Consider the following 111973-nt stretch of genomic DNA (forward strand, 5'->3'; position numbering starts at 1 on the left):
CCATCTGCCGGAGGACGCCCCGGACGCCCGCCGGACGCGGTCCCCGTCCACCTGCCGGAGGTCCGCCCCCGGCACCGCCGTACAGTGGCATGGGCGCGAATGACGCATGGTGCCGCAACGGCCCGGGATGATCCCCGGATTCCGGCCCCCGGCACCCAGGAGGAGGCATGGCCGTGAGTGAGCTGCGATTCGTCCGCCTTGGGTTCGGCGAGGAAGCCGTCGACTACCAGGTGGCCTGGGACAAGCAGCGCGAAGTGCACGCCGCGCGGTTCGCCGACGAGACCGACGACACCTGTCTGCTCCTCGAGCACCCGCCGGTCTACACGGCCGGCCGGCGTACGGCGGAGAACGAGCGCCCGCTCGACGGGACGCCCGTGGTGGACGTCGACCGCGGCGGAAAGATCACCTGGCACGGCCCCGGCCAGCTCGTCGGCTACCCGATCATGAAGCTGCCCCGCCCGGTGGACGTCGTCGCGCACGTGCGCCGGCTGGAGGAGGCGCTGATCCTCACCGCCGCCGAGTTCGGCGTGGAGACGAGCCGGGTCGAGGGCCGCAGCGGGGTGTGGGTGCTCGGCGATCCCGTCGAGCGGCGGCCGTCGCTCGGCGGCCTGTCCCTGGACTTCGACCCGCGTCTGAACGACGAGGAGTTCGACCCCCGCCTGAACGGCCCCGAGTACGCCCCGTCCAACGCCGGCCAGCGCCGCGAGGACCGCAAGCTCGCCGCGATCGGCATCCGGGTCGCCAAGGGCGTCACGATGCACGGCTTCGCCCTGAACGTGAACCCGGACAACGCCTGGTTCGACCGGATCATCCCCTGCGGCATCCGCGACGCGGGCGTCACCTCGCTCGCCAACGAGCTGGGCCGCGACGTCACGATCGAGGAGGTGCTGCCAGTGGTGGAGAAGCATCTGCGGGCGGTCCTGGAGCAGGCGGAGCTGAGGCCGCGCGAGATCGAGCGTCCGGTGGAGACCGCCTCGGTCTGAGGACCGCCCGGGAGCACCCGCAGGAATGCAGGGCGCTGGCCAGAGGTTGGCCAGACGTAGTAAGGCATGGGAAGCAACGGCGTACCCTGGTGTGCGCCGAAGAATCGAAGCTACAGGAGCCGATGTGTCCGCAGTCGCACCCGACGGACGCAAGATGCTGCGCCTGGAGGTCCGGAACGCCCAGACCCCCATCGAGCGCAAGCCCGAGTGGATCAAGACGCGGGCGAAGATGGGGCCCGAGTACACGAAGATGCAGAGCCTCGTGAAGAGCGAGGGGCTGCACACGGTCTGCCAGGAGGCGGGCTGTCCCAACATCTTCGAGTGCTGGGAGGACCGCGAGGCGACCTTCCTCATCGGCGGTGACCAGTGCACCCGGCGCTGCGACTTCTGCCAGATCGACACGGGCAAGCCCGAGGCGCTGGACCGGGACGAGCCGCGCCGCGTGGGCGAGTCCGTCGTCACGATGGACCTGAACTACGCCACCATCACGGGCGTCGCGCGCGACGACCTGGAGGACGGCGGCGCCTGGCTGTACGCGGAGACCGTGCGCCAGATCCACCAGCAGACGGCGGAGCGCGCCGAGGGCCGCACCAAGGTCGAGCTGCTCGCGCCCGACTTCAACGCGGTGCCGGAGCTCCTGGCGGAGGTCTTCGCCTCCCGCCCCGAGGTCTTCGCGCACAACGTGGAGACGGTGCCGCGGATCTTCAAGCGGATCCGTCCGGGCTTCCGCTACGAGCGTTCGCTGGACGTGATCACGCAGGCCCGTGACTACGGTCTGGTCACGAAGTCGAACCTGATCCTCGGCATGGGTGAGACCCGCGAGGAGGTCAGCGAGGCGCTCCAGCAGCTGCACGACGCGGGCTGCGAGCTGATCACGATCACGCAGTACCTGCGGCCCTCCGTCCGGCACCACCCCGTGGAGCGCTGGGTGAAGCCGCAGGAGTTCGTGGAGCTCAAGGACGAGGCCGACGCGATCGGCTTCTCCGGTGTCATGTCGGGCCCGCTGGTTCGTTCGTCGTACCGCGCGGGTCGCCTCTTCCAGCAGGCGATCGAGAAGCGACGTGGCGCCGTCGACAACGCCACGCAGGCTGTGTGAATCGGATCACAAGTGGTTACCGGCCAGTATTGACCGGATCGGACGCGGCTCGTACGGCCCCGCAGCTCAGCGGGGATGTACGGGCCGCGTCGGTGTCTCCCGGTCCCTCCACATGGCCGCATCAACGTTTCATCAGTGTTTGACCACCGGGTCACGCCCTGGTAACACCAGTCTGTGAGCCTGGTTTCACTCACCGCCACGACTCGCTCACATCCCGCCCGTACCCCCCGCCTCGTCTCATCCGCAATCGAGGGAGGACCCCGACATGCCGGCCGCATCGACGCACGTCCGCGTCACCGCGATCCCGTCCGTCACCGACGCCCTGAAGGCCGTGGAGGCACTGCTCCTCGGCGCCGGGCAGCGCACCGCCCGGCGCAACGCCTGGAACTCCGTCCTGGAGGACCGCCGCCGCGCCAAGGACCGGGTCGAGGCCCAGCACGTGATGGAGGTCGCGTCGGGCCGGACTTCCCGGGCCACGTAAACTTCAGGACATGGCGAGGAAGGCAAACACGGGCAGCGCTGACGCTGCGAACCAGGGGCGGCTCAAGCAGATCGCCCTCACGTACAAGATGACCCGAAAGGCTGACCCGAAGGTCGGACTTGTCGTCGCAGGCGTGGGCATCGTCGTACTCGGTGTCCTCCTCGCGATCGGCTTCCTGATCGGTCACCCGGTCTACCTGGGCATCCTGGGCCTGGTCCTGGGGCTCCTGGCGGCGGCCATCGTGTTCGGGCGGCGCGCCGAGCGCGCGGCCTTCGGGCAGATGGAGGGCCAGCCGGGCGCTGCCGCGGCGGTCCTGCAGAACGTCGGGCGCGGCTGGACGACGACCCCCGCGGTCGCGATGAACCGCAGCCAGGACGTCGTGCACCGGGCGGTCGGCCGGGCCGGCATCGTGCTGGTGGCGGAGGGCAACCCGAACCGGGTGAAGCCGCTGCTCGCGGCCGAGAAGAAGCGGATGAACCGCGTCGTGGTGGACGTGCCGGTCACCGACATCATCGTCGGCGACGGCGAGGGCCAGGTGCCGCTCAAGAAGGTCCGTACGACCATGCTCAAGCTGCCTCGGGTGCTCACCGGCCCGCAGGTGACGGTGGCCAACGACCGGCTGCGGGCGATGGGTGACCTGATGAGCAACATGCCGCTGCCGAAGGGTCCGATGCCGAAGGGCATGCGGATGCCGCGGGGCGGAAAGATGCGCTGACGCGCCCGACCGGAGGCGATCGCCTCCAGAACTGCTTCATGAGGAAGGCCCCGGACCGTGTGACGGTCCGGGGCCTTCCTCATGAAGGGGTCCAGGCGGTCAGATACGGACCTGTACGGCGCCGGAGAGACGGTCGTGGAGGCCGCGGCCGTCGCGGTCCCAGATGAGGGCCGGGATCGCCAGACAGACGAGCAGGGAGCGGAGCGCCACGCGCGGGAGGGCGAGGCGGCCGCCGTTCACGGAGACGACCCCGAGGCCGAAGAGGCGCTTTCCGGGGGTCGAGCCGACGGTGCCGACGGTCAGCACGCTCAGGACGAGCAGGATGACGAGGGCCCAGTTGCCGGTGGCCTGGTTGTAGCCGTCGGTGATCAGGCCGTATGCGATCAGGGTGCAGAGGGCCCAGTCGACGGCGAGGGCGCCGAGACGGCGCCCGGGGCGGGCGATCGAACCGGGGCCCTCCTCGGGCAGCCCCAGCTGCTGACCGCGGTAACCGAAGTCGACGCCTGCGTCCTCGGCCGCCGCGCGGGGGCCGGAGAGCCAAGATCCGAGTGCTTGCCTGTTGTCCACCCGACCACGGTACTGCGCCCGTTTTTGATCACTTCGGCCCGGGTCGTCGAAGGGTGTCGGGAAGCGCGGCGACACCCACCTCGGTTAACTTCGACGAAACAATTGGGTCATGCTTGAGAAATCCCGTCTGCCTATGGTCGGGTCCAGCGTGTGCCACCGCACTGGCCGCACGAACCAGCTGCAAACCCCGCCCCTCCCCGGGCCGGGAGTAGGAGGAGTGGGATGTCCGAGACGCACGGGTTCCAGAACGCCGACGAGGTCAAGAAGTTCATCCAGGACAACGACGTCAAGATGGTCGACGTCCGCTTCTGCGACCTTCCGGGCGTGATGCAGCACTTCACGATCCCGGCGACGGCGTTCGACCCGTCGGAGGAGCTCGCCTTCGACGGTTCGTCGATCCGCGGCTTCCAGGCGATCCACGAGTCCGACATGTCGCTCCGCGCCGACCTGTCGACGGCCCGCGTGGACCCCTTCCGCCGCGACAAGACGCTGAACATCAACTTCTTCATCCACGACCCGATCACGGGCGAGCAGTACAGCCGTGACCCGCGGAACATCGCGAAGAAGGCCGAGGCGTACCTCGCCTCCACGGGCATCGCCGACACCGCGTACTTCGGCCCCGAGGCCGAGTTCTACGTGTTCGACTCGGTGCGCTTCGAGACCTCGGCGAACCAGGGCTTCTACCACATCGACTCCGAGGCCGGCGCCTGGAACACCGGTGCGGAGGAGAACAACCGCGGCTACAAGGTCCGCTACAAGGGCGGCTACTTCCCGGCCCCGCCGGTCGACCACTTCGCCGACCTGCGCTCGGAGATCTCCCTGGAGCTGGAGAACGTCGGCCTGCAGGTCGAGCGCCAGCACCACGAGGTCGGCACCGCCGGCCAGGCCGAGATCAACTACAAGTTCAACACGCTGCTCGCCGCGGCGGACGACCTGATGCTCTTCAAGTACATCGTGAAGAACGTCGCCTGGCGCAACGGCAAGACCGCGACCTTCATGCCGAAGCCGATCTTCGGTGACAACGGCTCGGGCATGCACGTCCACCAGTCGCTGTGGACCGGCGGCCAGCCGCTGTTCTACGACGAGACCGGCTACGCGGGCCTCTCGGACACCGCCCGCTACTACATCGGCGGCATCCTCAAGCACGCCCCGTCGCTGCTCGCCTTCACCAACCCGACGGTGAACTCGTACCACCGCCTGGTCCCGGGCTTCGAGGCGCCGGTCAACATGGTGTACTCGCAGCGCAACCGCTCCGCCGCCATGCGCATCCCGATCACGGGCTCGAACCCGAAGGCCAAGCGCGTCGAGTTCCGCGCGCCGGACCCGTCCTCGAACCCGTACCTCGCCTTCTCGGCGCTGCTCCTCGCGGGCCTCGACGGCATCAAGAACAAGATCGAGCCCATGGAGCCGATCGACAAGGACCTCTACGAGCTGGCTCCCGAGGAGCACGCCAACGTCCCCCAGGTCCCGACCAACCTCGAGGCCGTCCTCACCGCCCTGGAGGAGGACAACGAGTACCTCCAGGCCGGTGGCGTCTTCACCTCGGACCTGATCGAGACCTGGATCGACTACAAGCGCACGCACGAGATCGCCCCGATCCAGCTGCGCCCGCACCCGCACGAGTTCGAGCTCTACTTCGACCTCTAGGCCGTACCGCGCGAGCGAGGTCCTGTCGAGGCCCGTCGTCCCCTTCGGGGGGCGGCGGGCCTCGCCGTTTCCGGCCAAGATCACAGAAGTGCGAACAGGTGACGAACTCTCGTGCGTACCTACGAGTAGGGGGTTCACGCTCCGCGACCGGCCGATAGCTTGTCGTCGTCGCCGCCGCCACACCCGGAGCACTGGGCTCCGCTGGGACTAGCTGGCGCGATGAGGACTGCCGACGTGACCCAGGCGGCTTTCGCCCCTGCAGAGACGCTCCGACTCCAGCCGTACACCGATCACTGCCGCGTCATCGCCGACGAGGGCGCGCACGTGGTCATCGGCGTCTCCCCGGGAAACAGTTATTTCACCGCCCAGCGACTGCGCGAGCTGACGCGCTGGGGCTTGGACCACTTCGACCAGGTCGATCTCGTCTACACCGATCTCCATGTCTCCGACATGTACGAGGCGCTGGGGTACGGGGTCGACGAGGCACGACGGAAGGCCGTCAAGAACCTGCGGGGGGTGCGGGCGAAGGTCGGCGCGGCCGCGGCCGAGGCGGATCCCACGGGCGTACGGGTACGGGCCCGCGGGATGTCGGAGTTCGGCGACGTCCCGGCCTACCGCGAGCTGCACCGCACGGTGCTCGACGCGGTGGCGGCGGACCCGGTGGTGCGCGCGACCTGTGACGCGCTGACCGGGATCTTCCTGGCCGGGAAGCTCGCGCCGGGTCAGCGGACCGACGAGCGGCAGCGGGAGGTGTGCCGGGCGTACATCTGCGCCGAGGTGCCGCTGTTCCTGGACACCCCCGCGATCCTCGGGGTCCCGTCCTCGCTCAACTGCTACCACCAGGCCCTGCCGCTGGCCGATCTCCTGTACGGCCGGGGGTCCGGGCTCCGGGCCTCGCGCAACCAGGGCCACGGCATCCTCACCCCCACCGGAACCACTGACCCGGGAGCCACGCGATGAGCGTCGCCGTCGAGACCCTGCCGGCCTTCCCCTTCGACTGGGACGGGACCCGGCTGCCCGCCGAGATCGAGGAGCTGCGCACCGCGCCGGTCCGCAAGGTCCGGACGATCGCGGGGGCCGAGGCCTGGCTGGTGTCCTCGTACGAGCTGTGCCGGCAGGTCCTGGAGGACCCGAGGTTCAGCCTCAAGGACACCTCGGCGCCGGGAGCGCCGCGGCAGTACGCGCTGACGATCCCGCCACACGTGGTGAACAACATGGGCAACATCACCGGGGCCGGTCTGCGCAAGGCCGTCATGAGGGCGATCAACCCGAAGGCGCCCGGTCTGGAGGAGTGGCTGCGGGCGAGGGCCGGGGCGCTGGTGGACGCCATGGTCGCCGAGGGGGCGCCCGGGGAGCTGCGGGGCGCCTACGCCGATCCGTACTCGGCGGGACTGCACTGCCGGATGCTGGGCATCCCGGAGGAGGACGGGCCGCGGCTGCTGCGCAGTCTGGACGTGGCCTTCATGAACGCCCCGCGCGAGATCGAGGCGGCCCGGCTCCACTGGGACCGGGACATCGCGTACATGACCGAGCGCCTCGACGATCCGGCGACGGGTGGGCTGATGGCGGAGCTCGCGGCGCTGCGCGAGGATCCCGACTACGCCCATCTGACGGACGAGATGCTGGCGACGGTGGGCGTGACGCTCTTCGGCGCCGGGGTGATCTCCACCGCCGGGTTCCTGGCGATGGCGCTCGTGTCGGTGCTGACCCGGCCGGACGTGCGGGAGGCGCTGACCTCCGGCACGCACGGGGTCGCCGGGGCGATGGACGAACTGCTGCGGGTCAACCTGTCGATCGGTGACGGGCTGCCGAGGCTGGCCCTGGAGGACGTACGGCTCGGCGAGGTCGAGGTGCGGGCCGGTGAACTGGTCCTGGTGCTGGTGGAGGCCGCGAACCACGATCCGCGGCACTTCCCGGACCCGCTGGTCTTCCGGCCGGGCCGGGAGAACGCCGCCGATCACCTCTCCTTCGGCGGCGGGCGGCACTACTGCCCCGCGACGGCGCTCGGCAAGCGGCACGCCGAGATCGCCCTGGAGACGCTCCTCGACCGGCTGCCGGAACTGCGGCTCGCGGTACCGGTCGAACAGCTGGTGTGGCGCACCAACTTCATGAAGCGGCTCCCCGAGCGGCTGCCCGTGGCCTGGTAACCGGCGGGATCCCGTGGCGGCGCTGCCCGGCCGTGGCCGGGCAGCGCCCTCCGGCGTCAGCGGCCGTAGCGGATCATGGCGCGGACCATGCGGCAGGTGGTGTCCGACGGCGGGTGGATGCCGAGGTGGTGGGCCGTGGTGCGTATCGTCGCGTTCGTGGCCTTCGACGGGACGTAGACGCCGGCGTCGAGGAGGGCGATCGCGAGGCGCATGGCCTTCAGTCGGCGGTTGTGCGTCACGTACCACTCGCGGGGGCGGCCCGCGGGGAGCGGCTTCTTCCGGAGCGGCTTCCAGGGTTCGAGGGACGGTGTCCGGATCACGGCGAGAGCCATGGGCTACCTCCTGGCGAACGGCGGGGCGCGGGCCCTCCCCGGGACCCTCACCTTCACCCCCCATTTTAGTGGCCCCCACTGACAATCGCCCCTGGCCAGAGGGGATTTGGGGGGTGGTGGAGAGGGCTCTGGGGGGTACCGTGGGGGCATGGAGATCTGGATCAATCCCGCCTGTTCCAAGTGTCGCAGCGCCCTCACCCTCCTCGACGCCGAGGGCGCCGACTACACCGTGCGCCGCTACCTGGAGGACGTGCCCTCCCCCGACGAGATCCGGCAGGTGCTGGACCGGCTCGGTCTCGAGCCGTGGGACATCACGCGGACGCAGGAGGCCGTCGCCAAGGAGCTCGGGGTGAAGGACTGGGCCCGCGACGCCGGGAGCCGGGAGCGGTGGATCGAGGCCCTCTCGGCTCATCCCAAGCTCATCCAGCGGCCGATCATCACCGCGGAGGACGGCACGGCCGTCGTCGGCCGGTCCGACGAGGCCGTACGGGACGCGCTCTCCCGCTAGGGGGTGTCCCGCCGGAGTCGGCGTTCTCCTGCCGGGGCGCCCTCTCGCCCGGACCCCAGGGCTCCAGGAAGTCCGTGAGGGCGGTCAGGGCCTTCGGTGGCAGGGTCGCCGGGAGGGTGTGGTGGGTGGCCCCCGGGACGAGTTCCGTCCGCAGGCCCAGCGCCGTCGCCGTCCTCGCCGCCTCGCGGGCGTCGTGCGTCCGGCTGCCCTCCGCCAGGAGGACCAGGGCCGGCGGGCGGAGGGCCGCGAGCGCCGCGGCGGTCGGGCGGGGTCCCGTGACCGGGCGGAGGCGCGGGAGTCCCGCCGCCAGGGTGTCCAGGCGGCGCACCCGGGGGTCGTGGTCCGCGCCGCCCGTCTCCCACGCCAGGAACGCCGCCGTCCGCGCGGCCGTCGGGCGCAGCAGCGTGGGCAGCGCCCGCAGCAGGTAGCCGGGGCGGAAGCCGGCGAAGCAGCCGGTCGGGTCGAGCAGCACGAGACGGTCGGTCCGGTCCGGGGCCGCCAGGGCGTACCGGAGCGCGATCCACCCGCCGTACGAGTGGCCGCAGAAGGCCGCCGACGGCAGTCCGAGGCCGTCGAGCACGGCGTCCAGCCAGGCCGTCAGATCGACGGCCGTGCGGATCGGGCGGCCGTCGGTCCTGCTGCGGCCCGGGCCGCCGACCAGATCCACCGCGTGCACCCGGTGCGTGGCGCCGAGCGTGGCAGCCGTGGTGCGCCAGGAGCGGCGGTCGACCCGCCGCCCGGCAGGAGGAGGAGCGGCGGGCCGTCCTCGGCGCCGTGGTGCAGGAGGTGCGTGGTGCCGTAGGGGGTGGGGAGTTCCGAGGTCGTCGTGGGGTGCGGCCAGGTCGCGAGCAGGTCGTCGTAGGCGGAGCCGAAGGCGGAGACGTGGGCGGTGTCGGAGGTTCGGGGCGTGGGCATGGCCTGGTCCTCTCGTTCGGCGATACTCTCGCTCAGCGAGATAATAGGAGGACGCGGTGGCCGAGTCACCCGAGATGCTCATCTTTCATCTGCTGCGCGAGGTCACCGTCGAATACGGCCTCCGGCAGGGCGAGTTCGCCGCGCGCAACGGTATGCACCCCACCGACGTACGGGCCCTGATCTGCCTCCTCGACGCCGAGCGCGCCGGCACCGACGCCACCGCCGGATGGCTGGGCGAGCGGCTCGGCCTCAACTCGGCCGGTACGACCGCCGTCGTCGACCGGCTCGAACGCCTCGGCCACGTCGCCCGCGTCCGGGACACCCGCGACCGGCGACGCGTGCTCCTCACCGTGGAGGACCGGGCCAAGGAACTGGGGCGCGCCCACTTCGGGCCCCTCGTCGAAGGGGCCGTCGCTCTGCTCGGCGGGTTCGAGGAGGGCGATAGGGAGGCCGTACGGCGGTTCCTGACCGGCGTACGGGACCTCATGAGCGGCGGTGAGAAGGCGTGACCGCCGCGGACCACGGCGGGCTCGGGGTCGATCTGCACCTGGAGCTGAGTGCCGCCGGCGGGCGGCGGGCCGTGCTCATCGCCGCCCTGCGCGAGGCCGTCCGCGGCGGGCGGCTGGCCCCGGGGACCCGGCTGCCGCCCTACCGCTCGCTCGCCGCCGACCTCGGCATCGCCCGGAACACGGTCGCCGACGCCTACGCCGAACTCGTCGCCGAGGGCTGGCTCACCTCCCGCCAGGGCTCCGGCACCCGGGTCGCCGACCGGGTCGCCGCCCCCGCCCCCGGGCCCGCGCGGACGGCCGCGCCGCCCCCGCTCCCGTACGACCTCGTCCAGGGCAGGCCCGACCCCGGCGCCTTCCCCCGCACCTCCTGGCTGGCGGCGGCCCGGCGGGCCCTGACGGCCGCGCCGCACGAGGCCTTCGGGATCGGCGACCCGCACGGCCGGACCGAACTGCGCCTGGCGCTCGCCGAGTACCTCGCGCGCGTGCGGGGCGTCCGCACCACCCCGGACCGGATCGTGGTCTGCTCCGGCGCCGCGCACGCGCTACGGCTCCTCGCGCGCGTGCTCGGCCCCGGGGGCCCGTGGGCGGTCGAGGCGTACGGGCTGCCCTTCCACCGCGGCCTGCTCGCCGAGGCGGGGGTCACCACCCTGCCGGTGGGCGTCGACGAGGACGGGGCGCGGGTCGCCGACATCCCGGACCACGCGCGCGCGGTGCTGCTCACCCCCGCCCACCAGTTCCCCACGGGCGGGCCGCTGCACCCCGGGCGCCGGGCCGGGGTCCTGGAGTGGGCACGGGCCCGCGGCGGTGTGGTGATCGAGGACGACTACGACGGGGAGTTCCGCTACGACCGGCGGCCGGTGGGCGCCGTCCAGGGCCTGGACCCCGAGCGGACCGTCCTCGTCGGCTCCGTCAGCAAGAGCCTCTCCCCCGCCCTGCGGATCGGCTGGATGTGCCTGCCGTCCGCGCTGGTGGACCCGGTGGTCGCGGCGAAGGGCCAACGCGAGCCGTACGCCTCCGCGACGGACCAGCTGACCCTCGCGGACCTCCTCGCCTCCGGCGCCTACGACCGGCACGTCCGGCGGATGCGGCAGCGGCACCGCGGGCGGCGCGACCGGCTGACGGCGCTGCTCGCCGACCGGGTCCCGGCGGTTCGGGTGACGGGCATCGCCGCCGGACTGCACGCCGTCCTGGAACTGCCCGCCGGCACGGAACGGGCGGCCCTCGCCGCGACGGCCCGGCGCGGGGTCGCGGTGGAGGGCCTGGCCCCTTACCGCCATCCCGACGCCACGGACGCGGAACGTCCGGACGGCCTGGTCGTCGGCTACGCCACGCCGCCGGAGCGGTTGTACGGGCAGGCGCTGGAGGCGCTGTGCGACGGGCTGGCCGAGGCGGTCAGGTCCTGAGGGCCGCCGCCGACCTCTCCGCCGCCTCGGCCGCTTTCGCCTCCGCCGTCGTCAGGATCTCCGTGAGGCGGAGACCGAAGCGGACGTCGCAGGCGTCGGGTTCGCCCGTGCGGGCCGCGCCGGTCAGGGCGTCCACCGCCGCGCCGAAGGCCCCCACCGCCCCGTCCCAGCGGGGCAGTTCGGCCCGGCCCCCGGTGCCGTACAGGGTGAGGGCGGCCTCCGACGCCTCCGGCGGTGCGCTGAGGGTGAGGGTGGCGGTGCTGCTCGCGCCCGAGGCGTGGCGGAGCACCAGGTGATGGGTGTCCGCCGGGCCCCGCACGGCGGTGATCTCCGTGACGTCGCCGAGGACCGGGAGGAGGACCGACAGGACGTGCGGGCCCACGTCCCACAGGCCCCCCTTCTCCCGGCGCCAGGGGGAGGCCGCGTACTCGCTGCTCGAACCGGTCCCGTAGAGCGAGCCCAGCCAGTGGGCCTCGCCCAGGAACCAGCCGCCGGCCGCCGTCTGTTGCTCGATCCAGCGGGCCGTCGGCTCCGCGAAGCGGAGCGTGCAGAAGACCACCGAGGCCACGCCCGCGGCGTCCACGGCGTCGGCCACCTCCCGCGCCCCGGCGACCGTCGTCGCGACCGGCTTGTCGAGGAGGACATGGCAGCCGGCCTCCGCGGCCCGGACCGCCAGCGGGGCCTGGACGTCCGGCGGAAGCGCGAGTGCGACGGCGTCGCTGGCCGCGAACAGCGCGTCCACGTCGTCGTACGCGCGCGTGCCCGACGCGGCGGCGAGCGCGGCCGCGGCCTCGGGGCGTCTGCCCCACACGCCGCTGAACTCGACCCCCGGATGGCCCGCCAGCGCGGGGGCGTGCGTGTGACCGGCCCAGGGGCCGGTGCCGAGGAGTCCGATACGGGGCTTCGCGCCCAGCTGCTTCGCCATGCCCCCAGTCTGCCGGGTGACTCCGACAACGGGACTCGGCGGATCCGCCCGTGCCCGCCGCGGAGGCACCCGCGGCCCTCCCCGAAATCCGCTCGCGTCCCTCCCCCCGCCCGGTGTTAGCGTTTCGGGGCCGGCCGCGGGACTTCGGCGCGACTTCCGGAACCTGCCTCTGAAGCAACGTCTTCGCTGTTCGTGCCCTCATTCCCCGGCCGGCACCCACGCGGTACGAGAAGGAGAGAACCGTGTCCGAGCTCGTCGCCGCCGAGGACGTGCTCCTCTTCGTCAACGCCGCCGTGACCGCCACCGGCCAGCGCGAGTTCCGTTCCTCCGCCGCCGAGCAGCGGTTCTCGCTGCGCTTCGTCCACGAGTACGTACGGGTCAACTACCGGCCGGTGTACGCCGCGGCCCTCGCGCTCGACATCAACCACCACAACGCCGCCCTCATCGTCGAGCGGCTCCTGCGCACGGCCGACGAGGCGGGCGGGCCCGAGGAGAAGCGTGCCGAGGGGCGGCTGATCGGGGCACGGCTCGCGCTGCTGCCGCCGCAGCGGGTCTACCGGCTGTTCCGCACGCTGCGCGCCGCCGGGGTCAACAACCGGCGTACGCGCGCGATCGTGCGCGCGTGGCTCGCCGCCCGCCCCGATCCCGCCCTGGACGCCGTGAAGTACCGCAGCGGTCTGAAGGCCACCCTGCGGCACGTCCACGGGCGGCTGCCCGACCCCGAGACCGGGGACTTCCTCTTCGCGCCGGGGCGCCGGGTCCGGTACGAGAACGCGACGCTCGACGCGTTCCGCCGCGCCCGCTACGAGCAGGGCGCGCTGTACGAGCTGCCGTTCACCGTCGCCGAGGGGTTCGCCGCCCGGCACGGCGTACCGCGCGCGGTGTTCCTGGAGCGGATCGCGCCCCGGATGACCCGGCTCGAACAGCTCAGGACCGAGCGGGCCGCCGATCTGTCCGTGATGCCGCTGACCCGGCTCGCCCTGTACGTCCTCTCGCTGCCGTTCGGCGAGCGGGTGGAGCGGCGGGCCGAGCTGACGGGTGCGCTGCGGGCCGCCGCCCGGCGCGCGGCGGGGCCGTACGCGGGGAGCTGGGGGCGGGTCACGGCCGTGCTCGACGACAGCTTCTCCTCCTCGGGTTCGGCGGTGAAGCGGCGCCGCCCGCTGGCCGTCGCGCTGGGCTGCCACCACCTCCTGGAGGCCCTGGCGGCGCCGGGGGCGTACACCCCGCTCTGGACCTCGGGCGGCGACGACCCGCTGCTCGTCCGGCCGTACGGGCCGACCCCGCTGGGCATGCGCGTCCTGGACGGCCTGGAGACCGGTCCCGACCGTCTGGTGATCGTCTCGGACGGCTGGGACAACGCCCCGCCGGGGCTCGCGGGCGAGGTGCTGCGGGTGTGGCGGTCGCGGCTGGATCCGGAGCGCCGGACGAGCGTGGTGCACCTGAACCCCGTATACGACGCGCAGGGTTTCGACGTGCGCCGGCTCGCCCCGGGCGTGCCGGCCGCCGGCATCCGGGACGCGGAGGATCTGGCGGCGCTGGTGGAGATCGCGCAGTTCGCCGAGGGGCGGACCGGGTTCGCGGAACTGCGGGCCTATCTGGACCGCCGGGTGGAGCTGTTCCTGAGGGCGGCGGAGGAAGGGGGACGGGCATGACCCGGATCGATCTGACCGGGCTCGACGTCCGGCCCGCGCAGGTGTGGGGCGGGGTACGGCTGGTGCCGCTGGTGCGGTCCGAGCCGGTTCCCGGGCTGCGGCTGCACCGGGAGGTCTACGGCGCTCTCTGCGCGGTGGACCTGCCCGACCGCACGACCTACACCTCGTACGTCCCGCACGGGTTCGTCGCCGACTGGACGGGGGCGGGGTCGGAGGCGGAACCGGCGCCGGGGGCGGTCCGGGAGTCCGCCGCGTACGGGACCCGGCTCGGTGGCGGAGGCGCCGGGCGCGGCGCCCGTGACCGCGCCGAGACGGCGGACTGCGTGCCCGTGCGCCGGATCCACCGGATGGCCAGGCGTCGGCGCGACAGGGACGGGCGCGCCGCGTCACGGCTCCGGTTCCTGCCGCTGCACCTCGCCCTGGAGGGCTATCTCGCCCTGCACTTCGGCGGTCCTCCGATCGTCTGGGACGAGTGGTCGCACGAGGCGGTCCGACACGGCCTCTCGCCGCGCGCCGAGGCGGCGTACGCGGGGTGGAGCGTGCCCGGGCTCACGGAGGCGCTGCGGATCTTCGAGGTCCACCCGGGCCAGTGCGGGCTGCTCCTGTACGTGGCCGACGCGCTGGCCGCGGCCTTCGTGGTGCCGCACCCGGACGACTACCGCCTGCTGCACCCGACGCTCGTCGAGGACCTGTACGGGGAGCTGGTCCACCAGTACGCGTACTACGGCGGGCCGGTGCCCGAGTTCACGGCGCGGATCCGGGACGGGGCCGGTGGCATCCGTACCCTCGCGGACCTGCGGGCGGCGGCGCGGGAGCAGGAGCGGGCCTGGGCCGTGGCGCACGACGGGATCATGGCGCGGGACCTCCTGGAGACCTCGTACGCCTTCGAGCGGGCCTACCGGGCCGGGCCGTTCGATCTGCACCGGTTCCTGCCGCCGTTCGAACGGGGCGGGCGGGAGCAGCACATCGGGGAGCTGATCACCGACCGCAAGGGGCGGACGGCCTATCTGAAGACGTTCCGGCTCTCGGAGAACCAGATCCGGAAGGGGTACCTGCTGCGGCGGCTGGCCGACTGCGACTGGCACCTGGGGCGGACGGCGGAGGCCCTGGGGACCTCGTACACGGAGGTCGTACGGCGTGTCCGGAGCGCGGGTCTCGACTCCCTCCTGAACGCCCACGTGGTCGCACAGCGGCTCCGCGAAGATCGGGAAAGCTGAGTAACACGGGGTTCACATTCGGGCAACCGACGGGAAATCCCGTGTTGCGAAGCTGCGACCGGACACAGACACCGCAGCTTCTCGCAGCGCCGCGAGCCGCCGCGACACCCGCAGCAGCACGCCCAAAGGATGAGGCCCGTGACCTTCAAGGCTGAGTACATCTGGATCGACGGCACCGAGCCGACCGCGAAGCTCCGCTCGAAGACGAAGATCATCGTGAGCGGGGGCGCCACGCTCGGCGAGCTGCCGATCTGGGGCTTCGACGGTTCCAGCACGAACCAGGCCAAGGGCCACGCCTCGGACCGTGTCCTCAAGCCGGTCTTCGTCTGCCCGGACCCGATCCGCGGCGGCGACGACGTCCTGGTGCTGTGCGAGGTCCTCAACACGGACATGACGCCGCACGACTCCAACACGCGTGCCGCGCTGGCCGAGGTCGCCACGAAGTACGCCGCTCAGGAGCCGATCTTCGGCATCGAGCAGGAGTACACCTTCTTCGAGGGCACCCGCCCGCTCGGCTTCCCGGTCAACGGCTTCCCGGCCGCGCAGGGCGGCTACTACTGCGGCGTCGGCGCGGACGAGATCTTCGGCCGCCCGATCGTCGAGGCGCACCTGGAGAACTGCCTCAAGGCCGGTCTCGGCATCTCCGGCATCAACGCCGAGGTCATGCCGGGCCAGTGGGAGTTCCAGGTCGGCCCGCTGGCGCCGCTGGAGGTCTCGGACCAGCTGTGGATCGCCCGCTGGCTGCTGTACCGCACGGCCGAGGACTTCAACGTCTCCGCGACGCTGGACCCGAAGCCGGTGAAGGGCGACTGGAACGGCGCGGGCGCGCACACCAACTTCTCGACGAAGGCGATGCGCGAGGGCTACGACGCGATCATCACCGCCGCCGAGTCCCTCGGCGAGGGCTCGAAGCCGCTCGACCACGTCAAGAACTACGGCGCCGGCATCGACGACCGTCTGACGGGTCTGCACGAGACCGCCCCGTGGGACCAGTACTCCTACGGCGTCTCGGACCGCGGCGCCTCGGTCCGCATCCCGTGGCAGGTCGAGCAGGACCAGAAGGGCTACATCGAGGACCGTCGCCCGAACGCGAACGTGGACCCGTACACGGTGACCCGCCTCATCGTGGACACCTGCTGCGAGGCCCTCGAGAAGGCCGGCCAGGTCTGATCCGCACGTCGTCACGCCGAGAGGCGCCCACCGTTCGCGGTGGGCGCCTCTCGGCGTTCGCGGCGGACTCCCCGCGGCGCGGAACGGGGCTCCTCCCGGGGTCCTGATCCGGGTGGCCCTCCCGGCATGTGGGAAGCACGACACGGGGTTTGGCCGGTGAAGGGGTCGTCGGGGGCATTCCCTTCTGGTTCAATAGGGATATGGCCATCACACAGAACGACACCGCGACGGGTCGTCACGACCTCGAGCCGTTCTGGCCTTCCCGGCAGCACCACGACTTCGACCGGGTGTGTTGCCGCGCGAGGAACGCGTCGGCCCTCTAAAGCCCCGATCGGCTCCGTCCGGTCCACGGCCTTCGGCCGACGCGCACGACGTTCGACGTACGACTCCTGTCCGTCCGTTCCTCCGCGCGAAAGAGCTGACTTCCCATGGCGCAGACCGCTCACAGCACCCCCACCGCCGTTCGTCCCGGCCGTCATCGGCTGCGTGCCGTCGATCCCGACGAGGTCGTCGACTTCGCGCAGGTCGCCGACTTCCTGCCGCCCGGCGCCACCCTGCTGCCCGCTCCCCCGCACACCCTGCCGACGCTGCCGGGCCGGCCGCCGATGGTCGGGTACCTCGTGCTCGTGCCGGCCGACCAGCAGCCTCGGCTGCCCGTCGCCGCCCCCTCGCCCGTCCCCGCCGCGGTGGAGGACCAGGGGCCCGTGGCCATCGACGGCGTCCAGCGGATCGCCGTCGTGGACGGGCAGGCGCTCGACCTGACATATCTCGAGTTCGAGTTGCTGGCCCATCTGGTGGCGCACCCCCACCGGGTCCACACCCGCGACCAGTTGGTCACCACCGTGTGGGGGTACGGCCACGTCGGCGACGGGCGGACCGTCGACGTGCACGTGGCCCGGCTGCGGCGCAAGCTGGGCGCCGAGCACCGCCACACGATCCAGACCGTGCGGCGGGTCGGCTACAAGTACACGCCCTGACCGGGCGGTTCGGCGGGCTCGGTCAGCCCGCCCGCACCGTGCCCCTCGCCCTGGACACCAGTCCCAGGGCGAGGTCCGCGGCCAGGAACAGCAGCAGGCTGATGCCGAGCAGCGGGACGAACCACCCCACGACGGCCGTCACCGCGGCGAGCGGGAGCAGCATCGTCACCGGGACCTTCCGCCAGGCTCCGCGGGGCGCCGGGCGGCCGGGGCGGCGCAGCCACCACATGCGGTAGCCCCACAGGATCAGCAGGATCAGGGCGAGCGCCAGGACCGCGAGGGCCAGCTGGTTGAACAGGCCCAGGAACACGCCCATGTGCGCGTCGATGCCTATCCGGGTGAGCTTCGCGAGGAGCGGGTAGTCGGCGAAGCGGAGCCGGTCGAGGACCTCGCCGTCCGCCGGGTCCAGCGCCACCGAGTCCAGCTGGAGCGGGAACTGCGCGTCCGTCTCCCTGATCACGTACCCCTTGCCCTCGCCCGGCAGGATCACCGAGATCCTGGGGCTGTCGATGCCGGCCGCGCGGGCCGTCTCCAGGGCCTTGTCGAGGCCGATGTCCGGGCCCTGCGCGGTGGTGCCGCCGGTGTGGCCGCCGCCGTGGCCCTCGTGTTCCGAGGAGCCGCCGGCCGCGCCGCCGACGGTCGCGGTGAGCGTGGGCGTCGCGCCGCCGAGACCGTCCTGGACGACGCCGATGTTCTCGCCCGCGTACCGCGACCAGGTCAGGCCCGTCGCCGACAGCAGGACGAGTCCGGTCACCGCCCACAGACCGACCGAGCCGTGCCAGGACAGCGTGCGGCGGCGCGAGGCCGGGCCGCCCTCCGGCACGAACAGGGCACGGCGGTCCCTCCGGCGCCGGCCGAGCCACAGCAGCAGTCCGCCGAGGGCGATCACCCAGAGCCAGCTGGCCGCCAGCTCGCTGTAGTTGCGGCCGATGTCGCCGAGGTGCAGATCACGGTGGAGACCGTCGATCCAGGTGCGCAGCGGGAGGGCGCCGGAGCTTCCGTAGCTGGGCAGCCGACCGCGTACGTCCCCGGTGTACGGGTCCACGAAGACGGCCAGTGAGGTGCCCTCGGGAACGTCCGGGTCGGCCATCAGGACGCGGGTGGTGGCGCCGGGCTCTGCGCCGGGCCAGACGGCGGTGACGGTGCCGTTCGGGTTGGCCTCGCGGGCGATGTCCACCTGCTGGGAGAGCGGCAGGGTCGTCTCGCCGACGGGGACCTCGAGCTCGTGCGCGTACACGACCTTCTCGGCCTGGTAGGAGAGCGCGTAGAGCAGACCGCTCGCCGCGGCCACGAGGAGGAACGGGGCGACGAGCACGCCCGCGTAGAAGTGGAGGCGGAGGACGAGGGGGCGGAGGGCGCTCCAGATTCCCGCCTTCTGCGGGGTGGACGGGGTGGCGGGTGTGGCCGGGGTGCGTTGCGACGGTGGCGCCTCGGGAATTTCCGGGCGTGCGGGATCGTCGATGGTCATCGTGGTGACTGTCCTTGGAGTCGTTGCAGACAGGGGGAAGGGACCCCCGGGTCAGACGTGTGCTCCGAGGGTCGTGGCGCGGGGTACGGACAGCCGGGGCGGGCCGCGCCGGGACAGGGCGTGGGCGAGGACGACGGTGTGCGGGCGGTGGGCGCTCCGCCGGGCCCGCCGGGCGGGGCGGCGCGGCGCGTCGGGGACCCGCACGCGCGCGAGGAGCGGCCGCAGGGGGGTGAAGGCGTACGCGAGGGCCGCTCGGGCGAGCGCGAGGAACGCCGCCTCGCCGTGCGCCAGCCAGAGGCCGCAGAGGAGCGCGGCGAGGAGGTGGGCGGCGAGCATGCCCGTGGTCATGTCCATGGACATGGCGCCGCCGGCGCTCATGTCGTGCGCGCCGGCCGTGCCGTGCGTCCCGGCCATGCCGTCGGCGCCCGTCGTCCCGTGCATCGCGTGCGCGCCGGCCGGCATCCGCGTACCGGCCGTCCCGTGCGGCACCGTCGCCGCCGGATGGCCCGTGTCCCCCGCCCGGGAACCGGCGAGCGAGAAGAGGAGGTGCAGGGCGCCCTGGAGGACGAACAGGGCTCCCGCGATCGTCGGGGCGCCCCGGCGCCGGCCCGCGGCGGCCCACGCGGCGGCGGCCGTCACGGCGAAGGCGCCGAGCAGAGCGAACACCGGAAGCTGATGCGCAGACATGGACGAATGCCCCACGGCGGCCAGTGTCACGCACACCACCGCGAACAGGGCGGCTCTCACCGCGCGCAGGGGCGACCGGGCATCCGTCATCCCCGTCATGGTGTCACCCGTCCCCACGGCACACGAGACCCCCTCCCGAACCGGTGACGTTCCTCCCGGACCGATGACCTTCCTCCCGTGGCGGAATCCTCCGGCAGCGAAAAACCCTGGCCCCGCGGGACACCACCGGGCACGCTGCGATCATGAAACTGCTGATGCTCGGAGGTACGGAATTCGTCGGCCGCGCGGTCGTCGAGGCGGCGCTCGCCCGGGGCTGGGAGGTGACCGTCTTCCATCGCGGCCGGCACGCGGCACCGGCGGGGGTCACCTCGCTCATCGGCGACCGCACGACCGGCCCCGACGGTCTCGCCGCGCTCGCCACGGGTTCCTGGGACGCCGTCGTGGACACCTGGTCCGCCGCGCCGTCCGCGGTGCGGGACGTGGCGCGGCTGCTCGCCGACCGCGTCGGACGGTTCGCGTACGTGTCGAGCCGTTCGGTGTACGCGTGGCCGGCGCCGGCCGGACTCGACGAGGACGGCCCGCTGGTGGAGGGTTCGGCCGACGACGGGGACGTGCCGTACGCGGAGGCCAAGCGGGGCGGCGAGCTGGCCGCGACCGCCGCGTTCGGCGCGGACCGGACGCTGCTCGTCCGCGCGGGCCTCATCCTCGGCCCGTACGAGAACGTGGGCCGGCTGCCCTGGTGGCTGGGCCGGATCGCCCGCGGCGGCTCCGTCCTGGCCCCCGGTCCGGCCGCGCTGTCGGTCCAGTACGTCGACGTCCGCGACCTCGCCGAGTGGACGCTCGACGCGGTGGCCGCGGGACTCTCGGGGCCGTACAACCTCGTGTCGCCGCCCGGGCACGTGACCATGGGCGATCTGCTCGACGCGTGCGTGCGGGCCACCGGATCCGGTGCCGAACTCCGCTGGACCGAGCCGGAGGCGCTGGTCGAGGCCGGGGTGGCGCCGTGGTCGGAACTGCCCGTGTGGCTGCCGCCGGGCGAGATGTACGACGCGATGCACGCCGCCGACGTCTCCCGCGCCCTCGCGGCGGGGCTGCGCTGCCGGTCGGCGGCGGAGACGGTCGCGGACACCTGGGCATGGCTGGAATCGGTCGGCGGCACGGCGCCGCAGCGCCCGGACCGACCGCAGGTCGGTCTCTCCCCCGAGCGCGAGGCGGAGGTGCTGGCGGCGCTCGGGCGGGGATGACGGCACCAGGCGGTACCTGTCGATGTCCGGCAGAGCAGTGCAGTACCGGATCAAGTGTCTGGTACTGCCTGTTTCCGGTCGATCCATTACGGTCGACACGAACGTGTACGTACCGGAGGAGTCGACGTCATGCCCGCCATCCCCGCCGCCTCCGTCGCCAACCTCCGTGACCTGGGCGGTCTGCCGCTCGCAGCCGGGCGTTCCGTCCGCCCCGGACTCGTCCTGCGTTCCGCCCACCTCGACCGGCTCGACCCGGCCGAGCCGGCCGTGGCCGCGCTGGGGATCCGTACCGTCGTCGACCTCCGCACGGAGACCGAGCGCGCCGACCGGCCCGACCGGCTGCCCTCCGGGGCCCGGGGCATCGTCGCGGACGTGCTCGCCGACCACCTGGCCACCAGCGGACTGCCGCCCGCCGCCCGTCTCAAGGCGCTGCTCACCGACCCGGCACTCGCCGAGGAGCACCTCGGCGGGGGCCAGGTCCGGAAGGCCTTCGCCCGGACGTACCGGGCCTTCGTCTCCGGCGATTCGGCCCGCGCCGCCTACGGCACCCTCCTGTCCGAACTGGGCGCTCCGGACGCCGGTCCGCTGCTCTTCCACTGTTCTGCGGGGAAGGACCGGACGGGGTGGGCGGCGACGGTCGTCCTGTCGCTGCTCGGCGCCGACGAGGGGACCGCGCGGGAGGAGTACCTGTCGGTCAACACGGCTGTGCGGCAGGCGTTCGCACCGATGATCGAGGGTTTCACGGCCCAGGGCGGCGACCCCGACCTCGCGCTCGACCTGATCGGCGTCCTGCCGGAGTACCTGGACGCGGCGCTCGACGAAGTGGCGGTCCGGCACGGGTCGATGGAGCGGTACGTGCGGGAGGGGCTCGGGGTCCCGGACGAGGTGACGGCGCGGATCCGTGAGCGGCTGACGGTACGCGCGGGGTGAGCCGGCCGGGCCCGTGGGACGCGGCGGCCCCGTGCGGGCGCCGGGGTGACCATCGGAAGAATCGCTCGTTCTGCTGAACGTGAGCACCAAGGATCCCGTTCCCTCGCCCGTGGGCCCCGTCGACGTCGAGCAGGCCGAGGCCGCGCTCGTCGAGCGCTATCCGCGTCTCGTCCGCATCGCCTACCTCGTGCTGCCGCCGTCGCTCGGCCGCAACCGCCGGGTGCTGACCGCGCACGCGCTCGTCCAGCGTGCGCTGCCCCGCCGCCGGGTAGTGGGTCCGGCCGTGCCGGAGCCGCGGCTGTCGGAGGACGCGGTCGATCCCGGATACGCGTACGTACGGGGTGAGGTGCTGCGGCAGGCGCTGGTCGCGGGGCTGCCGTTGCGGCGCCTCGCGCTGCCGCGCCGGGCGCAGTTCCCGCCGTTGCTGCCGCACGTGTGGGGGCTGCGGCTCTTCCCCCGGGTGGGGGGCGCGGACGAACTCGCCCTGGACCAGCGGCTGTCCCGGCTCTCCGGGCCCGGCCGTGCGGCGTACGTCCTGCGGGGCCTGGAGCGCCAGGGCGACGCGGAGGTCCTGCGGGTGCTGAGGGCGGCGGGGGTGGAGGATCCGGCGTCGGCGCTGGCGGAGGCGGACGCGCTGGAGGACGGGCCGGAAACCGGGGCGGGGTGCTCGCCGGAGGGCACGTCCGGGGGCACGCCGGACGGGGCCCCCGCCGCTCCGGACCTCCCGTCGGCCGGGCGGCCGGGGGACGGCCGTACGGAGCGGGTCGCCGACGGCACCGACGGCGCACCCCGGACCGCGGCCGCCGGTGACGGTGCCCGCCCCGGCACCGCCTCCGGCGGTCGCGCTCCCTTCGCCCCCGGCGGCCGGCGCAGTGGCGTCTCCCTCCTCGAATCGGACGAGTTCGACCCCTGCGCGCTCCAGGCGCGCCCCACCGACCTGCTGCGGCGCCGGCAGCACGGGCGGGCCGGGGCCGTGGCCGTCGCCGCTTTGCTCGTCTGTGGGGCGCTGCTCGGGCTGCCGGGGGACGGGTGGGGCAGAAACGGTGCTGCCGCTCCCTCGTACGCCCGTAACCCCGCCGCCGAGGCCGCGCTCGACCCCGGGGCCCTCAAGCGGGTCGGGGCGGCCGTCTGGCCCGGCTCCACCCGGCAGGACTTCTCCGTGTGGCCCGCGCGCGGGGCGCTGACCGGGGACCGCGCGCTGCTGCGGCGGGCGCTCGCCGTCTGGGCGCGGCCCGGCCCGTCGGTGCGGTCCTCCGCCACGCCCGGGACGCCCGTGGGCCCGCCCATGGGACCGCCCCAGCTGCTCTTCGCCGGGGTGGTCGACGGGGCGCGGGTGGTCCTACTCCACGACGGGCTGCGGGCCGTGCGGTACGCGGAGCCCGTCGCGGGCACGGCCGGTGCCGCGCTCGACTTCGCGCGGACCGACGGAGCCGACGCCGTCGGCTCGGCCGCGCTCGTCCTGTCCCGCGCGGCCGGCAACGTCCGTTATCTGACGGCGCCCTGGGTGAGGGAGACGTCGGTACGGGATCTCCTGACGCCCGGTGAGGAGGCGAGGCCGCTGGGGCGGGACGCCGGTGGGGTGACCGAGCCGATGACGAGTCCCGCGCTCGCGACGGGCTGCACGCGCTGGAACACGCTCCAGGTGCGGGACGGTTCCGGACTCCGGATGCTCGCCGACCTCGGGGAGCTGGCGCCCGCCCGGCTCCTCTGGGGGCCGCCCGCCGCCCCCGCCGACGCCACGGGCCCGGAGGCGCGCCAGGCCTGGGCGCGGACCGCGTGCCAGCTGACGGCGGTACGGGCGCACGGCGTCCGGTCCGTGAACGCCTGGCGGTTCGCCCGCCAGCCCCTGCCCGAGGGAGCCGGGCGCGGCACCTGGCTGTGCACCCGCGCGGAGACCTGGCGCGGCACGGGCAGCCGGGTCCTCGCCCAGTTCCTGGTGCCGTCGCCCGCCGTGCCCGCCGCGCTCGCGGCCCGTTCCGAAGGGTCGCCCGCCTGCGGTGTGCGGGACCCCCGGGTCCTGGCGGGGGTGCTCTGGCAGGCCCCGAGCGGTGGCTGGTACGTGCTGGCGGCCGGGAGTCCGGACGTCACCGCCCTGGAGACCTCCGGCGGGGTGAGGGGCCGGTCCGACGGACCGCTGCTGGCCGTGAAGGCGGCGGCGGGGGCCCGGGCCGACCTCGACGGCACGCTGCAGGACGGGAGCCGGATGCGTGCCCTGAGGTGAGGCCGCCGGTCAGAAAGACGGTGCACCCCTCTGTTCCACCGCGCTACCCCTCAGTACATTGACGCCATGTCTAATACGCAGCCTGCACCGGTGGCGTCGGAGCACGTCGAGCTCAAGGCCCGCAAGGTCTCCTTCGACTGGGAGGAGACTCCGCTCCACTGGGTACCCGGCGATCCCTTCACCACGCACACCATCAACGTGCTGCACCTGCTGCTCCCGGCCGGCGAGCGCTGGTTCGTGCACGTCTACCAGCAGGCGCTGCCGTACATCACCGACGACCGGCTGCGCGCGGACGTCATCGGCTTCATCGGCCAGGAGGCCATCCACTCCCAGGCCCACGACGACGTCCTGCCCCACCTCCGCGAGCAGGGCCTCGACCCGACCCCGTACACCGCGCAGGTCGACTGGTTCTTCGAGAAGCTCCTCGGGGACCGGACCCTGCCGCCGGGCCGGCCGCGCCGCTGGTGGCTGATGGAGCGGGTCGCGATGATCGCCGCGATCGAGCACTACACCGCGTTCCTCGGCAACTGGGTGCTCAACGCCGACGCGCTCGACCGGGTCGGCGCCGACCCCACCATGCTCGACCTGCTGCGCTGGCACGGCGCGGAGGAGGTCGAGCACCGCTCGGTCGCCTTCGAGCTGTTCATGCACCTCGACGGCGGCTACCGGCGCCGCGCCCGCACCTGGGCGCTCGCCTTCTCCGCGCTCGTCTTCCTGTGGCAGCGGGGCGTCCGCTTCTTCATGGAGAACGACCCCACCCTCCTCGACGGCAAGGCCTCCATCGGCCAGTTCGTCCGCAAGGGCCGGCAGGGCGTGCTGCCCTCCACCCCCGACATGCTGCGCTCGATCCCCCGCTACCTCAGCCGCGCCTACCACCCCTCCCAGGAGGGCGACACCGCGCAGGCGATGGCCTACCTGGCCTCCTCCCCCGGCGCCAACGGAGGCCGCTGATGCCCCGGTTCACCACCGTCGCCCTCGTCGCCGGGGCCGCGCTGCTGGTCCGCCGCGCCGTCCGCGGCCGGATGACGACGGCCCCGCTGTGGCCGATGCCGGCCCTCGACGAGCCCGTCTCCGGATACGGCCGCGGCAGCACCGTCCCCCGCAAGGTCCTCGTCACCGCGCGCGCGACGCCGGCCGACGGGGTCGTCGAACTGCGCCTGGAGGGACGCGGACTGCCCGCCTGGCAGCCCGGCGCGCACGTCGACCTCGTCCTGCCCTCCGGGCTCGTCCGGCAGTACTCGCTCTGCGGCGACCCTGCCGACCCCACCGCGTACACCGTCGCGACCCGGCTGATCGAGAGCGGGCAGGGCGGCTCGCGCGAGGTCCACGAGCAGCTCCACGAGGGCGTGGAGATCGAGATCCGGGGCCCGCGCAACCGCTTCCCGCTCGTCGGCTCCCCCGCGTACGTCTTCGTCGCCGGCGGCATCGGCATCACGCCGGTCCTGCCGATGCTGCGCGCCGCCGAGGCGGCCGGGGCGGACTGGCGGCTCGTGTACTGCGGGCGCAGCCGCGCCACCATGCCGTACCTGGCGGAGATCGAGTCCCTCGGCCGGGCCGGCAAGCGGGTGACCGTCGTCGCGGAGGACGAGTCCGGCCACCCCGACCTGGGCTTCCTCGCCGGCGTACCGGCCGGGACCCCGGTCTACTGCTGCGGTCCCGACGGGCTCATGGAGGCCGTCGCGGCGGCGATGCCGGAGGGCCTGACCCCGCGCCTGGAGCGCTTCTCGGCCGTCGCGACGACCGGTGGCACGGCCTTCGAGGTCGAACTGCGCCGCTCCGGACGCACGGTGCGGGTGGCGGCGGACCAGTCGGTCCTCGCGGCGGTCCGCGAGGAGGTCCCCGGCCTCATGTACTCCTGCCGGCAGGGCTTCTGCGGAACCTGCCGGCAGGTCGTCCTGGAGGGCGATGTCGACCACCGGGACGATCTGCTCACCGAGGCCGAACGGGACGCCTCGATGCTGATCTGCGTCTCGCGCTGCGCGGGAGAGCGGCTCGTCCTCGACCTCTGAGGTCCGTGTGGTGTCCTGTCGGTCACGCCGCGAGCCCGGCCTGATCGACAGGCCTTACGGCAGGACCAGCCAGTCGAGGGCGAGCGCGGCGAGGAGGCCTCCCACCAGGAGCCAGGTGCCCAGCCGGGTGCGGCCGTTGCGGGAGAGCTCGATCACGATCCCGCAGAGGATCATCGCGAGTCCGTACACCCCGACGACCAGGACGGACGTCCGGCTCGCGAGGCGGATCACCAGGACGACGGCCATCGCGACGAGCAGCACGGAGGCGACGGCGACGCGGATGCGCCGCGCCTGCTTGGGCGTGAGGCCGTCGGCCGCTGGATCGTCGTCCTCGACGGCGGCGTCGTCCTCGTCGCGTTCGCCGTCGAGGGCGTCGTCGTCCCCGCGGCCGTCGGCGTCGTCGTCCGCCTCGTCGAGCTCTTCGTCCGCGGCGGCCTCGTCGGGAACCTTCGCCGCGGCCGTCCTCGGCCCCCCGGCGGAGGGCTTCTCGCGTACGGTGTCGGCCTCTTCGGCCTCGGGGGCCTCCGGGGCCTCGGTGGCCTTGACGGCCGGGGTGTCCTGGTCGGAAGCGCTCATGGGGCAGGAGCGTATCGGACGACGTTAGGCTGTTCGTATGACGACCGGGGTACGCCGCAGGATGGGCGTCGAGGAGCGCAAGCAGCAGCTGATCGGGGTGGCCCTCGAACTCTTCAGCCACCGCTCTCCCGACGAGGTGTCCATCGACGAGATCGCCGCTGCCGCGGGGATCTCGCGGCCGCTGGTCTACCACTACTTCCCCGGCAAGCAGAGCCTCTACGAGGCGGCGCTGCGGCGCGCGGCCGACGAGCTGGCGGCCCGGTTCGTGGAGCCTCCGCAGGGGCCGCTGGGGGCCCGGCTGTTGCGGGTGATGGGCCGGTTCTTCGACTTCGTCGACGACCACGGTCCGGGATTCGCGGCGCTGATGCGCGGCGGGCCCGCGGTGGGTTCCTCCACGACGAACGCGATGATCGACGAGGTGCGGCACGCCGCCTACGTGCAGATCCTCGCCCACCTCGAGGTCGAGAAGCCCTCGGCCAGAATCGAGTTGGTCGTGCGTTCCTGGGTGTCGCTCGCCGAGTCGACGGCGCTGATCTGGCTGGACGGCCGCCGGGTCCCGCGCGCCGAGCTGGAGTTGCAGCTCGTGCACGACTTCGGGGCTCTCGCCGCGGTGAGTGCCGCGTACGACGAGGACATGGCGGCGATCCTGGTCGGCATCCTCGCGGACGAGCCGGCCGACGGCCCCTTCGGGGAGCTGGTGGCCCGGCTCGTCGCACTGGTGCCCGCGGTCACGCCCGAGGCGCCCTCCGTACCCGGTCAGCGACTGCGGTAGGACGCCTCCAGGTCGCGGACCTCGACCGAGAGACGCACCCCGTCGGGCGCCTTCACGTACTCCGGCAGGAGGGCGAGGACGGCCTCCGCGAGGCGCCCCTTGAGCGCGTCCGTACGGCCCGTCAGCAGGGCGATCTCGACGTGGACGAGGACCTCCTCGGCGGCGCCGTCCCCGACGACCGTCTCGTCGACCTCGCGGAAGCGGGTCTTGCAGGCGCCGAGCGTCGTGTCGACCGTCTCGACGACGAGCGGGTGCAGGGCGCGCGCGAAGCCGCGCCGGTCGAGGGACGCGGAGTGTTCGACGGTGATCTGCGGCATGGGGTACTCCCGGCCAGAGGGATACGACTGTCGGATGGTGTGGCCACACCCTTACGGTGATCGCCATGACGGCACAAGTGACCTTCCGGCAGGCGGACACCCGCGACGTGGACCTGCTGGCGGGAATGTACGACGGCGCGGCCCGCTGGATGCTGCGGAACGGGATCGACCAGTGGAAGCCCGGCGGGAAGAGCGCCGCCCACTTCCGTGCGCGCGTCGCCGCCGGTGAGGTGTGGCTGGCGTACCACGACGGCCTCGCCGTCGGCGCCTACGAACTGTGGTGGGAGGACGAGCAGGCCTGGGGCCCGCAGCCGCCGGTCGCCGGGTACGTCCACCGGCTGATGACGGACCGGGGATCCGCGCCCGCCGGGACCGGCCGGGCGCTGCTCGCGCACGCGGAGGGCCGTGTCGCGGCGGGCGGGAGGCGGGTGGCCCGGCTGGACTGTCTGTCGGACAACCCGCGGCTCCGCACGTACTACGAGGCCGCGGGGTACCGTGCCGTCGGCGAGGAGCCGGGGAAGCTCGCCGCCGACGGCACGCGCTACGGGGTGACCCTGATGGAGCGGTCGCTCACCCCGGGGGCCGTCACTTCGCCTTGAAGACCGCCACCGTCCGCGCCGGGACCGTGAAGGTGCCCGAACCCGGCTCGTAGGACGACGCCTTCACGACCGTGTCGGAACCGTTCGCCTGCACCGGGTGCAGGGCGTACGCCGTCCCGGCCGGGCCGGAGACCCGCTGCGTCTGCTCCCGCGGGCTCGCGTTGAAGACCACCACCAGGTCGCCCAGGCGCATCGTGATGACGCCCGGGGTCTCCTCGGGGCCCGAGAGCGGGAACGACAGGGCGTCCTGCACCCGGCCCGCGGTCGCGAGGGAGAAGGCCGGCTCGGTGGTGCGGATCTTCTGGAGGTCGCGGTACGCGGCGGAGGCGCCGTCGATCTGTCCGCAGCCGGCGTTCAGAGCCGGGTTCGCCAGGAGCGGCTTGCCGTAGCCCCACTTGGCCTTGTTGTCGGGGGCCGGCGGGAGGCCGCGGCCGAAGCCGTTGCCGTCGCGGCAGTCCCAGTGGATGGCGTTGAACCAGTCGCCGCTGTCGTAGGAGTTGCGGTCCAGGGACTTGGAGCGCAGCAGGTCCGAGCCGGCCTGGGAGAGCGCCGGGCCCTGCGACAGGGTCGCGGTGGCCAGGGCGAGGACCTGCATCCGGGCCCGGTCGGCGGCCGGCGTGCCCGCCGGGAGCTTGAAGGCGAGCGCGTCGTAGAGGGTCTCGTTGTCGTGGGCGTCGGCGTAGGCGAGGGCCTCGCCGGGTGCGGCGGCGTACCCGGCGGGGGCGCCGTTGTAGTCGACCTGGCTGCCCTTGACCGTACGGCCGGAGGTGTCGGTGAAGGAGTAGTCGGCGAGGTTGCCGGTCAGGCCGACCTTGATGAGGTCCTGGTAGTGGAGGAGGCGGGCCTTCTGCTGCTCCGGGGTGCCGTTGGCGGTGGAGGTGTTGGGGTCGGTGAAGAGGCCGCTGGCGAAGCCCTGGACACCGGGGTCCTCGTCGAAGGGGCCGCCGCCGCGCACGGCGTCGCGGGCCCGGTCGGAGAAGGTCGCGACGCCGGTGCCGGCCATGTTCTTCTGGGTGGCCTGGACGAAGCGGGCGTCGTCGGCGATCTCGCCGAAGTTCCAGCCCTCGCCGTAGAGGATGATCGCCTTGCCGTCGACGCCGTCCTCGGCGAGGGTCAGCTCGTCGAGAGCCTTGCGGACGGCGAGGATGTTGTCCTTGGGGTGGTGGCCCATGAGGTCGAAGCGGAAGCCGTCGACCTTGTAGTCCTTGGCCCAGGTGACGATCGAGTCGACGACGAGCTTGCCCATCATCGCGTTCTCGGGCGCGGTGTTGGCGCAGCAGGTGGAGTTGGCGACGGTGCCGTCGGCCTGGAGGCGCTGGTAGTAGCCGGGGACGATCCGGTCGAGGACGGACTTGTCGGACTGTCCGGCGGCGACGGTGTGGTTGTAGACGACGTCCATGACGGTGCGCAGGCCGTCGCCGTTGAGGGCCTGGACCATCTGCCGGAACTCGACCGTGCGGCGGGTGCCTTCGGGGTCGGTGGCGTAGGAGCCCTCGGGGACGGTGTAGTGCAGCGGGTCGTAGCCCCAGTTGTAGGCGTCCTCGGCCGCGGCGGCGGCCACGCAGGCCTGCTGCTCCTCGGAGTCGGGGGCGTAGACCTTGAGGTCGCAGGCGGGCTCGGTCCGGTCGGACTTCTTCTCGGGGATGGTGCCGATGTCGAAGGCCGGGAGGAGGTGGACGTAGGAGGTGCCGGAGGCGGCGAGGTCGCGCAGGTGCTGCGAGCCCTTGCTCGCCTTGTCCGTGAAGGCGAGGTAGGTGCCCCGGTGGTCGGCCTTCGCCGTCGGGTCCGCGACGGAGAAGTCGCGGATGTGGAGTTCCTGGATCTGGGCGTCGCGCAGCGGGACCGCGGCCGGCTTCTTCAGGCCGCGCCAGCCGGCGGGGGCGAGCTTCGGGTCGGTGAGGTCGACGGCGAGGCTGCGGGTGGAGTCGGTGGTGAGGGCGGTCGAGTAGGGGTCGGTGACCTTGTTGGTGACGACCTTCTGGACGGTGGGGGCCCAGACCTTCACGACGTAGCGGTACGGCTTGCCCGTCCAGGACTTGGGGCCGGTGGCGGACCAGACCCCGGAGGTGTCGTCGCGCCGCATGGGCACGGTGCGGCCGTCGAGTTCGAGGGCGACGGACCGCGCGGTGGGGGCCCATACGGAGAGGCCGACCGTGCCGCCGCGGAAGACGGGGCCGAGTGCGGCGCCGGTGGCCTTCCTCGCGTACAGGTCGTCGAGGACTCCGGCGGTCTGCACGCCGGTGGCGGCGAGCAGGGCGCCGTTGGCGGCGCGCTGGGTGGCGACGAGCTGGCCGCGCAGGGAGTCGCGGACGCGGTCGGTGTCGCGCGGGTCGACGGTGAAGGCGGGGTACTCCTCGAGGTGCGGGTACTTCGCCTTCTGGGCGTCGGTGAGGGCGGTCTGGTTGAGCCGGAGCCACCGGCCCTCGGTGTTCAGGGCGCCGTCGGTGACGGTGATCCCGCCGTCCTCGGCGTACACCAGCTGCTGGCTGGTGGCCTCGGTGGCCTTGACCTTCCAGACGACGGTGTTCCGGTCGATCCACTGGGCCTCGGCCTTGCCGAGGTCGAGGTTCGGGGCGCCGCCGACGGTCGGGAGGAGGTACTTGGGCTGTCCGGAGAGCATCCAGACCTCGTGGCCGAGGCTCGCCAGGTCGAGGGACTGGTCGGTGGGCAGGTCCTTCTCGTCGCCCTTGTGGAGGATGTACGAGAGGGAGCTCGCGCCGTCGGTGAGGGGGACCTCGTAGACGGCGCCGTAGGCGTCGAAGCGGACCGGCAGGAGGGGCTTGGACCAGTCGGTGGGCTGGGCGGCGCCGGTCCAGGTGTGGAGGCCCCAGCCGTCGTAGTTCCCGTCGGCGCGCTGGTAGTGGAGGACGGCCTTGGTCCGGTCCGGGGTGGCGGGGGCCGGGGCGGTGTCGGACTGGCCGTCCTGGCCCTGGGTGATCCAGACCTCGCCGGTGCGGCCGAGGTCGACGGTGCGCTGCGGGCCGTCGGCGGTGCCGTTCTTCTCGACGGTGTACGTGACGGTGGACGCGCCTTCGGGGACCTTGACCCAGGCGAAGGCGCCGTGGGCGTCGCGGCCGGTGAAGGCGGCTTCCTGGCCGGCGCCCTTGAGGGTCCAGCCGTCGTAGTTCCCGTCCTCGCGCCGGTAGTGGACGACGGCGTGGGCGCGCTCGACGGCGACCGGCTTCGCGGGCGCGGGGGCCTGTCCCGCGGTGCTCGCGGCGGTGGCGCTCGCGGTGCGGCCGGCGCTGTCGACGACGACGGCCTTGTAGCGCAGGGCGGTGCCGGCGGGGGCGGTGACGTGCTGGGTGACCTTGTAGGGGGCGTGGTCGGCGGTGCCGAGGGTCTGCCAGCGGCCGTTGCCGGTCTGGGCGGCGAAGACGACGCGGTTGAGGCCGCCGCCGCTGACGTCGGCGGTGAGCTCGACGGTGCCGGTGGCTCCGGCTTCGGGGGCCTTGAGGCTGACGGACGGCTTCACGGCGGGGGCCGGGAGCGGCTTGTCGGCCTTGAGGACGAGGAAGGAGAGGGCCGGGACGGTGACGGTGACCTTGCCGTGCGCGGCGGTCACGGCTCCCTGGCCGCCGTACAGGGCACGGAGGTTCGCCGAGTCGACGGGGACGGTGACCGTCTTCGCGGTGGTGGCGCTGTTGCCGGCGACGAGGTACTCGGTGCGGGTCCTGGTGTCCGTACGGGAGAAGGCGTAGACGGAGCCCTCGGCGTACCGTTCCTGCTGGACGCCGTCGCGGAGCGCCGGGTTGTCGCGGGTCAGCTTCGACAGGGCGGCGACGGACCTGTACACCGGGTGCGTGGGGTCGTACGCGTCGGTGGCGTGGGTGCGGTCGGTGCCGATCTGGTCGTCGTCGAGGTAGTCGGCGGTCCTGGAGGCGAAGAGGGTCTGGCGGGCGTCCTTGTCGCCGCCGGGGCCGGTGAAGCCCTGCTCGTCGCCGTAGTAGATCACCGGGTTGCCGCGGGACAGGAACATCAGCTCGTTGGCGAGGGTGGCCCGGCGGACGAGTTCGGTGTCGGAGGCGTTCGGGTTGTCCTGCTTGAGGAAGGTGCCGATGCGGCCCATGTCGTGGTTGCCGAGGAAGGTCACCTGCTCGTAGGCGTTGGCCTTGTCGGTGGTGTACCGGTAGTCCTCGGCGAAGACCTTGGCGAGCCGGTCGGCTCCGGCGCCCTGGGAGGCGAAGGCGCGGGCGGCGTCCTGGAAGGGGAAGTCGAGGGTGGCGTCGAGCCGGCCCCGGGTGACGTACGGGGAGGTGACGGTGGTGTCGGCGGAGTAGACCTCGCCGAACATGAAGAAGTCCTCGCGGCCCTGCTTCTCGGCGTAGGCGTCGAGGGCGGTGGCCCACTGGGTCCAGAAGTCGAGGTCGACGTGCTTGACGGTGTCGATGCGGAAGCCGTCGATCTTGAAGTCGCGGACCCACTTCTCGTAGATCCTCCGCATGCCGTCGACGACCTCGGGGCGCTCGGTCCACAGGTCGTCGAGGCCGACGAAGTCGCCGTACTCGGCGGACTCGCCGGCCCAGGTGGAGTCGCCCCTGTTGTGGTACATCGTGGGGTCGTTGAGCCAGGCCGGGACCTTGGTGTCCGCCTTCTCGGTGGAGACCGCGGGGGTGTACGGGAAGGAGTCCCGGTCGACCTTGCCGACGGCGTCCCGGTCGTCGAAGGGGCGGCCGTCCTTGTCGAGGTACGGGTAGGCACCCTTGGGGCGGTAGCCGTACTTCTGCTCGGCGTAGTCGACGGTGTCCGCGGTGTGGTTGGTGATGACGTCGAAGAAGACCTTCATGCCCTTGCGGTGGGCGGCCGCGATCAGCTTCTCCAGGTCCTCGTTGGTCCCGAAGTGCGGGTCGACCTGGGTGAAGTCGGTGATCCAGTAGCCGTGGTAGCCGGCGGAGGCGTCCTTTCCCTCCCCCTGCACGGGCCGGTTCTTGAAGATCGGCGCCATCCAGATGGCGGTGGTGCCGAGGCCCTTGATGTAGTCGAGCCGCTCCGTGAGGCCCTTGAGGTCGCCGCCCTGGTAGAAGCCCTTGTCGGTGGGGTCGAAGCCGGTCTGCGTCCGGCTGCCGGTGAGGCCGCCCCGGTCGTTGGAGGTGTCGCCGTTGGCGAACCGGTCGGGCAGGACGAAGTAGAACTGCTCGCGGGTGAGGTCCTGGCGGGCGGGCTCGGCCGCGAGCGCCCGGTCGGAGGGCGGGGCCGGGGGCCTGGGCGCGGCGGCCGCGGGGACGGCCGGCACGAGGGCGGCGCACAGGGCGGCGGCCAGTGCGACCGCCGTTCGCTTGCGTGTCACGGGGGTGCTCCCTGGAGGAGGGACGGGGTACGGGTACGGGTGGGAGGGCCGCCCCGGTGGGGCGGCCCTGGGGAGGAGACGAGGTCAGCTGCGGAAGGTGTCGTTCAGCGTGATCAGGCCGGAGGCGGGGACGGTCGCGGTGCGGTTGGCGCCGGACTCCCAGGTGACGTTTCCGGCGGCGTCCTTGCGGAGGTACTTGTACTCGAAGGCCGTTCCGGCGGGCAGGCCGACGGTCAGCTTCCAGACGGGGTACGTGGCCGGGTCGAGCTTGCGGGCGGCGGCCGGGGACCAGCCGCCGAGCTCGGCGCGGTTGCCGGTGACGTAGATGTCCTGGCCGACCACGGTGGTGGCGGTGGCGTTGAAGGACGCGCCCGGGGTGGCGGGCGGGGTCATCGGCGGCGGTGTCGTCGGTGGCGTGGTCGTGCCGGAGCCGCAGTTCATCGCGTTCGCGTGCAGGGCCAGGGCGGTGTTGGCGCCGAGGGTGGCCGTGAACTGGCCCGATCCGTTCACCGTCACGGGCGTGTTCGACTGAACGTCGCAGTAGGTGCCGGCGGGCAGCGAGGTCTGGAAGGTGCGGGTGAGCGCCGAGGTCTCGTGGTTGATGGCCACGTACGCCTTGGTGCCGCGGCCGAACGCGATCGCGTTGCCGCCGTTGTCCCACCAGCCGGTGACGGCCTGTCCGCGCGCGGTGTTGCGGAAGGCGACCATGGAGGAGATCTCGCGCCAGGCGTGCTGGCACTTCCAGCCGTCGGTGTAACAGGCGTTGACCTGGCCGCCGTTGGGCGGTCCGGCGTCCTTGTCGGTCCACTCGTAGCCGGAGTGGACGTCCGGGGAGCCGTAGGGCCAGGCGAGCGCGAAGACGGAGGCGAGGGTGTAGTTCGCGCCGTCCTTGTAGGAGAGGGTGTCGCCGCCGCGCTCGGTGTCGTGGTTGTCGACGAAGACGCCGGCCTGGCCGGAGGGCATGTAGCCCCAGGCCTCGCCGAAGTTCTTGAGGTAGGCGAGCTTCTCGTTCTGCAGGACGCGCTTGAGGTCGCGGGCGTAGCGGAACTCCTGGACGTCTCCGCTGCCGAGGTACTCGCTCGGGGAGACGGCCTCGCCGGCGCCGTGGATGGCCTCCTGCTTCCAGTACACGCCGGGGTTGGTGAGCCGCGACTTGATGTTGGCGAGGTCGGCGGCCGGCATGTGCTTGGCGGCGTCGATGCGGAAGCCGTCGACGCCGAGGGAGAGCAGGTCGTTGAGGTAGCCGGCTATCTTCCCGCGGACGTGGTCCTCGCCGGTGTCGAGGTCGGGGAGCTGGACGAGTTCGCAGTTCTGGACGTTGCCGCGGTCCTGGTAGTTGGAGATCGAGGAGCGGCAGTCGTCCATGTCGGAGCCGGAGTACAGGCCCGGGTAGTCGTACTTGGAGAACGGGGTCCCGCCCGTTCCCGTGCCGGAGCCGTTCGCCATGTGGTTGACGACGGAGTCGGCGACGACCTTGACGCCGGCCGCGTGGCAGGTGTCGATCATGTTCTTGAAGGCGGTGCGGTCGCCGAGACGTCCGGCGATCTTGTAGCTGACGGGCTGGTACGAGGTCCACCACTGGCCGCCCTGGAGGTGTTCCTGGGGCGGGGAGACCTGGACGTATCCGTATCCGGCGGGGCCGAGGCGGTCGGTGCATTCCCGGGCTATCGAGGCGAAGTTCCACTCGAACATCACCGCGGTGACGTCCTTCTCGCCGGGCGGGGCGGCCTGCGCCGGGGCGTTTCCCGTGACGGCCACAGCGGCGGCTCCCGCCACGAGGGCGAGTGCAGCGGCCACGGTTCTTCTGGCCATGATTCCTCCTGCTGACTTCACTGTCGCAAGAAGCTGCCGAAAATTTCAGCAACTGTTTTCAGCCGTGACCGTACGAGTGCCCCGACGCCCGGTCAACCCTCCGGACACCACAACGCAAGTTGTTACGCAAGGACTTGCGGCAGCCCGGCGCGGGCGGGCGGCTGCGCCGTGGAGCCGCGGACCACCAGCTCCGGCTGGAAGACGAACTCCGTGCGCTGGACGGGATTTCCCTCGATCTCCTCCAGGAGCGCGCCGACGGCCGCCGTCGCCATCGCCTGGACGGGCTGGCGCACGGTGGACAGCGGAGGGCTGGTGAAGGCGATGAGCGGCGAGTCGTCGAAGCCGACGACGGAGACGTCCCCGGGCACGTCGAGGCCCCGGGCACGGACGGCACGGATCACGCCGAGCGCCATCAGGTCGGAGCCGCAGACGATGCCGGTGCAGCCCTCGCCGAGCAGGATGTCGGCGGCCGCGTGCCCGCCCTCGACTCCGAAGAGCGTGGGTCTGATGAACCGTTCCGCGTCGGCGCGCTCCACGCCGAGGAGCTCGTACAGCTCGGCGGTGAAGCCCTCGGCCTTGCGGCGCGAGGGCACGTAGCGGGTGGGGCCGATGGCGAGACCGATGCGCTCGTGCCCCAGCTCCACCAGGTGCCGCACGGCCATCCGCGCCGCGGCCCGGTCGTCCGGGGAGACGAAGTTGGCGTCGATGTGCTCGTTGTAGCCGTTGATGAGGACGTACGGCACGCCCCGGGCGGTCAGCCGGGCGTAGCGGGCCGGGTCGGCGGAGGCGTCCGCGTGCAGCCCGGAGAGGAAGACGATGCCGGCCACCCCGCGCTCCACGAGCTGCTCGACGAGCTCGTCCTCGGTGGCGCCGCCGGGCATCTGGGTGCAGAGCACCGGGGTGTAGCCGTGCCCGGCGAGGACCTGCTCGACGACCTGCGCGAACGCCGGGAAGATCGGGTTGGTCAGCTCGGGGACGACGAGCCCGACGAGCCCCGCGCTGCGGCGTTTCAGCCGCACGGGACGCTCGTACCCGAGCACGTCGAGCGCCGCGAGCACCTTGTGCCGGGTCGCGCCGGCCACCCCCGCCTTGCCGTTGAGGACCCGGCTGACGGTGGCCTCGCTGACCCCGGACTGGGCCGCGATGTCCGCGAGCCGCGGGGCGCCGTTCCCGGCGCCCCGCGGCAGGGGGATCGTCACACCGCCCACCAGGCGGTCGAGTCGGCGGGCAGGACCGCCTCGTCGTCGACGATGGTGATCTCCTCGTTGGAGAGAAGGAACCGGCCGGGCAGCGGGACGGAGATGGCCCGGCCGGTGGTGTTGGCGATGCAGGCGAAGCCGTCGCGACGGAAGGAGAGCACACCCTCGGGTGCCTCCAGCCACTCGACGGCCTCGCCCGCACCGAGTCCGGGCTGCGCCCGCCGCACGGCGAGGGCGCTGCGGTACAGCTCCAGGGTGGAGCCGGGGTCGCCGGTCTGCGCCTCGACGCTCAGGCCGCCCCACGTGGGGGGCTGCGGCAGCCAGGAGCCGCCCGCGCCGAAGCCGTACGAGCCGCCCTCGACGGTCCACGGGATCGGGACCCGGCAGCCGTCGCGGAAGCCGTCCTGGCCGGACGCCCGCCAGAACGACGGGTCCTGGCGGACCTCGTCGGGCAGGTCGGTGACGTCGGGCAGGCCGAGCTCCTCGCCCTGGTAGACGTACGCCGAGCCGGGGAGCGCCAGCATCAGCAGGGTGGCGGCGCGGGCCCGGCGCAGGCCGAGTGCGCGGTCGCCGGGCTCGCGGAGCTGGGTACCGAGGCCCGCCGGGTTGGCGAAGCGGGTGGCGTGCCGGGTGACGTCGTGGTTGGAGAGCACCCAGGTGGTGGGCGCGCCGACCGGGCGCATCGCCTCCAGGGAGTCGTCGATCACGCGGCGCAGCTCGGCGGCGTCCCAGTGGGTGCCCAGGTACTGGAAGTTGAAGGCCTGGTGCATCTCGTCGGGGCGCACGTAGTTCGCGGTGCGGTCGACGGTCGGGGTCCAGGCCTCGGCGACGAGGACACGCTCGCCGTCGTACTCGGAGAGCACGTTCCGCCAGGAGCGGTAGATCTCGTGGACGCCGTCCTGGTCGAAGAAGGGCATGACGTCGTTGCCGAGCAGCTTCAGCTGGTCGTGGGCGCCGAGGTCGGGCAGGCCCTCCGCCTTGACGAGGCCGTGGGCGACGTCGACGCGGAAGCCGTCGACGCCCATGTCGAGCCAGAAGCGCAGGATCGAGCGGAACTCGTCGCGGACGGCGGGGTGTTCCCAGTTGAAGTCGGGCTGCTCCGGGGCGAAGAGGTGGAGGTACCAGTCGCCGGGGGTGCCGTCCGGGTTGTCCGTGCGGGTCCAGGCGGGGCCGCCGAAGATGGACTCCCAGTCGTTGGGCGGCAGTTCGCCGTTCTCGCCCTTGCCGGGGCGGAAGTGGTAGCGCTCGCGCAGGACCGAGCCGGGGCCCTCGCGCAGCGCGCGCTGGAACCACTCGTGCTGGTCGGAGGAGTGGTTGGGGACCAGGTCGACGATGATGCGCAGGCCCAGGGCGTGGGCGTCGCGGATCACGGCGTCGGCGTCGAGGAGCGAGCCGAACATGGGGTCGATGGCCCGGTAGTCGGCGACGTCGTATCCGGCGTCGGCCTGCGGCGAGGCGTAGAACGGGGAGAGCCAGACGGCGTCGACGCCGAGGTCCTTGAGGTACGGCAGCCGGCCGCGGATCCCCTCCAGGTCGCCCATGCCGTCGCCGTTGCCGTCGGCGAAGCTGCGCGGGTAGACCTGGTAGATCACCGCGTCTCTCCACCAGCCCGTGTGCGTGCCGGTGGTCGGGGCGTCGGCCGGGGTGGCGAGATGCTGGGTCATGTCTTCCCTGGGAGGTAAGGAGGCGCGTACAGAGGTGCGTGCAGAGGGCGGGCTCAGGGCCGTCAGCCCTTGACGGCACCGGCGGACATGCCGGTGACGAGGTGGCGCTGGGCGAAGAGGAACACCAGGGCGGCGGGGATGGCGATGAGCACGGAGGCCGCGGCCATGGGGCCCCACTGGGCGCCGTACTGGTTGACGAACTTCTGGAGTCCGCCGGCCAGCGTGAGGTTCTCGTCGCCGACCATGAAGGCGGAGGCGTAGGCGACCTCGCCCCAGGCGGTGATGAACGAGTAGAACGCGGTGACCGCGATGCCCGGCTTGGCGAGCGGCAGGATCAGCCGCCAGAACGTGCCGAACGGGGTGAGGCCGTCGACGTAGCCGGACTCGTCGATCTCGCGCGGGATGGTGTCGAAGAAGCCCTTCATCATCCACGCGCAGAACGGGACGGCGATGGTCAGGTAGGTGATGACCAGGCCGGCCGGCTGATTGAGCAGGCCCATCGACGCCATGATGTTGTAGATCGGCACGATCAGGACGGCGACCGGGAACATCTGGGTGATGAGCAGCGTCCACATCAGGCCGCGCTTGCCGGGGAAACGGAAGCGGCTGACGGCGTAGCCGGTGGTGGCGGAGATGAAGACGCCGATGACCGTGGTGAGACCGGCGACGAGCAGCGAGTTGGCGAACCAGGTGAGGAACGGGGTGTCGTTCAGCAGGTTCGTGTAGTTCTCGAGCGTCGTCTCCTTGAAGAAGTCCGTGGTGATCGCGTACTTGGCCGGCTTGAGCGAGGTCAGCAGGACCCACAGCACGGGGAAGACGGCGATCACGGACGCCACGATCAGGGTGACGTGCAGGGCGACCGAGGCGAGCGGCGAACGGCGTCCGCGGAGCGGCGTGTTGGCGACGGCCTGGGGGGTGGGGGTCGTGGTCGTCACCAGACTTCTCCCTGCTTGCGGAGGACTCGCCGGTAGACCGCGGCGAAGAGCATCAGGAGGACCAGGATGAGCACGCCCCAGGTGGAGGACTGGGCGAAGTCGCGCGGACTGACCTCGAAGGAGAACTTGTACGCCTGGGTGACGAGGATCTGGGTGGCCTCGCCGGGCCCGCCCCGGGTGAGCAGGAAGATCACCGGGAACATGTTGAAGGTCCAGATGGTGGAGAGCAGGATCACCGTCGTCGACACCGAGCTGAGGCCGGGCATGGTGATGTGCCGGAACCGCTGCCAGGCATTGGCGCCGTCCATCTCCGCGGCCTCGTACAGCTCGCCGGGGATGGACTGGAGCCCGCCGAGGAGGGCGACCATCATGAACGGCACGCCGAGCCAGACGTTGACGAGGATGACCGAGAACTTGGCCCAGGTGGGGTCGTTCAGCCACGGGACGGCGTCGATGCCGCCGCCCGCGAGGATCTTGTTGAGGAGACCGTTGTCCTGGTTGTAGAGGAAGCGCCAGGCGAAGACGGAGACGAAGCCGGGCACGGCCCAGGGCAGGATCAGCAGCAGCCGGTAGAAGGAGCGGCCGGCGATCTTGCGGTTGAGGACGTTGGCCAGGGTCAGGCCGAGCGCGAAGGTGACCGAGACGCAGGACACCGTCCACAGCAGGGTCCAGCCCAGGGTGGAGAGGAACTGGCCGCCGGTGAGCGCGTCGGTGTAGTTGTCGAGGCCGACGAACTCGTAGGTGGCCGGGATCTCGTTGACGCCGATCGACCGCGCGACGTTCCGCTCATTGGCGTCGGTCAGCGACAGGTAGATGCCGCGGACCAGCGGATAGCCGATGATCACCGCGATCACGATCGTCACCGGGGCGATCATCGCCCAGGCGTACCAGTGGGTGGCGAGGGAGCGCTTCCTGACGCTCCTGCGCTTGCCAGTTCCGCGGCTCCGGCCGCGGGCGACGCTGTCGCCCGCGGCCTTCACCACCGACTGGCTGGGGGTGTCCACAGCCATCAGCCGGCCTGCCCTTCCTGTTACTTCCAGTCCTTCAGGAGCTTGCGGTAGGCGTCGCCCGTCGCCTTCGCTCCCGCGTCCGGGGTGGTCTGGCCGGTGAGGACCTTGGTGTACTCGGTGACGAGCGGCGCGAAGAGGCTGCCGGTCTCCGGGATCCAGGGGCGCTCGACGGCCTTGTCGACGACCGGCTTGAAGAAGCCGATCATCTCGTTGGTCGCGACGTCCGGCTTGATGTAGACGGACTCTCGCGTCGGGAGCAGGCTGAGCTCCTTGGCGACCGTCGCCTGGGTCTCGGCCGAGGTCATGTACTCGGCGAAGGCGTAGGAGGCGTCCAAGTTCTTGGAGCCCGCGTAGACGGCGAGGTTGTGACCGCCCTGCGGGGCGCCCTGGCCGGCCGAACCGGCGGGGACCGGGGCGATGCCCAGGTTCGCCTTGTCGGCGAACTCCTTGCCCGCGTAGGTGTCGGAGACGGCCCACGGGCCGTTGATCATCATCGCGACCTTGCCTTCCTTGAAGGCGGTCTGCATGTTGTTCCAGCCGTCGGTGGCATCGGTCTTGGCGGCACCGGAGTCCACCAGGTCCTTGACGACCTTGAAGCCCTTCACGCCGGCCGGGTTGTCGACGGTGATCTGCTTCTTCTCGGCGTCGACGAGGTCGCCGCCCTCGCCGTAGAGGAAGGAGAGGAACCAGTAGGCGTCGTCGCCGCGCAGGTAGAGGCCGGGGTTGCCGGTCTTCTGCTTGATCTTGGCGGAGACGGTCTTGAGCTCGTCGATGGTCTTGGGGACCTCGACGCCGGCCTCCTTGAAGATCTTCTTGTTGTAGAAGATGCCCATGGAGTCGATGACCTGCGGGACGGCGTAGGTCTTGCCGTTGTACTTCGTGGAGGCGGCAGCCTGCTCCAGGAAGTCGTCCGCGTCCTTGAGGGCCGCAGTGCCGTCGAGCGGCGCGAGGTAGCCGAGGTCCGCGAACTCGGGGGTCCAGGCGACCTCGGAGCGGATGACGTCGGGGGCACCGGAGCCGGACTGCGCGGCGTTCTTGAACTTGTTCTGCGCGTCACCGAACGGCACGTTCACGTACTTGACGGTGACCTTCGGGTGCTTCTTCTTGAAGTCCTCGGCGACCTTCTTGAAGACCTTGTCTTCGGAGCCGACCGTGGAGGTGTCCCACCAGGTCACCGTGCCGGAGAGCTCGCCCGAGCTCTTCGAGCCGCCGTCCGAACCGCCGTCGCTCCCGCACGCCGCCAGGGTCACGCCCAGGGCCGCGACCAGCGCGGTGGCCGCTATGCCACGCCGCATGTGAACTCCTTCAATGGATCCCGGGGGGACGAGGGGCTGGAACCTTCCTCATGCGACCGCTCCCTCGCGGCGCTCCGGGTTGCCAGGAACGTAACAGGGATGAAAACGAGCCGAAAGACCTTGCGAGAACTTTCTGCAAGGACCGGGGATCGTTACATCCGCGTGTCCCGAAGGTTGCCGTCGAATCGCTTGACACCAGCTGACACACGCCCCTCGCGCGCCGTACGGCCCCGCGCGCACGCCCCGGGCACACCACGCACGCCCCGCAAATCCTGCAAGAGCTTGCGGAGTGGCTTGCATCACCCGCACCTCACCCGTGCGGTGTGCAACACGCCCCGTGACCGGTACAGTCCATCCTCATGACCGCGCGGCTCTCCGACATCGCAGCCCAGGCGGGGGTCAGTGAGGCCACAGTCAGCCGCGTGCTCAACGGCAAGCCCGGTGTGGCCGGGGCCACCCGTGAATCCGTCCTTGCCGCGCTCGACGTGCTCGGCTACGAGCGGCCCGTACGACTGCGCCAGCGCAGCGCGGGCCTCGTCGGCCTCATCACCCCCGAACTGGACAACCCGATCTTCCCCGCGCTCGCGCAGGTCATCGGGCAGGCCCTGACCCGGCAGGGGTACACCCCGGTGCTCGCCACCCAGACCCCCGGCGGGTCCACCGAGGACGAGCTCACCGACATGCTGGTCGAGCGGGGCGTCGCCGGCATCATCTTCGTCTCCGGACTGCACGCCGACACCACCGCCGACATGACGCGCTACGACCAGCTGCGCGGCAAGGGTGTCCCGTACGTCCTCCTCAACGGCTTCTCCCCCAAGGTGCAGGCGCCCTTCGTCTCCCCCGACGACCGGGCCGCGATGCGGCTCGCGGTGACGCACCTGGCCGCGCTCGGGCACACCAGGATCGGGCTCGCCGTCGGGCCGAAGCGGTTCGTGCCGGTGCTCCGCAAGATAGAGGGCTTCCAGCAGGGTATGCAGGAGCGGCTCGGCCTGGGGTTCGAGGAGTCCGAGGAGCTGATCCAGCACTCCCTCTACACCCTCGAAGGCGGCCAGGCCGCGGCCGGGGCCCTGATCTCCCGCGGCTGCACGGCGGTGGTCTGCGCGAGCGACATGATGGCGCTCGGCGCGATCCGGGCCGCACGCCAGCAAGGGCTCGACGTCCCCCGGGACGTCTCCGTCGTCGGCTTCGACGACTCTCCCCTCATAGCGTTCACCGATCCGCCGCTGACCACCATCCGGCAGCCCGTGCAGGCGATGGGGCAGGCCGCGGTCCGCGCACTGCTCGAAGAGGTCGGGGGCACCCCCGCCCCGCACTCCGAGTTCGTCTTCATGCCCGAGCTGGTCGTCCGCGGGTCGACGGCCTCGGCCCCGCCCGCCGCGCGCGCCTGACCGCCGCGCGCCGGCCCGGCGCCCGACCCCCCACCGACCTGCCCCGCCCCGTGCCCGACCTGCCCCCCTGCCTGTTCCCGACCCCTACGGCACCCTCCCCACGACCTCATTCCTGAGGTGGACCGGGTGCGCCCCGAACCCGTCGGAGGGATGATCGGTCGGGGGGCGGCGATCTGGCAGACTCTCTCCCTATGGGTGAAACGACCGTGAAGAGTTTGGACAACCGGACGACCCCGTCGTCACCCACCGTGGCCGACGGCAGGTTCGCGCGCCTCCGTGCGCGCGCGCCCAGACGCCCCACGATCTGGTTCGAGGTCCTGCTCATCGCCGTGAGCTACTGGACGTACTCGCTCATCCGCAACGCGGTGCCGGAGCAGAAGACCCAGGCGCTCAAGAACGCCGACTGGATCTGGCAGGCGGAGGAGTCCCTCGGGCTGGCCTTCGAGCACGCGGTCAACCACGCCGTGAACTCGGTGACGTGGCTGATCGTGTCGATGAACTACTACTACGCGACGCTGCACTTCATCGTGACCATCGGTGTGCTCGTGTGGCTGTACCGATGGCACCCGGGCCGTTACGCGGCGTTCCGGACCGTCCTGTTCGCCACCACCGGTGTGGCCCTGGTCGGTTACTACCTGTACCCGCTCGCGCCGCCCCGGCTCATGAACGGCCAGGACTTCGTCGACACGGTGCTCGTCCACCACACCTGGGGCTCGATGGCCTCGGGCAACCTCAAGCACGTGTCGAACCAGTACGCGGCGATGCCGTCGATGCACATCGGCTGGTCCCTCTGGTGCGGCCTGACCATCTTCCTCCTGGCCAAGGCGCCCTGGGCGAAGATCCTGGGCCTGCTCTACCCGATGGCGACCCTCGTCGTCATCGTCGCCACCGCCAACCACTTCTGGCTGGACGCGGTGGGCGGCATGATCTGCCTCGGCTTCGGCTTCGCCGTCTCCTACTTCTGGTACGGCTCCCGCCCGCACCGCCTGCCCAAGCTGGTCGAGCCCATGCCGGGCGCGGTGACGCGGAGCGGCCCGCCTCCGAAGGCGGAGGCGGACCGCGAGGACGAGAAGGCCGACGTCGTCCCGGCGAACGGGCAGGCCGCCGGGACGGACGGGGCCGAGAAGACCGCGGCCGCCGACACGGAGCGCCCGGTCAGTTCCCGTAGGTGATCCGGCCGCCGGCGACGGTGAGGCGGATCGGGGCGTTCTCCGTCTCGTCCGCCGGTGCCAGGACCGGATCCACGGCGAAGGCGGTGAGGTCGGCCCGGAGGCCCGGGGCGATCCGCCCGGCGATCCGCTCCTCCCCCGCCGCGACGGCCGCGTGCGTGGTCATCCCCTCCAGGGCCATCAGACCCGTGAGCCCGTGCCCGCGTACCTCCGCCTCTACGACGGACACTCGGTCCTGGCCGCCCAGCCGTACGCCGAGCGGGGCGCCGCCGAGGACGTCCTCGATCAGGTCGTGGTGGACGGGGCGGCCGCCGAAGACGTTATGGTCGAGGCCGAAGCCGATGATCCAGCCGTCGCGGCGCTCGGCGTCGCGCAGGGCGACTTCAGCGTCCCCCAGATCGCCAGACGACTCGGTGTGCAGACGGCTTCGGTGTACCACCATGTGGACGGCCGGGACGGCATCGTGGAGCTGCTGCGGGAGCGGATCTGCGCCGCCATCGACAGCGGCACTCTCGACGGACGGCCGTGGGACGCGGCCGTCGCCGCCTGGGCGCGCTCCTACCGGGCCGCCTTCGCCGCCCACCCGAAGGCCATCCCGCTGCTCACCACCTCACCGGTGCGCGCCCCCAGGGTGCGCCGTCTCTTCCGGACGGGGCCGGCGCGCTCCTTCCGCGCAGCCGGCCCGGGCGGCTACGCCCCGTAGAACAGCTCCTCGACGACGGCGCGGGCCCGGCGGGTGATCCGCCGGTAGTCGTCGACCATCTCGCCGACATGACCGGACTCGTATCCCAAGTACCTTCCGACCGCCGCGAGTTCACGCGGATCCGAGGGGAAGGTGTCGCCGGGCCGGCCGCGGACCAGCATCACCGCGTTGCGGACGCGGGTGGCGAGGACCCACGCCTCGTCCAGGGTCTGCGCCTCCTCCGTCGGGACGAGGCCGGCCGCGTGGGCCGCCCCGAGCGCCTCGCGCGTACGGGTCGTCCGCAGCCCCGACTCCACCCAGCCGTGCTGCATCTGGAGCAGCTGCACCGTCCACTCGACGTCGCTCAGACCGCCCCGCCCCAGCTTGGCGTGGAGGGTCGGGTCGGCGCCGCGCGGCAGCCGCTCGGACTCCATCCGGGCCTTGAGGCGGCGGATCTCACGGACGGCGTCCTCGCCGAGACCCTCGGCCGGATAGCGCAGCGGGTCGACGAGTTCGATGAACCGGTCTCCCAACTCACGGTCGCCCGCGATGGGTTCGGCGCGCAGCAGCGCCTGGCTCTCCCAGACGAGGGACCAGCGGTGGTAGTAGGCCGCGTACGACTTCAGGGTGCGGACCAGGGGGCCGCTCTTGCCCTCCGGCCTGAGGTCGGCGTCGATCAGCAACGGCGGGTCGGCGGTGGGGAGCTGGAGCAGTCGCCGCATCTCGGCGACCACCTTGTTCGCGGCCCTGGCCGCCTCCTGCTCGTCGACGCCCTGACGCGGCTCGTGCACGAACAGGACGTCGGCGTCGGAGCCGTACCCCAGCTCGTGACCGCCGAAGCGGCCCATGCCGATGACGGCGAACCGGGTGGGCAGTTCGTCGCCCCACTCGGCGCGCACGGCGGCCCGCAGGGCGCCCGCGATCGTCGCCGCGTTGAGATCGGTGACGGCCTCCCCCACCCGGTCGACCAGGGCGCCCGGGTCGGGCTCGCGGGGGCTGTCCTCGGTGCCGTACGAGCCGATGAGGTCGGCCGCCGCGGTCCGGAACAGCTCCCGGCGGCGCACCCCGCGGGCCGCCGCGACGGCCTGCTCGGCGTCGGACGCGCGGCCCACCGCGGCCAGGACCTCCTGCTCCAGGTGGTCCCTGCCGCGCGGCTTCAGACCCTCCGGGTCGCCGAGCAGCGCGACCGCCTCGGGGGCGCGCAGCAGCAGGTCGGGCGCGAGGCGACCGGCGGAGAGGACCCGGGCGAGGTTCTCGGCGGCGGCGCCCTCGTCGCGGAGCAGCCGCAGGTACCAGGGGGTCTTGCCGAGGGCGTCCGAGACCTTGCGGAAGCCGAGCAGGCCGGCGTCCGGGTCGGCCGAGTCCGCGAACCAGCCGAGCAGCACCGGGAGCAGCGTCCGCTGGATCGCGGCCTTGCGGCTGACCCCGGAGGCCAGGGCCTCCAGGTGGCGCAGGGCGGCGGCGGGGTCCTCGTACCCCAGCGCTTCGAGCCGCTGTCCCGCGGCCTTCGGACTGAGCCGGATCTCGCCGGGGGCGAGCTGGGCGACGGCGTCGAGCAGCGGCCGGTAGAAGATCTTCTCGTGCAGGCGGCGGACGACGGCCGCATGCCGCTTCCACTCCTTGTTCAGCTCGGCGACCGGGTCGGTGCGCAGTCCGAGCGAGCGGCCGAGGCGGCGCAGGTCGGCCTCGTCCTCGGGGACGAGGTGGGTACGGCGCAGCCGGTAGAGCTGGATGCGGTGCTCCATGGCCCGCAGGAAGCGGTAGGCCTCGTCGAGCTGGGCGGCGTCGGCCCGGCCGACGTAGCCGCCGGCGGCGAGGGCGGCGAGCGCGTCGAGGGTGGTGCCGCTGTGCAGTCCGGCGTCGTTGCGGCCGTGCACGAGCTGGAGGAGCTGGACGGCGAACTCGACGTCGCGGAGACCGCCGGGGCCGAGCTTGAGCTCGCGGTCGACCTGCGCGGCGGGAATGTTGTCGACGACCCGGCGGCGCATCTTCTGGACGTCGGGGACGAAGTTCTCCCGCTCGGCGGCCTGCCAGACCAGCGGGGACACGGCGTCGATGTAGTCGGCGCCGAGCTCCGGGTCGCCGGCCACCGCGCGCGCCTTGAGCAGCGCCTGGAACTCCCAGGTCTTCGCCCAGCGCTGGTAGTACGCGAGGTGGGAGGAGAGCGTCCTGACGAGGGGGCCGTTGCGGCCCTCGGGGCGCAGATTGGCGTCGACCGGCCAGATCGTGCCCTCGACGGTGGTCTCCGAGCAGATCCGCATCAGGTGCGAGGCGAGCCGGGTCGCGGCCTGCATGGCCTTGGCCTCGCCTCCTTCCCGGTCGCCGACCTCATGGGCCGGCTCCCCCACGAAGATCACGTCCACGTCGGAGACGTAGTTCAGCTCGTGCCCGCCGCACTTGCCCATCGCGATCACGGCCAGCCGGCACAGCGCGGCGTCGGCGGGCGCCGCCGTGCGGGCGATGGCGAGCGCCGCGCGCAGGGTCGCCGTCGCCAGGTCGGCCAGCTCGGCGGCGGTCTCGGCGACGTCGATGGTGCCGCACACGTCACGGGCCGCTATGGCCATCAGGCACCGGCGGTAGGCGACCCTCAGCGAGTCCGTGTCGGTGGCCTCGGCGAGACCCCGCTCGAACTCGGCGACCCCCGGGTGCAGGTCGGTGGCCTCGTACGTGACGAGGGACTCCCAGTCGCGCGGGTGCCGGGCCAGATGGTCGGCGAGCGCCTCGGAGGCGCCGAGCACCCCGAGGAGCCGGTCCCGGAACGGCTTGGCCGCGAGCAGGGTGGTCGTGAAGGTCTGCCGCTCGGTCTCGGGCTGCGCCTCGACGAGCCGCACGAGACCGCGCAGGGCGAGGTCGGGGTCGGCGGTCGCCCCGAGGGCGTCGAGGAGGACGGAGTCGCCGCGCAGCGTGGACAGCTCGGGCACGTCCAGGAGCCGCTCCGCCCCCGACGGGTCGGTGAATCCGTGCCGCAGCAGACGTGAGAACGTGCTGCTCCTGCGTCCCGGCACCGTCATTCCGCCGCTCCCTCCGAGCAGGTCCGCCCCGGGGTCGGCCCCGGGACTCACCCCGGGTCGGAACCCGGGCGGATCGAGCCTATCCGGAGCGGGGGACGGGGGCTTTCAGGCCTTCGCTTCGCAGCGGATCACACGTGATGTCCCGCACATCAATGGCTTTTCGAGGTCGATGAACCGTATTCCTTGAAAGTCCGTCTTGCTGGTGGCGGACCACCCCCGCCTGCCCGAACCCGCCGAAGCGACCCTGACGCGGACCCGACCGCATGCGCGGGACCACCCCGCCTGCCCGAGCCCGACCAGGCGACCCCTGAAGCCGCCCCGACCGCCAGCGCGGGACCGATCCGCCTGCCCGATCCTTGAAAGCGCGCCGCCGACCATGCCCGTACGCCTCCGCCGCCGTCTCCCCCTGTCCCGCCGCAGAACCGTCTCCACCGCGGTCACGGCCGTCCTGGTGGGCGGCACCTTCGCCGGACTCCTGTCGGTGACCGGCGCCCCGAAGACGGCCGCGGCACAGACGGCGACTCCGCCCGGGACGGCGCCGACGGCCCCGGCCACGCCGCCGCGGGCCTCGGCCCCGTCGCCGGTCCCCATGGCCACCGGCCCGGACTCCCGGGACCCGGCCGCGGACCCGCGGCCCCCGGCGTCCGCGGCGGACTCCGTCACCTCGGTCATGCAGATCGTGGCGCACCCGGACGACGACCTGTTCTTCATGAACCCGGACATATCCCAGACCATCCGCTCCGGCACCCCGCTGGCCGCGGTGTACCTGACGGCCGGTGAGTCCGACGGCGTCAACGCCCGGCCCCGCGACGCCGCCGCCGTCACGGCCGACAAGGCGGGCTACGCCGAGGCCCGGCAGAACGGCATCCGTGCCGCGTACTCCGAGATGGCGACCGGCAGCCGGACCAGCCCCTGGGACCGGGTGGCGATACCCACGGCCGGCGGCGGCCTGGCCGAGCTCGACACCCTGCGCGCCGACCCGAAGGTCAAGCTGGTGTGGCTGCAGATACGCGAGGCCGGTTCGACCAACCAGTACCGCCCGCACAGCCTGAACGGCCTCTGGCACGGACTGATCGGCACCCTGGAGTCGCAGCGCTCCTCGGGCACCCCGGTCTCCGCCGACTTCCGGTACACGAAGGACGAGGTCGTGGCGACGATCGCCGGGCTGCTCGACCGGTTCCGCCCGACCTTCGTCCGGATGCAGGACCCGAGCCCCGGCATCGACCCCAAGACCGGGAAGGTCCGCGACCACCAGGACCACCTGTACGGGGCGAGGTTCGCCCAGGCCGCGCTCGCCCGGTACGCGGAACTGCCCGGACATCCGCGGGTCGGCGTGCAGAACTACCTCGGCTACCCCACCAGCGTCCTGCCGCACACGCTCGACCCCGAGACGGCGGGCGACAAGCTGAAGACCCTGAAGACCTACGCCTGGCTGGACGGCGTCAACGACTGCGGGACGCCCGCGGGCTGCGGCGACCTGAAGGTGGCCGCGCGGCCCGCCGGACGCGGCTGGACCGCGACCGTGCGGTACGCCCGGGGCACCTCCACCTCCTGGGTGCAGCACGACCGTGACGGCGGGCTGCACGCCTTCTCCGTCCTCGACGGACAGCTCGCGGCCTGGCGGAAGCCGGCCGGCGGCGGCGCGTGGAACGGCCCGACCCTGCTGCCCGGCACGGGCATGGACACCGGGATCACATCGGTGTCGCTGCCCGACGGCCGGATCGCGGTCTACGGCACCCGGACGCTCCTCTCGGGCGGCCCGGCCGGCTACCGCCGCGAGGTCGTGAGCACCGAGCAGACGGCGCCCGGCGGCGCCTTCGGCCCGTGGCGCTCGCTCGGGACCCCCGAGCGGAACGACATGACCGGCACCTCGGACATCAGCGCGCCCGCCGTGACGGTGGACACCGACGGCCGCGCGACCCTGGTCCTGCGTGACAGCCTGCGCCGGCTGACCGCCCGCGCGCAGGACGCGGACGGCGGCTGGGGGCCGTGGCGGGTGCTCGGCGGCACGGACGTCGTCGGCGATCCGGTCGCGGTGAGCGACGGGAAGGGCAGGGGGTACGTCTTCGCGAGCACCCCGAAGACCGTTCTCCTCTGGGCCCAGCACGTGCCCGGCGGGCCGCTCACCGGTCCGGCGCTGACCGCGCTCCCGCCGACGACCCTGGCGCTGAGCGCGACGCCGGCGCCGAACGGCGACGGCGTACGGCTCTGGTTCCGCAAGCCGGCCTCCGGCGATCTGCGCAGCGCCGACTTCTCGGGCGTCGGCCCGGTCTCCCCGTTCACGGAGCTGCCCGGCGGCGTGGCGGGCTTCGGCCCGGTGAGCGGTGGCGGCGGACTCCTCGCGGTCCGGTCCCGGACCGGTTTCCTGGCGACGGCGCCGCACGGCAGGACGGGGGCGGCGGGGCCGGCCTGGAAGCTGGAGAGGTTCCTGTTCGCGGGCGCGCCGGACGCGGGGGCGGACGGGGTCGCGGCGATCGGTCTGGACGGCCGACTGCACTGGACGCCGGCGGTGCCGGGAGTGCCGGGAGTGCCGGCCGGACGGTGAGTCCCGGCGAACCGGCGGGCCGGCGGGCCACGGCGGGCGGTAGGTCCCTGCGAGCCGGCGGGCGGCGGCGGGCGGCGGGTCGTGGCGCGCGGTGGGTCGTGGCGGGCCGATGAGTTTCGCGCGCCGGTCCGGTCGTCATCTGTGAACAGCCGCCGCACGCGCGGCGGAGCAGGCGACGAAGGGAACGGCGATGAATCCGCAGACCCCCCGGACGGCCCTCGACACCCGGTACAGCGACGACAAGGCGGGACCGGTCCCCTGGTCCGAGGCCCAGGCACGGCTCGCGGCGGCCGAGGTCTTCTGGCTGACGACCGTACGCCCCGACGGCCGCCCGCACGTGACCCCGCTGATCACCGTCTGGTCGGAGGGAGCCCTCCACTTCTGCACGGGCCCGGACGAGCGCAAGGCCCGCAATCTGGAGTCCCACACGTCGGTGGTCCTGACGACCGGCACGCCCGCGCTCGGCGAGGGCTTCGACCTCGTGGTCGAGGGCGAGGCGACCCGGGTGACGGACGGGGACCGGCTGGCGGCGCTCGCCGGGGCGTGGGTGGAGAAGTACGGCGAGGACTGGCGTTTCGAGGTGCGTGAGGGGGCGTTCCAGGGGGACGGTGGTACGGCCCTGGTGTTCGCCGTCGCGCCCCGCACGGCCTTCGGCTTCGCCAAGGGCGACCCCTTCGGACAGACCCGCTGGCGTTTCTGAGGAGAACCCCTGTGCACTGGACACTGGAAGTCGTCCCGGTCCCCGTCACCGACATGGACCGGGCGAAGGAGTTCTACGCCGAGAGGTGCGGCTTCACCGTCGACCTGGACGACGCGGTGGCGCCGGGCGTGCGCGTCGTGCAGCTGACGCCGCCGGGCTCGCGCTGTTCGCTCGCCCTGCTGAGCGGGATGCCGCCGATGCCGGGCACGAAGGAGATGGCCCCGGGCACCCTCCAGGGCCTCCAGTTCTGTGTGACGGACATCGAGGCGGCCCGGGCGGAGCTCGTCGGGCGCGGGGTGGAGGTCTCGGCGATCCGGCACGTGGGCGAGAAGGGCTGGGAGCCGGGCAGGGGCGGCACGTGGAACGCCTTCATGACCTTCGAGGACCCGGACGGCAACGGCTGGATGGTGCAGGAGGCCCCGTCGGAACTCACCGAGCGCTGACGGCGCCGGGAGTTCACGGGACGCCGGCGGCGGCCACGTCCTCCGGCGTCCAGTGCCCCGCCGCGCCCGGCCGGGAGGCGAGATAGTCGGCCACCGCGGCGGGCCGCCAGGCCCCGGCCTCGTGGAGCCCTGCCGCGAGGTGCCGGAGATAGGCGGCGGAGGGCGGGCGGAGCCCGTCCGCCGGCGGCATCGGCCAGGGCGCGGTGAAGGTGAGCACGGGGATCCGGTCGATGTGCCCCGGGCAGACGAGGGTCTCGTACCGTCCCGGGCCGACCTCGCAGCGGCCGGTGGCGAGGACCTCGGCCAGGTCGAGGTCGGTGCCGGGCCGCCGGTACATCTCCTGCGCGGCGATGTCGGAGAACTGCCCGGCGGTCAGCAGGTGCGCGACTCCCCACGCGGTGCCGTCCGTGTCCGGGTCGTAGAACGCCAGGCCGCCGGTCCACACGGCCGACTCGGCCGCGAAGTACACCTGGCCGTCCAGCTCGACGGGCACGGACCGGTCGGGACCACGCGGGTCCCGGCACCCTGGCAACTCCCGGGCACCGGGGTCCGGCCGGCCTCCGGCGAGATACCGGCGGAGGCGTTCGGCGTGCATGTTGGAGCCGTAGGCGGCGTACCAGACGCGGGGACGGGGTTCCGTCATGGGACCCGACGCTAGCGCGGACGGTCCGTCACACCTAGAACCCCAGAGAGAAGTGCCGGAGCCGCTCGTCCTCCGCCACGCACGGCATCCCGGCGGCCTCCATCACCCGGTGGGACGCCGGATTGTCCAGGTCGGCGTCGCCCTTCACGCCGGAGACGCCGGCCCGCCGGGCGATCTCGAGGAGCGCGCGAAGCGCCTCGGCGGCGTACCGGTTGCCCCGCGCGGCGGGCACGAGCCCGTACCCCACGGTGACGAACCCGATCTCGTCGGGCGGTCCGTGGAACCCGATCCCCCCGACGGTGACGCCGCTCTCCGCGAGCTGTATCGCGTACGGCCGGAACACCCCCGGGTCACCGCGCTCGGCGACCCCCCGCAGAAAACCGGTGGCCGAGCGGACGTCACCGTCGCCGGGATACCCCTCGCCCCACAGATCCCCGGCGCCGGACTCCCGGGCGACGATGCGCTCGGCGTCGGGGACGGTCAGCGGGTGGAGCAGGAGCCGCTCGGTGGCGACGGATTCGATCTTCACCGGGGCAGTGTGAACGGACCGCCGGCCCCGGGCAACGCATTATCCGCACACGAACGGGCGAGCACCGGGCGACACCCGGCACCCGCCCGGAGGACTCTGCCCGCCGCGCCCTGCACCTACAGCACCGGCAGGTTCTTCCGCAGTTCGAAGGCGGTGACCTCGGAGCGGTACTCCTCCCACTCCTGCTTCTTGTTGCGGAGGAAGAAGTCGAAGACGTGCTCTCCCAGCGTCTCCGCCACCAGTTCGCTCTTCTCCATCAGGGCGATCGCCTCTCCCAGGTTCTGCGGGAGCGGTTCGATGCCCATCGCCCGTCGTTCCGCGTCCGAGAGGGCCCAGACGTCGTCGTCGGCGCCGGCCGGGAGTTCGTAGCCCTCTTCGATGCCCTTGAGGCCGGCGGCGAGGAGGACCGCGTAGGTGAGGTAGGGGTTCGCGCCGGAGTCGATGGAGCGGACCTCGACGCGCGAGGAGCCCGTCTTGCCCGGCTTGTACATGGGGACGCGGATCAGGGCCGAGCGGTTGTTGTGGCCCCAGCAGATGTACGAGGGGGCCTCTCCGCCCGAGCCCGCCGTGCGGGACGAGCCGCCCCAGATGCGCTTGTACGAGTTGACCCACTGGTTCGTCACGGCGGAGATCTCGCCCGCGTGCTTCAGCAGGCCCGCGATGAACGAGCGGCCGACCTTGGACAGTTGGTACTCGGCGCCCGACTCGTAGAACGCGTTGCGGTCGCCCTCGAAGAGCGACAGGTGGGTGTGCATGCCCGAGCCCGGGTAGTCCGAGAACGGCTTCGGCATGAACGTGGCCTGCACGCCCTGCTCCAGCGCCACCTGCTTCATCACCAGGCGGAAGGTCATGATGTTGTCCGCCGTGGAGAGGGCGTCCGCGTAACGGAGGTCGATCTCCTGCTGGCCCGGCGCGCCCTCGTGGTGGCTGAACTCCACCGAGATGCCCATCGATTCGAGCATCGTGATCGCCTGGCGTCGGAAGTCCATGCCCACGTTCTGAGGGGTGTGGTCGAAGTACCCCGAGTTGTCCGCCGGGGTCGGGCGGGTGCCGTCGAGCGGCTTGTCCTTGAGGAGGAAGAACTCGATCTCGGGGTGGGTGTAGAAGGTGAAGCCCAGGTCCGAGGTCTTGGCCAGGGCCCGCTTCAGGACGTAGCGCGGGTCCGCGAAGGACGGCGAGCCGTCCGGCATCAGGATGTCGCAGAACATCCGGGCCGTGCCCGGCGCCTCGGCCCGCCACGGCAGGATCTGGAACGTCCCCGGGTCCGGCTTGGCGATCATGTCCGACTCGTACACGCGGGCGAAGCCCTCGATCGCGGAGCCGTCGAACCCGATGCCCTCGTCGAAGGCCTGCTCAAGCTCGGCGGGCGCCACGGCCACCGACTTGAGGAAGCCGAGCACGTCGGTGAACCACAGACGTACGAAGCGGATGTCGCGCTCCTCGAGCGTACGGAGCACAAATTCCTGCTGCTTGTCCATTTCCACACCCATCCTCGCTGGTCAGGCCGCCTGCTCCCACCGCCTCAGAGCACATCGGGGGGCACCTGAGCATCCCACCACATGGTTTCGCGCACGTTGCACACCCATAGTGCCTGCTCGGGTGTGACTCAGGTAACGCGGGAAGAGCGGCGTCCGGGTGTCCGTTCGCCCCCTGGCCGCCCCTCCGTCGGTACCGAGTGGTACCCCGTTCGGCCCACGGAGCCTCCGCGCACACTACGATCTGCGCCCATGGGGGCCACACGGCTCGTACGCCCGTCCCAGCACGCGCGTCCCATGGCACTGATGAGTGCCGTGGCGACGCTCCTCGCCGCGCTCTTCTTCTGTCTGGGCGCCGGACCCGGCCCCGAGGACCATCACGCGGGCACCGGGGCGACGGCGGCGGGCAGGCCCGCGGCCACCGGCGTCACGGCCGCCCCCGCGGCCGCCCGCACCGTCGTCGAGTACATCTGCCCGTACGACCGCGGTGGCTGCTCCCTCTTCCCCGCGCTCTCCCCGGCGGTGCTCAGCGCGCCCCCGCTCGATCCGCCGCTGCACGCGGCCGACGGGCTCCCGCGCTTCGAGCCGCCGTCCGGTGACAGCGCCGCGCGCCGTTCCGGCGTCCGGCCGCGCGCGCCGGATCTGCACGTCCTTCAAGTTCTTCGGACGTGACGGCGGCGGGTCTCCCGCCCCGCTCCGTCCACCCCCGAACTCCCTCCCCCTCCCTGAAGAAGGACGACACCACCATGGCCGCCAAGAGCTCCGCCAACGCCGACCGCCGCGCCCGAATAGAGGAGATGCGCCGCGCCGAGCAGGCCCGTGAGCGCCGCAACCGCCTCGTCACGATCGGCGTCTCGGGCGTCGTCGTCCTCGGTCTCGTCGGCTTCGGCACCTTCGTGCTGATGAAGAAGTCCGACGAGCAGGACCAGAAGGACGCGGCCGCGAAGGCCCCCATCGCCGCCGAGAAGTCCTGGGACGCCAAGAAGCTCGGCCGCAACCACGTCGAGACGGCCGTGAAGTACGAGATGAAGCCGCCGGTCGGCGGTGACCACCACCCGGTCTGGATGAACTGCGACGGCGTCGTCTACAAGAAGGCCGTCGCCGAGGTGAACGCCGTGCACTCGCTCGAGCACGGCGCCGTCTGGGTGACGTACAACAAGAAGGCCGCCGCCGACGACGTGAAGAAGCTGGAAGACAAGGTCGGCAAGACCAAGTACACGCTGATGAGCCCCGTGGACGACCAGGCCGGCGCCATCATGCTGTCCGCCTGGGGCAAGCAGGTCACCGTGGACAATGCGAGCGACCCCCGCATCGACGCCTTCTTCACCAAGTACGTCCAGGGCCCGCAGACCCCCGAGCCGGGCGCCGCCTGCACCGGCGGGATCAGCCAGTGAGCCGGATCGGCGAGGACGACGACGCCGGCGTCGACATGTCGACGGCGGCGGCGCGGCGGCCGAACCGGACGCAGTGGGCGGCGATCACCGCCGTCGCGCTCGCCCTGCTCTTCGCCGGGGGCGCCGTCACCGTCGCCTCCGCGGAGCGCGAGGAGGCGCCGCGGACGCCGTCCTCGCTCTCCGCGGACGCCGGCTTCGCCCGGGACATGGCCGTCCACCACCAGCAGGCCGTCGAGATGTCGTTCATCGTCCGGGACCGCACCCAGGACGAGGAGGTGCGCCGTCTCGCGTACGACATCGCCAACACCCAGGCCAACCAGCGGGGCATGATGCTCGGCTGGCTCGACCTCTGGGGGCTGCCCAAGATCGAGTCCGGCGTCGAGCCGATGACCTGGATGGGCATGGGCGGCTCCGGCGACACCGGCCCGCTCGACGGGGCGCTCATGCCCGGCATGGCGACCAACGCCCAGCTGGACGAGTTGCGGGCGGCCAGTGGCCGGGAGGCCGAGGTCCTGTACCTGAAGCTCATGACCGAGCACCACAGGGGCGGGGTCCACATGGCCGAGGGCTGTGTCCAGAAGTGCTCGGTGGAGATCGAGCGCGGTCTCGCGCAGGGCATGGTCGACGCCCAGAAGTCGGAGATGCTGCTGATGGCGGACATGCTGGAGAAGCGTGGCGCCTGACGCCCGGCGTCGGTGAGCCACCGGCCCCCGTGACCCGCCGCGGTCGCGGGGGCCGTGTCGTACGCCGCCTCCCGGCGGCGGCCGGCGCGCGCCGACAAGTCGCGTCGGCCCGGCCGTGCGCCGACAATGGGTGGGGCTCGGGGACGTACGTGTGACCACGTCCGACGAAAGGTACGCACCCCATGACCACGGCGAAGGACATCATGCACCCCGGGGCCCAGTGGATCCCGGCTCACGAGACGCTCGACCGCGCCGCGCAGATGATGCGCAACCTGAACGTCGGCGCGCTGCCCATCGCCGACGAGAACGAACGGCTCTGCGGCATCATCACGGACCGCGACATCGTGGTCGGCTGTGTGGCCATGGGCCACGACCCCTCGAAGATCACCTGCGGCGAGATGTCGAAGGGCACCCCCCGCTGGGTCGAGTCGGGCGCGGACGTGGGTGCCGTCCTGGAGGAGATGCAGGGCCACCAGATCCGGCGGCTGCCCGTCATCGAGGAGAAGCGGCTCGTCGGCATGATCAGTGAGGCCGATCTGGCCCAGCACCTCTCGGAGGAGCAGCTCAAAGGGTTCTGCGAGAGCGTCTACGCGCCTTCCTGACCGGAGCGGCCGGGATCCAGGATCGCGGTCGCCACCGCCTCCGGGCGGTCCTTCATGACCAGATGGCCCGACGGCACGGCCGCCTCGTAGCGGGCGCCGAGCCGCCGGGCCAGCGCGCGTTGGCGCCGTTCCCAGCGGGCCGAGCCGTCGGGGGCGGCGAGGACGGTGACGGGGAGGCCCGGCGGGAGCGGGTGCGTGGTGCGCAGGGCGAGGAGTTCGGCCGCGACGGCCCCGTAGCGGGCGTTCTCCTCCAGGGCGCCGCGCAGGACGCGTGAGGTGCGGTAGACGCGGTGGACGAGGGCGGCGGGGGCCTGGTCGTGGCGCACGGCCGCACGGCGCACCGCGGGGCCGAGGGCGGCCGGGGCGCCGACGGCGGAGAGCACGGCGCCGAGCACCCGGGCGACGGCCTCCGGGTGCGCACCGACGCGGGGGTGCTCCTCGACCGACGGGTCGACGAGCACGAGCGCGGCCGTCCGGTCCGGGTGGAGCCGGCCGAAGGCCTCGGCGTGGAACCCGGCGATCGAGTGCCCGACGACGGTGGCGGGGCCGGGGAGCCGCAGCGCGTCGAGGAGCGCGGCGATCCGGTGGGCCTCGCCCGCGGCGGTGGGCGGGACGGCGGCGGGCTGGGAGAGGCCGTGCCCGGGACGGTCGAAGCGGACGACCGTGCGGTGCGGGGCGAGGAGCGGGACGACCGGGTCCCAGTCGAACCAGCTCATGCCGAGCCCCGCGCTCAGGACGCAGACGGGTCCCGAGCCCGCGACGACGACGTGGTGGGCGACGCCTCCGATGCGTACGAAGGCGGGTTCCCCGGTCATCGCTCCTCCTCCGGGGCGGGCCGGGACGTCGCCAGGGAGTATGCGAGGACCGCGAGCCACACCGCGACCAGGAGCACCTGGAGCCGCTGGCCGGCGCCGAGCGCCCAGGTGCCCTCGCCGCCCTCGAAGGCGGCGACGGCGGCGAGGGTCCAGACGGTGGCGGCGAGCTCCAGGGCGACGACGACCGGGCCCGTACGGGCGAGGGGCCGCCAGCGGCCGTAGCGGTGGGCGGCGACCGTCAGGGCGACGAGGGCGACGAGGGCGCCGGTCATGGCGAGACCGGAACTGACGGCATGGGCCGTATGGGTGGCGGGCACGAGCCCGGCGGTCTCGCGCGCCGCGCACCCGGGGTCGGCGGTGGCGGCGCAGCTGAGGGGGAGCCGCGAGTCGGCGACGGTGGCGGCGCCGAAGAGGGCGAGCGCGCCCCACCCGAGGAGCGCCCAGGGCTCACGGATCCGGCGCGGCCGGCCGGCCGCCGGGGTCCCCGGGTGACCGGCCTCCCGCAGGCGGGCTCGGCCGGGCACGGCCCACCCCGCGCGGCCGGCTCCCGGTGTCCCCGTCGGACCGGCACCTGGTGTCCCCGCCCGTCCCAGTACCGCCCCCGCCAGGATCAGCGTCCCCGACAGCAGGTCGGTCGCCCGGAAGAAGGTGCCGAACGGCTGGTCCGACGCCGCCAGTTCGGAGACGTACGTCCGGACCGGGTCGAGTCCGGTGCGGAGGAGGACCTCGAGGATCCACGCGGTGTAGGCGAGCGCGCCGAGGGCCAGCAGGACGGCCGAGGCTCGCGTCACGTTTCCGGGCATAGTGGGTCTGACGCTACGGCGTGCGGGAGGGTTGCCGGTGCCCGGGGTGGATCCGGCGCGGTTCCGCCGGTTCGTGAGTGGTCGTCATGGTGACCATGATCGATCGGGCGGGACGGGGGCGCACGCCGGGCGGCGGGGACGTGCGCGGGCAGGCGCGAGGCGGGTGCGGCGGGCCGCGCGGGACGGTTTCCGGGCCCTTTCCCAGGACATCGCGTCGGTCTGACGATTACACTGGCCGAGTGCCTCAACTACGCCTCGCCCTGAATCAGATCGACTCGACCGTCGGAGACATCGCCGGGAACGCCGAGGCGATCGTGCACTGGACCCGCCATGCCGCCGGACAGGGCGCGCATCTCGTCGCGTTCCCCGAGATGGCGCTGACCGGATACCCCGTCGAGGACCTCGCGCTGCGCTCCTCGTTCGTCGAGGCGTCACGGGTGGCCCTGGGCGGTCTCGCCCGCCGGCTCGCGGACGAGGGCTTCGGGGAGGTGGCGGTCGTCGTCGGCTATCTGGACCGCTCCGGGCGGGCGGAGCCGAAGCTCGGCCGGCCGGCCGGTTCGCCGGAGAACGCCGCCGCCGTGCTGCACCGGGGCGAGGTGGTGCTGCGCTTCGCCAAGCACCACCTGCCGAACTACGGCGTCTTCGACGAGTACCGCTACTTCGTCCAGGGCGACACCCTGCCGGTCGTCCGGATCCACGGGGTCGACGTGGCCCTGGCGATCTGCGAGGACCTGTGGCAGGACGGCGGCCGGGTCCCTGCGGCACGTCACGCGGGGGCGGGCCTGCTGCTGTCGGTCAACGCCTCGCCGTACGAGCGGGACAAGGACGACACCCGCCTCGAACTGGTCCGCAGGCGGGCCCGGGAGGCCGGGTGCGTGACCGCGTACCTGGCGAGCACAGGCGGCCAGGACGAGCTGGTCTTCGACGGCGACTCGATCGTGGTGGACGCGGACGGCGAAGTGATCGCGCGGGCCCCGCAGTTCGTCGAGGGCAGCGTGATCCTGGACCTGGAGCTGCCCGCGGCCGACCCCGAGGCGCCGGAGGGGCTGGTGAACGACGGGCTGACGATCGACCGCGTGGTGCTGTCGGAGGAGCCGCTGCCGGCGTACGAGCCGGAGCTGACGGGCGGTTACGCGCACCGGCTGGACGACGAGGAGGAGGTGTACTCGGCGCTGGTCATCGGTGTCCGGGCCTATGTCGCGAAGAACGGTTTCCGCTCGGTGCTCGTCGGCCTCTCCGGGGGCATCGACTCGGCGCTGGTCGCCTCCATCGCCTGCGACGCGCTCGGCTCGGAGAACGTGTACGGGGTGTCGATGCCCTCGAAGTACTCCTCCGACCACTCGCGCGGCGACGCCGCCGAGCTGGCCCGCCGCACCGGTCTCCACTACCGCACGGTGTCGATCGAGCCGATGTTCGACGCGTACATGGGTGCGCTCGGCCTCACCGGTCTCGCCGAGGAGAACCTCCAGTCGCGGCTGCGGGGCACGACGCTGATGGCGCTCTCCAACCAGGAGGGCCACATCGTCCTCGCGCCGGGCAACAAGTCCGAGCTGGCGGTGGGCTATTCGACGCTGTACGGCGACTCCGTCGGGGCGTTCGGGCCCATCAAGGACGTCTACAAGTCGACGGTGTTCCGGCTGGCGCGCTGGCGCAACCGGGCGGCCGAGGAGCGCGGCCAGACGCCGCCGATCCCGGAGAGCTCGATCAGCAAGCCGCCGAGCGCGGAGCTGCGCCCGGGACAGGTCGACACGGACTCGCTGCCGGACTACGACACCCTGGACGCGATCCTCGCCCTGTACGTGGACCAGGACCGGGGCAAGGACGAGATCGTGGCCGCCGGGTTCGACGACGAGCTGGTCACGCGGACGCTGCGGATGGTGGACACGGCGGAGTACAAGCGGCGCCAGTACCCGCCGGGCACCAAGATCTCGGCGAAGGGCTTCGGCAAGGACCGGCGACTGCCGATCACGAACCGCTGGCGGGAGACGCCGAGCTGACCCGCTTCCCGGCCGCGAGGGGGCCTTCGGCGAGGGCATCCTCACCGAGGGGGCCGTGCGCGACGACGCGCGAGGCCCCTTCCCCCGTCCCCCGGTCGCGGTCGAGGAGGCCCGCCACCACCGCGACCGCCAGACCGACCACCGTGAGGACCGCGCCGACCAGGGCCGGCGAGGTCCAGCCCCAGCCCGCGGCGACGGCGGCACCGCCCGCCCAGGCGCCGCCGGCGTTGGCGAGGTTGAAGGCGGAGTGGTTGGAGGCGGAGGCGAGCGTCGGGGCGTCCTTGGCCTTGTTCATGACCAGCATCTGCAGCGGGGTGGTGGTCATGAAGCCGACGGCGCCGAGCACCACGACCGTGACCAGGGCCAGCCAGGGCACGTGGACCGTGAAGCGGAAGGCGACCAGGGCGAGGACGAGGGCGGCGAGCGAGCCGTACAGCGTCGGGCGGAGCGCCCGGTCGGTCAGCGGGCCGGCGGCGAGCGCCCCGCCGGTCATGCCGAGGCCGAAGAGGGCGAGGACGACGGTGACGGTGGAGTCGCCGAAGCCCATCACCTCGGTGGTCATCGAGGCCAGGTACGAGTAGACGGCGAAGACGCCCGCGAAGCCGAAGACGGCGGTGAGCAGGCCGAGCAGCACCTGGGGGCGGCCCAGCGCGCGCACCTCGCGGCCCAGGCTCTGCCGCTCGTCCACGGGGACGTGCGGCACGAGTCGGGCGAGCGCGGCCATGGCGAGCAGGCCGATGACGGAGACCACGAGGAAGGTGGCCCGCCAGCCGAGGTGCTGCCCGAGCAGGGTCGCGGCGGGTACGCCGAGGATGTTGGCGACGGTGAGGCCAAGGAACATCGTGGCCACCGCCCGCGCCTGGCGGCCCTCGCGCACCAGCCGGGCGGCGACGACCGCGCCGAGCCCGAAGAACGCGCCGTGCGGGAGCCCGGCGAGCACCCGGCCGGCCACCAGCCAGCCGAAGCCGGGGGCGAGGGCGGAGGCGAGGTTCCCGACGGTGAAGAGGGCCATGAGCAGGAGCAGCATCCGCTTGCGGGGGACGCGGGAGCCGAGGGCGGTGAGCAGCGGGGCCCCGACGACGACGCCGATCGCGTACGCCGAGACGAGGTACCCGGCGGTGGGGACGGAGGTGCCGAGGTCGTCGGCGACCTGCGGGAGCAGGCCCATCATCACGAATTCGGTGGTGCCGATGCCGAAGGCGGAGACGGCGAGCGCGAGCAGCGCCAGGGGCATGGGGAGGGCCTTTCCAGAAGATAGTTCTTCAACGGAACAAAGGCTCTCAGATGTTTTCTTCCCGGCGGCCTCCGGGGAGTGAAGAGGAGATTTCGACCGTGTGCTACAGGGCGCCGGGCGTCAGAACTTCACGCGGGCCGCGACCGGCAGGTGGTCGCTCCTCGTCTCCGGGAGCGCCCAGGACGACATCGGCTCGACGCCCTTGACCAGGATCTGGTCGATGCGGGCCATCGGGAACGAGGCCGGCCAGCTGAAGCCGAAGCCGTCGCCCGCCGCGCCCTGGGTGGAGCGGAGCTGTGAGGTGATGCCGTTGAGCGCGCGGTCGTTCATGGTGCCGTTGAGGTCGCCGAGGAGGACGATCCGCTCGTGGCGGTCGTCGGAGATGGCCTCGCCGAGGGCGTTCGCGCTGGCGTCGCGCTGGTTGGCGGTGAAGCCGGCGTTCATCTTGACCCGGACGGACGGCAGGTGGGCGACGTACACGGCGATCTCGCCCCGGGGGGTCACGACGTCGGCGCGCATCGCGCGGGTCCAGCCCATCCGGATGTCGACGGGCCGCGGGTCGCGCAGGGGCAGCTTGCTCCAGAGTCCGACCGTGCCCTGGACGGAGTGGTACGGGTAGGCCTTCTCCAGGCCCTTCTCGTACGCCGGGACCATGTCGCCCTTCAGTTCCTCCAGGGCGAGGACGTCGGCGCCGGACGCGGCGAGCTGTTCGGCGGTGCCCGAGGGGTCGGGGTTGTCCGCGTTCACGTTGTGGGTCGCGACGGTCAGGTCGCCGCCGGCCGCGGACTTGTCGGCGACGAGCCCGCCGAAGAGGTTCAGCCACACCACGGCCGGCAGCAGCAGGGCGATCAGCGCGGTGGCGGAGCGGCGCAGCAGCGCGAGGACGAGGAGGACCGGGACGAAGAGGCCGAGCCACGGCAGGAAGGTCTCGGTGAGGCTGCCCAGGTTGCCGACGCGGTTGGGGATGTCGGCGTGCAGCACCATCAGCAGGGTGAGGGCCACCGCGAAGAGGGCGAGCACGATGCCGCGGCGCCAGATCCCGGGGTCGCGGCGGAGTCCGCCGAGGGCGGTCCGGAAGCGGGAGGAGGTCCTCGGCTCGTTCCCCGTGCCGCCCTGCTCGGTCTCCGTCATGTCCACCCGCGCCATCGCCCGTCCTCACTGCCTTGCTGCCGTGCTGTCTTGCTGTCTCGCTCCGTGACCCGACGTCGACACTAGGGGATGACGGGGCCGTCGTACGTCCGGTGGGACGACAGCTACGGCGTGGCGGGTTCCTGCAGGTGGCGCCCTCGGGCGGGCTGTGACAGAACGCGCACATTTGGCCGGGTCCGGTCTTGCCGTGCGGGCGGGACTCAGTCCCGGGGCCGGAGGCCCTCCATCACGGTGTCGACGACCCGCTCGGCGAGACCGGGTTCGAGGGAGGCTCCGGGGCGGATGACGGTGCGCAGGAGCAGCGGGCCCGTGAGGAGGTCGGTGACGAACTCGATGTCGAGGTCGTCGCGGATCTCCCCCTGTTCCATGCCGCGCCGCACGGTGTCCAGGCTGAGGCGGCGGCGCGGTTCGATGACGGTGAGGTGGTAGACGTCCCACAGCCGGGGGTACAGCTGCATCTGCGCGAACACGTTGTGGAGCAGGCCGGAGGTCCGCTTGGCGACGCCGCGTTCGCGCAGCGACTCCAGGAGGACGACGAGGTCGCCCCGGACCGAGGTGCCGGAGAGCACCGGGTCCGGGGGCTCCACCGAGCGGAGGAGGTCGACGAAGAGCTCCTCCTTGCCGGTCCAGCGGCGGTAGATGGTGGCCTTGCCGACCCCGGCGGTGCGGGCGATCCGCTCGATGGACAGCTCGGCGAGCGGGAGGCCCTCGTCCAGGAGCCCGACGACCGCGTCGAAGACGGCCCGCTCGACGCCCTCGCTCCGGGGCCGGCCCCGCCGGGCGCCGGGCGCGGCGCCGGCCGCGGCACCGATCGCGGCCCCGTCGTCGTGGGTTTCCGGGGTTCCGGGGGTCCCGCCGTCCTGCCGCGACACGTGCGCTCCACCTCTCGTTCGGGCCCTCGGACACCAGCGGCGCCTTCGGCGCCCCTGTCCTACCGTCGGGCCGATTCTCCCGCCTCGGACGTCGGGCCCGGCACCGAGCCCCGCCCGGCGGCGTCCGGTGCGGTTCCGGGCGCCGCGGCACCCGGGCCGGCCTCACCCTTGCCCGCCCTGCCCGGAGCCGCCGCGCCCGGTCCCGCGGCGCCCGCCGGCGTACGGCCCGGCAGGAAGACCGCGACCACGACCGCGCCGATCAGGCCGATCACCGCCGAGGCGAGCGCCGTCACGTGCATGGCGTCCAGGAAGGCGTCGTACGCCGGGGCCACCAGGTCCCGGCCGGCCGGGCCGAGCTTCTCCGCGACCGCCAGCGTCGCCTCGACGGACTCGCCCGCCGTGGCGCGCAGGGCCGCCGGGACCCCGCCGAGGTGCCCCTCGATCTCGCCCCGGTAGGTGGAGGAGAGCAGCGAGCCGAGGACGGCGACGCCGAGCGCACCGCCGACCTGCCGGAAGGTGTTGTTGATCGCCGAGCCGGAGCCCGCCTTCTCACGGGGCAGCGCCTGCATGATCGCGACCGTGACGGGCGGCATGATGTGGGCCATTCCCGCGCCCTGGACGAAGAAGACGATCTCCATGACCCAGACCGGGGTCGATGCGTCGAAGAAGGCGAAGGCCGCGAGGCCGAGAGCGACGAGCAGCATGCCGGCGGTACAGACGGCCTTGGCTCCGAAGCGTTCGACGACGAGCCGCGCGCGGGGCGCGAACAGCATCTGCGCGACGGCCAGCGGCAGGATGAGCAGCCCGGACTGCAGGGCGCTGTAGCCGCGGACGCTCTGCAGGTAGAAGGCGGAGAAGAAGGTCACGCCCATGAGCGCGAAGAAGACGAGCGCGATCGCGGCGACGGCCGCCGAGAACGCGGGCCGCTTGAAGTACGTCATGTCGATCGCGGGGTGGTCGCTGCGCCGCTCGTGGAGGACGAAGAGGGCCAGGACGGCGAGGCCGCCGAGGACCGGGGCGAGGACGGTGGCGTCGGTGAAGTCGGCCAGTTCGCCGCCGCGGATGATCCCGTAGACGAGGAGGACGAGTCCGACGACGGAGAGCAGCACGCCGGGGATGTCGATCCGGCCGGGCCTGGGGTCGCGGGAGTCGGGGACCAGCCACATCATCAGGGCGAGGGCGATCAGCACGACGGGCACGTTGATGAGGAAGATCGATCCCCACCAGAAGTGTTCGAGCAGGATGCCGCCGGTGATCGGGCCGATCGCGATGGCGAGGCCGACACTGCCGGCCCAGATGCCGATGGCCTTGGGCTGCTCCTCGCGCTCGAAGACGTTCATCAGGACGGCGAGCGTCGCGGGCATGACGAAGGCGGCGCCGAGGCCCATGACGGCCCGGAAGGCGATGAGCTCGCCCGGGGAGCCGGAGAGCGCGGCGAGGGCGGAGCCTATGCCGAAGACGGTGATGCCGAAGAGCAGCACCTTCTTGCGGCCGAGGCGGTCGCCGAGCAGGCCGGAGGTGAAGAGGAGGCCGGCGAAGACGAGCGTGTAGGAGTTGATCGCCCACTCCAGCTCGCTCTGGGTGGCGCCGATGCCGGTGGGCGCGGGGGCCGAGATCGTCTTGACGGCGACGTTCAGGATCGAGTTGTCGAGGACGACGATCAGCAGGCTGAGCATGAGGACGCCGAGGACGGCCCAGCGGCGCCGGTGGACGGCCTCGGGGATCCGGGGTCCGGTGGGCACGGCGGGTGCGGCGGAGGCGGAGGACGGCTGTGACATGCCCACCACCCTAGAGGCATTTCGATACGAGACCGTCTCGTATCGAAATTCCTGACCGAGGCTTTACGTTGCGGGGCCGTGAACGCCCCTCCGGCGCGCCGGTGTGAACAGCGCCACTCCGGCCCACTTCCCCGCCCGCCCGGCGAAGTGCCACCATGGATGTGGTCCGGGGACGCCGTCAGGGCGCCTCGAGATGACAGAGGAGCCGTGCACCATGACGCTTCAGGCTGCCCAGAAACCGCCCGCCGACAGCAGCAAGGCGCTGTACGGCGGCAAGGGCACGCGCCGCATCACCGTCCACGACATCGCCGCCGCCAAGGCGCGCGGCGAGAAGTGGCCCATGCTCACCGCCTACGACGCGATGACCGCGTCCGTGTTCGACGAGGCCGGCATCCCGGTGATCCTCGTCGGGGACTCCATGGGCAACTGTCACCTCGGCTACGACACCACCGTGCCCGTCACGATGGACGAGATGACGCTGCTCTCCGCCGCCGTCGTCCGGGGCACGAAGCGCGCCCTCGTCGTCGGCGACCTCCCCTTCGGTTCGTACCAGGAAGGGCCCGTACAGGCCCTGCGCAACGCCACCCGGCTGGTCAAGGACGCGGGCGTCGGTGCGATCAAGCTGGAGGGCGGCGAGCGCTCGCTGCCCCAGACCGAGCTGCTCGTCCAGGCCGGCATCCCCGTCATGTCCCACCTGGGCCTCACCCCGCAGTCCGTGAACACCATGGGCTACCGGGTGCAGGGCCGCTCCGACGAGGCCGCGCACAAGCTGCTCCGCGACGCGAAGGCGGCGCAGGACGCGGGCGCGTTCGCGGTCGTCCTGGAGCTCGTACCGGCCGAGCTGGCCGCCGAGGTCACCCGCTCGCTGCACATCCCGACCATCGGGATCGGCGCGGGCGCCGGCACCGACGCCCAGGTGCTCGTCTGGACCGACATGGCCGGTCTGACGAGCGGCAAGGTCCCGCGCTTCACCAAGCAGTACGCCAACCTCCGCGAGACGCTCGGTGACGCCGCGCGCGCCTTCGCCGAGGACGTCAGCGGCGGGGCGTTCCCCGCCGAGGAGCACACCTTCCACTAGTCGCGACCGGCCCACACAGCCACTGCGGCACCACCCGACAGCCCGCCGACATCCCCCATCGGCGGGCTGTCGGTCGTCTGTAGGAGGATTGTCGGTGGCTCCTGGTCTAGTGGGGGCCATGACGCGATCACACACCAACGCCGTCGAGGTCCGGGGCCTCGTGAAGCACTTCGGCGCCACCAAGGCCCTCGACGGGGTCGACCTGGACGTACGGGAGGGCACCGTCCTCGGCGTGCTCGGCCCGAACGGCGCCGGGAAGACCACCCTCGTCCGCTGCCTCTCCACCCTCCTCGTCCCGGACGCCGGGACGGCCGTCGTCGCCGGGTACGACGTGGTGAAGCACCCCCGCCAGCTGCGCCGCACCATAGGGCTCACCGGTCAGTACGCCTCGGTCGACGAGAAGCTGTCCGGCTGGGAGAACCTGTACATGATCGGGCGGCTGCTCGACCTCTCCCGCGCCGACGCCCGCCGCCGGTCCGACGAGATGCTGGAGCGCTTCTCCCTCACCGAGGCCGCCAAGCGGCCCGCCATGACCTACTCGGGCGGCATGCGGCGCCGGCTCGACCTCGCCGCCTCGATGATCGGCCGGCCGGCCGTCCTCTACCTGGACGAGCCGACCACCGGCCTCGACCCCCGCACCCGCAACGAGGTGTGGGACGAGGTCCAGCGGATGGTCTCGGAGGGCGTCACCGTCCTCCTCACCACCCAGTACATGGAGGAGGCGGAGCAGCTCGCGAAGGAGCTGACCGTCATCGACAAGGGCAAGGTCATCGCCCAGGGCGGCGTCGACGAGCTCAAGGCCAAGGTCGGCGGCCGGACCCTCAAGGTCCGCCCGGTGGACCCGGACCAGCTGCCGGAGATGGCCGCGGCGCTCCGCGAGACCGGCCTCGACGGGGTCGCCGGCGCGACCGTCGTGCCCGACGAGGGCGCGCTGTACGTGCCGATCCTCACCGACCAGCAGCTGACCGCGGTCGTGTCGCTGTTCGGCGCCCGCGGCTTCGGCATCGCCCACATCGGCACCCATCTGCCCAGCCTGGACGAGGTGTTCCTGGCGATCACCGGCCAGAAGACCACCGTTTCCGACGAGATCCCCGAGGAGGTCGCCGCATGAGCACGACCACGGTCACCAAGTCCCCCGTCGGAACCCCGGGTCCGGCGGCCGCGCGCCGCGCGCCGGTCGCCGAGGGCCGGATCGGGCTCCGCGCCAACCTGCGGCACATCGGCGCCCTCGCCCGTCGCAACGCGCTCCAGATCAAGCAGGACCCGGAGTCGATGTTCGACGCCGTCCTGATGCCGATCATCTTCATCCTGCTCTTCGTGTACGTCTTCGGCGGCGCGATCTCCGGCAAGGGCAACAACGACGTCTACGTGAACTACGTGACGCCGGGCCTGATGGCGATGATGGGCATGAACATCGCGATGGCCGTCGGCGTCGGCATCAACGACGACTTCAAGAAGGGGGTCATGGACCGGTTCCGGACGATGCCGATCGCCCGGTCCTCCGTCCTGATCGCGAAGATCGTCGTCGAGGTCGGCCGGATGCTGATCGCCACCGCGATCCTGCTCGGCATGGGCTTCCTGCTCGGCCTGGAGATCCACACCTCGTTCTTCCACCTCCTCGCCGCCATCGGTCTCTCGATGGTCTTCGGGGCCTCGCTGATGTGGATCTTCATCCTGCTCGGTCTCACCCTGAAGACCGCCCAGGCGGTCCAGGGCATGGCGATGCTGGTCCTGATGCCGCTGCAGTTCGGTTCCTCGATCTTCGCCCCGACGACCACGATGCCGGGCTGGCTGGAGACCTTCACCGACTACAACCCGCTGTCGAACCTCGCCGACGCCGCCCGGAACCTGATCAACGGCGGTCCGGTCGCCCACTCCGTGTGGATGGTGCTCGGCTGGGCGCTCCTGATCACGGTCGTCACGGCGCCCCTGGCGGTGACCAAGTTCCGTAAGAAGACCTGAGTCCCGCAGGGCCTGTCCGGCCCCGACCGGCCGGACACGCATCACGGGGGTTCAGGACTCGGCGCGCTCACTGATCGCGTCGGCGGCGCGACCGAGCAGGGCGGCGGCCTCTTCCAAGGAGAGGCCGCCGCCTTCCGCGTGCGCCGCCTCGAACGCGTCCTCGCCGAGCACGGACCGGGTCAGCTCCGTCGCCCGCCGCAGGTTGTCCACTTCGAGCGTGAGCGCCAGGTGCTCCGGCGGCAGCAGGCCCTCCGCCGCCCCGAGCAGCACGCCGCCGATCCGCGCCACCGGCCCGCCGAGACCCGCGAGGGCCCAGGCCGCGACCGTCAGGTGGACCGCGGGCATCTGCGGAGCCACCATCAGCGAGAGATCACCCGTGGAGCGCTCGTACGCCTCCTTGACCAGGGCGAACCCGGACGCGTACTCCTCCTCGACGACGTCGAGCCAGCCCAGGCTGCCGATGGCGAAGCCCTCGAAGAGCGAGAGCGTCTCCGAGCTGAACTCCTGCCGCAGCTGGTTCAGCTGCTTCCGGGCCTCCTTGAAGCGCCCGCTGCGGCCCAGCGCGAGGCCGAGGAACAGCCGGGCGCCGAGCAGCGGTTCGTGCCCCAGGCTGGTACCCGCCTCGACGATCTCGCGGAGGATCGCCTCGCCCTCCTCCACCCGTCCCGTCTCGACGAGGACACTGGCGTACCTCGCCCGCAGCAGGGCCATCTGCGACTGGGCGCCGATGCGTTCCGCGTAGCCGATGGCGGCGACGTAGTCCGCGGCCGCGCCCTCGAACTCGAGCCGGCGCTCACGGGACTCCGCGCGGGAGGACAGCGCCTCGGCCGCGCCCCAGGCGTCACCGAGCCGCTCGAAGATCTCCAGGCTCTCGTCGGCGTCCCGGCTCGCGCCGCGGGCCATGTCGGCGCGGTTGGCGGACATGTTGGCGCGCATCTGGAGCGCGTTGCCGAGTTCCCAGGCGTAGCCGTGGCGGCGGCAGGCGTCGACGGTCGCGTCGAGGAGCTCGCGCAGCCGTCCCGCCTCGCCGATCATGAGGACCGCGAAGACGGCGAACGAGCCGGGCAGGCGGCAGGTCTGGGGCAGGCCCGGGGTGTAGACGCCGGTCATCTCGCGGAGCCGGTGCACGCCCTCGGGGCGGGTCCACCGTCCGGTGTCGTGGTCCATGTTGAGGAGTTCGACGAGCCGTACCCCGCGCCGGGCCTCCCAGCGCTGCTCCTCGGAGAGCGGCGGCGGCGCGGCCGTGCACGGCTCGTGCAGGGGGACGACGGGGGCGGCGGGCGGGGTGAACGGGTCGGGCCCCAGGGCCGCGGCGGCCCGGGCCCAGTGCAGGGCGTCGGTCCGCAGATCGCGCATCTGCCAGTACCAGAGCAGGGAGTGGACGAGGACGAGGGCCTCGTCCTCCTCGCGGGCGTCGACGGCCCGGCGCAGCGCGGTCCGGAGGTTGCCGTACTCGCGCCCGAAGCGGGCGATGGCGGCGACCTGCCCGGAGCCGCGGAGTTCGGGGTCGGTGGTACGGGCGAGTTCCCGGTAGTACGTCAGATGACGCCGCTCGACCGCGGCCCGCTCCCCGGACTCGTCGAGGCGCTCCCCCGCGTACTCCGCCACGGTCTCCAGGAGACGGAAGCGCATCCCCTCGTCCCCCGGGGCGGCCACCACGAGCGACTTGTCGACGAGTGCCCCCAGCAGATCCAGCACGTCGAGCGCCTCGCCGGCCCCGTCGTCCGTGCAGACCGCCTCGGCCGCCGCCAGATCACAGCCGCCCGTGAAGACCGCGAGGCGCCGCAGCACCGCGCGCTCCACCCCGTCGAGCAGGTCCCACGACCAGTCCACCACCGCACGCAGCGTCTGCTGTCTCGGCAGCACCGTCCGGGCCCCTGACGTCAGCAGCCGGAACCGGTCGTCGAGCCGGTCCGCGATCTGGCGCGACGTCATCATCCGCAGCCGGGCCGCGGCCAGCTCGATCGCCAGCGGCAGACCGTCGAGGCGGCGGCAGATCTCCTCCGCCGCTCCCGGGTCCTCGCCCACGGTGAACCCCGGCCGCGCCGCCGCGCCCCGCTCGTCGAGCAGGCGCAACGCCATGCCCGTGGGCAGCGGGCCCAGGGGCCGTACCAGTTCCCCCGGCACCCCCAGCGGCTCCCGGCTCGTCGCGAGGACCCGGAGTCCCGGGCAGCGGGCGAGCAGGGTCTCGGCCAGTTCGGCGGCGGCGGTCACGACGTGCTCGCAGTTGTCGAGCAGCACCAGCATCCGGCGCCCGGAGCAGTGCTCGACGAGCCGGGCGAGCGGGTCGTCGCCGGCCCGGAGCTCCTCGGCTCCCGCGCCCCGCAGGACGGTCTCACGGGCGCCGACGGCCGCGAGCACCGCCTCGGGGACGGCCTCGGGGTCGGTGACGGGCGCGAGTTCGGTGACCCAGACGCCGTCCGGCCACGCCTCGGCCGCCCGCTCGGCGGCCTCCTGCGAGAGCCGGGTCTTCCCGGCGCCGCCGGGGCCGAGCAGGGTCACGAGCCGGGCGTCCGCCAGGTCCCTGCGGAGAGCGGCGATCTCCTCGTCCCGGCCGACGAAGCTGGTGAGCCGGGCACGCAGGTTGCCGACGGCGGTGGCGGGGCCGCGGTCCGGTCCGGACGCCGGCGCGCGCTTCGGTTCCGCCTTGGGCCTCGGGGCCAGCAGCTCCGCGTGGAGGGCACGCAGGGCCGGCGACGGGTCCGTACCGAGGCGGGTGGCGAGGGCCCGCCGGACCGCCTCGTACGCGGCGAGAGCCTCGGCGGCGCGTCCGGTGTCCCGCAGGGCCCGGATGCGCAGGGCCTGGAGGGTCTCGTCCAGGGGGTGGGCGGCGCAGAGGGCGGTCAGTTCGGGAAGGGCCGCGGGCGCCTCGCCGAGCCCGAGGGCGGCGTCGAGCCTGGCCCGGCGGACGTCGAGGCGGCGGGCCTCCCAGCGGGGGGCCTCCGCGTCCCGGTCGGGCAGATCGGCGAGGGCGGGGCCGCGCCAGAGGCCGAGGGCCTCGTCGAGGAGGGCGGCGGCCCGGGCCGGGTCCCCGGCCCCGAGCGCGGCCGCGCCCTCGACGGCCAGGTGCTCGAAGCGGCGGACGTCCACGTCCCCGGGCCGGGCGTCGAGCCGGTAGCCGCCCTCGGCGGAGACGATCCGGTCCCGGCCGAGGGCCTTGCGGAGCCGTCCCACGAGGGCCTGGAGCGCGGCGACGGCGTCGGCGGGCGGCTCGTCTCCGTGCCACACCTCGTCGACGAGGTCCGGTACGGGCACGGTCCGGCCGGCCCGCAGGGCGAGGACGGTGAGGAGTGCGCGGACCCGGGGGCCGCCGACGGCCACGTCGGTGCCGTCGGACGTGCGGGCGAGGGTCGGGCCGAGGACGGAATAGTGCACGGGCCCATTCTCCGTGAGAGGGTGCCCGACTCCGGAACTCGCCCCGTCACCCGATACGTTTCCCGCACATCAGGAACCGCACGACGCCACCTCCGTCCCCTGGGAGCTCCCGCGATGACCACGGCCACCACCCGGCGCCACGAGCGGCGGATCAGCCCCGTCTTCCTGGCGATCCTCGCCGTCATGGCCGTCACGGGCTGGGCGGTGTGGACGGACTTCGCCGCCCTGCCCGGTCTGGCGATCTTCCTCTTCGTGACCTCGGCGTGGGTGGTGTCGCTCTGTCTCCACGAGTACGCGCACGCGCGGACGGCCCTGCACGGCGGTGACATCACGGTCGGCGCCAAGGGCTATCTGACGCTGAACCCGCTGGCGTACACCCACGCCGTCCTCAGCGTCGTCCTGCCGGTGCTGTTCGTGATCATGGGCGGGATCGGTCTGCCGGGCGGCGCGGTCTTCATCGAGCAGGGCCGGATCAAGGGCCGCTGGAAGCACAGCCTGATCTCGGCGGCGGGCCCGCTGGCGAACGTGCTGTTCGCGCTCGTCTGCACGGCCCCGTTCTGGCTGGACGCGCTCGACGGCGTCCCGCTCCCGTTCCGGTTCGCGCTGGCCTTCCTGGCGTTCCTCCAGGTGACCGCGGCGCTCCTGAACCTGCTGCCGGTGCCGGGTCTCGACGGGTACGGGATCGTCGAGCCCTGGCTGTCGTACAAGGTGAAACGGCAGATCGAGCCGTACGCGCCGTACGGCTTCTTCATCGTGATCGCGCTGCTGTTCGTGCCGGCGGTCAACGACGGCTTCTTCGACGCGATCGACGCGCTGATGCGCTCGCTGGGGGTGCCCGAGCTGTCCCGCTACTGCGGCTCGCAGCTCTTCCGGTTCTGGCAGGACTCGCCGGAGTTCTGCCAGGTCTGAGGCCGGGGCCGGTCGCGGGTGCCGGTCGCGCGGGCCGAGGCAGTCGCGGGGGCGGGGCCGGTCGCCTGGGTCCTAGGCCCCGGCGCTCGCGGCCTTCTCGACCTTCGCGCGGCGGATGTAGTACCAGGCCATGTTGGAGGACAGACCGGCGATCAGGACCCAGACGACGCCGAGGAAGCTGCCCTCGACGAAGGAGACGACGGCCGCTGCGACGGCCAGGGCGCAGACCACGAGGGCGAAGAGGGCGAGGCGGGGCATGGGGGTCGGCTCCTGTCCGGGTACGGCTGCTGTGCCCGTCCAGTGTCCCCCATGCCCTCCCCGCGTCCAGGACCGGCTCGGGCATCCTGCCCGGAAGCGGCTCAGATGTCGGTGACGCGCAGACCGGCGTGGGCCTTGTAGCGGCGGTTGACCGAGATCAGGTTGGCGACGAGGGACTCGACCTGGTGGGCGTTGCGCAGCCGGCCGGCGAAGACACCGCGCATGCCGGGGATGCGGCCGGCGAGGGCCTGGACGATCTCGACGTCGGCGCGCTCCTCGCCGAGGACCATCACGTCCGTGTCGATCTCCTCCAGGGAGGCGTCCTGGAGGAGGACGGCGGAGAGGTGGTGGAAGGCGGCGGCGACGCGGGAGTCCGGGAGGAGCGCGGCGGCCTGCTCGGCGGCGGAGCCCTCCTCGGGCTTGAGCGCGTAGGCGCCCTTCTTGTCGAATCCGAGCGGGTTGACGCAGTCCACGACGAGCTTGCCCACGAGCTCCTCGCGCAGGGACTCCAGGGTCTTGGCGTGCCCGTCCCACGGCACGGCGACGATCACGATGTCGCTGCGGCGGGCGCAGTCGGCGTTGTCGGCGCCCTCGACGCCGTGGCCGATCTCACCCGCGGCCTCCTGGGCGCGGTCGGCGGCGCGGGAGCCGATGATCACCTTCTGTCCGGCCTTGGCGAGCCGGTAGGCGAGGCCGCGGCCCTGGTCGCCGGTGCCGCCGAGGACGCCGACGACGAGGCCGGAGACGTCGGGGAGGTCCCACGGGTCCTTGGGGGCGGCCTTGGCGGCCGGGGTGCTGGGAGTCGAGGAAGTCATGGACCCGACATTACCGAGCGGTCGGCCCGCCGGCGCGGGTCCCGTCCGGGTGGAACCATGGCAACGGGCCACGCGGGAACGTGCGCCTGGGGCAGGATGCGGGGCCATGGATGCCGTACGGGTCGCGTTGCTGCGGGAAGTGCTCGCCGGGACGGAGTGGCCGCGGGCGGCCCGCCGGTTCGCGGGCGCGCTCCGGTCCTCTGTCGTCCCGCACCGGGGCGGGCTGCTCCTGGTCGGCACGGAGGAGTACGAGCCCTGGCACCTGGCGGCGCACCTGGTCGACGAGTCGGCCTGGTCGGGCATCCCCGAGCTGACGCCGACGCTGGTGCGGCACCGGGTGCGGCCGGGGGATCCGGCGCATCTGGCGGTGGGGCTCGGTCGTCTGGAGGTGGCGGGTCGCGGGGCGACGCTGCTGATGGTGGCGCCGGAGCGGCCGGACGCGGGACTGCTGCAGCGGGTGCACGACGCCCGGCGGGCGGGGGCGACGGTGCTGTCGCTCGGCGGGGGCGACGAGGAGGTGCGCGGGCTGGCGCACGAGACGCTCACGGTGGCGGAGGGGGCGGAGGTCGACCTGGACACGGTGCAGCATCTGGTGAGCGCGGCGGCCGGTGAGAACAGCCTGCCGTCACCGCGGGGGAACCGCCGTTTCCGTGACCGCCTCTCGGACCTCGCGGACCGGCTGACGGCACCGCCGCCGGCGCGCTGGTAGGAGCGGGGCGCAGCCAGGAGGGGAGACGGGAAAACCGTTTGCCTCGTCCGGTTCGTCACCGGAGCATGGCCTTTCGTGTCTCCTGCCTTCGCGAAGCTCTCCGCGCTCCTGCCCGATCTGGCGCCGTGGCGCGCGTCCCGGGACTTCCGGCTGCTCTGGGTGCAGGGGCTCGTCACGTACTTCAGCAGCGCCATGGCGATGATCGCCCTGCCGCTGCAGATCAAGGAGCTCACGGGCTCGCCGCTCGCCGTCGGCGCGATGGGCGCGGTCGAGCTGGTGCCGCTGGTGGTCTTCGGCCTGTACGGCGGGGCGCTCGCCGACGCGGTCGACCGGCGGAAGGTGATCCTCCTGACCGAGGCGGGCCTCGGCCTGCTCGCCGTGGTCCTGCTGGTCAACGCGCTGCTTCCGACCCCGGTGCTCTGGCCGCTGTACGTGGTCGCGGCGGGCGTCTCGGCGCTCGCCGGCCTCCAGCGGCCGGCCCTGGACTCCCTCCTGGCGCGGATCGTGCCGCACGAGCACCAGACCGCGGCGGCCGCTCTGAACTCGCTGCGCTGGCAGATGGGCTCGATCGCGGGCCCGGCGCTCGCGGGCCTGGTCGTGGCGTACGCGGGTCACGCACCGGCGTACGGGGTGACGATCGTCGGTTTCGCCGTATCGGTGCTGCTGTGCCGTCGGCTCTCCCCCGCGCCGCCCGCCCACGACGCGGAGAAGCCCTCGCTGCGGGGCATCGCGGAGGGCGCGCGGTACGCCTGGTCGAGGCCGGTGCTGCTCGGCACGTACGCGGTCGACCTCGCGGCGATGTTCTTCGCCTTCCCGAACACGATCTTCCCGTTCCTCGCGGACGAGCTGGACGCGGACTGGTCGCTCGGCCTGATGTACGCGGCGGGTTCGGTCGGCTCGCTGGTGCTGGGGCTGACCAGCGGCTGGACGTCGAAGGTGCGCCGGCACGGCCTGCTCGTGGTCGCGGGCGCCGCCGGCTGGGGCCTCGCGATCACGGCGGCGGGCTGGTTCGGGAACATCTGGCTGGTCCTGCTCTGTCTGGCCTTCGCCGGCGCCGGCGACATGCTGAGCGGCCTGGGCCGGGCGACGATCTGGAACCAGACGATCCCGGAGGAGCTGCGCGGCAGGCTGGCGGGCATCGAGGTGCTCTCGTACAGCGTGGGCCCGCAGCTGGGCCAGGTCAGGGCGGGCGCGATGGCGGGCTGGACCGGCACGCGGTCGGCCGTCTGGACGGGCGGCGTGGCCTGCGTCGCCTCGGTGGGCCTGCTGTGTCTCGCGCTGCCGAAGCTCCTCACGTACGACTCCGAGACCGACGAGGACTCGCTGCGCCGCAAGGCCCAGCAGGAGGCGGCACAGCGGGCGTCGGCACAGCGGGAGTCGGCACAGCGGGAGGCGGCCGGGGCCGTGTGAGCGGCCCCGGCCGGGCCCCCGTGGCCAGGGCCTGTCCGAGGGTCGGACAGGCCCTAGTCCGGCGGCTCCTGCGCCTCCGGCTTCCCCGTCTTGTCGTGCCAGCGCGGGTCGGTCTCCCACTCCAGGTTCCGCTCGCGGGCGGTCTCCATCGCGTGGGCGGCCTCCTCGCGCGTGGCGTACGGGCCGAAGCGGTTCTTCGCCGGGCAGTCGGGGCCCTCTTCGACCTTCTTGTGCTCCAGGCAGTAGTACCACTCGCCCGGTTTGCCCACCGTGCGCTTCTTGAACAAAGCCATCGTCGTCGGCTCCTTCCTCCGAGACCATGCTGCCCCAGAGCCGGTCGTTAGACTCGCTGGTATGTCTGGCCAGTCGCTTCTCGTCCCGGGGGAGCTCTCCCCCCATCGTTCCGTTCCGGGCTCCATCCGCCGCCCCGAGTACGTCGGGAAGCCCGCCCCGACCCCGTACACCGGGCCCGAGGTACAGGACTCCGACACCGTCGAGCGGATGCGGATCGCCGGCCGCATCGCCGCGCAGGCGATGGAGGAGGCCGCCAAGCACATCGCCCCGGGTGTCACCACCGACGAGCTCGACCGGGTCGCGCACGAGTTCATGTGCGACCACGGCGCGTACCCGTCCACCCTCGGCTACCGCGGCTTCCCGAAGTCGCTGTGCGCCTCGGTCAACGAGGTCATCTGTCACGGCATCCCGGACTCCACCGTCCTGCGGGACGGCGACATCGTGAACCTCGACGTCACGGCGTACATCGACGGCGTCCACGGGGACAACAACGCCACCTACCTCTGCGGCGACGTCGACGAGGAGTCGCGGCTGCTCGTGGAGCGGACCCGGGAGTCCCTGAACCGGGCCATCAAGGCGGTCAAGCCGGGCCGCCAGATCAACATCATCGGCCGGGTCATCGAGTCGTACGCCAAGCGCTTCGGCTACGGCGTCGTCCGTGACTTCACCGGGCACGGCATCAACTCGTCCTTCCACTCCGGCCTGATCGTCCCGCACTACGACTCGCCCCACCACACCACCGAGATCAAGACCGGCATGACCTTCACCATCGAGCCGATGCTGACGCTCGGCACCCACGACTACGACATGTGGGACGACGGCTGGACGGTCGTGACCAAGGACCGGAAGCGGACGGCCCAGTTCGAGCACACGCTCGTCGTGACGGAGACAGGGGCGGAGATCCTGACGTTGCCCTAGCCGTCCGACTGGGTAGGTCTTTTGCCGACAGGACGTCGGGAACCAGTTGACTTAGGTAAGCCTAACTCGGCAGGATCGTCACTGGTTCCCGTCCCATCGGTCCCGGAGGCACGCCTTGGACACGCCCTTCTCCACGCTCATCCGTACCGCCTCGCACGAGCAGCACACGGAAGCGGAGACGTCGTCCTTCATGGGCGACCTCCTGGGCGGACGCCTGGCCGTCGACGCCTACGCGCGCTACACCGAGCAGCTCTGGTTCGTGTACCGCGCCCTCGAGGACGGCGCGGAGGCCCTGCGCTCGGACCCCGTCGCCGGGCCCTTCATACAGCCCGAACTGTTCCGCACGGCCGCCCTGGAGCAGGACCTCGCCCATCTGCGGGGCCCCGACTGGCGCGCCGGGGTCTCCCCGCTGCCCGCCACCGTCGCGTACGCCGAGCGGGTCGCCGAGTGCGCCCGCGACTGGCCCGCGGGGTACGTGGCCCACCACTACACGCGCTACCTGGGCGACCTGTCGGGCGGCCAGATCATCCGCGACAAGGCGGAGCGCACCTGGGGCTTCACGCGCAAGGGCGACGGCGTCCGCTTCTACGTGTTCGACACGATCGCCAACCCGGCCGCGTTCAAGCGGGCCTACCGGGAGCTGCTCGACGGGGTGAACGCCGACGACCTGGAGAAGCAGCGGATCGTCGACGAGTGCAAGCGCGCCTTCGCCTTCAACAGCGCGGTCTTCCACCAGCTGGGCGGGGAGTTCCCGCTCAGCGCGTGAGCCTCCGGGACCTTCCCGCGCTCAGCGCGTGAGGGTCCCCTCCAGGCGGACCCGTCCGCCGAGTTCCACGATGCCGTCAGGGCCGGGGGCAGTGAGCAGCTGCGAACCCCGGCCCTGCGTGATGTTCAGGGCCCGTCCCAGCTCCGCCGTGAGCAGCAGGGCCGCCGCGCCGGTCGCCTCGTCCTCGTCGATGCCGTCGCCCCGGCCCGGGAAGGCGCGCGCCCTGATCCGGCCGGCCGCCTCCTCCTCCCAGGCCCAGGCGTAGATCCACTCGCCCGGCTCGGGCACGTCGAGGGCATCCACCTCGGCGGCGGAGCCGTACGGGCGCAGGGTCCGCGGCGGCGCCCACTCGGCGCGCGCCTCGATCCAGGTGAACTCCCCGTCGCCGCGCACCCAGACCTCGCCCGCGGGCGGGACGACGACCTCCAGGTCGAGCAGCCAGGCGGCGCCGACCAGCGGGTGTCCGGCGAAGGGCAGCCGCAGGCCGGGCGTGTAGATGTCGACGATCCCGCGCTCCGGGTCGTCCACGAACACGGTCTCGCTGAACCCGAGTTCCTTGGCGAGCGCCTGCCGTGAGGCCTCGTCGGGGTGGGTACTGGCGTCCCTCACGACTCCCAGGGCGTTTCCGTGCCGGCCGTCGGCCGCGCAGAAGACCCGGAGGACGTCGATGTCGGTGGCGGTGCTGGGCACGGTCGTGTTCATGGCGGAAATTGAACCACTCACGGGGAGACGACAGGGCCGCACCCGGAGATGTCGGGTGCGGCCCTGCCTGGTGGGGGGCGGAAGAGGCGGCGGTCGCCGAGGCGATGGCGGCCACCGAGGTCGGGGCCTTCGCCGGGCGCCCGTTCTCCGCGCTGTCGGGCGGTGAGCGGGCCCGGGTCGCGCTGGCCCGGGTCCTCGCGCAGCGGACCGGCCTGCTGCTGCTCGACGAACCGACGGCCGCCCTCGACCTGCGCCATCAGGAACTGCTCCTGCGGGTCTGCCGGCAGCCGGTGGAGGTGTTCCCGCATCCCCGGACCGGCGTCCCGCTCGTCGCACCGAAGCGGACCGACATCGTCCACGGGGAACGGGAAATCGGGACGATTCACCCTCCTTGACCTTCTCTTGACCTTCGCTTGAGAACCCCGTGAAGCCCCTGTGATCCCGTCGTGTCCGATGCGACGGACCTGAGAGCTGAATCACTGGACGGCCGGGTATGGCTGAGGTAAGCCTCGGTTAAGTTAGGTCCGCCTCAGTCCCCGTACCCGCGTTTCTGGAGTTCCCATGCGAGCCGTTCGCCTCTCCGTCGTCACCGCCGCAGCGACCGCTGCGGCCCTGGCCGCCGTCACGGGCTGCACCGAGAAGAGCGACGCGAAGGCGGACGACGGCACGATCACCGTGGTCGCCAAGGACGACTCCTGCGAGGTCTCGAAGAAGGAGTTCCCCGCGGGCCATGTGCAGCTGTCGGTGGAGAACCGCGGCTCCAAGGTCACCGAGGTGTACGTCCTCTACCCGGACGACCGGATCGTGACCGAGCGCGAGAACATCGGCCCCGGCACCAAGGCGAGCCTGACCGCCGAGATCAAGGCCGGCGAGTACGCCATCGCCTGCAAGCCCGGCATGGTCGGCGACGGCATCCGCCAGGAGGTCAAGGCCACCGGCGGCGCGGCCGGCGTCAAGCGCTCCCCCGAGATGGACGCGGCGGTCGCCGCCTACCGCCAGTACGTCCAGGCACAGGCCGACGCGACCCTGCCCAAGGTGAAGGTCTTCACCGACGCCGTCCGCGCCGGTGACGTCGAGGCCGCCAAGAAGGCCTACGCCGAGTCCCGCATCGGCTGGGAGCGCACCGAGCCGGTCGCCGAGTCCTTCGGCGACATCGACCCCAAGGTCGACGTCCGCGAGGACGGCCTGGAGGCCGGCCAGGACCCGGCGAAGGACTGGACCGGCTGGCACCGCCTGGAGAAGGCGCTCTGGCAGGACAAGAAGATCGGCGACCGCGAGAAGGAGCTCGCCGGCCTTCTCGACAAGGACCTCGCCGACTGGGTCAAGCGCGTCGGCAAGGCCGAGATCACCCCGACCTCCATGGCCAACGGCGCCAAGGAACTCCTGGACGAGGTCGCCACCGGAAAGGTCACCGGCGAGGAGGAGCGCTACTCCCGCACCGACCTCGTCGACTTCAAGGCCAACGTCGAGGGCGCGCAGAAGTCCTTCGAGCTGCTCAAGCCGGTCGCCACGAAGAACGACCCGAAGCTCGTCGCCGACCTCGAGAAGCGGTTCGCCGCCCTGAACACGCTCCTCGACAAGTACCGCACCGACAAGAACAGCTACGTCTTCACCTCCTACGACAAGGTCGGCAAGCCCGAGCGCAAGGAGCTCTCCGACGGCGTCAACGCGCTGGCCGAGCCGCTCTCCAAGCTCTCCGCCGCCGTCACCAAGTAGCGAGCGGGCAGAGACGGGAGACGCGGACATGTCCGAGAACACCCAGGAGACCCGGGAGCCGGTGCCGACGGCAAGGGCCGCCGCGCCCTCCCGCCGTACGGTCATCGCCGCGGGCGGTGCCGGGCTCGCGCTCGGTGCCGTCGCGGCGGGCGGCGGCGCCGCCCTGCTGGCCCGGGACGGGGACACCCCCGTACCGGTCGCCGACAGCGGAGCGGCCGTTCCCTTCCACGGCCCGCACCAGGCCGGTATCGCCACCGCCGTCCAGGACCGGCTGCACTTCGCGGCCTTCGACGTGACGACGACCGACCGCGCCGAGCTGGTCCAGCTCCTCAAGGACTGGACCCGGGCGGCCGAGCGCATGACGGCCGGCGCCGAGGTCGGCGACGGCGCCTACGGCGGCCTCCCGGAGGCCCCGCCGGACGACACCGGCGAGGCCCTCGGCCTCAAGCCCTCCCGGCTCACCCTCACCATCGGCTTCGGCCCCACGCTGTTCGACGGGCGCTTCGGGCTGAAGGACAAGCAGCCCGGGGCCCTGGTGGAGCTGCCCAAGTTCCCGGGCGACAACCTGGATCCGGCCCGCAGCGGCGGCGACCTCTGCGTCCAGGCGTGCGCGGACGACCCGCAGGTCGCCGTGCACGCCATCCGGAACCTGGCGCGGATCGGCTTCGGCAAGGTCGCGGTGCGCTGGTCCCAGCTGGGCTTCGGCAAGACGTCCTCGACCACGCCGGACGCCCAGACGCCCCGCAACCTCTTCGGCTTCAAGGACGGCACCCGCAACATCGCCGGCACCGAGACCGACCGGCTCGCCAAGCACGTCTGGGTCTCCGGCAAGGACGCCGAGGGGCCGGCCGCCTGGATGGACGGCGGCTCCTACCTCGTCGCCCGCCGCATCCGGATGAACGTCGAGACCTGGGACCGCACCCCGCTCTCCGAGCAGGAGGACATCTTCGGCCGCGACAAGCGCGAGGGCGCGCCCGTCGGCAAGGCCAAGGAGCACGACGAGCCGTTCCTCAAGGCGATGAAGCCGGAATCCCACGTCCGGCTCGCCCACCCCGACACCAACGCCGGGGCGACCATCCTGCGCCGCGGCTACTCCTTCACCGACGGCACCGACGGCCTCGGCCGCCTGGAGGCCGGGCTGTTCTTCCTGGCGTACCAGAAGGACGTCCGGACCGGCTTCATCCCGGTCCAGACCTCCCTGTCGCGGGCCGACGCCCTCAACGAGTACATCCAGCACGTGGGTTCCGCGCTGTTCGCGATCCCGCCGGGCGTCCGAGACAAGGGCGACTGGTGGGGCCGGGCGCTGTTCTCGTGACACTCCACGCAACCCCGGGAGGGAACCCGCGTGTTCGGTAACTATCTGATCGGCCTGCGCGAGGGCCTCGAAGCCAGCCTCGTCGTCTGCATCCTCATCGCCTATCTGGTGAAGACCGGCCGGCGGGACGCGCTGAAGCCGATCTGGATCGGCATCGGCGTGGCCGTCGGTGTGGCCCTGGCCTTCGGCGCCGGGCTCGAGTTCGGCTCCCAGGAGCTGACCTTCGAGGCGCAGGAACTGCTCGGCGGCTCGCTCTCGATCGTCGCGGTCGTCCTGGTGACCTGGATGGTCTTCTGGATGCGGCGCACCGCCCGGCACCTCAAGGCCGAGCTGCACGGCAAGCTGGACGCGGCCCTGCGGATGGGCACGGGCGCGCTGGTCGCCACCGCCTTCCTGGCCGTGGGCCGCGAGGGCCTGGAGACGGCGCTGTTCGTGTGGGCCTCGGTCCGGGCCTCCTCGGACGGCACGTCCGCCCCGCTGGTCGGTGTCCTCCTCGGACTGGCCACGGCGGTGCTCCTCGGCTGGCTGTTCTACCGGGGCGCGCTGAGGATCAACCTGGCCACGTTCTTCACCTGGACCGGCGGAATGCTGGTCGTGGTCGCGGCGGGCGTCCTCGCGTACGGCGTGCACGACCTCCAGGAGGCCCGCTTCCTCGACGGCCTCGCCGACAAGGCCTTCGACGTCTCGGCGACGATCCCGCCGGACAGCTGGTACGGCACGCTCCTCAAGGGCGTGTTCAACTTCCAGCCGAACCCGACGGTCCTTCAGGTCACGGTGTGGGCGCTGTATCTGGTCCCGACGCTCGCGCTGTTCCTGGCCCCGATAGGGTCGGGTCCGTCCGTGCGGGTGAAGAAGCAGAAGGCGACCGATGAGAAGGCTGACGCTGAGGCGAGCGCCGAGACCACCGCTTGAGCGGCTGTCGGCAGGACGGTCCACGCGACCCACGAGAGCCGGGCGCCCCGCGCGCCGCGTACGTCTCCTCGCGGCGACGGCGGCCGCGACCGTCCTCGCCCTGACGGCGAGCGGCTGCGTCACCGTGCACGGTGAGCTCGCCCTGATGCCGCCGGCCACCGAGGCCGAGGCCGCGCAGGCCCTCGCGGACTTCACCGCCGCCTACAACAGGGCAGACAAGGCCCACGACCCGGCGCTGGACGCGGGCCGGGTCACCGGTCCGCTCGGCGAGATCAACCAGGCAGGTCTGCGCGCGCGGGCGGTGACGTCCCCCGGCGGCAACCCGAACCACCGCCCCCTCGAACTGTCGGACGCGCGCTTCGTGCTGCCCAGGAAGGCGGGCTGGCCGCGCTGGTTCCTCGCGGACACCGACCCCGACAAGAACGCCGGCGACCAGCGCTGGCTCCTCGTCTTCGTACGCAACGGGCCCCAGCAGCTGTGGGAGGTCGCCCACCTGGTGATCCTCGGCCGGTCCGACATGCCCGAGTTCGCCGAGGAGGACGGGTACGCGGTGCCGGTCGCCGCGGACACCGACACGCTCGCGGTCGCCCCGGCGGACCTCGGCAAGGAGTACGTCGCGTACCTGCAGGACGGGCAGCCGGGACCGTACGCGGCGGGGCCGCACACGACGGATCTGCGGGAGCAGCGGCAGAAGGGCGCCAAGCGCCCGGGGCTCGCCACCCAGTACCTGGACCGGGTCGCGGACCAGGGCGACTTCGCGCCGCTCGGGCTGCGGACGAAGGACGGCGGCGCGTTCGTCTTCTTCGCGACGCGGTTCTTCGAGCGGCAGACGGCGGCGCCGGGCTACCGGCCCAAGGTCGACCCCGACATCAAGGCGCTGCTGACCGGCGAGGTCAAGAACACGGTCACCAAGGAGTGGGTGTCCAACCAGGCGGTCCTGGTGAAGCCGGCGGGCACCGACCGCGACGGGATCACGATCAAGGCCCGGCTCCAGGGTGTGGTGGGCGCGCAGGGCTCGTAGCGCCCCGGTCGGCGGGTCGGAGTCGGCGGGTCAGCGGGTCAGCGGCCAGGCGATCTCGTGGGCCGTGTGCTCGCCGTCGCTCTCCGCCTCACGCGCGGCCGCGTGGCGGGCGCAGACGTCCTGGAGGGTCTCCAGGAGGTTCAGCGGGTCGGGCAGCGGATGCTCGGGGCCGCGGAGCCAGGCGACGACCGGATGGGCGCTCTCGTCCCCGGGGAGCCGGGCGGGCGGTACGAGGACGTAGCTGCCGCGGCAGTGCCAGCGGAGCCCCGGGTGCTCGTCCATGGTCTCGGGGTGGCAGTCGAGCTCACACGGCCACCACTCGTCCTCGTCCTCGGGGGTGCCGCGGGTGGCGGTGAAGAAGAGCATCCGCCCGCCGACCGTGTCGACCTCGGCGGACTCGGCGACCGGTCCGACCTCGACGCCCTCGGCGAGGAGGCGCTCCAGGGCGGCGCGGCCGGCTGCGAGGGGCACGTCGAGGACGTCGTGGACCATGCCGGTGGCGGTGATGAAGTTCGCCTCGGGCTCGTTGCGGGCCCAGCGCTCGATCTGGGCGCGGTCGGTGGTCGACTGCGTCTGCCAGGCGAAGGAGACCGGGTGCCGGGCCGGGGTGGGACAGCCGATCCGCTCACAGGAACAGCTGTAGCCGACGGGGTACGCGGCGGGGGCGAGGGGCAGCCCGGCGGCGGCGACGGCCAGGAGCAGCTTCTCGCGGTCGTTCTCGTCGTCGGCCGCGGTGCGTTTCGGGCGCCTGCGCAGCCACTGTGCGAGTTTGCTCTCCGGGCCGCGGTAGCGGCCGATCCCGTCGCCCATCTATCCCCTCACACCTCGTGCTCGCCCGTTCGGCTCTGCCCATGGTCCCACCATCCTGCGCCCTGGGTGACCGGAGTGCGGAACCGGGGTGTGGAACCGGTGTGCGACGACCGTTTCAGGACCTCGGCGCGAGGCCCCGGAGGGCGAGGTCGACGAGGCTGTCGGCGTACGCGTGGGTGAGCGGCAGCGTGCGGTGGAGCCAGCGGTGGTGGAGCGGTCCGACGAGGAGTTCGAGGGCGATCCGGGGGTCGACGCCGGGGTCCACGTCCCCGGCCGTCTGGGCCGCCTCGATGCGGCGGGCGTAGTACTGGAGCTGCGGTTCGAGGAGCGCCTCGGTGAAGCGGGCGCCGAGCTCGGGGTCGACGATGCCCTCGGCGGCCAGAGCGCGGGTGGGGGCGTCGAAGGCGGGGTCGTTCATCTCGTCGACGGTGGCGCGCAGGACGTACCTGAGGTCGGCGGCGAGGTCGCCGGTGTCGGGGATCTCACTCGTGGCGTCCCCGCCCAGGGCCTCGTTGGCGCGGGCCGCCAGGTCCAGGAAGGCGTCGAGGAGGACGGCCGCCTTGGAGGGCCACCAGCGGTAGATGGTCTGCTTGCCGACCCCGGCGCGGGCGGCGATGCCCTCGATGGTGGTCCTCGCGTAGCCGGTCTCGGAGACGAGGGCGAGGGCGGCGTCGAAGATGGCGCGGCGGGAGCGCTCGCTGCGGCGGGAGGCGTCGGGGGCCTTGGTGTCGGACATGGGCCCAATCTAGCAGCGTACGAGACGCTACGTCTCGCCAGTCGTGGCCAGGGCCGAACCACCCGAACGGTCCACAGCGCGGCGGGCCCGGAAGGCGGACCATGGGGTCACCGATCCGGCGGATCCCCACCCCGCCGGTGCCTCTGACCACCCGTCCGTGAGGAGCCCTCATTGCGCACCACTCCGCGCGCGTCCTCGCCCCGCCGTTACCTGATGTGCCCACCCACGCACTTCACGGTGACGTACTCCATCAACCCCTGGATGGACCCCACGAAACCGGTCGACCTGCCGCTGGCCCTCACCCAGTGGGAGGACCTGCGCGACCGCTACCTCGCCCTCGGCCACACGGTCGAGCTGCTCGTCCCCGACCCGGCGCTGCCGGACATGGTCTTCGCGGCGAACGGCGCCACCGTCGTCGACGGCCGGGTCCTCGGAGCGAGGTTCGCCCACGCGGAGCGCACGGCCGAGGCCGCGGCGCACCTGGCCTGGTTCCGGGGAAACGGCTGGGCGGCCGAGGACGTACGGGACCCCGAGCACATCAACGAGGGCGAGGGGGACTTCGCCGTCACCGCCTCCTGGATCCTCGCCGGCCGCGGCTTCCGCTCCAGCCCGCTCTCGCACGACGAGGCGCAGGAGTTCTTCGGCCGCCCGGTGATCGGCCTCGAACTGGTGGACCCGCGGTACTACCACCTGGACACGGCCCTGTCCGTGCTGGACGACGCGGGCGACGAGGTCATGTACTACCCGGACGCCTTCTCTCCTGGCAGTCGCGCGGTGCTCGCCCGGCTCTTCCCCGACGCCCTGATCGCGACGGCCGAGGACGCGGCGGCCCTCGGTCTGAACGCGGTCAGCGACGGCCGGAACGTCCTCCTCCCGCAGGCGGCGGTGGGTCTCTTCGAGCCGCTGCGGCAGCGGGGGTTCGAGCCGGTCGGCATGGACCTCGGCGAACTCCTCAAGGGCGGTGGCAGCGTGAAGTGCTGCACCCAGGAGCTGCGGTCCTAGCCGGCCGGACGGCTCCGCGAGAAACGCCCCTCCCGGTCCGCGGACACACGGCCGGGAGGGGCACCTGCTCGGGCGCTCGCGGCGGGAGGCGTGCCTCCTCCGGCGCTCGCGGCGGGCGTCCGCGGGGTCAGGAGCGGCCCGCGCCGTCCGCGTCCTCCGGCGGCCAGGAGTCGCCCCACTCCGCGTCGCGGGCCTTCTTGTAGAGCGGGCCGTGGCGCTTGGTGACCGTCTCGCGGGCCAGGCCGTCCGGGCCGCACAGGTCGAGCTGGACCAGACCCTTGCGGATCTGCGGCCTGCGGGTGATGCGGGAGGCCGCCGGCACCGGGGGGATCCGGGTCGCCGCCACGTAGCTGAACTTCTCGTCCTCGTACGGCAGCGAGCCGCCCTTCACCTTCCGGTGCAGCGAGGAACGGCTGACCCGGGCCGAGAAGTGGCACCAGTCCGTGCCCGGCTCGATCGGACAGGCCCCGCTGTGCGGGCAGGGCGCGGCGACCGTGAAACCGGCCTCGATCAGCAGGGTGCGGGCCGCGATGATCCGCTCGTAGCCGTCGGGGGTGCCGGGCTCGACGATCACGACCATCCGCGCGGCACGCGCCGCCTCGGCCACGAGTGCGGCCCGGTCGGCCCCGGTCAGCTCCTTGAGCACGTACGAGACGGTGACGAGGTCCGTGTCGGCGAGCCGCAGCGCGCCGCCGATCCTGGCCGTGCGCCACTCGGCGTCCAGGGCGCCCGCGGCGAGCTCACGCCCGAGGGCGAGGGCCGGCTCGGCCCAGTCCAGGACGGTGGTGCGGGGCGGCTGCTCCTCCCAGGCCTCGGCGACGGCCCAGGCGGCCGCGCCCGTACCGCCGCCGACGTCGGTGTGGGTACGCGGCTCCCAGTCGGGCACCGCCGCGCGCAGGGCGCCGAGGGCGCTCCGTACCGCCTCGAAGGTCGCCGGCATCCGGTACGCGGCGTACGCGGCGACATCGGAGCGGTCGCGCAGCACGGGGGCGTCCGTCGGGGTGGTCCCCCGGTAGCTGGCGATCAGCCGGTCGACGGCCTGGGCGGCCTGCTTGGGCGGAAGCCCGTCGAGGAGGCCGGCGAGGGCGGCGCGCAGGGAGTCGGCGGAGGGAGCGGAGGCGTTCACCGAGACAGTCTAGGCGGCAGGACCGGTGGCCTCGGCGGGCCACGCGCCTCCCGTACGGCACCGCGGGGCGCGGCACGGGAAGCCCGGAGGGCGGCACCTCGCGGTAGGCCGGGCGCCTTCGGGTCAGCCCGGCAGCGGGTCCCGGGAGTGGACCGTCCGCCAGGCGTCGATGGACCGGTCCCACTGCTCACCCGTGAGTTCGGTCAGGGAGGCCGGGAAGAGGCCGTCCTCCTCCTTGGCGATGTGCGCGTGGAGCTCGTCGACGGCGCGGACGAAGGCCGCGCGCTCCTCGGCCGAGTCGAGGTCGAGTCCGTCCAGGAAGGCGGCGAGCTCCCGGTGCTCCAGGGCGAGGGCGTCGACGTAGGCCGTGTACTCCTCGTTCTCCCGCATGACCGCGAACAGCCCCCGCTCCTCCCCCGCCCAGTGGGCCCGGAGTTCGACGGCCATCCGCGCGGCCAGGGTCCGCGCGCGGTCCCGGTCGCCGCCGTCGAGCGCGCGCACGGCGTCCCCGGCGAGGTCGGTGACCGACTCGTGCTCGGCGATGAACTCCTTGATCAGCGGGATCTCGCGGCACCCGCAGTAGTGGCACATCCCCGGCCCTCCCGTCCGTCCGGGAGATCGTGACACCGCCGGGCGCGGAACGACCGGCGGCGCACCGGCGGAGCTAGACCCCGGGGGCGGCCTTGGCCTTCTGCCACGGGCGGCACAGGCCCAGGAAGCAGGCCAGGGCCAGGACGGCGCAGGTCAGCTGGACGACCGCCATCGGGACGGCGGTGTGCTCACCGGCGATGCCGACGAGCGGGGAGGCGACGGCGCCGACGAGGAACGACGTGGTGCCGAGCAGCGCGGACGCGGAGCCGGCGGCGTGCGGGGTGCGCATCAGGGCCTGGGCGTTGGTGTTGGGCATGGCGAGGCCCATCGCGGACATCAGGACGAAGAGTCCGGCCGCGACCGGTACGAGCCCGACCTTCCCGAAGACGCCGCTGGTCATGAGGAGCAGCGCGAGGGAGGAGACGAGGATGGTCCCGAGGCCCCACCCGAGCGCCTTGTCGAGGCTGACGCGGCCGATGAGCAGCTTGCCGTTGATCTGGCCGACGGCGACGAGGCCGATCGAGTTGAGGCCGAAGAGCAGGCTGAAGGTCTGCGGCGAGGCCCCGTAGATCTCCTGGACGACGAACGGCGAGGCGGAGATGTACGCGAAGAGGGCGGCGAAGGCGAGGCCGCCGGTCAGCATGTACCCGGTGAAGACGCGGTCGGTGAGCAGCCCCTTCATGGTGCGCAGGGCCTGGCCGACCCCGCCCTCGTGCCGACGCTCGGGCGGCAGCGTCTCGGCGAGGAAGCGCCAGACGACGAGGGTGAGGAGGATGCCGATGACGGTGAGGACGTAGAAGACGCCCCGCCAGTCGGTGATCCGCAGGATCTGGCCGCCGATGAGCGGCGCGATGATCGGGGCGACGCCGGAGATCAGCATCAGGGTGGAGAAGAACCGGGCCATCTCCACGCCGTCGTACAGGTCGCGGACGACCGCGCGGGCGATGACGATGCCGGCGGCGCCGGCGAGGCCCTGGAGCAGCCGGAAGCCGATGAGCAGCTCGGCGGTGGGGGCGAGGGCGCAGACGGCGGTGGCGAGGACGTACACGATCATGCCGATGAGCAGCGGGCGGCGGCGGCCCCACTTGTCGCTCATGGGGCCGACGACGAGCTGGCCGAGGGCCATGCCGGCGAGGCAGGCGGTGAGGGTGAGCTGGACGGTGGCGGCGGGGGCGTGGAGCGCGCCGGTGACCTCGGGCAGGGCCGGGAGGTACATGTCCATGGAGAGCGGGGGCAGCGCGGTGAGCCCGCCGAGGACGAGGGTGACGAGCAGCCCGGTGCGCCGGGCGGTCGCGTTGCCTGTCGACGCGGGGGCTCTTTCGGTTATGTGCCCTTGTGTTGTTTTCTGGCCGCTCTCCGGCATCGACCGCTCCATTTCGTTGAATTCTTGCCTATGCTCTCAGCTCGACCGGCATGGTCGAGACCTCTGCGGGACCAGTGGGACAGATGGGGATGGGTGGGGACATGGGTGAGACGGTGCGCTGGGGAATCCTGGCGACGGGCGGCATAGCGGAGCGGTTCACCACGGACCTGCTCACGCTCGACGGCGCGGAGGTCGTCGCGGTGGCGTCCCGCACGGAGGCGTCCGCGAAGGCCTTCGCGGACCGGTTCGGCATCCCGCGCGCGTACGGCGAGTGGGCCGGGCTGTTCGCCGACGCGGACGTCGACGTGGTGTACGTGGCGACCCCGCACCACGCGCACCGGGAGGCGGCCGGTCGCGCCCTGGAGGCGGGCAAGGCGGTGCTCTGCGAAAAGGCTCTCACGCTCAACGCCCGCGAGGCAGAGGAACTCGTCACCCTGTCCCGGGACCGTGGCCTCTTCCTGATGGAGGCCATGTGGATGTACTGCAATCCGCTGATCCGGCGCCTCACGGAACTGGTCCGCGGCGGGGCGATCGGCGAGATCCGGACCGTACAGGCGGACTTCGGGCTCGCGGGTCCGTTCCCGGCGGACCACCGGCTGCGGGACCCCGCGGTGGGCGGCGGGGCGCTGCTCGACCTCGGCGTGTACCCGGTGTCGTTCGCGCAGCTGCTCCTCGGTGAGCCGGACACGGTCCAGGCGCACGCGCTGCTCTCCCCGGAGGGCGTCGACCTGAACACCGGCATGCTGCTCGGCTGGTCGGACTCCGGGGCCTCGGCACTCCTGTCCTGCTCGCTCGACGCGGACACCCCGCTGACCGCCTCGGTGACGGGCTCGCTGGGCCGGATCGACCTCCCGCGCGGGTTCTTCTTCCCGGAACGCTTCACCCTGCACCGCAACGGCCACGAGCCGGAGGAGTTCACGTCGTCGGACGACCCCCACCCCCTCCGGCACGAGGCCGCCGAGGTCATGCGCTGCCTGCGGGCGGGCGAGACGGAGTCCCCGCTCGTCCCCCTCGGCGGCTCGCTCGCGGTGATGCGGACACTCGACGCGGTACGGGACCGCATCGGCGTCCGCTACCCCCAGGAAGCGGCGGTCGCCCGGGCCTGAGGCCCGGGTCACGCCGTACCGAGGCCGGGGTTCACGCGGGCTTGAGGCCCGGGTCGCCCGCCTCCGTGACGAAGGAGCCGGCCGTGGCGACGGGAGCGCCCGGGGTCGTCACGTACGGCACCGTACGGAAGTCGGCCCGGGCGGACTCCTCACCGAGCGCGACCGTCACATAGCCGCGCCGCCCGTTGAAGAACCGCAGGTGCGGGTTGGCCTGCATGAGCTTGTCGTAGTTCGACGGACGGTCGGCGCCGTCCTTGCCGCTGCTGATCGAGGTGGCGACGATCTCGGTGCCGACGGTCCGCGAGGCCGGATCGCGGAAGTCGGCCTTGATGTCGAGTCCGTAGCCGACGTGGACGTCCCCGGTGAGCACCATCAGGTTCTCCACCCCGGCGGTCGCCGCCCCCGCGAGGATCCGCTGCCGGGACGCCGGGTAGCCGTCCCAGGAGTCCATGGAGAGCTTGAAGTCGGCGGTGGCACGGTCGCGGCGCTCGGCGAGGACGACCTGCTGCGGCAGGACGTTCCAGCGGGAGCGGGAGCAGCGCCAGCCGTCGAGCAGCCACCGCTCCTGCGTGGCGCCGGTCATCGTCCGCGCCGGGTTCTCGGACTCCGGTCCCGGGACCTGCCAGCCGTCGCCGTACGCCTGGTCGGAGCGGTACTGGCGGGTGTCGAGGATGTCGAACTGGGCGAGCCGGCCGAAGCGCAGCCGGCGGTAGAGCCGCATGTCGGCCCCCTGGGGCCGCTGGGGCGTGCGGAGCGGCTGGTGCTCCCAGTAGGCGCGGTAGGCGGCGGCGCGGCGGAGCAGGAACTCCTCCGGCGGGACGTCGTTCTCGGGTGTGCCGCCCGCGTAGTTGTTCTCGGTCTCGTGGTCGTCCCAGGTGACGACGAAGGGGTGGGCGGCGTGGGCGGCTCGCAGGTCGGGGTCCGACTTGTAGAGCCCGTACCGGAGCCGGTAGTCGTCCAGGGTGAGCGTCTCGCGGTTGAAGACGGCCGGAAGGGTCCGGTCCGTGTAGGCGCGGGCGCCGCCGGTGGCGTTGACGGCGTACTCGTAGAGGTAGTCGCCGAGGTGGAAGACGACGTCGACGTCCTCCTGCGCGAGGTGGCGGTAGGCCGTGAAGTACCCGTCGTGGTACGCCTGGCAGGAGACGGCGGCCAGCTTCAGACCGGCGTTGCGGGCCCAGGGTGCGGGCGCTGTCCTCGTACGGCCGACGGGGCTGGTCCAGGCGCCGACGCGGAAGCGGTAGAAGAACTCCCGGTCGGCGTCGAGGTGCTCGACCTCGACGTGCACCGTGTGCGAGAACTCCGGGTGCGCGGTGGCCCGGCCGCGGCGGACGGTCCGGGTGAAGCGCTCGTCCCGGGCGAGTTCCCAGTGGACGGACACCCGCTCGGCGGGCAGTCCGCCGCCGGGCTCGAAGGGGCGGGGCGCGAGCCGGGTCCAGAGCAGGACCGAGCCGGGCAGCGGGTCGCCGGACGCCACGCCGAGGGTGAACGGGTCCTCCGCCATACGGCGCCCGTCGAACTCCGCCGCGGCCGCGGAACCGGCGGCCGGCAGCTGGGTGGCGAAGGCGAGCGCGGCGGCGGCCCCGGTGACGGTGAGAAACCGGCGGCGTCCCAAGTGGCGTGCGGCGGCGCGGAGTTCCTCGGAATGCTCGTGAACGTCGTGTACGCGGTTCATGTGCCCCTCCCCAGACGGATGCTGTCCGTCCGCCATTCGAGGGGGGCGGGACGACCTCACGTTGTCGGGTACAGAACATCCACGTGTCGGGACGATGAGTTCATGGGGCACGCGTCTCGCGTACGCTGCGCGCCCATGAGCATCGCAGTGGTGACGGGAGCGGGATCGGGCATCGGCCGGAGTGTGGCCCTCGCCCTGGCGGCGGCAGGCTGGTCGGTGGCCCTGGCGGGGCGCCGGGCCGGCGCCCTGGAGGAGACGGCGGCGGCCTCACCGGCCGGGGACTTCCTGGTCGTCCCCACGGACGTCACCTCGGCGGACGAGGTGGCGGCCCTCTTCACGGCGGTACGCGACCGCTACGGCCGCGTCGACCTGCTCTTCAACAACGCCGGTACGTTCGCGGGCGGCGGCGTCCCCGTCGAGGACCTGGACCCGGACACCTGGCGCGCGGTCGTCGACGTCAACCTGACGGGCGCGTTCCTGTGCGCCCAGGCGGCCTTCCGGACCATGAAGGAGCAGTCCCCGCAGGGCGGCCGGATCATCAACAACGGCTCGATCTCGGCCCACGTACCGCGCCCGCACTCGATCGCCTACACGGCGACGAAGCACGCGATGACGGGCCTGACGAAGTCCCTGTCGCTCGACGGACGCCCGTACCGGATCGCCTGCGGTCAGCTCGACATCGGCAACGCGGCGACGGAGATGACGGCCCGCATGCAGACCGGCATCCTCCAGGCCAACGGCGAACTGGCGGCGGAACCGGTGATGGACGCGGCGGACGTGGCGGCGACGGTCGTGCACATGGCGGCCCTGCCGCTGGAGGCGAACGTGCAGTTCGCGACGGTCATGGCGACGGCGATGCCGTACGTCGGACGGGGCTGACCCCGCCCGACGCACGGCCGGACGCCGGGGCGGCGGGCGGTGTCAGGCCTGTCCGGTCTCGAACCGGGCGACCTTGCCGCCCTCCACGGTGAAGCGCCACCGGGTCTTCATCTCGCCCCAGGTGTCGTTCCGGAACCGCGCGACGAGATCGAGCCCGCCGCCCTTCTCCGACTCGATCTCCATGTGCCCGCGCGAGGAGAAGATCTCCCGCTCGGTCCACTCCCCGAGGTCCCGCTCGGACCCGTCGTCGGACATGGTCGCACCGGAGGCCAGAGCCTCCCGGAAAGCCGTCTGGTCATTGGCGTTGAGGGCCGCGACGAACGCGCGCACGGCCGGCTCGGTGAGCCGCTCCACGGGAATGGTCATGCCCTAGCCGTACACCGCGCAGGGCCCCGGGCGCGTGTCGCACGCCGAAGGGACCCGCCAGGCTGCCCCGGATGACCGACACCGGCGCGGACGAGCGCGGCGTCAGGACCAGTCTGCTCCACGGCGCGCGGAACCTGCCCCTCCCTGACGACTTCTCAGCGCCACACAGCCTATGACCTGCGTGTTCGCTGGCATCGTGCAGGGCCGTACGGGCACTGTCCGGCATGACCACCGCACGCACCCACGCAACCCAGGAGGAGCGATGCCGAACGCCGGCAAGGTCGTCAAGCTGTACGCGAAGGGGGCCCCGGTCGGGGTCCAGGACGGAGCCGTGGTCGGCTTCCTCGCCGACCCGACCCGCGCCGGGGAGTGGCTGATCACCCGGGCCGACGGGGGCTTCCGGCTCACCGCCAAGGGGACGGAGGAGACCATCGCCTCGGAGGGCACCGAGCGCGCGCCCGTCGTCGCGGGCCCCGACGACTCCCCCGCCTCCGTCTGGCGCTTCCAGCACGTCGACGGCGACGGCGACACCGTCACGCTCACCACGATCACCTCGCTCGCCGACCTCCGGGACGGCACGTACGTGATCGACCAGAACGGTCTGGTCCTCGGCCGCGACCTGTTCGAGGACCGCACCCTGCTCCCGAAGCGCATCTTCGTCCGCACGGACGACCGGGACCCGCAGTGGAGGATCGAGGTCATCGCCTGAGGCGACCACCCACGCGGCAGGCCGGGCTCCGCCCGGAGGTCCCGGAGAGGGCCCGGCCTGCCGGTCAGCCGGTCAGCCGGTGAAGCCCGGCACCACCAGGCCGGACTCGTACGCGATGACCACCGCGTGGGTCCGGTTCTGCGCACCGAGCTTGGTCAGGACGTTCCCGACGTGCGTCTTGACCGTCTCCGGGCTCACGGTGAGGGACTCCGCGATCTCCGGGTTGGACAGACCGGTGGCCATCAGCCGCAGCACCTCCTCCTCACGGCCCGTCAGGGCCGCCTTCGGCAGCGCCTCCGTGGAGTCCAGCGGACGCACGGCGACCATCCGGCGCAGGGCCGCGGGGAAGAGGATCGCCTCGCCCGCCGCGACCACCCGTACGGCCTCCGCGATCTGCCGGACCGGAAGCCGCTTGAGCACGAATCCGCTGGCACCGGCGCTCAGCGCGGCGGTGACGTGGTCGTCGTTCTCGAAGGTGGTGATCACGACGACCTTCGGCCGCACCGGGGAGGGGGGCCCGTCCCCCGGCCGCGCGGACCCCGCCCGCTCGTCCGGATCGGCGAGGAGCCGGCGGGTCGCCTCGATCCCGTCGCGGCGGGGCATCCGTACGTCCATCAGGACCACGTCCGGCCGCAGCAGCCGCGCCCGCTCGACCGCCTCGACGCCGTCGGCGGCCTCCCCGACCACCTCGATCCCCGGCTGTGCGGCGAGCAGGGTACGCAGTCCGGTGCGGGTCACCTCGTCGTCGTCGGCGATCAGCAGCGTCGTGACGGTCTCGGCGGTGTCGGGGCCGGTCATGGCGACAACCGTACGGGCAGGGTGACCGCCAGCCGCCAGCGCCTCGGCCCGTCCGGCCCGGCGTCGATCTCGCCGTGCAGGAGCCGTACGCGCTCCGCGAGGCCCGGCAGCCCGTGCCCGGAGGCCGGGAAGGCCCGCGGGCGCCCCGAACGCGCGCCGTTCCCGGTCTCGTTGACCACCTCGAGCTCCAGCGCGTCCGGTCCGGCCGCCACCCGCACCGTGATCGGACCGCCGGCGCCGTGCCGGACGGCATTGGTCAGCCCCTCCTGGACGATCCGGTACGCGGCCCGGGAGAGCGTCCCCCGCACCCGCGCCGGATCCCCCGACCGCTCCCACTCCACCACCGCGCCGGTGTGCCGCACCCGTTCGAGCAGCTCGGGCAGGTCGGCCAGCGTACGGACCGGGGCGGCCCCGGCCGCGTCGGCGTCCCGCTCGCGCAGGACGCCGAGGACGTGGTCCAGGTCCTCCAGCGCGGCCCGGGCGGACTCCTCGATGCTGCGGAGGGCGGCCCTCGCCGCCGCCGGTTCGGTGGCCATCAGCTCGCCCGCCACCGCGGCCTGGATCGTGGTCGTCGTCAGCGTGTGCCCGATGGAGTCGTGCAACTCGTGGGCCAGCCGGTTGCGTTCGGCCAGCCTCAGCTCCCGCTCGGCCGCGAGGGCGAGCCGCTCGGCCGTCGACGGCCCGAGGAGCCGGGGCGCCGACCACCGCAGGGCCCGCGTCACGAGGACGCAGACGACCGCGGCGAGCAGCAGACAGACGAACGCCACGGCCCAGCTCTGCCAGCCGCCCGTCACCCGTGCGGACCGGCCGAACAGGCTCAGCGCCAGCTCGGCGCGGAGCCAACCGCCCGGCAGGGCCAGGGCGAGGAAGAGCAGCAGCCCGCTCGCGAGCGCACCCGTCCAGCCGAGGGTGACGTGCAGCAGCAGCCAGAGGGGGGTCCGCCAGCGGTCGGAGCCGGGGAGTGCGGAGGGCACGGCCGGGACGGCACCGCCGGATCCCGCCCCGGGCGACGACGTGGACGGGCGTACGGCGGAGGGCTCGGGCAGCACCACGTGCAGCAGCCGACGCGCGCCCGTGATCAGCACCCGGCGGGTGGTGCGGGCCAGACCGACCAGGGCGATCAGGACGGCCCAGACGGCCGGGACCACGACGAACAGGGCGCCCTCGGGGGCGGATCGCCACGCCAGCGCCGGAAGCAGCGCGAAGGACAGCAGGGGAAGACTCGCGAGGGCCGCCGCATAGGCGAACAGCGCGCCCGCGTACGTGGAACGGCGCAGCAGCGGCCGGAGTGCCTTGATCATCACCGGCCAGTATGGACGGGCGGCCCGTGGCCGGCCTCCCCCGATCGGGGGAGCGTTTTCTCCCGCGATTCCGCGATGTGCCCAGGAGGCCCCGGACAACATGATCGTGTCCTGCCCGGTCGACGGAAGGACAGCGGATGAACACGCGAGCGATGAGGACGAGTACGGAGAAGCGGACGTCGAGGCGCGGCCTCGCCCGGCCGTGGACGGGCCTCCGTCGCGGAGGTACGGCGGCCGCGGCGGCGATGGCCGTCGCGGTCATGACGGCGGGCGCGCTGCCGCCGCCTGCGGCCGCGGCGACACGGCCGGACGCCGTACAGCGGGGACTGAACGCGCTGGTGCGCGAAGGGCAGCCGGCGGCGCTGGCGAGCGTCGAGGACGGCCGGGGCCACGCCCGCACGTACACGGCGGGGGTCGGAGACCTGGCGACGGGCGCGAAGGTGCCGAGGGACGGCCAGGTGCGGATCGGGAGCAACACGAAGACGTTCACGGCGGTGGTCGTGCTGCAGCTGGTCGGCGAGGGGAAGGTCGGCCTGGAGGAGTGGGTCGACACGTATCTGCCGGGGGTGGTGCGGGGGAAGGGCCTCGACGGAGGAAGGATCACGGTCCGTCAGCTGCTGCAGCACACGAGCGGGATCCCGGATTACGGGGCGTACATCAGCGACGAGGAGATACTGCACCGGTATTACGAGCCGCGTGATCTCGTCGACGTGGCGCTCGAGCACGAGGCGGAGTTCGAGCCGGGGAAGAAGTGGAGCTACAGCAACACGAACTACGTACTGGCGGGCCTGATCGTCCAGAAGGTGACGGGGCGCCCGCTGGCAGAGGAGATCGACCGGCGGATCGTCAAGAGGATCGGGCTGCGGCACACGTACTTCCCCGCGCAGGGGGACAGGGGCATCAGGGAGGCGCACCCTCAGGGCTATCACCGGATGAAGGAGGGTGAGCCGCTGCGCGACGTCACGGAGCTCGACCCGTCGGCGGGCTGGGCGGCGGGGCAGATGATCTCGACGAACTCGGACCTGAACCGCTTCTTCGGGGCGCTGCTGGGCGGGGATCGGCTGCTGGGCAAGGCGCAGCGGGACCAGATGCGGACGACGGTCCCGATCGAAGGGACGGAGTTCCACTACGGGTTGGGGCTGATGAAGAGGCCGCTGACGTGCGGAGGGGCCTACTGGGGCCACGGGGGCGACATCGCGGGCTACGAGACCAGGGGCGGGATCACGGACGCGGGCAGGGCGGCGAACGTGGCGGTGACGAGCATCCCGACGGAGGAGCCGGCGGTGAAGGGGGTACTGGGAGTGGTGGACACGGCTTTGTGCGGGTGAGGGTGAGGCGGGGGCGAGGCGCTGGGGGTGGGCCGGGTTCGTGGGTCTCGGGTGCGGCCGCCCTCTTTCCGAGTGTGGCGTCCTGCACCACCGCGTCAAGGGCGCTCCTTCGTCGCGTCGCTGCGCGATGGGCTGCGCCCACCCTTGACCCGGCGGCGCAGGCCGCCTTTTCACACTCGGAGGGCGGCCGGGGGCGGGGCCGCGCGGGGGCCCGGGCAGTGGCCACGCGCCGTGGGCGCCTTGCGGGCCGGTGGGGTGGGGCTGGGTTCGCGGCCGGGGTGGGGTGGGCCGCTTTCCCTTGTTTCGGGGTGCGCGGTAGTTGAATGGGGCGGCCCGGCGGCGCTTAGCGGCTGCCCGTCGTCGTCGGGTGGGGATTCAGGCCCCGCTGGTCGCTGTCCGTGGGTCGGGGGAGCGGTGGGCGAGAGTTTCCTGCACTTCCATCGCCCGATAAGGGCGATTCACCCCCTTCGCCCGTCTCTCCCGGATGGGTTACTCGGAGTAATGTCGAGTTACTCGCGCCCCGACCCACCGGGAGTGACCAGCGGGCCGGAAGCCCACTCGCCCCGGCCACGAACCCAGCCCCACCCCACCGGCCCGCAAGGCGCCCACGCCACCCCGGCCACTGCCCGAAGCCCGGCGCGGACCCCGCCCCCGGACCGCCCTCCGAGAGTGTCTTCGCTCCTGGAGGTGGTGGGTCAAGGGTGGCCGAAGGCCATCGCGCAGCGACGCGACCGCAGGGAGCGCCCTTGACGCACCGCCGGAAGGAGCAACTCTCGGAAAGAGGGCGGTCCCACCCGCCACTCACACACCCAGCCCACCCCCAGAACCCAACACCCGCACCACCACCCCACCCTCAGTCCAGGCAGAACTCGTTCCCCTCCGGGTCCGCCATCACGATCCACCCGTCGCTCATCGGCGGCGCCGGTTCGAAGCGGCGCAGCCGCTTCCCTCCCCGTGCCACCAGGCGTTCGCACTCCTCCTCCAGCGCCGCCATCCGCTCCTCCCCCACCAGCCCCGGCGCCGCCCTCACATCGAGGTGCACCCGGTTCTTCGCCACCTTGTCCTCCGGCACCCGCTGGAAGAACACCCTCGGCCCCTCCCCCTCCGGGTCCTCCAGGGCCGATCGTGAGTTGCGCTCCTCCTCCGGCACTCCCAGCTTCGCCAGGAACTCGTCCCACGCTGCCAGCGGGTCCGCTCCCTCCGGCAGTTCGACTCCCGGCGGGCCCGGGTGGACGTACCCCAGTGCGTCCCGCCAGAAGGTCGACAGCGCCTTCGGGTCGTGCGCGTCGAACGTGACCTGGAATCGGCGGCTCATCGTGCTGCTCCTCTCCTCGCGGTGCTGCGGTCCCATGGATCCACCCTGACACCCGAAGCGGACAGATTCGGTCCGCCGTCTCTGGCAGGCTGACCCACATGGGCGAACGGGGCACGACCGAGCGGGTGCTCACCCTCCTCGGGCACGAGTTCGAACCGCTCGACGCGACCGAGGTACGGACCCGGATACGGGAGATGGCGGCGCTGGACCCGGAGCGTGCGCGCTTCGGGTCCCGCACACACCGGTACGAGCTGCGTCCCGCGCTGCCCGAGGCGGAGATCGGCGCGTTCGAGGAGGAGCACGGCATCCGGCTCCCCCCGGACTACCGTGCCTTCGTGGCGGAGGTCGGCGACGGGCCCGCCGGACCGGCCCACGGGTTGCTGCCGTTGGCGACTCCCCGCCCGGAGGCGGAGGACGGGGCCGTACGCGGGCGGGATCTGGTCGCTGGACCCGGACTGGGGCGGTCTCGTCCCCGCGTACCCCGGCTTCCGGGCCTGGTACGCCGCCTGGCTCGGCTCTCCTGCCTAGACTGACGGCCATGGCATGCCGCATCAGTGAACTGGTCATCGACTGCGCCGATCCCGACCGACTCGCCGCGTTCTGGAGCGAGGTCCTCGGTTACGTGGAGCTCAGCCGCGAGGGTGACGGAAGCATCGAGATCGGGCCGCCCGACGCCGGGTTCGGCGGCCCGCAGCCGACCCTCGTCCTCAGCCCCAGCAGCGACCCGCGCTCCGGGAAGCTCCCGCTCCACATCGACGTCAACCCCACCGACCGCGACCAGGCCGCCGAGCTGGAGCGGCTGCTCGCACTCGGAGCGAAGCCCGCGGACATCGGTCAGACCGGCGCCGAGAACTGGCACGTCCTGCTCGATCCGGAGGGCAACGAGTTCTGTCTGCTGCACCGCCGGCTCCAGCCGCTCTGAGCCCTCTCGGACCTACCCGGGCTCACCGGCCACTCGTTGTCCGAGCCGGTGCGCCGGTCATGCCGTGGGACACGTCGCCGGCGCCGCGGGTCGGCCGGGATCCCGCTCCCATCGCCGCGTCCGAATTCCGCCAGCGGCCCGGTGTCCCGTCGCGCGATCCTGGCCGTATGAGCACCCAGACCTCCGCCACGACCGCTTACGACGCCCGCGCCATCGCGCCCTCCGCCCTCGCCGAGCTGCGCGTCACCGACGACGCGGGCCGCGCCTGCGTCCCGTACTCCGCCGGCGAGGGCGGCGATCCGCTGCGCTGCTGTCTGCGTCTCTCCGTCCCGGGCGAGCGGATCGCGCTCGTCTCGTACGCGCCGCTGCGGCGCTGGGCGGCCGGGTCGGGGGTCGAGCCGGGTGCGTACGACGAGCAGGGCCCCGTCTTCGTCCACGCCGAGGAGTGCGGCGGTCCCGTGCCCTCGGAGACGTACCCCTTCGCCCGTGCGGAGGCGTTGCGGACCGTGCGTCGTTACGACGCGGCGGGCCGCATCGTCGGGGGCCGGCTCCTGGAGATCCCCGAGGCGACGTCCGAGGGCTTCGACCGGGCCTTCGACGAGGCCTTCGCCGACCCGGCCGTGGCGCTGGTCCACGTCCGGGCGGTCGAGTACGGCTGTTTCCACTTCGAGGTGCGTCGACCCTGATCCGCAGGCACCCGGCCGGCCCGGTTCAGCGGGACCGCGGTGCCGGCCAGGGCCTGTGCCCCGGTCCGGTGGGGTGGGTGCCCGTGACGGCCATGACGAGCGAGTAGAGGCTGGTCTCGGCGGTGATGAAGAGACGGTTGCGCTTGGCCCCGCCCCAGGTGATGTTGGCGACCGCCTCGGGGATGTCCAGCCGTCCGATCAGGGTGCCGTCGGGGTCGTAGCAGTGCACGCCGTCGTTCATCGCGGCCGCCCAGAGCCGGCCGCCGTCGTCGAAGCGGAGGTTGTCGAAGCGGGCGGCGCCGCGGGCCCCGGCCTCGGCGAAGACGGCGCCGTCCGACAGCGTGCCGTCCTCGCGGACGTCGAAGACCCGGATGAGGCCGGCCCGGGTGTCGGAGACGAAGAGCTGCCGTTCGTCGGTGGAGAAGACGAGGCCGTTGGGGGCGGCGAAGCTGTCGGCGACCAGGCGGACTTCGCCCGTGGCGGGGTCGATGCGGTAGACGTTGTTGGCGCCGATCTCGCTCTCCGCGCGGTAGCCCTCGTAGTCGCTGGTGATGCCGAAGTCGGGGTCGGAGAACCAGATGGAGCCGTCGGACCTGACCGTCGCGTCGTTCGGGCTGTTCAGGCGCTTGCCCTGCCAGCGGTCGGCGAGGACGGTGATCGTGCCGTCGTGTTCGGTGCGGGTGACGCGGCGGTTGCCCTGCTCACAGGTGATCAGACGGCCCTCGCGGTCGAGGGTGTTGCCGTTGGTGTGCCCGGCGGTGCGGCGGAAGACGGAGACGGCGCCGGTCTCCTCGTCCCAGCGCAGCATCCGGTCGTTGGGGATGTCGCTCCAGACCAGCTGCTTCCAGGCGGGGAGGTAGATCGGCCCTTCGGCCCAGCGGCAGCCGGTGTACAGGACTTCCAGGGCGTCGTCGCCGTTCATGCAGCGGCCGGTACGGAACCGGTCGTCGAACATCTCGTACAGTGCGGGGCGCTCGCTGGTCATACGGGTTCCTTCCCCTCCACAGAGCCGCCGATCCGAATGACGTACGGCTCAGCTGAAAGATAGCCGAATGAGATATGGTCATCGCAAGATCTTGGCGAATGGAGAGTTGTGGATCACATTGATCGTGCCCTGCTGACGCAGCTCCAGCAGGACGCCACCCGGTCCTATGCCGCGCTGGGCGAGGCCGTGGGCCTCTCGGCCGGAGCGGCGCACGAGCGCGTCCGGAAGCTGAGGGAGCGCGGTGCGATCCGCCGCACCACCGTCGAGGTGGACCCGGCGGCGGTGGGCGGTGCCGTCCTGGCGTACGTGATGGTCGACTCGGTCGCGTGGATGGGCGATTCGGGGCGGGACTTCGCCGCGCTCCCCGAGATCCTGGAGGCGCACGTCATCGCCGGCAGCGCGTCGGTGCTGGTGAAGGTCAGGACGGCGACCACGGAACAGCTGCAGGACGTGCTGCGGCGCATCTACGCGATCGACGGGGTCAGCGGGACGCAGGCCACGGTCGTCCTGGAGACCTTCTTCGAACGGCCGGTCTCCCCGGAGCTCGGCTCAGGGTGAACGAGAAGGGCCCCCGCCCGGGCGTGCTGCCCGGGCGGGGGCCCTTCCCACGTGGGCCGACAGACGAGTCGGGCTGTACGCCGGGTTCTGTCCCCCGGGACCTCACGGTCGTCGGGGCGACGGCCATCCATCTAGGACCGGCGTTGCCACCGGCCTCCTGCGGTCTACCCGCGGACTCGGGCGAGCAGCCCTCGAACATCCGCGCAGAGACACCGAGGTGTCCCCTCTTGACCTTGCTCCGAGTGGGGTTTACCTAGCCGCCTGAGTCACCTCAGGCGCTGGTGGTCTCTTACACCACCGTTTCACCCTTACCGAGGACCGAAGTCCCCGGCGGTCTGTTTTCTGTGGCACTGTCCCGCGGGTCACCCCGGGTGGCCGTTAGCCACCACCCTGCTCTGTGGAGCCCGGACGTTCCTCGGGAGGACCCGAAGGTCCCCACGCGGCCGCCCGCCCGGCTCGTCTGCCGTGCCGACCATGCTACCCGGCGATCAGGAGACCGGCGGACTCAGAGGAAGTCGGCCGCCGCGGGCGTGGCAGCGGCGCTTGCACATGATCGGGGACGGTCCCCGGAGCGACAGCTTGACCTTGCCGCAGCGTCAGGGTTTCTACTGGGCTCATGCGTATCGGAGAGGTCGCCGCCCTGGTCGGGGTCACCCCCCGTGCCGTGCGGCACTACCACCAGTCGGGTCTGCTGCCCGAGCCCGTGCGGCGGGCCAACGGGTACCGGGAGTACGGCGTCCGGGACGCCGTGCTGCTCGCCCGTATCCGGCGGCTCACCGAGCTGGGGCTCGGGCTCGACGAGGTGCGGGGCGTGCTCGCCGACGACGAGGGGCGCGGGCTCGTCGAGGTGCTGGGGGAGCTCGCCGAGGACCTGGCCCGCCAGGAGGCGGAGATCCGGGCGCGCCGGGAGCGTCTGTCCGCGCTCCTCGTCGAGGCACGGGCCGGGCGGCTGCCCGCCGACGGGCCCCTGTCGCCGGAACTCACCTCGCTGCTCGCCGGCCTGGGCGAGCTGCCCGAGTCCCCGATGGCGGCGAAGGACCGGCAGATCCTGGCGCTGATGGACGTCGTCGTGCCCGAGGGGGAACGGGCCCGGCTGATGGGTCTGATGGAGGGCGCGGCCGAGCACGCGCGTGAGGTGTATCCGTTGCTCGACGCGCTCTCGGGGGCGGAGGCGGACGATCCCCGGGTCGCCGAGGCCGCGCGGGTGCTCGCCGGCTGTCTGCCGGACGAGCTGGGGGTGGACATGCCGTCCGGGGCGCCGGACGGGGTGGGCTCGTTCGGCACCTCCCTCGCGGACGCCCTCTTCGCGGACCTCGCCCCCGCGCAGTCCGCGGCGGTCCACCTGGCGATGCGCCTGGTCCGGGAACGACAGGAGCGGGGCCGATGACGGGTCGCAGGAGTGGGGGCGTGCGGCTTCTCCGGCTGGTCGCGTATGCCGTTCTCCCCGCCGAGGTCGTCCTCGCCGTCCTTCTCGTCGGCGGGGTCCGGATCCCTGCCGCCGTATAGGCCGGCGCCGAGCTCATCGTCGTCGCGCTGCTCCTCGCCGAGGGGCTCTCGTACCTGCGTCTGCGGCGGCGGGGGCTCTCCCGGCGGGAGGCCGTCGCCGCGCTCGTGCCCGAGGCGGTGCTGCGGATCGTGGGCCACGAGCTGCGGATCATGGCGAGTCTGGGGCGGTGGGTGGCGCGGCGCCCGCACGGGGTCGAGGGTGCCGACGCGGTGTTCCCGCACGCGCGGGACCAGGCGGCGCTCATGTACGGCTTCGCGTTCGTGTGCGTGGTCGAGAGCGTCGGCATGTCGTTCCTGCTCGCCGGGTGGCCCGTCGTCCACGCGGTCGTGCTCGTCCTGGACGTCTACACCGTGCTGTTCGTCCTCGGTCTGCACGCCGCCGCCGCGACCCGCCCGCACACCCTCTCCGGGGGTGTTCTGCGGCTTCGCCGGGCCGCGCACGTGGACGTGTCCCTGCCCCTCGGCCGGATCGCGTCCGTCCGGCAGGAGCTGGTGTTCTCGCACGAGAGGACCGAGGGCGAGCTGAACCTCGCCGTCGGCTCGCAGACCTCCCTGACCGTCGAGCTGACCGAACCGGTCGACGCGCCCCGGTTCTTCGGCGCGCCCCGGCCCGTACGGCTGATCCGCTTCCACGCCGACGACGCGCGCGCCCTGTACCGCGTGCTGGGCCCGGCCGTCACGCGGGCGCGAACAGCACCTTCGCCGTCCCCGGATCCGCTTCCGCGAGCCTGACCCGCAGCCATTCCCCCAGGGGCAGCCGGGACGCGCCGCCCTCGATGCGGGCGACGACCGCCGGGTCGTCCAGGTGGACGGTGCCGACGGCGGGTTCGCGTTCCTTGACGTCGATCACGTAGGCGTCGAAGATCTCGCCGACCCGTTCCCGCAGCAGGGCCGCCTCGACGATGTCGACGCTCTCGCGTTCCACCGTGTTGGCGCGGCGCGAGCCGTCGGCCATCTCGTCGGGGAGGGCGGGCAGGGCGGCCCGTACCCACTCGGGCGGTTCGTCGCCCGCCACCGCCGCGACGCACAGCTCGCCCGCGTACCGGTCGACGAGGCGGCGCAGGGGCGCGGTGCAGTGGGTGTACTCGTCGGCGACGGCGGCGTGCAGGGCCGGGGTGGGGATGTGGCCGTCGGTGAAGACGGTGTACCCGGCTCCCCGGAGCAGGGTGGTGCACTCCTGGAGGAAGGCGGCCTGGCGCGGGTCGGCGGGGTCGGCGGCGCGGACGACGTCGGCGTACGAGACGTGGTGCGGCCAGTCGACGCCGAGGGCCTGTGCGGAGCGGCGCAGACGGGCGACGGCGCCGTCGGGGGCCGTGGGGAGGGTGCGCAGGATGCCGGTGCCGGCGGCGGTCATGAGGTCGGCGGCGGCCATGCCGGTGAGCAGGGAGATCTGGGCGTTCCAGCCGTCGGCGGGGAACGGGGCGCGGTAGGCGAGGGAGTAGGTGTGGTCCTGCTCCACGATCTCCTGCTCGGGGACGTTGAGGGAGATCCCGCCGCGTTCGGCCTCGAGGGCCTCGCGGAGGCGGCCGACGGCGCGGAGGAGGGCCACCGGTTCCTCGGCGGTGCCGGTGTCGATCTGCCGCTGGACGGTCGCGTAGTCGAGCTTGGCGCGGCTGCGGACGAGGGCGCGGCGGACGTCGGTGGCGACGCGGCGGCCTTCGGCGTCGAGGTCGATGCGCCAGAGGAGGGCGGGGCGGGGTTCGCCGGGGAGGAGGCTGGCGGCGCCCTCGGAGAGGACGGTGGGGTGGAGGGGGACCTTGCCGTCGGGGAAGTAGAGGGTGAGGACGCGCCGGTGGGCCTCGGCGTCGAGGGCGGAGCCGGGGGTGACGAAGGCGGCGACGTCGGCGATGGCGTAGTGGACGCGGTAGCCGCCGTCGGATCTGCGGGCCAGGTGCATGGCCTGGTCGAGGTCGGTGGAGGTCGGCGGGTCGACGGTGAAGAAGGGCAGGTCGGTGGCGTCGTACGCGGGGAGCCGGGGGGCTTTCGCGGCGGCCTCCGCCTCGGCGAGGACGGCGGGCGGGAAGTCCTCGGGGATCGCGAGCTCGGTACGGAGTGCGCGCAGGGCGGCCCGCAGCGGAGCCTCGGCTGCGCCGGTCACGTGAATGTGGCGGCGGGGCATGGACCGAGCGTATGGGGCGGGGAGGGGTGCGGCACCTCGTGCGGAGGACCGGCGGTGCCTTCTCCGTGCGTGGACGCGTCCTCCGTCCGTACGGGACGGGGCGCCGCACCTCGTACGCTGGGTTCCTGGGGCCGCACCCCCATCCCCGTACGGACGAAGGAGAACCACCGTGCTCGTGCTGTTGCCGCCCTCCGAGGGCAAGGCCTCCTCGGGGCGCGGGGCGCCGCTCAAGCCGGAGTCGCTGTCCCTGCCGGGGCTCGCGGAGGCGCGGGCGGCGGTCCTGGACGAGCTGGTCGAGCTGTGCGCGGCCGACGAGGAGAAGGCGCGTGAGGTGCTGGGCCTGAGCGAGGGCCTGCGCGGCGAGGTCGCGAAGAACGTGGAGCTGCGGACGGCGGGCGCGCGGCCGGCCGGGGAGATCTACACGGGTGTGCTGTACGACGCGCTGGGTCTGGCGACCCTGGACGCGGCGGCGAGGCGACGGGCCGGGAAGTCCCTGCTGGTCTTCTCCGGGCTGTGGGGCGCGGTGCGGGTGGGCGACCGGATCCCGTCGTACCGCTGCTCGATGGGGGTCAAGCTGCCGGGGCTCGGGGCGCTGGGCGGGCACTGGCGGGGAGCGATGGCCTCCGTACTGCCCGAGGCGGCCGGGGACGGGCTCGTCCTGGACCTGCGCTCCTCGGCGTACGCGTCGGCGTGGAAGCCGAAGGGCGAGGTGGCGGCGCGGACGGCGACGGTGCGGGTGCTGCACGCGCCGACCCGGAAGGTGGTCAGCCACTTCAACAAGGCGACGAAGGGCCGGATCGTCCGGAGCCTGCTGGAGGCCGGGGCGACTCCGCGTTCGCCGGAGGAGCTGGTGGTGGCGCTGCGGGACCTGCGGTACGTGGTGGAGGAGACCGGGAAGCCGGGGGCGCTGGACGTGCTGGTGGACGAGATCCACTGACCCCACCGACCACTCGTTGCACCCTACGCAACGCTCGTTGCGCATGACGCTCGCCGTGGGCAGGATGAAACCCATGACGAGCGTGTTCGACCTTGCCCCGGAAGCCTCTCCCGTACCGGTCGTCCCGGTGGTCGTGATCGAGGACGCCGCCGACGCCGTGCCACTGGCCCGCGCCCTGGTGGCCGGCGGGCTGCCGCTCGTCGAGGTCACCCTGCGCACCCCGGCCGCGCTCGACGCCGTCCGGGCGATCGCGGCCGAGGTGCCGGGCGCGGTCGTCGGCGCGGGGACGGTCGTCTCGGCGGCCGGGGTCGCGGACGCGGTCGGCGCCGGGGCGCGTTTCCTGGTCAGCCCCGGGTGGACGGAGCGGCTGCTCGGCGCGATGCGCGACTCGGGACTTCCCTTCCTCCCCGGTGTGTCGACGACCTCGGAGGTCGTGGCCCTGCTCGAACAGGGCGTGGAGGACATGAAGTTCTTCCCGGCCGAGGCGGCGGGCGGCGTCCCGTACCTGAGGTCGCTCGCGGGCCCGCTCCCCCGGGCCCGGTTCTGCCCGACGGGCGGCGTCTCGCTCGCCTCGGCCCCCGCCTACCTCGCCCTCCCCAACGTCGGCTGCGTCGGCGGTACCTGGATGCTGCCGCCGGACGCCCTCGCGGCCCGTGACTGGGCGCGGGTGGAGACGCTGGCGCGCGAGGCGGCGGCGCTGCGGGGACCCGTCAGCGTCCGGTCGCGGTGAACTCCACGCCCAGGTGGTCGGTCACCGGGCGGTAGCCGAGCCGCTGGTAGAGAGCGTTGCTGGTGGGGTTGGAGAGGTCCGTGAAGAGCAGGACCTGAGAGGCGCCCGCACCGGCGGCGACCCGGCTGACGGCCTCGGTGGCGCCCGCCGCGTAGCCGTGGCCGCGCTCGGCGGGCGGGGTGTAGACGAGGTGGACACGGGCCTGTCCCTGGATCGTGCGGGAGACGGCGGCCATCGAGACCGCGCGGCCCTCGGGCGTCTCCCAGAGGACGAGGCGGCCCTCGGAGATCCGCTCCGTGACGAAGCCGGTGTAGTCCTCGGCGGGCTCGTCACCGATGGCCGTCGCGAACTCCCTCGTCCAGGCCGCGACGAGCGGGACGTCGGCCTCGCCGGCCACCCGGTGCCGGCCGGCCGGGACCGGGTCGGGCGGGGTCGGCTCGCCGAGCCGGAAGAGCCGCATCCGGACGACGGGCCTCCAGGGCCGGCCCGAGGCCTTCGCGTACGCCTCCACCGCGGCCGTCTCGCCACGGACCTCCGTCGGCTCCTCCCCCGCCCGGACGGCGAGCGCGAGGGCCGCCTCCTCCGTCGTCGCGCCGAGGTGGAGGGCCCCGGAGGGGGAGACCGTGAGGACCCCGGTGACCCGGCCGTCGGGCTCCGCCCACCAGCCGAGCCGGTCCGCCCCGTCCATGAGGGTCAGCACCGCGGTGTTGCGCGCCGGCTCGGCGGCGAGGTGCGTCCCGGCCGCGGCACGGAAGGCGGCGGGGTGCTCGGTGAAGTGCCAGGTCATGACGGGAGGGCTCAGCGGAGGTGGGAGGTGTCGTTGAGGAGCCGTACGGACGCGTTGCCGTCGGCGTAGTAGGCGACCGCCGAGATCGATGCCGCCGACAGCTCCATCCGGAACAGCGACTCCGGCGGGGCGCCGAGCGCGAGCCGGATCAGGGTCTTGATGGGCGTGACGTGGGTGACCAGGAGGACGGTCCGGCCCGCGTAGGCGGCGGTGAGCCGGTCCCGGGTCGCGGCGACGCGCCGGGCGACCGTCGCGAAGCTCTCGCCTCCGCCGGTGGGCGCGGCCTTCGGCGAGGCGAGCCAGGCGTCGAGGTCCTCGGGGTGACGTTCCCGCACCTCGCCGAACGTCAGCCCCTCCCAGGCCCCGAAGTCGGTCTCGCGCAGCCCCTGCTCGACGCGGACGTCCAGCCCGAGGCGGGCGGCGACGGCACCCGCGGTCTGGCGGCAGCGGGTCAGCGGCGAACTGACGATCTCCTGGATGGTCCCGCGCGCGGCAAGGGCCTCCGCGACGGCCTCGGCCTGCCGGAGACCGGCCGCCGAGAGCTCGGGATCGGTCCCCCCGCTGCCGGAGAAACGCTTCTCGGGAGTGAGCGCGGTCTCGCCGTGCCGGAGGAGCACGAAGGTGGCGGGCGCGCTCATGTCGGGCCCGGCGGACCAGCCTTGGCCGGGAGCGGCGGGCGCGGCGGAGCCCGCCTGCGCCTCGAAGTCTCCCGAGGCCGGGGCTCCGAGGGCCTCATCGGCGGCGAACAGTCCGTCGTCCTCGGCCGCCGGGTGCGCGACCGTGCCGGGCCAGGCGCCCGAACCCGTCCCCGTACGACCCGGAACGGGGTCGCCTGCCGCGCCCGCGCCCGTCGTCGATCCCGCACCCGTCGCCAGCGCGGCGCGGGCGCGCGCCGCGCCCGCCGTCGCGTCGCCGGGCGGCCCCGACGGCGCCGGGGGGAGCGTCGCGGCGTTGCGGGCGGCCGCGGTGTCCAGGGCGGCCGTCGAGTCGGACGGCTCCCACTGGCGGCCGCGCTTGCCCGCGTCCATCGCCTCGTTCGCGAGCCGGTCCGCGTGCTTGTTGCGTTCGCGCGGGATCCACTCGTAGCGGACCCGGCCCGCCGGGAAGACCCGGCCCGCCTCGGCCGCGAGCGGCTTCATGTCCGGGTGCTTGATCTTCCAGCGGCCGGACATCTGCTCGACGACCAGCTTGGAGTCCATCCGGACGTGGACGGTGGCGTCGGGGAACAGCGACCGCGCCGCCTTGAGGCCCGCCACCAGGCCCTTGTACTCGGCGACGTTGTTCGTCGCCACGCCGATGTACTCGGCGGCCTCCGCGAGTGTCTCGCCCGTCACCGGGTCCAGGACCACGGCGCCGTACCCGGCGGGCCCCGGGTTGCCCCGGGAACCGCCGTCCGCCTCGACGATCACCTCACGAGAGGACGACGACGTCATTACAGGCCGGACTCCGACGTGCGGACGAGGATGCGGCGGCAGTTCTCGCAGCGCAGGACCTCGTCCTTGGCGGCGGCCCGCACCTCGTTGACCTCGGTGATGTTGAGCTCGATGTGGCAGCCCTCGCACTTGCGCTGGTACAGCCGGGCCGCGCCGACGCCGCCCTGCTGGACGCGCAGCTTCTCGTACAGCTTGAGGAGGTCCGCCGGGACGGTGCCCGCGACGAGCTCGCGCTCCTTCTCCACGGACGCCTCCTCGGCGGCGAGCTCGCCCTCGGCGGCGTCGCGGCGGGCGGTCGCGTCGTCGGTCTTGGCCTGGACGGAGGCGACCCGCTCGTTCAGCTCGGCGAGGCGCTCCTGCGCGGACTCGCGGCGCTCCATGACCTCGAGGACGATCTCCTCCAGGTCGCCCTGTCGCTTGGCGAGCGAGACGATCTCGCGCTGGAGGTTCTCCAGGTCCTTCGGGGAGGACACGGCGCCCGAGTCGAGGCGCTGCTGGTCGCGCGTGGCCCGCTGGCGGACCTGGTCGACGTCCTGCTCGGCCTTGGTCTGCTCACGGCCGCAGTCGCTCTCCTCGGTCTGCGCGGCGACGAGCAGGTCACGCAGCTGGGTGAGGTCCTTGGTCAGCGACTCGATCTCGGCGTGCTCGGGCAGCGACCGGCGCTTGTGCGCGAGCTGCTGGAGGCGGACGTCCAGGGCCTGGACGTCGAGGAGGCGGATCTGGTCGGCGGGCGCGGCGTTCAGTTGGGGGCTCCAGGGGAGGTGTGGTGGGAGGACCAGGGGTCGGTGACCGTCTTCGAGACGTGGACGCGGAGGTCCCAGCCATGGCGGTCGGAAATCTCGTCGAGCTGGGCGGCGGCCTGCTCGCACCAGGGCCATTCGGTGGCCCAGTGGGCGGCGTCGACGAGGCCCAGAGGCGTCTGCTGGGTCGCCTCGGAGACGGGGTGGTGGCGCAGGTCCGCGGTGAGGAAGGCGTCCACTCCGGCGGCCCGTACGGCGTCGAAGAGGCTGTCTCCGGAGCCGCCGCTGACGGCGACGCGGCGCACGGTCATGCCGGGGTCGCCCGCGACCCGGATGCCCTGCGCGGTGGCGGGCAGCCGCTTCGCCGCGCGGGCGGCGAACTCGGCGAGGGTCTCGGGGTGGTCGAGCTCGCAGATCCGGCCGAGGTTGTTCTCGGGCACGAGGGGGCCGGTGACCCGGAGGTCGAGCGCGCCGGCGAGGGCGTCGGAGACGCCGGGGTCGGCGGTGTCGGCGTTGGTGTGCGCCACGTGGAGGGCGATGTCGTGCTTGATGAGGCGGTGCACGACGCGGCCCTTGAAGTGGCCGGCCGCGACGGTCGTCGTCCCGCGCAGATAGAGCGGGTGGTGGGTGACGATCAGGTCGGCGCCGAGGGCGATCGCCTCGTCGGCGATCTCCTGGACCGGGTCGACGGCGAAGAGGACGCGTGCGACCTCTGCGTCGGGGTCACCGCAGACGGTGCCGACGGCGTCCCACGACTCGGCCCGCTCTGGTGGCCAGAGGGCGTCGAGCGCGGCGATGACTTCAGACAGGCGGGGCACGAGGAAAGGCTACCTGGCTCGCCTTCACGGCTGATACCGCAGCCGTGACGGTACGGACCGGGGGGCGCCCCCCGGTCCGTACCGTCGGCCGGCGTCGGGGGCGTCGGGGGCATCGGGGGGCGTTCGTCCACCGTCCGCTCGGCGCGGTGGCCCCGCTACTTGACGAGGTAGCCGCGCAGGTCGTCGAGGACCAGGTCCGCCGCCGTCACGCCGAGGCCCAGGTACCAGGTCTCGTCCGGGACGTCCTCGGCCTGGCCGGCCTTGACGGCCTTGAGGTTCTTCCAGAGCGGGTTGGCCTGGGCGGTGTCCTTCTTGGTGGCCTTGGCCTCGCCGTACACGCCGGTGAAGATCCAGTCGCCGTCGGCCTCGTCGATCTTCTCCGGGCTGATCTCCGCCGCGAGCTCGTCGATCTGCTGGTTCTCGGGCCGCGGCAGGCCGGTGTCCTCGAGGATCGTGCCGATGAAGGAGGCCTTCGCGTACAGGCGGATCTTGCCGGGGAGGTAGCGGACCATCGAGACGGTGGGCTTGTCCGGGCCGATGTCCGTGCCCAGCCGCCTCGCCTTGGTCTCGTACGCGGCGAGCTTCTCCTTCGCCTGGGCGGTCCTGTCGAGCGCGGCGGCGTTGAGGAGGTAGTTCTCCTTCCAGGTGAAGCCCGGGCGGATGGAGAACACGGTCGGCGCGATCTTCGACAGCTCGTCGTACTTGTCCGCGGCGCGCAGCTGGCTGCCGAGGATCAGGTCGGGCTGGAGGTTGGCGATGGCCTCCAGGTTGAGGTTGTTGATCGTGCCGACGGACTTCGGGGTGCCGGCGCCCTTGGCGAGGTAGGCCGGGATGCCGTCGTCGCCTTCCGCGGGGGCGTAGCCGACGGGCTGGATGCCGAGGGAGACGACGTTGTCGAACTCGCCGACGTCGAGGACGACGACCCGCTTCGGGGCGGCGGGCAGCTCGGTCCTGCCGAGGGCGTGGGTCAGGGTGCGGGGGAACTGGCCGGCCTTGGCGTCCGTGCCCATGGCCGCGGTCTTCGCGGCGGCGTCGCCGAAGTCCTTGCCTCCGGTGGCCACGTCCTTCTTCTTGGTCGTGTCCTCCTTCTTGGAGGCGTCGGATCCTCCGTCGCCTCCTCCGCAGGCCGCGAGCGAGAGCGCGGCGGCGAGGGCGACGACGGCGGCGGTGCCGCGGCGGCGGAGGGACATGAGAAGGCTCCTGTACGTGTCCTGGCGGGGAGACGGGCGTGACCGTGCCGGGGGCGTGGGGGCTCTCCGTCCGGGCGATCCGCCGGACGTCGCGGAGCTCCGTCCCGGGCGACCGGACG

103 protein-coding genes, 1 other RNA gene and 3 pseudogenes are annotated in these 111973 nt (G+C 72.8%); 58 read left to right on the top strand and 49 right to left on the bottom strand.

Annotated elements, in window-relative coordinates; all coding sequences use genetic code 11:
* Nucleotides 1-173 precede the first annotated feature (173 nt).
* From lipB to OG392_RS10865, 4 genes are all read left to right on the top strand, one after another.
* On the top strand, nucleotides 174-983 hold the full coding sequence (gene lipB / locus OG392_RS10850) for a lipoyl(octanoyl) transferase LipB (protein WP_329278024.1): 810 nt from the start codon (nucleotides 174-176) through the stop codon (nucleotides 981-983).
* A gap of 124 nt (nucleotides 984-1107) precedes the next feature.
* On the top strand, nucleotides 1108-2079 hold the full coding sequence (gene lipA / locus OG392_RS10855) for a lipoyl synthase (RefSeq protein WP_329278025.1): 972 nt from the start codon (nucleotides 1108-1110) through the stop codon (nucleotides 2077-2079).
* A 265-nt stretch (nucleotides 2080-2344) separates the two neighbouring features.
* Entirely contained in the window at nucleotides 2345-2560 is a 216-nt protein-coding gene (locus OG392_RS10860; protein WP_030208220.1) for an SCO2195 family GlnR-regulated protein, read from the top strand.
* A gap of 10 nt (nucleotides 2561-2570) precedes the next feature.
* Complete coding sequence (locus OG392_RS10865) at nucleotides 2571-3275, top strand: DUF4191 domain-containing protein (RefSeq protein WP_329278027.1); 705 nt, start codon at nucleotides 2571-2573, stop codon at nucleotides 3273-3275.
* A 99-nt stretch (nucleotides 3276-3374) separates the two neighbouring features.
* Here the strand turns inward: OG392_RS10865 and OG392_RS10870 are convergent, their stop codons facing one another.
* A complete protein-coding gene (locus OG392_RS10870) occupies nucleotides 3375-3842 on the bottom strand; it encodes an RDD family protein (protein WP_329278029.1) in 468 nt (155 codons plus the stop codon).
* A 222-nt stretch (nucleotides 3843-4064) separates the two neighbouring features.
* Between OG392_RS10870 and glnA the strand changes: the two genes are divergently transcribed.
* From glnA to OG392_RS10885, 3 genes are all read left to right on the top strand, one after another.
* The gene (glnA, locus tag OG392_RS10875; RefSeq protein WP_329278032.1) at nucleotides 4065-5489 is read left to right on the top strand and encodes a type I glutamate--ammonia ligase; all 1425 of its coding nucleotides are present in this window, start codon (nucleotides 4065-4067) and stop codon (nucleotides 5487-5489) included.
* A gap of 234 nt (nucleotides 5490-5723) precedes the next feature.
* The gene (locus tag OG392_RS10880) at nucleotides 5724-6449 is read left to right on the top strand and encodes a tRNA-dependent cyclodipeptide synthase (RefSeq protein WP_329278034.1); all 726 of its coding nucleotides are present in this window, start codon (nucleotides 5724-5726) and stop codon (nucleotides 6447-6449) included.
* Nucleotides 6446-7636, top strand: coding sequence for a cytochrome P450 (locus OG392_RS10885; RefSeq protein WP_329278036.1), 1191 nt, complete (start codon nucleotides 6446-6448; stop codon nucleotides 7634-7636). Before OG392_RS10880 ends, OG392_RS10885 begins: the two co-directional genes overlap by 4 nt.
* Before the next feature lie 56 nt (nucleotides 7637-7692).
* Here OG392_RS10885 and OG392_RS10890 read toward each other — a convergent pair whose 3' ends face one another.
* Nucleotides 7693-7968 (bottom strand): hypothetical protein, encoded by a 276-nt coding sequence (locus tag OG392_RS10890; RefSeq protein WP_266965272.1) that lies wholly within the window; start codon nucleotides 7966-7968, stop codon nucleotides 7693-7695.
* Between the two features lie 148 nt (nucleotides 7969-8116).
* Between OG392_RS10890 and OG392_RS10895 the strand changes: the two genes are divergently transcribed.
* Nucleotides 8117-8476, top strand: coding sequence for an arsenate reductase family protein (locus tag OG392_RS10895; RefSeq protein WP_329278039.1), 360 nt, complete (start codon nucleotides 8117-8119; stop codon nucleotides 8474-8476).
* A gap of 64 nt (nucleotides 8477-8540) precedes the next feature.
* Here the strand turns inward: OG392_RS10895 and OG392_RS10900 are convergent.
* Nucleotides 8541-9391, bottom strand: a pseudogene (locus OG392_RS10900) (alpha/beta fold hydrolase); the annotation flags it as partial.
* A gap of 74 nt (nucleotides 9392-9465) precedes the next feature.
* Here OG392_RS10900 and OG392_RS10905 point away from each other — a divergent pair.
* Complete coding sequence (locus tag OG392_RS10905) at nucleotides 9466-9900, top strand: MarR family winged helix-turn-helix transcriptional regulator (RefSeq protein ID WP_329287196.1); 435 nt, start codon at nucleotides 9466-9468, stop codon at nucleotides 9898-9900.
* Nucleotides 9897-11303, top strand: coding sequence for a MocR-like pyridoxine biosynthesis transcription factor PdxR (gene pdxR / locus OG392_RS10910; RefSeq protein ID WP_329278040.1), 1407 nt, complete (start codon nucleotides 9897-9899; stop codon nucleotides 11301-11303). Before OG392_RS10905 ends, pdxR begins: the two co-directional genes overlap by 4 nt.
* Here pdxR and OG392_RS10915 read toward each other — a convergent pair.
* Entirely contained in the window at nucleotides 11293-12228 is a 936-nt protein-coding gene (locus tag OG392_RS10915) for a Gfo/Idh/MocA family protein (RefSeq protein WP_329278041.1), read from the bottom strand. The genes pdxR and OG392_RS10915 overlap by 11 nt on opposite strands.
* Nucleotides 12229-12470: 242 nt before the next feature.
* Here OG392_RS10915 and OG392_RS10920 point away from each other — a divergent pair, with 242 nt between their 5' ends.
* The 4 genes from OG392_RS10920 (at nucleotide 12471) to OG392_RS10935 (ending at nucleotide 17244) form a co-directional block, all read left to right on the top strand.
* Nucleotides 12471-13880, top strand: a complete 1410-nt coding sequence (locus OG392_RS10920) for a hypothetical protein (protein WP_329278044.1) — start codon at nucleotides 12471-12473, stop codon at nucleotides 13878-13880.
* Nucleotides 13877-15097, top strand: a complete 1221-nt coding sequence (locus OG392_RS10925; protein ID WP_329278046.1) for an ARPP-2 domain-containing protein — start codon at nucleotides 13877-13879, stop codon at nucleotides 15095-15097. The genes OG392_RS10920 and OG392_RS10925 overlap by 4 nt, the downstream gene beginning before the upstream one ends.
* A 138-nt stretch (nucleotides 15098-15235) precedes the next feature.
* Complete coding sequence (glnII, locus tag OG392_RS10930; RefSeq protein ID WP_329278047.1) at nucleotides 15236-16267, top strand: glutamine synthetase; 1032 nt, start codon at nucleotides 15236-15238, stop codon at nucleotides 16265-16267.
* Between the two features lie 428 nt (nucleotides 16268-16695).
* Complete coding sequence (locus OG392_RS10935) at nucleotides 16696-17244, top strand: winged helix-turn-helix domain-containing protein (protein WP_329278048.1); 549 nt, start codon at nucleotides 16696-16698, stop codon at nucleotides 17242-17244.
* Between the two features lie 22 nt (nucleotides 17245-17266).
* Here the strand turns inward: OG392_RS10935 and OG392_RS10940 are convergent, their stop codons facing one another.
* A complete protein-coding gene (locus tag OG392_RS10940; RefSeq protein ID WP_329278050.1) occupies nucleotides 17267-18712 on the bottom strand; it encodes a PepSY-associated TM helix domain-containing protein in 1446 nt (481 codons plus the stop codon).
* 51 nt (nucleotides 18713-18763) lie between these two features.
* Nucleotides 18764-19399, bottom strand: a complete 636-nt coding sequence (locus tag OG392_RS10945) for a hypothetical protein (RefSeq protein WP_329278052.1) — start codon at nucleotides 19397-19399, stop codon at nucleotides 18764-18766.
* A gap of 242 nt (nucleotides 19400-19641) precedes the next feature.
* Here OG392_RS10945 and OG392_RS10950 point away from each other — a divergent pair, with 242 nt between their 5' ends.
* From OG392_RS10950 to OG392_RS10970, 5 genes are all read left to right on the top strand, one after another.
* Entirely contained in the window at nucleotides 19642-20643 is a 1002-nt protein-coding gene (locus tag OG392_RS10950; protein ID WP_329278054.1) for an NAD-dependent epimerase/dehydratase family protein, read from the top strand.
* 129 nt (nucleotides 20644-20772) lie between these two features.
* A complete protein-coding gene (locus tag OG392_RS10955) occupies nucleotides 20773-21573 on the top strand; it encodes a tyrosine-protein phosphatase (protein ID WP_329278056.1) in 801 nt (266 codons plus the stop codon).
* Between the two features lie 79 nt (nucleotides 21574-21652).
* Nucleotides 21653-23794, top strand: coding sequence for a hypothetical protein (locus tag OG392_RS10960; protein ID WP_329278058.1), 2142 nt, complete (start codon nucleotides 21653-21655; stop codon nucleotides 23792-23794).
* Nucleotides 23795-23860: 66 nt separating this feature from the next.
* Complete coding sequence (locus OG392_RS10965) at nucleotides 23861-24745, top strand: metal-dependent hydrolase (RefSeq protein WP_329278059.1); 885 nt, start codon at nucleotides 23861-23863, stop codon at nucleotides 24743-24745.
* Nucleotides 24745-25803 (top strand): PDR/VanB family oxidoreductase, encoded by a 1059-nt coding sequence (locus tag OG392_RS10970; RefSeq protein WP_329278060.1) that lies wholly within the window; start codon nucleotides 24745-24747, stop codon nucleotides 25801-25803. The genes OG392_RS10965 and OG392_RS10970 overlap by 1 nt, the downstream gene beginning before the upstream one ends.
* 54 nt (nucleotides 25804-25857) lie before the next feature.
* Here OG392_RS10970 and OG392_RS10975 read toward each other — a convergent pair whose 3' ends face one another.
* The gene (locus OG392_RS10975; protein ID WP_329278061.1) at nucleotides 25858-26379 is read right to left on the bottom strand and encodes a hypothetical protein; all 522 of its coding nucleotides are present in this window, start codon (nucleotides 26377-26379) and stop codon (nucleotides 25858-25860) included.
* A gap of 37 nt (nucleotides 26380-26416) precedes the next feature.
* Here OG392_RS10975 and OG392_RS10980 point away from each other — a divergent pair, with 37 nt between their 5' ends.
* The gene (locus tag OG392_RS10980) at nucleotides 26417-27151 is read left to right on the top strand and encodes a TetR/AcrR family transcriptional regulator (RefSeq protein ID WP_329278063.1); all 735 of its coding nucleotides are present in this window, start codon (nucleotides 26417-26419) and stop codon (nucleotides 27149-27151) included.
* Here the strand turns inward: OG392_RS10980 and OG392_RS10985 are convergent.
* Nucleotides 27136-27468 carry a 5-carboxymethyl-2-hydroxymuconate Delta-isomerase gene (locus OG392_RS10985; protein ID WP_329278065.1) on the bottom strand — a complete coding sequence of 111 codons (333 nt, stop codon included), beginning with the start codon at nucleotides 27466-27468 and terminating at the stop codon, nucleotides 27136-27138. The genes OG392_RS10980 and OG392_RS10985 overlap by 16 nt on opposite strands.
* A gap of 65 nt (nucleotides 27469-27533) precedes the next feature.
* On the opposite strand from OG392_RS10985, the gene OG392_RS10990 reads away from it, so the two are divergent.
* On the top strand, nucleotides 27534-28067 hold the full coding sequence (locus tag OG392_RS10990) for a GNAT family N-acetyltransferase (RefSeq protein WP_329278068.1): 534 nt from the start codon (nucleotides 27534-27536) through the stop codon (nucleotides 28065-28067).
* Here OG392_RS10990 and pulA read toward each other — a convergent pair.
* The 7 genes from pulA to OG392_RS11025 all read right to left on the bottom strand — a co-directional run bounded on the left by pulA (nucleotide 28054) and on the right by OG392_RS11025 (nucleotide 41269).
* Entirely contained in the window at nucleotides 28054-33354 is a 5301-nt protein-coding gene (pulA, locus tag OG392_RS10995) for a pullulanase-type alpha-1,6-glucosidase (RefSeq protein ID WP_329278070.1), read from the bottom strand. The two genes, OG392_RS10990 and pulA, sit on opposite strands and share 14 nt — an antisense overlap.
* An 84-nt stretch (nucleotides 33355-33438) precedes the next feature.
* Nucleotides 33439-35166 (bottom strand): carbohydrate-binding module family 20 domain-containing protein, encoded by a 1728-nt coding sequence (locus OG392_RS11000; protein WP_329278072.1) that lies wholly within the window; start codon nucleotides 35164-35166, stop codon nucleotides 33439-33441.
* 122 nt (nucleotides 35167-35288) lie between these two features.
* Nucleotides 35289-36374 (bottom strand): LacI family DNA-binding transcriptional regulator, encoded by a 1086-nt coding sequence (locus tag OG392_RS11005; protein ID WP_329278074.1) that lies wholly within the window; start codon nucleotides 36372-36374, stop codon nucleotides 35289-35291.
* Nucleotides 36362-38029, bottom strand: coding sequence for a glycoside hydrolase family 13 protein (locus OG392_RS11010; protein ID WP_329278076.1), 1668 nt, complete (start codon nucleotides 38027-38029; stop codon nucleotides 36362-36364). The genes OG392_RS11005 and OG392_RS11010 overlap by 13 nt, the downstream gene beginning before the upstream one ends.
* Nucleotides 38030-38091: 62 nt before the next feature.
* Nucleotides 38092-38967 (bottom strand): sugar ABC transporter permease, encoded by an 876-nt coding sequence (locus tag OG392_RS11015; protein ID WP_443055065.1) that lies wholly within the window; start codon nucleotides 38965-38967, stop codon nucleotides 38092-38094.
* Complete coding sequence (locus OG392_RS11020; protein ID WP_329278080.1) at nucleotides 38961-39974, bottom strand: carbohydrate ABC transporter permease; 1014 nt, start codon at nucleotides 39972-39974, stop codon at nucleotides 38961-38963. The genes OG392_RS11015 and OG392_RS11020 overlap by 7 nt, the downstream gene beginning before the upstream one ends.
* Before the next feature lie 20 nt (nucleotides 39975-39994).
* The gene (locus tag OG392_RS11025; protein ID WP_329278082.1) at nucleotides 39995-41269 is read right to left on the bottom strand and encodes an extracellular solute-binding protein; all 1275 of its coding nucleotides are present in this window, start codon (nucleotides 41267-41269) and stop codon (nucleotides 39995-39997) included.
* A 359-nt stretch (nucleotides 41270-41628) separates the two neighbouring features.
* On the opposite strand from OG392_RS11025, the gene OG392_RS11030 reads away from it, so the two are divergent.
* On the top strand, nucleotides 41629-42657 hold the full coding sequence (locus tag OG392_RS11030) for a LacI family DNA-binding transcriptional regulator (RefSeq protein ID WP_329278084.1): 1029 nt from the start codon (nucleotides 41629-41631) through the stop codon (nucleotides 42655-42657).
* A gap of 191 nt (nucleotides 42658-42848) precedes the next feature.
* The gene (locus OG392_RS11035) at nucleotides 42849-43829 is read left to right on the top strand and encodes a phosphatase PAP2 family protein (protein ID WP_329278086.1); all 981 of its coding nucleotides are present in this window, start codon (nucleotides 42849-42851) and stop codon (nucleotides 43827-43829) included.
* Here the strand turns inward: OG392_RS11035 and OG392_RS11040 are convergent.
* Entirely contained in the window at nucleotides 43813-44268 is a 456-nt protein-coding gene (locus OG392_RS11040) for an amidohydrolase family protein (RefSeq protein WP_329278088.1), read from the bottom strand. The genes OG392_RS11035 and OG392_RS11040 overlap by 17 nt on opposite strands.
* On the opposite strand from OG392_RS11040, the pseudogene OG392_RS11045 reads away from it, so the two are divergent.
* Nucleotides 44149-44460: pseudogene (locus OG392_RS11045) on the top strand (TetR/AcrR family transcriptional regulator); the annotation flags it as partial. The gene OG392_RS11040 and the pseudogene OG392_RS11045 overlap by 120 nt on opposite strands.
* A 56-nt stretch (nucleotides 44461-44516) precedes the next feature.
* Here OG392_RS11045 and OG392_RS11050 read toward each other — a convergent pair.
* The gene (locus OG392_RS11050) at nucleotides 44517-47519 is read right to left on the bottom strand and encodes a bifunctional [glutamine synthetase] adenylyltransferase/[glutamine synthetase]-adenylyl-L-tyrosine phosphorylase (RefSeq protein WP_329278090.1); all 3003 of its coding nucleotides are present in this window, start codon (nucleotides 47517-47519) and stop codon (nucleotides 44517-44519) included.
* A 376-nt stretch (nucleotides 47520-47895) separates the two neighbouring features.
* On the opposite strand from OG392_RS11050, the gene OG392_RS11055 reads away from it, so the two are divergent.
* The 3 genes from OG392_RS11055 (at nucleotide 47896) to OG392_RS11065 (ending at nucleotide 51207) form a co-directional block, all read left to right on the top strand.
* Entirely contained in the window at nucleotides 47896-50064 is a 2169-nt protein-coding gene (locus tag OG392_RS11055) for a PIG-L family deacetylase (RefSeq protein WP_329278092.1), read from the top strand.
* A 190-nt stretch (nucleotides 50065-50254) separates the two neighbouring features.
* Complete coding sequence (locus OG392_RS11060; RefSeq protein ID WP_329278094.1) at nucleotides 50255-50764, top strand: pyridoxamine 5'-phosphate oxidase family protein; 510 nt, start codon at nucleotides 50255-50257, stop codon at nucleotides 50762-50764.
* Between the two features lie 11 nt (nucleotides 50765-50775).
* Nucleotides 50776-51207 (top strand): VOC family protein, encoded by a 432-nt coding sequence (locus OG392_RS11065; RefSeq protein ID WP_329278096.1) that lies wholly within the window; start codon nucleotides 50776-50778, stop codon nucleotides 51205-51207.
* Between the two features lie 13 nt (nucleotides 51208-51220).
* On the opposite strand, the gene OG392_RS11070 is transcribed toward OG392_RS11065, so the two are convergent.
* The 3 genes from OG392_RS11070 to OG392_RS11080 form a co-directional block, all read right to left on the bottom strand.
* Complete coding sequence (locus tag OG392_RS11070; protein WP_329278098.1) at nucleotides 51221-51850, bottom strand: histone deacetylase; 630 nt, start codon at nucleotides 51848-51850, stop codon at nucleotides 51221-51223.
* 34 nt (nucleotides 51851-51884) lie between these two features.
* Complete coding sequence (locus OG392_RS11075; protein WP_329278100.1) at nucleotides 51885-52379, bottom strand: GNAT family N-acetyltransferase; 495 nt, start codon at nucleotides 52377-52379, stop codon at nucleotides 51885-51887.
* A gap of 116 nt (nucleotides 52380-52495) precedes the next feature.
* On the bottom strand, nucleotides 52496-53857 hold the full coding sequence (locus OG392_RS11080) for a glutamine synthetase family protein (protein ID WP_015033133.1): 1362 nt from the start codon (nucleotides 53855-53857) through the stop codon (nucleotides 52496-52498).
* Nucleotides 53858-54106: 249 nt separating this feature from the next.
* Between OG392_RS11080 and OG392_RS11085 the strand changes: the two genes are divergently transcribed.
* From OG392_RS11085 to OG392_RS11100, 4 genes are all read left to right on the top strand, one after another.
* Nucleotides 54107-54526 (top strand): hypothetical protein, encoded by a 420-nt coding sequence (locus tag OG392_RS11085; protein ID WP_329278102.1) that lies wholly within the window; start codon nucleotides 54107-54109, stop codon nucleotides 54524-54526.
* A gap of 74 nt (nucleotides 54527-54600) precedes the next feature.
* On the top strand, nucleotides 54601-55248 hold the full coding sequence (locus OG392_RS11090; protein WP_329278104.1) for a DUF3105 domain-containing protein: 648 nt from the start codon (nucleotides 54601-54603) through the stop codon (nucleotides 55246-55248).
* Between the two features lie 35 nt (nucleotides 55249-55283).
* On the top strand, nucleotides 55284-55931 hold the full coding sequence (locus OG392_RS11095) for a DUF305 domain-containing protein (protein ID WP_329287198.1): 648 nt from the start codon (nucleotides 55284-55286) through the stop codon (nucleotides 55929-55931).
* 182 nt (nucleotides 55932-56113) lie between these two features.
* Entirely contained in the window at nucleotides 56114-56533 is a 420-nt protein-coding gene (locus OG392_RS11100) for a CBS domain-containing protein (RefSeq protein WP_329278106.1), read from the top strand.
* Here OG392_RS11100 and OG392_RS11105 read toward each other — a convergent pair.
* Both OG392_RS11105 and OG392_RS11110 read right to left on the bottom strand, forming a co-directional pair.
* The gene (locus OG392_RS11105; protein ID WP_329278108.1) at nucleotides 56518-57348 is read right to left on the bottom strand and encodes an alpha/beta fold hydrolase; all 831 of its coding nucleotides are present in this window, start codon (nucleotides 57346-57348) and stop codon (nucleotides 56518-56520) included. The genes OG392_RS11100 and OG392_RS11105 overlap by 16 nt on opposite strands.
* Nucleotides 57345-58151 carry a DUF998 domain-containing protein gene (locus OG392_RS11110; protein WP_329278110.1) on the bottom strand — a complete coding sequence of 269 codons (807 nt, stop codon included), beginning with the start codon at nucleotides 58149-58151 and terminating at the stop codon, nucleotides 57345-57347. Before OG392_RS11110 ends, OG392_RS11105 begins: the two co-directional genes overlap by 4 nt.
* A 239-nt stretch (nucleotides 58152-58390) precedes the next feature.
* Between OG392_RS11110 and OG392_RS11115 the strand changes: the two genes are divergently transcribed.
* Nucleotides 58391-60148 (top strand): NAD+ synthase, encoded by a 1758-nt coding sequence (locus OG392_RS11115; protein WP_329278111.1) that lies wholly within the window; start codon nucleotides 58391-58393, stop codon nucleotides 60146-60148.
* On the opposite strand, the gene OG392_RS11120 is transcribed toward OG392_RS11115, so the two are convergent.
* The 4 genes from OG392_RS11120 to OG392_RS11135 form a co-directional block, all read right to left on the bottom strand.
* Entirely contained in the window at nucleotides 60117-61382 is a 1266-nt protein-coding gene (locus OG392_RS11120) for an MFS transporter (RefSeq protein WP_329278113.1), read from the bottom strand. The genes OG392_RS11115 and OG392_RS11120 overlap by 32 nt on opposite strands.
* A 120-nt stretch (nucleotides 61383-61502) precedes the next feature.
* Nucleotides 61503-62528, bottom strand: coding sequence for an endonuclease/exonuclease/phosphatase family protein (locus tag OG392_RS11125; RefSeq protein ID WP_329278114.1), 1026 nt, complete (start codon nucleotides 62526-62528; stop codon nucleotides 61503-61505).
* A 203-nt stretch (nucleotides 62529-62731) separates the two neighbouring features.
* Nucleotides 62732-63403 (bottom strand): TetR/AcrR family transcriptional regulator, encoded by a 672-nt coding sequence (locus OG392_RS11130; RefSeq protein ID WP_443054747.1) that lies wholly within the window; start codon nucleotides 63401-63403, stop codon nucleotides 62732-62734.
* Between the two features lie 59 nt (nucleotides 63404-63462).
* On the bottom strand, nucleotides 63463-65181 hold the full coding sequence (locus tag OG392_RS11135; RefSeq protein WP_329278116.1) for a DHA2 family efflux MFS transporter permease subunit: 1719 nt from the start codon (nucleotides 65179-65181) through the stop codon (nucleotides 63463-63465).
* 214 nt (nucleotides 65182-65395) lie between these two features.
* Between OG392_RS11135 and panB the strand changes: the two genes are divergently transcribed.
* The 3 genes from panB (at nucleotide 65396) to OG392_RS11150 (ending at nucleotide 68221) form a co-directional block, all read left to right on the top strand.
* Nucleotides 65396-66259, top strand: a complete 864-nt coding sequence (gene panB, locus OG392_RS11140) for a 3-methyl-2-oxobutanoate hydroxymethyltransferase (protein ID WP_329278118.1) — start codon at nucleotides 65396-65398, stop codon at nucleotides 66257-66259.
* A gap of 118 nt (nucleotides 66260-66377) precedes the next feature.
* Nucleotides 66378-67370 (top strand): ATP-binding cassette domain-containing protein, encoded by a 993-nt coding sequence (locus OG392_RS11145; protein WP_329278120.1) that lies wholly within the window; start codon nucleotides 66378-66380, stop codon nucleotides 67368-67370.
* Nucleotides 67367-68221 (top strand): ABC transporter permease, encoded by an 855-nt coding sequence (locus tag OG392_RS11150; RefSeq protein ID WP_329278122.1) that lies wholly within the window; start codon nucleotides 67367-67369, stop codon nucleotides 68219-68221. The genes OG392_RS11145 and OG392_RS11150 overlap by 4 nt, the downstream gene beginning before the upstream one ends.
* A gap of 51 nt (nucleotides 68222-68272) precedes the next feature.
* Here OG392_RS11150 and OG392_RS11155 read toward each other — a convergent pair whose 3' ends face one another.
* Entirely contained in the window at nucleotides 68273-71596 is a 3324-nt protein-coding gene (locus tag OG392_RS11155) for a BTAD domain-containing putative transcriptional regulator (protein WP_329278124.1), read from the bottom strand.
* A gap of 114 nt (nucleotides 71597-71710) precedes the next feature.
* On the opposite strand from OG392_RS11155, the gene OG392_RS11160 reads away from it, so the two are divergent.
* Complete coding sequence (locus OG392_RS11160; protein WP_329278125.1) at nucleotides 71711-72505, top strand: site-2 protease family protein; 795 nt, start codon at nucleotides 71711-71713, stop codon at nucleotides 72503-72505.
* Between the two features lie 72 nt (nucleotides 72506-72577).
* Here OG392_RS11160 and OG392_RS11165 read toward each other — a convergent pair whose 3' ends face one another.
* Nucleotides 72578-72763 (bottom strand): hypothetical protein, encoded by a 186-nt coding sequence (locus OG392_RS11165; protein ID WP_329278127.1) that lies wholly within the window; start codon nucleotides 72761-72763, stop codon nucleotides 72578-72580.
* A 101-nt stretch (nucleotides 72764-72864) separates the two neighbouring features.
* Nucleotides 72865-73578, bottom strand: coding sequence for an NADPH-dependent F420 reductase (gene npdG, locus OG392_RS11170; RefSeq protein WP_329278129.1), 714 nt, complete (start codon nucleotides 73576-73578; stop codon nucleotides 72865-72867).
* A 106-nt stretch (nucleotides 73579-73684) separates the two neighbouring features.
* Here npdG and OG392_RS11175 point away from each other — a divergent pair, with 106 nt between their 5' ends.
* Together OG392_RS11175 and OG392_RS11180 are read left to right on the top strand one after the other, a co-directional pair.
* Nucleotides 73685-74287, top strand: a complete 603-nt coding sequence (locus tag OG392_RS11175; protein WP_329278131.1) for a hypothetical protein — start codon at nucleotides 73685-73687, stop codon at nucleotides 74285-74287.
* 75 nt (nucleotides 74288-74362) lie between these two features.
* Nucleotides 74363-75697, top strand: a complete 1335-nt coding sequence (locus OG392_RS11180; RefSeq protein WP_329278133.1) for an MFS transporter — start codon at nucleotides 74363-74365, stop codon at nucleotides 75695-75697.
* 53 nt (nucleotides 75698-75750) lie between these two features.
* Here the strand turns inward: OG392_RS11180 and OG392_RS11185 are convergent, their stop codons facing one another.
* A complete protein-coding gene (locus OG392_RS11185; RefSeq protein ID WP_329278135.1) occupies nucleotides 75751-75990 on the bottom strand; it encodes a hypothetical protein in 240 nt (79 codons plus the stop codon).
* Nucleotides 75991-76051: 61 nt separating this feature from the next.
* Here OG392_RS11185 and map point away from each other — a divergent pair, with 61 nt between their 5' ends.
* Both map and OG392_RS11195 read left to right on the top strand, forming a co-directional pair.
* The gene (map, locus tag OG392_RS11190; protein ID WP_329278137.1) at nucleotides 76052-76909 is read left to right on the top strand and encodes a type I methionyl aminopeptidase; all 858 of its coding nucleotides are present in this window, start codon (nucleotides 76052-76054) and stop codon (nucleotides 76907-76909) included.
* A gap of 115 nt (nucleotides 76910-77024) precedes the next feature.
* Entirely contained in the window at nucleotides 77025-77675 is a 651-nt protein-coding gene (locus OG392_RS11195; RefSeq protein WP_329278139.1) for a biliverdin-producing heme oxygenase, read from the top strand.
* A 21-nt stretch (nucleotides 77676-77696) separates the two neighbouring features.
* Here the strand turns inward: OG392_RS11195 and OG392_RS11200 are convergent, their stop codons facing one another.
* Complete coding sequence (locus tag OG392_RS11200; protein WP_329278141.1) at nucleotides 77697-78377, bottom strand: PhzF family phenazine biosynthesis protein; 681 nt, start codon at nucleotides 78375-78377, stop codon at nucleotides 77697-77699.
* 68 nt (nucleotides 78378-78445) lie between these two features.
* Between OG392_RS11200 and OG392_RS11205 the strand changes: the two are divergent.
* The 5 genes and pseudogenes from OG392_RS11205 to OG392_RS11225 all read left to right on the top strand — a co-directional run.
* Nucleotides 78446-78772 (top strand): annotated as a pseudogene (locus tag OG392_RS11205) (ATP-binding cassette domain-containing protein); the annotation flags it as partial.
* A gap of 166 nt (nucleotides 78773-78938) precedes the next feature.
* Nucleotides 78939-80093, top strand: coding sequence for an iron uptake system protein EfeO (gene efeO / locus OG392_RS11210; RefSeq protein ID WP_329278143.1), 1155 nt, complete (start codon nucleotides 78939-78941; stop codon nucleotides 80091-80093).
* Between the two features lie 28 nt (nucleotides 80094-80121).
* Complete coding sequence (gene efeB, locus OG392_RS11215) at nucleotides 80122-81408, top strand: iron uptake transporter deferrochelatase/peroxidase subunit (protein WP_329278145.1); 1287 nt, start codon at nucleotides 80122-80124, stop codon at nucleotides 81406-81408.
* A 30-nt stretch (nucleotides 81409-81438) separates the two neighbouring features.
* Nucleotides 81439-82320, top strand: coding sequence for an iron uptake transporter permease EfeU (gene efeU, locus OG392_RS11220; protein ID WP_329278147.1), 882 nt, complete (start codon nucleotides 81439-81441; stop codon nucleotides 82318-82320).
* Nucleotides 82277-83341, top strand: a complete 1065-nt coding sequence (locus OG392_RS11225; protein ID WP_329278150.1) for a hypothetical protein — start codon at nucleotides 82277-82279, stop codon at nucleotides 83339-83341. The genes efeU and OG392_RS11225 overlap by 44 nt, the downstream gene beginning before the upstream one ends.
* A gap of 30 nt (nucleotides 83342-83371) precedes the next feature.
* Here the strand turns inward: OG392_RS11225 and OG392_RS11230 are convergent, their stop codons facing one another.
* Together OG392_RS11230 and OG392_RS11235 are read right to left on the bottom strand one after the other, a co-directional pair.
* Nucleotides 83372-84151 (bottom strand): bifunctional DNA primase/polymerase, encoded by a 780-nt coding sequence (locus tag OG392_RS11230; RefSeq protein WP_329278152.1) that lies wholly within the window; start codon nucleotides 84149-84151, stop codon nucleotides 83372-83374.
* Between the two features lie 115 nt (nucleotides 84152-84266).
* On the bottom strand, nucleotides 84267-84887 hold the full coding sequence (locus tag OG392_RS11235; protein WP_329278154.1) for a TetR/AcrR family transcriptional regulator: 621 nt from the start codon (nucleotides 84885-84887) through the stop codon (nucleotides 84267-84269).
* Nucleotides 84888-85058: 171 nt separating this feature from the next.
* On the opposite strand from OG392_RS11235, the gene ddaH reads away from it, so the two are divergent.
* The gene (gene ddaH, locus OG392_RS11240) at nucleotides 85059-85889 is read left to right on the top strand and encodes a dimethylargininase (RefSeq protein ID WP_443054749.1); all 831 of its coding nucleotides are present in this window, start codon (nucleotides 85059-85061) and stop codon (nucleotides 85887-85889) included.
* A 127-nt stretch (nucleotides 85890-86016) separates the two neighbouring features.
* Here ddaH and OG392_RS11245 read toward each other — a convergent pair whose 3' ends face one another.
* The 3 genes from OG392_RS11245 to OG392_RS11255 all read right to left on the bottom strand — a co-directional run bounded on the left by OG392_RS11245 (nucleotide 86017) and on the right by OG392_RS11255 (nucleotide 88969).
* A complete protein-coding gene (locus OG392_RS11245) occupies nucleotides 86017-87015 on the bottom strand; it encodes a small ribosomal subunit Rsm22 family protein (protein ID WP_329278156.1) in 999 nt (332 codons plus the stop codon).
* Nucleotides 87016-87138: 123 nt separating this feature from the next.
* Nucleotides 87139-87606, bottom strand: coding sequence for a hemerythrin domain-containing protein (locus OG392_RS11250; RefSeq protein WP_329278158.1), 468 nt, complete (start codon nucleotides 87604-87606; stop codon nucleotides 87139-87141).
* A gap of 73 nt (nucleotides 87607-87679) precedes the next feature.
* Nucleotides 87680-88969 (bottom strand): Bcr/CflA family multidrug efflux MFS transporter, encoded by a 1290-nt coding sequence (locus OG392_RS11255; protein WP_329278160.1) that lies wholly within the window; start codon nucleotides 88967-88969, stop codon nucleotides 87680-87682.
* A gap of 101 nt (nucleotides 88970-89070) precedes the next feature.
* On the opposite strand from OG392_RS11255, the gene OG392_RS11260 reads away from it, so the two are divergent.
* Nucleotides 89071-90075, top strand: a complete 1005-nt coding sequence (locus OG392_RS11260) for a Gfo/Idh/MocA family protein (protein WP_329278162.1) — start codon at nucleotides 89071-89073, stop codon at nucleotides 90073-90075.
* A 31-nt stretch (nucleotides 90076-90106) separates the two neighbouring features.
* Here OG392_RS11260 and OG392_RS11265 read toward each other — a convergent pair whose 3' ends face one another.
* Nucleotides 90107-91747 carry an alkaline phosphatase D family protein gene (locus OG392_RS11265; RefSeq protein ID WP_329278164.1) on the bottom strand — a complete coding sequence of 547 codons (1641 nt, stop codon included), beginning with the start codon at nucleotides 91745-91747 and terminating at the stop codon, nucleotides 90107-90109.
* Nucleotides 91748-91849: 102 nt separating this feature from the next.
* On the opposite strand from OG392_RS11265, the gene OG392_RS11270 reads away from it, so the two are divergent.
* On the top strand, nucleotides 91850-92626 hold the full coding sequence (locus OG392_RS11270; RefSeq protein ID WP_329278166.1) for an SDR family oxidoreductase: 777 nt from the start codon (nucleotides 91850-91852) through the stop codon (nucleotides 92624-92626).
* Nucleotides 92627-92668: 42 nt separating this feature from the next.
* Here the strand turns inward: OG392_RS11270 and OG392_RS11275 are convergent, their stop codons facing one another.
* Nucleotides 92669-92992, bottom strand: coding sequence for a nuclear transport factor 2 family protein (locus OG392_RS11275; RefSeq protein WP_329278168.1), 324 nt, complete (start codon nucleotides 92990-92992; stop codon nucleotides 92669-92671).
* Nucleotides 92993-93254: 262 nt separating this feature from the next.
* On the opposite strand from OG392_RS11275, the gene OG392_RS11280 reads away from it, so the two are divergent.
* Entirely contained in the window at nucleotides 93255-93701 is a 447-nt protein-coding gene (locus OG392_RS11280; RefSeq protein WP_329278170.1) for a hypothetical protein, read from the top strand.
* A 72-nt stretch (nucleotides 93702-93773) separates the two neighbouring features.
* Here OG392_RS11280 and OG392_RS11285 read toward each other — a convergent pair whose 3' ends face one another.
* Together OG392_RS11285 and OG392_RS11290 are read right to left on the bottom strand one after the other, a co-directional pair.
* Entirely contained in the window at nucleotides 93774-94499 is a 726-nt protein-coding gene (locus OG392_RS11285) for a response regulator transcription factor (RefSeq protein WP_329278172.1), read from the bottom strand.
* Entirely contained in the window at nucleotides 94496-95800 is a 1305-nt protein-coding gene (locus tag OG392_RS11290) for a sensor histidine kinase (protein ID WP_329278174.1), read from the bottom strand. Before OG392_RS11290 ends, OG392_RS11285 begins: the two co-directional genes overlap by 4 nt.
* A gap of 260 nt (nucleotides 95801-96060) precedes the next feature.
* Between OG392_RS11290 and OG392_RS11295 the strand changes: the two genes are divergently transcribed.
* Nucleotides 96061-97128 carry a serine hydrolase domain-containing protein gene (locus tag OG392_RS11295; protein ID WP_443055066.1) on the top strand — a complete coding sequence of 356 codons (1068 nt, stop codon included), beginning with the start codon at nucleotides 96061-96063 and terminating at the stop codon, nucleotides 97126-97128.
* Nucleotides 97129-97981: 853 nt separating this feature from the next.
* Here OG392_RS11295 and OG392_RS11300 read toward each other — a convergent pair.
* The gene (locus tag OG392_RS11300; protein WP_329278176.1) at nucleotides 97982-98443 is read right to left on the bottom strand and encodes a VOC family protein; all 462 of its coding nucleotides are present in this window, start codon (nucleotides 98441-98443) and stop codon (nucleotides 97982-97984) included.
* 98 nt (nucleotides 98444-98541) lie between these two features.
* Between OG392_RS11300 and OG392_RS11305 the strand changes: the two genes are divergently transcribed.
* From OG392_RS11305 to OG392_RS11315, 3 genes are all read left to right on the top strand, one after another.
* Entirely contained in the window at nucleotides 98542-98976 is a 435-nt protein-coding gene (locus tag OG392_RS11305) for an SMI1/KNR4 family protein (protein ID WP_329278177.1), read from the top strand.
* 5 nt (nucleotides 98977-98981) lie between these two features.
* Nucleotides 98982-99365 carry a VOC family protein gene (locus tag OG392_RS11310; RefSeq protein ID WP_329278179.1) on the top strand — a complete coding sequence of 128 codons (384 nt, stop codon included), beginning with the start codon at nucleotides 98982-98984 and terminating at the stop codon, nucleotides 99363-99365.
* A gap of 167 nt (nucleotides 99366-99532) precedes the next feature.
* Nucleotides 99533-100051: a DUF1203 domain-containing protein gene (locus OG392_RS11315; RefSeq protein WP_329278181.1), complete on the top strand. Its 519-nt coding sequence runs from the start codon at nucleotides 99533-99535 to the stop codon at nucleotides 100049-100051.
* A gap of 25 nt (nucleotides 100052-100076) precedes the next feature.
* Here OG392_RS11315 and OG392_RS11320 read toward each other — a convergent pair whose 3' ends face one another.
* A complete protein-coding gene (locus OG392_RS11320; RefSeq protein ID WP_329278184.1) occupies nucleotides 100077-101036 on the bottom strand; it encodes an SMP-30/gluconolactonase/LRE family protein in 960 nt (319 codons plus the stop codon).
* A 108-nt stretch (nucleotides 101037-101144) separates the two neighbouring features.
* Between OG392_RS11320 and OG392_RS11325 the strand changes: the two genes are divergently transcribed.
* Nucleotides 101145-101594, top strand: a complete 450-nt coding sequence (locus OG392_RS11325; protein WP_329278186.1) for an Lrp/AsnC family transcriptional regulator — start codon at nucleotides 101145-101147, stop codon at nucleotides 101592-101594.
* Nucleotides 101595-101654: 60 nt separating this feature from the next.
* Here OG392_RS11325 and rnpB read toward each other — a convergent pair.
* Nucleotides 101655-102053: RNase P RNA component class A (gene rnpB / locus OG392_RS11330), an RNA gene on the bottom strand.
* A 157-nt stretch (nucleotides 102054-102210) separates the two neighbouring features.
* Between rnpB and OG392_RS11335 the strand changes: the two genes are divergently transcribed.
* Nucleotides 102211-102981, top strand: a complete 771-nt coding sequence (locus tag OG392_RS11335; RefSeq protein ID WP_329278188.1) for a MerR family transcriptional regulator — start codon at nucleotides 102211-102213, stop codon at nucleotides 102979-102981.
* A 224-nt stretch (nucleotides 102982-103205) separates the two neighbouring features.
* Complete coding sequence (locus OG392_RS11340; RefSeq protein ID WP_329278190.1) at nucleotides 103206-103832, top strand: hypothetical protein; 627 nt, start codon at nucleotides 103206-103208, stop codon at nucleotides 103830-103832.
* Here the strand turns inward: OG392_RS11340 and OG392_RS11345 are convergent.
* Entirely contained in the window at nucleotides 103777-105219 is a 1443-nt protein-coding gene (locus OG392_RS11345; protein ID WP_329278192.1) for an RNB domain-containing ribonuclease, read from the bottom strand. The genes OG392_RS11340 and OG392_RS11345 overlap by 56 nt on opposite strands.
* Nucleotides 105220-105388: 169 nt before the next feature.
* Here OG392_RS11345 and yaaA point away from each other — a divergent pair, with 169 nt between their 5' ends.
* Together yaaA and eda are read left to right on the top strand one after the other, a co-directional pair.
* Nucleotides 105389-106156 carry a peroxide stress protein YaaA gene (yaaA, locus tag OG392_RS11350; protein WP_329278194.1) on the top strand — a complete coding sequence of 256 codons (768 nt, stop codon included), beginning with the start codon at nucleotides 105389-105391 and terminating at the stop codon, nucleotides 106154-106156.
* A 73-nt stretch (nucleotides 106157-106229) separates the two neighbouring features.
* The gene (gene eda, locus OG392_RS11355) at nucleotides 106230-106886 is read left to right on the top strand and encodes a bifunctional 4-hydroxy-2-oxoglutarate aldolase/2-dehydro-3-deoxy-phosphogluconate aldolase (protein WP_329278196.1); all 657 of its coding nucleotides are present in this window, start codon (nucleotides 106230-106232) and stop codon (nucleotides 106884-106886) included.
* Here the strand turns inward: eda and OG392_RS11360 are convergent.
* From OG392_RS11360 to OG392_RS11380, 5 genes are all read right to left on the bottom strand, one after another.
* Nucleotides 106867-107673 (bottom strand): GNAT family N-acetyltransferase, encoded by an 807-nt coding sequence (locus OG392_RS11360; protein ID WP_329278198.1) that lies wholly within the window; start codon nucleotides 107671-107673, stop codon nucleotides 106867-106869. The genes eda and OG392_RS11360 overlap by 20 nt on opposite strands.
* 11 nt (nucleotides 107674-107684) lie before the next feature.
* Nucleotides 107685-109106 (bottom strand): bifunctional RNase H/acid phosphatase, encoded by a 1422-nt coding sequence (locus tag OG392_RS11365; protein WP_329278200.1) that lies wholly within the window; start codon nucleotides 109104-109106, stop codon nucleotides 107685-107687.
* Nucleotides 109106-109849, bottom strand: coding sequence for a zinc ribbon domain-containing protein (locus OG392_RS11370; protein WP_329287207.1), 744 nt, complete (start codon nucleotides 109847-109849; stop codon nucleotides 109106-109108). The genes OG392_RS11365 and OG392_RS11370 overlap by 1 nt, the downstream gene beginning before the upstream one ends.
* Nucleotides 109846-110664 carry a Nif3-like dinuclear metal center hexameric protein gene (locus OG392_RS11375; protein ID WP_329278202.1) on the bottom strand — a complete coding sequence of 273 codons (819 nt, stop codon included), beginning with the start codon at nucleotides 110662-110664 and terminating at the stop codon, nucleotides 109846-109848. Before OG392_RS11375 ends, OG392_RS11370 begins: the two co-directional genes overlap by 4 nt.
* A 155-nt stretch (nucleotides 110665-110819) precedes the next feature.
* Nucleotides 110820-111854, bottom strand: a complete 1035-nt coding sequence (locus OG392_RS11380; RefSeq protein WP_329278203.1) for an ABC transporter substrate-binding protein — start codon at nucleotides 111852-111854, stop codon at nucleotides 110820-110822.
* Nucleotides 111855-111973: the final 119 nt, after the last annotated feature.

The sequence above is a fragment of the Streptomyces sp. NBC_00691 genome (assembly GCF_036226665.1).
Lineage (GTDB): Bacteria > Actinomycetota > Actinomycetes > Streptomycetales > Streptomycetaceae > Streptomyces.

Coding starts and splice junctions, on each gene's coding strand:
- OG392_RS11285 (WP_329278172.1), bottom strand. CDS start 94,499: ATGACCGGCCCCGACACCGCCGAGACCGTCACGACGCTGCTGATCGCC.
- OG392_RS10890 (WP_266965272.1), bottom strand. CDS start 7,968: ATGGCTCTCGCCGTGATCCGGACACCGTCCCTCGAACCCTGGAAGCCG.
- OG392_RS11255 (WP_329278160.1), bottom strand. CDS start 88,969: ATGCCGGAGAGCGGCCAGAAAACAACACAAGGGCACATAACCGAAAGA.
- OG392_RS11010 (WP_329278076.1), bottom strand. CDS start 38,029: ATGACCCAGCATCTCGCCACCCCGGCCGACGCCCCGACCACCGGCACG.
- OG392_RS11095 (WP_329287198.1), top strand. CDS start 55,284: ATGTCGACGGCGGCGGCGCGGCGGCCGAACCGGACGCAGTGGGCGGCG.
- OG392_RS11230 (WP_329278152.1), bottom strand. CDS start 84,151: ATGGGCGACGGGATCGGCCGCTACCGCGGCCCGGAGAGCAAACTCGCA.
- OG392_RS10975 (WP_329278061.1), bottom strand. CDS start 26,379: ATGAGCGCTTCCGACCAGGACACCCCGGCCGTCAAGGCCACCGAGGCC.
- OG392_RS11270 (WP_329278166.1), top strand. CDS start 91,850: ATGGGGCACGCGTCTCGCGTACGCTGCGCGCCCATGAGCATCGCAGTG.
- OG392_RS11250 (WP_329278158.1), bottom strand. CDS start 87,606: ATGTGCCACTACTGCGGGTGCCGCGAGATCCCGCTGATCAAGGAGTTC.
- OG392_RS11035 (WP_329278086.1), top strand. CDS start 42,849: ATGGGTGAAACGACCGTGAAGAGTTTGGACAACCGGACGACCCCGTCG.
- OG392_RS10940 (WP_329278050.1), bottom strand. CDS start 18,712: ATGACCATCGACGATCCCGCACGCCCGGAAATTCCCGAGGCGCCACCG.
- panB (WP_329278118.1), top strand. CDS start 65,396: ATGACGCTTCAGGCTGCCCAGAAACCGCCCGCCGACAGCAGCAAGGCG.
- OG392_RS10865 (WP_329278027.1), top strand. CDS start 2,571: ATGGCGAGGAAGGCAAACACGGGCAGCGCTGACGCTGCGAACCAGGGG.
- OG392_RS11280 (WP_329278170.1), top strand. CDS start 93,255: ATGCCGAACGCCGGCAAGGTCGTCAAGCTGTACGCGAAGGGGGCCCCG.
- OG392_RS11305 (WP_329278177.1), top strand. CDS start 98,542: ATGGGCGAACGGGGCACGACCGAGCGGGTGCTCACCCTCCTCGGGCAC.
- OG392_RS11000 (WP_329278072.1), bottom strand. CDS start 35,166: ATGGCCAGAAGAACCGTGGCCGCTGCACTCGCCCTCGTGGCGGGAGCC.
- OG392_RS11085 (WP_329278102.1), top strand. CDS start 54,107: ATGGGGGCCACACGGCTCGTACGCCCGTCCCAGCACGCGCGTCCCATG.
- OG392_RS10915 (WP_329278041.1), bottom strand. CDS start 12,228: ATGGCGAAGCAGCTGGGCGCGAAGCCCCGTATCGGACTCCTCGGCACC.
- OG392_RS11360 (WP_329278198.1), bottom strand. CDS start 107,673: ATGACCTGGCACTTCACCGAGCACCCCGCCGCCTTCCGTGCCGCGGCC.
- OG392_RS11110 (WP_329278110.1), bottom strand. CDS start 58,151: ATGCCCGGAAACGTGACGCGAGCCTCGGCCGTCCTGCTGGCCCTCGGC.
- efeB (WP_329278145.1), top strand. CDS start 80,122: ATGTCCGAGAACACCCAGGAGACCCGGGAGCCGGTGCCGACGGCAAGG.
- OG392_RS11165 (WP_329278127.1), bottom strand. CDS start 72,763: ATGCCCCGCCTCGCCCTCTTCGCCCTCGTGGTCTGCGCCCTGGCCGTC.
- OG392_RS10860 (WP_030208220.1), top strand. CDS start 2,345: ATGCCGGCCGCATCGACGCACGTCCGCGTCACCGCGATCCCGTCCGTC.
- OG392_RS11060 (WP_329278094.1), top strand. CDS start 50,255: ATGAATCCGCAGACCCCCCGGACGGCCCTCGACACCCGGTACAGCGAC.
- OG392_RS11160 (WP_329278125.1), top strand. CDS start 71,711: ATGACCACGGCCACCACCCGGCGCCACGAGCGGCGGATCAGCCCCGTC.
- OG392_RS11310 (WP_329278179.1), top strand. CDS start 98,982: ATGGCATGCCGCATCAGTGAACTGGTCATCGACTGCGCCGATCCCGAC.
- OG392_RS10990 (WP_329278068.1), top strand. CDS start 27,534: ATGACGGCACAAGTGACCTTCCGGCAGGCGGACACCCGCGACGTGGAC.
- OG392_RS10985 (WP_329278065.1), bottom strand. CDS start 27,468: ATGCCGCAGATCACCGTCGAACACTCCGCGTCCCTCGACCGGCGCGGC.
- OG392_RS11025 (WP_329278082.1), bottom strand. CDS start 41,269: ATGCGGCGTGGCATAGCGGCCACCGCGCTGGTCGCGGCCCTGGGCGTG.
- OG392_RS11365 (WP_329278200.1), bottom strand. CDS start 109,106: ATGACGTCGTCGTCCTCTCGTGAGGTGATCGTCGAGGCGGACGGCGGT.
- OG392_RS11380 (WP_329278203.1), bottom strand. CDS start 111,854: ATGTCCCTCCGCCGCCGCGGCACCGCCGCCGTCGTCGCCCTCGCCGCC.
- OG392_RS11125 (WP_329278114.1), bottom strand. CDS start 62,528: ATGGCGCGGGTGGACATGACGGAGACCGAGCAGGGCGGCACGGGGAAC.
- OG392_RS10955 (WP_329278056.1), top strand. CDS start 20,773: ATGCCCGCCATCCCCGCCGCCTCCGTCGCCAACCTCCGTGACCTGGGC.
- OG392_RS11290 (WP_329278174.1), bottom strand. CDS start 95,800: ATGATCAAGGCACTCCGGCCGCTGCTGCGCCGTTCCACGTACGCGGGC.
- OG392_RS11335 (WP_329278188.1), top strand. CDS start 102,211: ATGCGTATCGGAGAGGTCGCCGCCCTGGTCGGGGTCACCCCCCGTGCC.
- OG392_RS10945 (WP_329278052.1), bottom strand. CDS start 19,399: ATGTCTGCGCATCAGCTTCCGGTGTTCGCTCTGCTCGGCGCCTTCGCC.
- OG392_RS11225 (WP_329278150.1), top strand. CDS start 82,277: ATGAGAAGGCTGACGCTGAGGCGAGCGCCGAGACCACCGCTTGAGCGG.
- OG392_RS10950 (WP_329278054.1), top strand. CDS start 19,642: ATGAAACTGCTGATGCTCGGAGGTACGGAATTCGTCGGCCGCGCGGTC.
- OG392_RS11320 (WP_329278184.1), bottom strand. CDS start 101,036: ATGACCAGCGAGCGCCCCGCACTGTACGAGATGTTCGACGACCGGTTC.
- OG392_RS11150 (WP_329278122.1), top strand. CDS start 67,367: ATGAGCACGACCACGGTCACCAAGTCCCCCGTCGGAACCCCGGGTCCG.
- OG392_RS11175 (WP_329278131.1), top strand. CDS start 73,685: ATGGATGCCGTACGGGTCGCGTTGCTGCGGGAAGTGCTCGCCGGGACG.
- OG392_RS10980 (WP_329278063.1), top strand. CDS start 26,417: ATGACGACCGGGGTACGCCGCAGGATGGGCGTCGAGGAGCGCAAGCAG.
- OG392_RS11200 (WP_329278141.1), bottom strand. CDS start 78,377: ATGAACACGACCGTGCCCAGCACCGCCACCGACATCGACGTCCTCCGG.
- OG392_RS11105 (WP_329278108.1), bottom strand. CDS start 57,348: ATGACCGGGGAACCCGCCTTCGTACGCATCGGAGGCGTCGCCCACCAC.
- OG392_RS10935 (WP_329278048.1), top strand. CDS start 16,696: ATGGCGCAGACCGCTCACAGCACCCCCACCGCCGTTCGTCCCGGCCGT.
- OG392_RS10905 (WP_329287196.1), top strand. CDS start 9,466: ATGCTCATCTTTCATCTGCTGCGCGAGGTCACCGTCGAATACGGCCTC.
- OG392_RS10885 (WP_329278036.1), top strand. CDS start 6,446: ATGAGCGTCGCCGTCGAGACCCTGCCGGCCTTCCCCTTCGACTGGGAC.
- OG392_RS10970 (WP_329278060.1), top strand. CDS start 24,745: ATGCCCCGGTTCACCACCGTCGCCCTCGTCGCCGGGGCCGCGCTGCTG.
- OG392_RS11300 (WP_329278176.1), bottom strand. CDS start 98,443: ATGAGCCGCCGATTCCAGGTCACGTTCGACGCGCACGACCCGAAGGCG.
- OG392_RS11315 (WP_329278181.1), top strand. CDS start 99,533: ATGAGCACCCAGACCTCCGCCACGACCGCTTACGACGCCCGCGCCATC.
- glnA (WP_329278032.1), top strand. CDS start 4,065: ATGTCCGAGACGCACGGGTTCCAGAACGCCGACGAGGTCAAGAAGTTC.
- OG392_RS11055 (WP_329278092.1), top strand. CDS start 47,896: ATGCCCGTACGCCTCCGCCGCCGTCTCCCCCTGTCCCGCCGCAGAACC.
- OG392_RS11185 (WP_329278135.1), bottom strand. CDS start 75,990: ATGGCTTTGTTCAAGAAGCGCACGGTGGGCAAACCGGGCGAGTGGTAC.
- OG392_RS10925 (WP_329278046.1), top strand. CDS start 13,877: ATGACCCGGATCGATCTGACCGGGCTCGACGTCCGGCCCGCGCAGGTG.
- OG392_RS11080 (WP_015033133.1), bottom strand. CDS start 53,857: ATGGACAAGCAGCAGGAATTTGTGCTCCGTACGCTCGAGGAGCGCGAC.
- OG392_RS10895 (WP_329278039.1), top strand. CDS start 8,117: ATGGAGATCTGGATCAATCCCGCCTGTTCCAAGTGTCGCAGCGCCCTC.
- OG392_RS11120 (WP_329278113.1), bottom strand. CDS start 61,382: ATGCCCCTGGCGCTGCTCGCGCTCGCCGTCTCCGCCTTCGGCATCGGC.
- OG392_RS11070 (WP_329278098.1), bottom strand. CDS start 51,850: ATGACGGAACCCCGTCCCCGCGTCTGGTACGCCGCCTACGGCTCCAAC.
- efeO (WP_329278143.1), top strand. CDS start 78,939: ATGCGAGCCGTTCGCCTCTCCGTCGTCACCGCCGCAGCGACCGCTGCG.
- OG392_RS10965 (WP_329278059.1), top strand. CDS start 23,861: ATGTCTAATACGCAGCCTGCACCGGTGGCGTCGGAGCACGTCGAGCTC.
- OG392_RS11020 (WP_329278080.1), bottom strand. CDS start 39,974: ATGGCTGTGGACACCCCCAGCCAGTCGGTGGTGAAGGCCGCGGGCGAC.
- OG392_RS11050 (WP_329278090.1), bottom strand. CDS start 47,519: ATGACGGTGCCGGGACGCAGGAGCAGCACGTTCTCACGTCTGCTGCGG.
- OG392_RS11135 (WP_329278116.1), bottom strand. CDS start 65,181: ATGTCACAGCCGTCCTCCGCCTCCGCCGCACCCGCCGTGCCCACCGGA.
- OG392_RS11260 (WP_329278162.1), top strand. CDS start 89,071: ATGGGTGAGACGGTGCGCTGGGGAATCCTGGCGACGGGCGGCATAGCG.
- map (WP_329278137.1), top strand. CDS start 76,052: ATGTCTGGCCAGTCGCTTCTCGTCCCGGGGGAGCTCTCCCCCCATCGT.
- OG392_RS11145 (WP_329278120.1), top strand. CDS start 66,378: ATGACGCGATCACACACCAACGCCGTCGAGGTCCGGGGCCTCGTGAAG.
- npdG (WP_329278129.1), bottom strand. CDS start 73,578: ATGACTTCCTCGACTCCCAGCACCCCGGCCGCCAAGGCCGCCCCCAAG.
- OG392_RS11100 (WP_329278106.1), top strand. CDS start 56,114: ATGACCACGGCGAAGGACATCATGCACCCCGGGGCCCAGTGGATCCCG.
- OG392_RS11090 (WP_329278104.1), top strand. CDS start 54,601: ATGGCCGCCAAGAGCTCCGCCAACGCCGACCGCCGCGCCCGAATAGAG.
- OG392_RS11265 (WP_329278164.1), bottom strand. CDS start 91,747: ATGAACCGCGTACACGACGTTCACGAGCATTCCGAGGAACTCCGCGCC.
- OG392_RS11275 (WP_329278168.1), bottom strand. CDS start 92,992: ATGACCATTCCCGTGGAGCGGCTCACCGAGCCGGCCGTGCGCGCGTTC.
- OG392_RS11235 (WP_329278154.1), bottom strand. CDS start 84,887: ATGTCCGACACCAAGGCCCCCGACGCCTCCCGCCGCAGCGAGCGCTCC.
- OG392_RS11345 (WP_329278192.1), bottom strand. CDS start 105,219: ATGCCCCGCCGCCACATTCACGTGACCGGCGCAGCCGAGGCTCCGCTG.
- OG392_RS11040 (WP_329278088.1), bottom strand. CDS start 44,268: ATGGTGGTACACCGAAGCCGTCTGCACACCGAGTCGTCTGGCGATCTG.
- OG392_RS11030 (WP_329278084.1), top strand. CDS start 41,629: ATGACCGCGCGGCTCTCCGACATCGCAGCCCAGGCGGGGGTCAGTGAG.
- OG392_RS11295 (WP_443055066.1), top strand. CDS start 96,061: ATGACGGCGGGCGCGCTGCCGCCGCCTGCGGCCGCGGCGACACGGCCG.
- eda (WP_329278196.1), top strand. CDS start 106,230: ATGACGAGCGTGTTCGACCTTGCCCCGGAAGCCTCTCCCGTACCGGTC.